The sequence below is a fragment of the Streptomyces sp. x-19 genome (assembly GCF_046549115.1).
Taxonomy (GTDB): Bacteria; Actinomycetota; Actinomycetes; order Streptomycetales; family Streptomycetaceae; genus Streptomyces; species Streptomyces albulus_C.
Genome location: NZ_JAJPWK010000029.1, coordinates 1 through 83,999 on the forward strand (window position 1 = coordinate 1; position 83,999 = coordinate 83,999).

The following is an 83,999-nucleotide window of genomic DNA, read 5'->3' on the forward strand; positions in this document are numbered from 1 at the left end:
CGTCGTCGGCGAAGGCGTCTGGCTCGACGCACTCTCCCTGGTCATGAAGGGCGAGTACCTCACCCCCGGAACCGCGTGGCGCGGCATCCCCGTCCAGGGCCTGGCCCTCCGGGTCGGCGCGCGCCCGGCCCCCCCGGGGGGGGGCCCCCCCCCCCGGGGGGGGGGGGGGGGGGGGGGGGGGGGGGCCCGCCGGGGGGGGGGGGGCGGACCGGCGATCCGCCCCCACCCCACCCCACCCCACCGCCCGGGGGTCAGCCCTCGCGGGCGGCCGCGCGCACCGCGGCGCAGATCCGCGCCACGTCCTCGTCGCCGGTGATGTACGGCGGCATGGTGTAGATCAGGTCCCGGAACGGGCGCAGCCAGACGCCCTCCCGGACGGCGGCCCGGGTCGCGGCGGCCATGTCCACCTCGTGGTCCAGCTGGACCACGCCGATGGCGCCCAGGACGCGCACGTCGCGCACCCCGGGCAGCTCCGCGGCGGGCGCCAACCCGGCCCGGAGCCCGGTCTCGATCCGGGTGACCTCCTGCGCCCAGTCCTGGGACAGCAGCAGTTCGATCGACGCCTCGGCGACCGCGGCGGCCAGCGGATTGCCCATGAACGTGGGGCCGTGCGCCAGCACCGGAAGTTCGCCGCGGGAGATCCCCTCGGCCACCTCCGCGGTGCACAGCGTCGCCGCGAGGGTGAGGTATCCGCCGGTCAGGGCCTTGCCCACGCACATCACGTCCGGTGTGACGCCGGCGTGCTCGGCCGCGAACAGGCGGCCCGTACGGCCGAATCCGGTGGCGATCTCGTCGAAGACCAGCAGCACGCCGTGGGCGTCACAGGCTTCCCGCAGCACCCGCAGGTAGGCGGGGGAGTGGAAGGACATCCCGCCCGCGCCCTGCACCACCGGCTCCACGACCACCGCCGCCAACTCGTCGGCGTGCCGGCCGATCAGCTCCCGCAGGTGCGCCGCGTACCCGGCGTCCGGCGGGGCGTCGAAACCGGCCGGCGGCGCCTCGGCGAAGACCTGTTGGGGCAGTACGCCCTGCCACAGGTGGTGCATCCCGCCGTCCGGGTCGCACACCGACATCGGCTGCCAGGTGTCGCCGTGGTAGCCGCCGCGCCAGGTCAGCAGCCGCTGCTTGCCCGGTTCGCCGCGCGAACGCCAGTACTGCAGGCACATCTTGACCGCCACCTCGACCGACACCGAACCGGAGTCGGCGAGGAAGACGTGCTGGAGCGGATCGGGCGTGATGTCCACCAGCCGCTTGGCCAGCCGCACCGCGGGCTCGTGGGTGAGCCCGCCGAACATCACGTGGCTCATCCGCCCCAACTGGCCGCGGGCCGCGTCGTTGAGCACCGGGTGGTTGTAGCCGTGCACCGCCGACCACCAGGACGACATCCCGTCCACCAGCTCGGAGTGGCCCTCGGCCGGCCGGCCCAGCCGCAGCCGCACGCCGCTGGCCGACTCGACCAGCAGCGGCTCGCTCCGGCCGGGCATCGGCCCGTACGGGTGCCAGACGTGCTGCCGGTCCAGTGCCAGCAGCGCGTCGGGGGTGAGCGGCTCAGGCATTGGGCGGCAGGTCGGTGCCGGCGCCGCGGCGGCGCACCGCGACCAGATCGCGACGGGCCTCCTCGGCGGGGGCGGGGACGGCGGCCTCCGGGGTGGCCTGGGGCTCCGCGTCCACGGCGTCCGCGCCGTCCTCCGTCGGCCTGCGGTGCGCCGGCAGCGTGGTGGTGTCGGCGCCCTCCACCTCGAACCCGGCGTCCGCGATCATCGCCAGGTCGTCCTTGCCGGCCTGGCCCTCGCTGGTCAGGTAGTCGCCCAGGAAGATGGAGTTGACCAGGTGCAGGGCGAGCGGCTGGAGGCTGCGCAGGTGCACCTCCCGGCCGCCGGCCAGCCGGACCTCCACGTCCGGGCAGACGAAGCGGACCATCGCCAGGATCCGCAGGCAGCGCTGCGGGGTGAGGTTCCACTCCTTGGCCAGCGGGGTGCCCTCGAACGGGATCAGGAAGTTCACCGGCACCGAGTCCGGGTCCAACTCGCGCAGTGCGAACACCACGTCGACCAGGTCGGCGTCGCTCTCGCCCATGCCGGCGATCAGTCCGGAGCAGGCGGACATCCCCGCCGCCTGGGCCTGCTGGACGGTCTCCACCCGGTCGGAGAAGTCGTGCGTGGTGCAGATGTCGCCGTAGGTGGCTTCCGAGGTGTTGAGGTTGTGGTTGTACGCGTCGGCGCCCGCCGCGCGCAGCCGCTCCGCCTGGCCGTCGTTCAACAGGCCCAGGCAGGCGCAGACCTCGACGCCCTCGTTCTGCTCCTTGATGGTGGCGATGGTCTCCGAGACCCGGTCCACGTCCTTGTCGGTGGGCCCCCGGCCACTGGCGACCAGGCAGACCCGCTTGGCGCCGCCGGCCACCCCGGCCGCGGCGGCCTTCGAGGCGTCGTCGGGCTTGAGCCAGGTGTACTTGAGGATCTCCGCCTTCGAGCCCAGCCGTTGGGAGCAGTACGAGCAGTCCTCCGGGCACAGGCCCGACTTGAGGTTGACGAGGTAGTTGAGCTTGACCCGCCGCCCGAACCACGTGCGGCGGACCTTCCCCGCCGCGGCCACCACGTCGAGCAGTTCGTCGTCGGTCGTCGCCAGTACGGCGAGCGCCTCGTCACGGGTCGGCACCTCGCGCCGCAGTCCCTTGTCCACCAGTGTGTTCAGCAGGTCCATGGCGATGATCCTGGCGTACGTCCCGGCCCCCGGCCAAGGAGGATTCCCACAATGCCCGGTGATCGGGGTGTGTGCATCACCACACCGTCTGGCTGCGGAACGACCGCTAACGTCTATCGACAGCCCACAATCGAGGCGCTACCGGCCCGTTGCCGGGAGCGGGTGCCCGGCGCGTTGCCGAGCCCGCTCCCGCCACCCACCGACGAAGGACGCCGATGCTGCAGGACCCCGCCCCACCGCTGCCGTCCGCCGCGGCCCCCCGGCCGGCCTCCGGCGCGGCGTTCGACTGGATCGACGACGCCCGCGCCGCACGCCACCGCGCCGGCCTGGTCCGCACCCTGCGGCCCCGGCCCGCCGACTCGCCGGTGCTCGACCTGGCCGGCAACGACTACCTCGGACTGGCCCGGCACCCCGAGGTGACGCGCGCCGCGGCCGAGGCGGCCGAAGGGTGGGGCGCCGGCGCGACCGGCTCCCGGCTGGTGACCGGCAGCACCGAACTCCACGCCCAACTGGAGTACGAACTCGCCGAGTTCTGCGGATTCGAGGCGGCCCTGGTGCTGTCCTCCGGCTACACCGCCAACCTCGCCGCGGTCACCGCCCTCACCGCCCCCGGCACCCTGGTGGTCTCCGACGCCGGCAACCACGCCTCCCTCATCGACGGCTGCCGGCTCTCCCGGGCCCGCACCGCGGTCGTCCCGCACGCCGATCCGGCGGCCGTGCGCACCGCGCTGGCCGGGCACCACGGCCGGGCGCTGGTGCTCACCGACGCGGTCTTCTCGGTCGACGGTGACGCCGCGCCGCTGCCCGCACTCGCCGAAGCCTGCCGGACCCGGGACGCCGCGCTGCTGGTCGACGACGCGCACGGGCTCGGCGTGTTGGGCGACGGGGGCCGGGGCGCGCTGTGGGCGGCCGGGCTGTCCGGGGACGCCGACGTGGTGGCGACCGTGACCCTCTCCAAGTCCCTCGGCGCGCAGGGCGGCGCGGTCCTCGGCCCGGCCCGGGTCATCGAACACCTGGTCAACACCGCCCGCTCGTTCATCTTCGACACCGGGCTGGCACCGGCGTCGACCGGTGCCGCGCTCGCCGCCCTGCGGCTGCTGCGGCGCGAACCGCACCGGCCCGCCCGGGTCCGGCAGGTGGCGCGGGAACTGCACGCCCGGCTCACCGCCGCGGGCCTGAGCGCGGTTCGTCCGGACGCCGCGGTGATCGCGGTGCGCGCGCCCTCCCCGGAGGCGGCGGTCCGCTGGGCCGCGGACTGCCGGGCGGCGGGGCTGGCGGTCGGCTGCTTCCGCCCGCCGTCGGTGCCCGACGGGATCTCCCGGCTGCGGCTCACCGCGCGGGCGGACCTGACGGACGCCCAGATCGCCACGGCGGCGGGCATCGTCGTGGCGACCGCACCGGTGGCCTGAAGCCGTCACCCGACACCGGCGGCGCCGCGCCCTTCGGGCCGTGTCGCCGCACCGCACGCCCCATACACCCCAAACGCCGTCTGCCGCAGCACAGTTCACCGCGTCGGGGGAGGGATTCGCGACAGAACTCCGTATATGTTGGGCGATCACCCGCCACACCGGCAGCATGGGTGGCAGTCTGGCGCACAGTACACATCCGACGCCGTCGGCACCCCGGCCGGCATCCCGGCCGACCAGCGGACCGCAGCGGCGCCTCGGTGGGAAAGGGACGGCGTCGTCATGGCAGACCACCAGGAGTCCACCCGCACCCTGCCGAGCCTCCCCGACTCGGTCGCCGCCGCCCGCGGACACGTCCGACAGGTCCTCGCCCGATGGGGCCTGCCGCCCGGATCGGCCGCCACCGACGATCTGCTGCTGATCGTCTCCGAACTCGCCACCAACGCCGTCCAGCACACCCGCGGCAGGTCCCCGGCCTTCACCGTCGAGCTCCGCCTGGAGCGCGAGGAACACCTGTGCCTGGGCGTGACCGACGGCCTCTCCCGTCCGCCGCGTCGACTGCCCGCCGCGGTGCAGCAGGACAACGGCCGGGGCCTGGTCATCATCCGCTCGCTGGCGGCCGAACGCGGCGGCCGACTCTGGGTCGAGCCGGTCGCGGCCGGCGGCAAGACGGTCTGGGTGACGGTGCCGTGGCCCGTGTCGGAGCCCGGCCGGACCGACGGCGCCTGATCGCCGCCGCGGGTCAGCGCACCCGCCCGTACCAGACGGTGCGGCTCCAGATCCGCTCCAGCCGCACCACCGTGCCGGCCTTCGGCGCATGCCAGATCCGGTCGTCGCCGGCGTAGATGCCGACGTGGTAGACCCCTTTTCCGGAATGGAAGAAGACCAGGTCACCGCCCCGCCGTGAGGAGCGCGAGACGTGCTCGGTGTGGCGGTACTGCTGCGCCGCGGTGCGGGGCAGGGCCCGCCCGGCGCGCCGGTACGAGTAGAGCGTCAGCCCCGAGCAGTCGAAGCTGTCGGGCCCCTGGGCGCCCCACTTGTACGGTGCGCCCTGCTTGGAGGCGGCGATCCGCAGGGCCTTGGCGGAGACGGCCGCCAATTGGGCCTCCGCGGCGGCCCCCGGGGCCGCCGCGGGGCCGCCCAGGGTGGCCAGGGTGAGGGCGGAGACGGTGCCGGCGCGCACCAGGAGGTGCGGCAGCTGCTCGCGCATGGTCATGCGCAACCCTTCGTCAGCCGGTGATCCGGATGACGGCGGAACAACGGGTCGTCCGGACCGCCCCGTCGCTGTGGCGGGGGCTTGTCGTCGAAAGGGATCGTCACGCACCGCCCACCCGATTTCCGAGCTGAAATTGCAGTGTGTGACATTGGTCACGCTTAACCCTAATGAGTGGTTCTGCGTCATATGCGCCAGTTTCGACCGTGAGGCCGGGGCCGGGACCAGCGCCGAAACCCAAGGGGGGCGGGAAATTTCGCCGACCCGCGCAATTCCTCGCCCCCTTACCGCAGCCGCACGCGCTACGCCGTATGCGCACTTCGGAGCCGTACGTGTCCCCCTCGCGCCCGGCGTCCGCCGCCGCGACGCACCCCGCGCCGGGGCCCGTCCGGCTCCCGCGCGCCGGTCGGGGTCCGGGTCAGACGGCGTCCTGCGGCGGCACCGTCACCCGCCGCGCCCGGCGCTCCCCGTCCAGGACCCGCAGCGCCCGGCCCAGGGTCGCGGTGTGCAGTTCGCTCTCCCCGCGGTCGTGCATCAGCGTCAGCGCGTCCCGCAGCTCGACGGACTTGCCGACCAGCGCCTGGGCCGCGCGCAGTCCGCCGTACGTCGTGCCGCCGCGGGCCGGGTTGATGCGCCCCAGCAGGTCGAGGATCTCCAAGAAGCTGTCGATCAGTGCGCCCTCGGCCCGGGTCAGTGCGGGCAGCGGCGGCAGTTCCGGCGGCAGCACCGCGTGTCACCGCCCGACGGGAAGCAGGGGCGCGCGCTTGCGCCCGCGGGTGAGGGCGTCGATCAGGCCGTACTCCTGGGCGGCGGGTGCGTCGAAGAAGGTGTCCCGTTCGATGTCCGCGGCGATCCGTTCGCGGCTCCGGCCGGTGTGTTCGGCCAGCATCTCGGTCAGCCTGTCGCGGGTGCGCAGCAACTCCTCGGCCCGGATCCGCAGGTCGTCGGCCTGGCCCTGGACCGACTCGCCCAACGACGGCTGATGGATCATCATCCGGGCGTGCGGGAGGGCCAGTCGCTTGCCGGGCGTGCCGGCGGCCAGGAGGACCGCGGCCCCCGAGACCGCCTGTCCCAGGCAGACCGTCTCCACGTCGCACGAGACGTAGCGCATCGTGTCGTAGATCGCGCACATCGCGGTGAACGAGCCGCCGGGCGAGTTGATGTAGAGCGAGATGTCCCGCTCCGGTGCGGCGTGTTCGAGGTGGACGAGCTGGGCCATCACGTCGTTGGCGCAGGCGTCGTCGATCGGTGTCCCCAGGAAGACGATCCGCTCGCTGAGCAGCTTGGAGTACGGGTCCGACGTCCGTGTCCCGTAGCTGGTGCGCTCGGTGAATTCCGGCAGGACGTGGCGCGCCGTCGTCGGCAGCATGACTGTCCCCTTCCTCTGTAAAAAATGTACAGGACGTACATCCCGTTAGAATGGGAACGGATTCTAGTGGTCAGTTGCAAGTCCCAGGCCAGAGGCTGTTTTAGCTGTTCGCTGAGGGCGGACATCTCGCAAATTTCTCTACGAACCTTCGTTTGGATCGCCGGGCGGATCAGGGGGAAATGCCTGCGATGTGAAGTTCGGCCGGGTGGATGGTTGCGGTCTTCTCGTAGCGGGTGGGGATGCGTGTGATGGCCGCTTCGACTTGACCCGGTGATGCCTCTTGACGACCTGCCGGCTGAAGTGCCGGTGATCGAGGAAGAGGTCCAGGCGGTGGCGGTCGAGGGCGTGTTTGACGGGATGGAGCCGCTCATGGTGGCCAGGCTCCTCAAGGTGTTCGGCTCTTTCCTGGCCGATCTCGGGAGTGCATCTCGGTGGGCCGAGAGCTCGCTCACCGAGGGCCGGGCCCGTGGCGGCACGGCAATGCCGGAGGTGGGCAGGAGGCAGACACTGGCTGTCGGAGTAGGCCAGACTGTGAGTACGTGATGGAGGTGACGGGATGAGCGTTGCCAGCTTTACGCACCACGGGCCCTGGAGCGTCGGGGACGTCCTGGCCCTGCCCGAAGACCGGAGCATCCGCTACGAGCTGCTGGGGGAGTCGCTCGTGATGTCCCCCGCCCCGGCCTGCGCCATCAGCGCGCAAGCTTCCGGCTCCACGTCGCCCTGGACGCGGCCGCCCAGGCGGCCGGTGCCCCGGTCGAGGTGCTCGAAGCCATCAACGTGATCCTGCCGTCCGGGCTGGTCGTGCCGGACATCGTCGTCGCCGACGCGGGCGCGACCGCCGAGGACGGCGTCAGCCTCGACGCCGAGGCGGTGCAACTGGTTGTCGAGCTCGTCTCGCCCGGCAACAAGACCATGGACCGCAAGCTCAAGCCGCTGCTGTACGCGGAGGCCGCGGTCCCGCACTACTGGCGCCTGGAGTTCGACCCGGCCCCGCGCCTGATCACCTGCGAGCTGGACGCCGGCCGGTACGTCGAAACGGCGACGGCTCTGCCGGGCACCGTGACCCGCATCGAGAAGCCGTTCCCCTTCGACATCGACCCGGCCGGACTGGCCCAGCCACAACATAGAAGGTGAGCCCTCACCGTCCAGGGCTCGACAGGCCGAGACACAGGTGCTGACGCCACGGCGCAGTCCCTCCCTCCGCTTCCTCCTGTCACCAACACCTCCAGTGCCAGATGGCGTTCGGTGATCGAAGTCCCTGGGCAACTACCGGCGGAGGCCACCCCCACCCTGGAGTTGCTGCGCGCCATCCGACAGGTAGGAGACGCAGCCGGGCCCGAGCAAGAGACGACGGCCGAGGATCTCACCAGGGGTGCAGTGATGCTGCGGCTGGTCGATCAACTCGCCGCTTTCGCCGCCACCGTTCAACGACAGCGCGACGCCGAGGTGGGCTGGCCCGAGGACCGGTGGGCAGACGCCGTGGAGCCGTCAGACGCCCCACCCGTAGGGGAGCGGGATGCGTCAGGCCGGTGGGCGTTGCCGACACAAGACGGGGTGCACGTCCACTTTCCTGCTCGTAGCGCTCCGAAGCGATGAGCAGAAGGCGTGGTCCCACGGCTCCCCCGTCCGAGGACGGGGGAGGCACTACTGCGTGTCGAGGTCCTCGCCGTAGGCGACGTTCAGCTCCGTGGCGAGCGCCTCCGCGAGCTGGAGGGTCTGTGCCCGGTCGATGATCACGTGCTTGAGCGAGGCGAGGCCGCGGAGCTGGGAGAGGTCGTTGCGGCGCAGGTCCAGCCCGCGGCACTGGCCGCCGTTGAACTCGGCGAGCCGCAGATCGCAGTCGTCGAAGGCCGCCTTGGTCAGATTGACTGCCTCGAACACGGTCTCGCGCAAGGAGCAGCTGGAGAAGATGACGGCTCCGGCGGTCCGTACTTGGGTGAGAGTGCTGTAGTCGAGCTTGCAGTTCTCGAAGACGACGTCGTCGAGGGTGACCCTTTCCAGTACGGCGCCCATCAGCTTGCAGTCCCGGAAGGCGGCGCGGGTGACCTTACTGTCCGACCAGTGCAGAGAAGGCAGGTCGCAGGCGGTGAACTCCACCGAGTCGACGCGGACCTTTTCCAGTCGGGTGCGCTCTGCCCGGAGCCCCGCGATGCGTCCGTCGAGCAGGTGCACGTCGGCCAGGTCCAGGGCGCGCAGGTCCGCGTTGCTGTACTGGAAGTCCGAGACCCGGCCCCGACCGCCCTCAAGCGAGTTCACGTTGGACAGGTATAGGCCGGGTTCGTCCAGCGCGGGCAGGGTGACGCTCGTGCGGCGGATCGTGCGGGCTCCCATCGAGATGCCTTCCAGCGAGGTGGGCCTGTGCGGCGCCGCGGAGCGCCCTCGTGCCGGCGCGCCCCGGGCGGTGGGTCACTTCTTCTTCTTGTTCCAGTTGTCCCACGTGGGTCGGTCGTCGAAGGGCGCAGGGCTCTTCGCCCAGTTGTTGCCGCTCTCGGCCTGCCGCAGGTCGGGCAGCGCGGCGGTGGTCAGCCTCAGCGGTGCGAACAACATGGTCTCCATGGCTCGGCGGAAGTCCTCCTCGCGCAGCGCGTCGAAGGGCCCGACCTGGATGATCCCTGCATTGTTGACGAGCAGTTCGAGGGGGCTGAAGCGCTCGTGGACCGCGGCCATGATCTGCGCCGGTGCGTCAGGCGTGGTGAGGTCACAGGCGACGGAGGCCACCTCAGCACCGTCGGTGCCCAGGCGCCGCTCGGCCCAGCTCAGCTCGTCACGGTCGCGGGCGCACATCATCACCCGGCAGCCGCGGCCGGCGAGTTCTCGCGTTGCCTTGCCAACCGGCAGCAAGGAGCCGGCCACGTCTGTGGCTGGGCGGCATGTCTGGTCCGACGGCAAGCCCGAGCGGTTCGTCGTTTCGTTGTGTCTGTTTTGCGGACTGTGCGGGCGTCGTGGCGGGGTGTGGGGTGGGTGTTCTTGCGGCCGGGAGGTCTGCCTGGGCCGCGGCGGGAGGGTTTCGGTGCTTCGGCTGGGTAGAGGGGCTTCGGGCGGAGGTGCCTGAAGTCGCGGCGGACTCGGGCGGGGGGGAGACGGTCGGACGGATTCGGTTTCTCCCACGGCCGCCGCAGGTCGGCCGCCAGCGGCCGGGCCAGACGTAGTTGGGTGTATGCGGCCAGGATGAGCCAGGTCCATCGGTCGGCGGCTTCGGGGGTTGGCTTCGGGGCAGGTCGGGGGCGGGTCTTTGGCCAGTAGGTTCTGTCCGGCGGATCAAGGCGTCGCAGGCTGTTCGGGGACGATTATCAGGGGCGGCGACGTCAGTGGGCAGTCGGCTCGGCAGGGGCGAGCTCGTCGAGGTAGGACGCGACCGGCTGCGGTCCGACCGGTCCCGCGGTGAGGGCGACGTAGCCGTCCGGACGGACCAGGACCGTCGCCTCGCCGGTGACACCATAGGCGCGGCGGGCGTGGCCGTAGGTGTCCAGGACTTCCGCCCCCGCCGTATCGTCGACGGTGACCGTCCGTACGCCCGGGGTGCCGGGGAGATGCGCGGCCAGCGGCTTGCCGAAGGCCAACAGGGTGAAATGCGGTCCGCGGAACAGATCGAACAGCCGGATGTCCGCGCCGTCCGCGGTGCGGCAAGGCGCGTCGGGGGCGCGGTCGCCGGCGCGGATGCCGGTGGCATGGTCGAGGTCGTGACTGAGTAGGCTGCCTTGGTAATGGATGGACAGGCCGGTGAGGTCGGCACCGGAGGCGGTACCGGTGGCGTCGTTGAACTGCTTGGCCAAGACCTCGGCCCCCTGGGAGTCGAACAGCGCCCGGTGCTGCGCGGAGGTGGCGGCGAGCAGCGCGGTGCCGACCGGGAGCCGTTCGGCCTGGTAGCTGTCGAGCAGGGAGTCGGGGGCTCCGCGCAGGGCGGCGGCGAGCTTCCAGCTCAGGTTGTGCGCGTCCTGGATGCCGGTGTTCATGCCCTGGCCGCCTGCCGCGGAGTGGCAGTGCGCGGCGTCACCGGCCAGGAAGACCCGGCCGGTGCGGTACCTCTCGACCATGCGCACGGTCGGCCGCCAGATGGTCGACCAGACCAAGTCGTGGAGGGCGACTCCGGGCAGGGCGGCTCGTTCGGCGAACAGCCGCCGGAAGTTCGCCAGTGAGGGCGTGGGGAGTTCGCCGTTCTCATCGGGGGCGACGGACGCGTGGAAGGCCCAGGTGCCGTCGCAGGTCATCGGGACCAGCACCAGAGCACCCGCGCCGAGGTCCGGGTCGTTCCACACGTGCATGCAGCGCGGGTCCAGGCCGTCGATGCGCACCGAACCCATCAGGAAGCGTTCCTCGTCCCAGGTCTCGCCGAGGAACGGGATACCAGTCACCTTGCGAACGGTGCTGCGCCCGCCGTCGCAGCCGACCAGATAGCGGGCGCTGAACTGCTCGGTCCGGCTGGTCTGCTGGACGGTGGCGATGACCTCGTCGTCCGTTTGCGTGTAGTGCGTGAGCGAGGTGCCGAGTTCCACCGTGACGCCGTAGTCGGCCAGGCGCTTGCGCAGCACGGCCTCGGTGTGGTGCTGCGCGAGCATGATCACGCCGAGGTGGGGACGGTCGGGGGTGGGAAGGTTGGCCGGGGCCGGGTCGGTCTCGCTGACCAGCCGGCTTCCCTCGTAGGTGCGCATCTTGAGGTTCACATCGGCGCGGGCGTAGATCTCGTCGACCACGCCGAGGTCGTCGAAGACCTCCATGGTCCGGGGGGTGACCCCCTTGCCGCGGACGCCCCGGTCGCGGAAGTCCGGATCGCGTTCGATGATCCGGCAGTTGACGCCGTCGCGGGCCAGACCGAGGGCGAGCGCGAGACCCACCGGCCCGGCGCCGACAATCAGGACGTCAGTCGACTGGCTGTTGCTCATGATCTTCCCTACTCCATTTAAGACACGATGCGTTTCTTGAGTCCACGGTAGGCTGACCCAATAAGAAACGCAACGTATCTACAGGAGCTGGGATGACCGGCAGGACCACACGCCGACGAGGCGGCGAACTTGAGCGGGCGATCTTCGAAGCGGTATGGACGGAGTTGGCCGAACACGGCTACGCCGGGCTCACCATGGACGGCGTCGCGGCCAGGGCGCAGACCAGCAAGCCCGTGCTCTACCGCCGGTGGTCCAACCGGGCCGAGCTCGTCGTCGCCGCCCTGCGCCGGAACCGTCCGGCCGAGGAGGAACTGCCCGACACCGGCAATCTGCGGACCGACCTCCTCACCTACCTGCGCCGGCTCGCCCACCGCTTCGACGATCTACCCGGCGGCGCCGTCCACGGCTTCCTGGTCGACATGCTTCGCGACCCCGAGCTCCGGCAGCGGTTCCGTTCTCAACTCACCCAGGAGGAGCCGGTGCGCGGCGTGACCGCCATGATGCGGCGGGCTGCCGACCGCGGTGACATCGACGGCGACCGACTCACACCCAGGGTGTTCTCGCTCCCGGTGGACCTGCTGCGCGAGGAGTTCCTGGTGCAGGGGGTCGCCCCCGCCGACGATGTCGTCGAGGAGATCCTCGACGACATCGTGCTACCCCTGTTGCGAGCCAGTGAGATCCGCCGGACAGGTCCTAAGCAGCCTTGATGAAGTTCGCTGCTGATCCTTGGGCGAGCCGTTGACGAGGGGCGAACGGAGAGACTTGTAGCTGAGCGTGGTGTTCGCCGGGTCGATTTCATCGAGGGTTCTCAGGTCTCGGGCGGCGATGGAGACATGGGCTGGGTGCACGGCGGGCTACGTCGCTGCTGGCCATGCGGGTGGTTCTCCTGTTGTGCCCGGCCAGGGTGAGCGATCAGCCCGGGGTGTCTCACCCAAGACTGTCACGGAGGGGACCGGGCGCCTGCCGAGTGGCTCGGCGAAATGCCAGATCAACGAAGGACGCCGAACGTCATGGCCTCTTCTCCCACGGCCGCACCGGCCGCGCGGACCGATGCCCTGATCGTTGGTGCCGGGCCCGCCGGGGTCACACTCGCCGCCAGCCTTACCCAGCTCGGCGTGGACCACGTACTCATCGAACGTACCGATGCGGTCCAGCCCGGCGCCAAGGCCGCCTTCGTTCAGCCCCGCGCTCTGGAGTACCTCGACCGCGTTGGCGTTGCCGATCGTCTGGTCGCCGCAGGAGTTCGAGGCCGCCACTTCAGCGTGCACGACGGCCCGCGCCCTCTGCTCCGCGCGTCCTACGACAACCTGGACTCCCCGTTCCCGATGATGCTGCTGGTCTCCCAGCAGACGACTGAGGAACATCTCAATCGCCGCCTGACCGAGCTGGGCAGCATGGTCCACCGCCGCCACAAGCTCATCACCTTCAGTCCCGACTTTCCCGGCGTCACCGCCGCCGTCGCCGCGCCCGACGGATCGGTGCGTGCCGTGTACGCCCGCTACGTGGTCGGAGCCGACGGCGTTCACAGCAGGGTGCGCTCCACGGCGGGGATCGACTTCCCCGGCACGGCACGAGAGCAGTTGTTCGCATTGGCGGATGTCCGCCTCGAGCCGGGTTCAGCTGGGGGTGTGGCCGGGCCTGGACGAGCGGCCCGAGATCGCGCACACCGCCCGGGACTGGCTGGCGAAGCTGCATCTCGTCGCCGCCGGCTGCGGACTGACGACCGTACCCTGCGCACTGGCCCCTGCTGCGCCGCCCGACGTGCGGATCCTGCCGGTGCGCGGCGGCCCGCAGGAAACGCGGCGCCTGCTCCTGGCCCGGCTCCCTGGGCCGCCGGCCAAACCGGTCGTCCGGCTCGCGGCCGCGTTGAGGGCCGCGGCTCTCGAAACCGACACCGTCCCGGATCCGTGATGCAGGGCCGTCGGCCACCAGGCCCGTGCGGGTCTCCACCCTGTCCGTGCCGCCGCATGACGTTCTCGCATGGAGCGTATGTCCAACTGTCGTTGGACTCATGGCAGTTCGCTTCGTAGTGTGACAGTGATCCCGGGGCTCAGGGCCTTGCCGCCGGGGCAGGTACGGGCCTCGCCGAACGCCGTGCCAACCAGCGCCCCCACCCGTCCGTACGCCGTGTTCGGCGAGCGCCGTGCCGGGCCATCGTCCCGACCATCAGCGAGGGAGCCGTGCCCAGAGGAATCGAGCTTCATATCCCGTTCCCGTGCCGGATCAGCCCTGATGTCGACCGGGCGAGGGAACGGCATCTCGCCTGGCCGCGCTCTCACGGCCTGCTGAACGACGAGGAGGCCGTGCGAAGACACGAGAGCGCGCGGTACGCGGAGTTGGCGGCGCGCTTCTACCCCGACGCCACCGGAGCGGACCTCGACCTCGGCGTGGACCTGATGAGCTGGTTCTTCGTCTTCGACGACCTTTTCGACGGCCCCGATGGTGAGGACCCCGCCAGGGCGCGGGCCCTTGTGAGCAGCACCATGGAGGCGCTGCGGCGCCCGGCGGGGCCTTCCGCGGCGCCCGTCGTGCGGGCGTTCGCCGACCTGTGGCAGCGCAGCCGTGAGGGGATGTCCGCCGCGTGGCGCCGCCGCGCGGCCGAGCACTGGTGCGCCTACCTCCAGGGGTATGTCACCGAGGCGGCACACCGGCACCGCGGTCGCATGCCCACCGTGGAGGAACATCTGCGGCTGCGTCGGGAGACCATCGGCGTCCATCCGACGGTGGACCTCGCCGAACGGATCGGCCATTTCGAGGTGCCCTGGCGTATCCACGCCGCCCCATGGGCCGCGGAGATGCGGGCGATCGCGGCAGAGGTGGACACCATCCACAACGACCTCTGTTCCGCGGAGAAGGAAGAAGCCCGCGGAGAAATACACAATCTGCTGCTCATTCTGGAACGGCGGGAACACCGTACCCGTGCCGAGGGCGTGGAGGAGATGCGCCGGATGATCCGTTCCCGCACGGAGCGGTTCCTCGTACTCGAAAGCCGACTGCCCAGCCTGTGCGACAGCTTCCGCCTCACCGAGGCGCAGCGCGCAGCCGTGTTCCGTTTCGCGGACGCGCTGCGGGCGGTCATGCGGGGCGACTACGACTGGGCCGAGCGGTCAGGCCGATACACGAGCGCGGACCGCCCCGATGAGCCGTACGCGAACCCAGGCGCATTCGATGACCGGGAGGCAGCACGATGACGCGCACGAAGAGCGCCCCCGACGAGGCGAAGGGCGCGCCCCGGCCCGTCGCCGTGGCGCCGGGGAAGTGGCCCGCCGTGGGGCACGCCTATCACCTGTGGCGCCACACCCTCACGTTCCTGGATTCCCTCCGCGCGCACGGAGGCGTCGTCCGAGTCGACATCGGGACGCTGCCCGTGTACGTGGTCACCGACCCCGAGCTGACCCGCCGCGTTCTCACCTCCGAATCCCGGTACTTCGAGACCGGAGGCCGCATGGGGGAGAACCTCGCGCTCATCTTCGGCAACGGTGTCGGCACCATCAACGGTGAGCAGCACCGCCGCCAACGGCGCATTCTCCAGCCGCTGTTCAACCGCTCGTACATCGCGGCCCGCACCTACGCGCTGTCGGCGGCCGTACGGGAACGCCTCACCCACTGGCGGGACGGCGTCCCCTTCGAGGCCGCCGCCGAGATGGACCGGATCATGGTGTCGGCCTTCCTGGCCACCCTGTTCGGCCCCACCCTGCCCGCGCCGAGGGAAGAGGAGTTCTACCGGCTGCTGCGCACCTTGATGAAAGGGGTGATGCGCAAGACGATCGCGCCGTCCTGGACGAACGCGGTCATGGTCACCGCGAACCGCGAATTCGACCGGGCCCTGGCCCGGCTGCGGCAGATCATCGACTCCCTCATCCTCGAAGGACGGCGGAACCCCGAGGCGGCGGGCGGAGTCTTCCAGGCCATGCTGGCGGCACGGGACCCCGACACCGGCGCGGGCATGACCGACCGACAGATCGCGGACGAGGCCGTCACCATGCTCGGCACGACCGGAGAAGCCCCCGGCACCGCACTGGCCTGGGCCCTGCACGAGATCAGCCGTGATGCGGCCCTCCAACGGCAAGTACAGCGCGAGGTGGACACGGTGTGCGGCGCCCGCCCGCCGGAACCGGCCGACCTGGCGTCACTGACCCGCATCCGCTGCGTCCTGACCGAGACCATGCGCCACCACGGACCCGGCTACCTCTTCACCCGGTGGACCACCACACCGGTCGACCTCGGCGGATACCTCATCCCCGCCCGGGCCAACGTCGCCTACAGCCAGTACCTCGTCCACCACGACCCGGCCGTCTTCCCGAACCCCCAGCGCTTCGACCCCGACCGCTGGCTCCCCGATGCCCCGACCGTGCCACGGGCGTCCTACCTCCCCTTCGGCCTCGGCAGTCGCCAGTGCCTCGGCGAGCACTTCTCCTGGACGGCGATGACGCTCACCGTCGCCGAGATCGCCGCCCGGTGGGAGCTGCGTCCCCACCGGAACCGCCCCGTGAGGCCCGTCGCCAGCACCACGGTCCGGCCCCAGCACCTGACGATCACGCCGCACACCCGGACCCGTTCGACTCCCGCACCGTGATCCGCCGCGTGGCACAGGCTGCCCTCCACCCCGAGGACCCCATGAACCCGCTCGCCTCCCTGCCTCCCGCAGCCCCCGGGGCATGGCCCCTGTTGGGGCACATCCCCCGGCTCGCCCCCGATCCGCTGGCCTTCTTCCAACGGCTGCGCGACCACGGGCCCGTGGTCCGCATCCGCCTCGGCAGCCGCCCGGCCTACGTGGTCAACAGCCCCGACCTGGTACGCCGACTCCACCTCGCCGACCAGAAGCTCTTCGACAAGGGCGGACCGCTCATCGAGAAGTCCCGCCTCTTCCTCGGCAACGGTCTGGCCACCTGCCCGGCCGCCGACCACACCCGTCAACGCCCCCTGATGCAGCCCGCCTTCCACCCCGACCAACTGGCCCGCTACACGGGGATCATGCGGCACGCCGTGGCCGAGGTCATCGGCTCCTGGCAGCCCGGACAGGTCATCAGCCTCAACGAACAGATGCACCGGATCACCGCTGACGTCACCTCCCGCACCCTCATCTCGGCCGAGCACGCCCGGCCCGCCGCCGCCCAGATCGCCCGCGCCCTCCCCGCCGTCCTGCGTGGCCTGTACTGGCGCATGGTCGTCCCCGGCCGCCTCTTCCCCTACATCCCACTGCCCGTCAACCGCCGCTTCGACGACCAGATGCAGCGCACCCGGCACCTGATCGACCAGGTCGTCTCCCACTACCGCGCGACAACGACCGACCACGACGACCTGCTCTCCATGGTGATCGCCGCCTGCGAACAGGAACCCGATCCCCGGCAGGCGATCTACGACCAGGTCGTCACCATCCTCATGGGCGGCGTCGAAACCACCGCCACCACCCTTGTCTGGCTCCTGCGCCTGCTCGACCGGCACCCGCCCGTCCACGAGAAACTCCTCGCCGAGATCACCGCGACCCCCGGCACCCGTCCGCCCGACCCCGCCGACCTGCCCTACACCCAGCAGGCCCTTATCGAAACGCTGCGCCTGTACCCGCCCGGCTGGATCGTCAGCAGATCGACCACGGCCGAGGTCCACTGGCACGAGGGCCGCATCCCCGCAGGCGCCGACATCTTCTACAGCCCCTACACGCTCCACCGAGACCCGGACCCGTTCCCCGACCCCGAAGCGTTCGTCCCCGAACGGTGGAGCGCCGAGCGGGTCACGCCGGCCCAGCGGCAGGGGTTCTTCGGCTTCGGCCTCGGGCGCCGCAAATGCATCGGCGACACCTTCGGGCTCACCGAAGCGGCCATCACCGTCGCCGCGATCCTCGGCCGATGGCGCCTGGAGCACACAGGTCCGATGACGGCCCGTCCCCTCATCGGCACCCTGCTCATGGCCCCGGCCACCCGCATGCGGGTCCGGGCCCGCTGAGACCAGGGACCGTACCGAGCAACGGACATCCCCCAAGGAACTGAGAAAGCCGGGAGAGCACGTGACAGTCATTCCCGTGAGCGACGCCGACCTGTTCACGGACGCGAACCTGAGCGACCCCTACCCTCTCTACCAGGAGCTGAGGGATCTCGGCCCGGTGGTCGAGCTCACGGCGTACGGCGTATACGCCTTCGCCCGGTACCGCCAGGTGCGCGAGGCATCCGGCAACTGGCAGGTCTTCTCCTCCGCCCGGGGCGTGATGATGAACGACCGGATCAACTCCGCGCTCCAGGGAGTCACGCTGTGCAGTGACCCACCCGAACACACCCCAATGCGACAGGTGCTGGGCCGACCCCTGCGCCCGGAGAAACTGCGCGAGCTGGTCCCCCGGATCGAGGACGAGGCGGAGCAGCTCGTCGAACACCTCGTGGAACAGGGCACGTTCGACGCGGTGACGGAGCTCGCGGAGCACCTTCCGCTCACCGTCGTCTCCGAGCTCGTCGGCCTCGACGACGCCGGCCGCGCCCGCATGCTGGAATGGGGGGCCGCCACGTTCGACGCCCAGGGGCCGATGAACCGGCGGACCACGGATGCCTTCCCCAAACTCGACGAGATGGTCGCCTTCGCCCTGCACGAGGTGAAGCCCGGCACCATCAAACCGGACGGCTGGGCCGCCCACTTGTATGCGGCGGCCGCGCAGGGCGACCTCCCCGTGGAGAAGTGTCCGTTCATGATGATCGACTACATCGCGCCCAGCCTCGACACGACGATCCACGCGACGTCGAGTGCCATCCACCTCTTCGCCCGGAACCCGGAGCAGTGGGACGTCCTGCGCGCGGACCCCGCACTGGTCCCGCACGCCATCAACGAAGTCCTGCGCCTGGAGTCCCCGGTGCAGCGTTTCACCCGTTACCTCACCGAGGACTACGACACCGGGGGTTGCACGCTGCCCGCCGGCTCCCGCGTCATGCTGCTGTACGGAGCGGCCAACCGCGACGAGCGCCGATACCCGGACCCCGACCGGTTCGACGTCCGCCGCAAGCCGTCCGACCACCTGGCCTTCGGGCGCGGGGAACACGCCTGCATCGGCATGAACCTGGCCCGGATCGAGATGCGCGCCCTACTGGAGGCCCTGCTGCCTCGCGTCAGCCGCTTCGAACTGCTCGCATCCGAACTCAAACTCAACAACACCCTGCGCGGGCTGGGCACATGCAAGGTACGGGTGAGCTGACTCGTGAAGGACCGTGCCACGATGTCCGGCGGGCGCCCCCTGCTCGGCCGGACCGCCCTGGTCACCGGGGGCAACAAGGGCCTCGGCCTGGAGACGTGCCGGGCCCTGGCCATGCTCGGCGTGACCGTACTGCTGGCTTCACGTGACGCCGAGCGCGGCGAGCAGGCCGCCGGGCTGCTACGGGACGAGGGCCTGGACGTTCACCCAGTGGTCCTGGACGTCACCCGCCCCGCGCAGATGTCCGCCCTGGCCGAGCACATCCGGCAGCGTGCCGGGCGGCTGGACGTACTGGTCAACAACGCAGGCATCATGCTCCCTTGGGATCCCTGGGCTCCGGACGCCGACACCCTTCGCCGGGTGTACGAGACCAACGTGTTCGGGCTGGCGTCCGTCACCGGTGCACTGCTGCCGCTGCTGCGCGAGGCGACGGCGCCCCGCATCGTCAACGTCACGTCCACGACGTCGTCGTTGAGCCTGATCAGCGAGCCCGGTTCACCACTGGCCACCGACTACATCCTCGCGTACGCGTCGTCCAAAACCGCCGTCAACATGATCACTGTGCAGTACGCGTTGGCCTTCGCCCGCAGCCCCGACTGGCGGCACATGAAGGTCAACGCCGCGACCCCCGGCTTCATCGCCACCGATCTCAACGGCCATACCGGCCCCCGTACCGCGGCGGAAGGTGCCCGGGTGGTGGTCGACCTGGCAACACTGCCGCCGGACGGCCCCAGCGGCGGATTCTTCAACGAAGTCGGCCCGCTGCCCTGGTGATACCTACCTTTGCCGCGGCCGGAAGGAGGCCGGGCACGAGGATCCTTTGCGAAGGGTGCGCGCCTGCCGGACAGGCGCGCACCTTGGTCTCCCGGCGCTTCAGGGCCTGCGGGGTAAGGCGGCGGCCGATCTGGGTGGGCTGGCGGCGGCGGCCGGCGGACAGCGCGGACGAGTTGTGGGTGTGCGTCCAGGCCGCGCAGGAACAACAGCTTCTCCACCTCGCCGCCCACGCTGCTGGGCGAGACGCTTGCACTGGCCCGGTTCCCAGCCAGTGCAGCCGCGAGGACCGCTGCTTCGGCGACCGCTCGATGCGCTGCTTCCTCGACGACACCGGCGATGCCCTCACCGGCCTCCTTCGACTGGGCAACGCCAAAGCGAACACCGCAGCCACCTCAGTGTGGCCGCTTCCTACGCAGCGTGCAGTCCCTGCCGAGCCGCAACGGCCGGGGCGTCGGCGGGAGGGCGCGGCCGCCGGCGCGCCTGGTGAGCTGTCAGGCGGTCGGGGAGGGGGGCTGAGGGGCGAGTTGGGCGAGGACGGTCTCGGTGACTTCGCGCAGGGCTGTGACCTGGTCGGGGCCGAGGTGGTCGAACATCCAGCGGCGGACCGCGGTGACATGGCCCGGCGCGGCCTCTTCGATGGCGCGTCGGCCTTCGGCGGTGAGGACGACCAGCGCGCCGCGACCGTCGTCGGGGCAGTCCTCTCGGGATATCAGGCCGCGGCGCTGCATGCGGCCGAGGTGGTGCGACAGGCGGCTCTTCTCCCACTGCAGGGAGTCGGCGAGTTCGAAGTTGCGGGCCTTGCCCTCGTGGTGGTCGGTCAGCTGGGAGAGCACGTCGAAGTCGGTCAGGGACAGGCCCGAGTCGTCCTGGAGCTGCCGGTTGAGCCGGGCCATCAGTTGTGTGTGCATGGCGATCAGGCCGCACCAGGCGCGGTGCTCGTCGTCATCCAGCCATCGGGTCTCGGTCACAATGTCCATCTTACCAGTCTGGTTGACGCGTCAACCATCACGGTGTAGAACGGTTGGTGACACGTCAACCATCTTCCCGGGTGGCTCGCCCCGCCGCCCGTCGCGGACAGACGCTCTCCGGCGCGACCGGGGGAAAGGACCGTTCATGACGAACAAGGTCGTCATCGCGGGAGCCAGTGGCCTGGTAGGTACCGCCGCGCTGGAGAAGTTCCTCGGCGCCGGATGGGACGTGGTCGCCGTCTCCCGCCGCAAGCCCGAGGTCCGCAGCGACCGCCCCTTCCAGCACATGGTGGTGGACCTACGCAACGAGGCTGCCAGCCGGGAGGCCCTCGGGGCCCTTTCGGGGGTGACGCACGTGGTCTATGCCGCGGTGTACGAGAAGCCGGACCTGGTCGCCGGGTGGCACGACCGTGACCAGATGGAGACCAACGAGACGATGCTGCGCAACACGGTGGAGCCGCTCGCCGCAGCCGGCTCGCTCCGGCATGTGAGCATCCTGCAGGGCACCAAGGCGTACGGGGTGCACCTGCACCCGATCCCGATTCCGGCCCGCGAGCGCGACCCCCGCGACGACCACGAGAACTACATGTTCCTCCAGGAGGATTACCTACGGGCCGCAGCCGACCGTCACGGCTTCGCCTACACCATCTGGCGCCCCCAGGTGACCGTCGGCCCGAACGTCGGTGTCGAGCTCAACATCATCCCGGCGATCGGCGCGTACGCGGCCATCGCCAGGGAGGAAGGGCTGCCGTTCGCCTTCCCCGGCGGACCGTCGTTCGTGTGGGAGGCAGTTGACGTCCGCCTGCTCGCCGACGCCCTCGCCTGGGCGACCACCGCCCCGCAGGCGGCCAACGAGACCTTCAACATCACCAACGGCGACGTGTTCGAATGGCGCAACCTGTGGCCCGCGCTCGCCGAAACGCTCGGCGTGGAAGTCGGCCCGGACCGGCCCGCCCCGTTGAGCTCCTACCTGCCGGAGAAGGCCGCGGTGTGGGACCGGATCGTGGCCAAGCACGGATTGCAGCCGTTGAGTCTGGACCAGGTGATCGGCAAGGCGCACCAGCACGCGGACTTCGCCTTCGCCTACGGGGCCGAGGCCGGTCCGCGGGCGTTCGTGAGCACCGTCAAACTGCGACAGGCCGGCTTCACTGAGGTCATGGATACCGAGGACAGCTTCCGCCACTGGCTGCAGGACCTGATCGACCGCAAGATCCTGCCCCCCGCTTCCTAGGCCGTTTGTGCCAAGGGCTCAGCCCGTCCTCGACGTGATCGACGTGTCCTGCACCGCGACCGCCTCGCCCTGCGGATCAACGACGGCACGTTCGGGCGGTCCCCTCGTGGCCGAAGGCCGTACGGACGGCACCGGGCGGTCTTCCCCGCCGACGGCGCGATGCGCTATGCCTGCCTCATCCGAACAGGGAGGCCCTTGATGACCGCCGCTCGGAACCAGCACGCACCGGGCACGCCCGCGCAGATGACCCGCTTCGACGACATCTACAGCCAGCCGGACCCGAGGCCGTACTTCGGCGCGTTGGGGCCATTGGGGTATCAGACACCGCATCACGCCCAGCGCGTCTTCCGTAGGCTCCTGCCCCTCGCCGGCTTCCCTCAGGCCCCCGGGTACCCGGCGGACGTCCCGGACGGCGGGCCACCGGCAACGGTCCTGGACATCTGCTGCTCGTACGGCATCAACGCCGCACTGCTCAATCACCATGTGACGCTCCAGGAGTTACAGGACCGCTACACCTCACCGCAGGCGGCTCGCCTGACGACCGCAGAACTGATCGAATGGGACCGCGCGTACTACGCGGCGCGCCGCCGTCCAGATGCCGTACCCGTCATCGGCCTCGACATCGCCGCACCGGCCATCGCCTACGGCCGTGCGGCCGGTCTCCTCGACGAGGGGTTCACCGAGAACCTGGAAACCGCCGCGCCCAGTGCGGCTCTGTACCGGGCCACCCGCGGGACCCGTCTGATCACCGTGACCGGCGGGGCGAGCTTCCTGTCCGCCCGGACCTTCCGGCCGCTGCTGGGGGACAGGCGGGAGCAACCGTGGGTGGCCGCCTTCGTGCTGCGCACCGGCTCCTACCAGAACATCGCCGACGGCCTGGCCCGGCTGGGCATGACCACCGAGAAGGACACCTCCCGCACCTACCCGCAGAGGCGCTTCACCGACGACGACGAACAGCAGTACGCCGTCACCGCGGTGTCCGCGGCCGGCGACAACCCTCAAGGGAAGGAGACCGACGGCCACTTCCACACAGCTCTGCACGTCACACGCCCCGCAGCGCAGGCAACTGCCCGACCGCTGCAGGTCCTGCTGCAAGACGGCTGAGCCCACCCGGAGGGTGAACGGCGATGGTCACTCGCCAATCGGGGGCGTCCTTGCCGCGCAGCGGGCGCCCCGGGCGTAGGGGACCAGGGCGTCGGCCGTCGGGCCGCGGCCGCCACGCGGCCAGGCATACCAGCGGCCACACGAGGAGTGGCCAGCTGAAGTAGCGCCCGGTGCAAGCAGGTTGGCGCTCCGGGCGCTCTCGCTTCCCCGGTGGCCGGTAGGTGGCCGGCGGCTCAGCCCCTGGGGTCGAGCCAGTCGGAGAGGGACCTGTAGAGCCGCTGGACCGGTGTGGGGCGATCGTCGCCGTAGAGGTCGTCTGCGATGGGGTAGCCCCTGGCGTTGAGCAGGTGGGTGAGCATCCGGTAGGAGGGTCGCGCCCGGGCCAGGGCGTCCGGGGCGATCTCCAGGTGTGTTCCCGGCAGGCTGGGAAGCAGGTTGTCCCGCTCGTAGACGGGGTCGAGGGAGACGATCACCCAGCGGCCCGTTCGTCGCTCGGCGCGGTACAGAAGCCGTGTGTGTGAGGTGAGGTCCACCTGCGTGTCGTTGAGCTCGCTGCGCATGTGGATGGCGGCGGCCACCTCCACCAGGGCCCTCGCGCCGAGGACGTCCACGACGGGCGGGCCGAGGGTGTGGGTCGCGCTGTCGCCGCGGACGGCCATCTCCTGCGACGCGGTCACGAAGTCGGCGCCACTGCCGCGGAACCAGCTGAGGCGGACGGCCGCGTCGGCTGCCAGGCACTCTCGCATCTCCGGCCACCAGCCCCGATCGCGGCTTCGGCGCTCGTGCAGGATCAGCTGTGACACCTCGGTGACGTCATCCATGAGCGGACCTTTCTGCCGGAGGATTTACGGTGGCGCGCCCACCGTGGAGGGTCGGGTTACTGTGCCCAGGGCGGTGGGAAGGTGGCGCCGCCGACGGTCGCCTTCATGCCGGCCGAGGTCACCGCCGTGACCGTCGCCGGGGCCTGTGCGGAGGCGTTGCGCAGTCGCAGGGTGGCATGGGCGGGGACGATGATGGCGTCTCCCGGCCCGGCTAGCACCTCCTCGCCCGCGAGACTGGCCGACACCTCCCCGTCCAGGACGACGAAGACCTCTTCGCGGTCCATCTGGTGCGGCTCGCTCTGTGCGCCCGGCGCCAACTCCAGTGACCAGATGGCCAGTTCGGTGCTGCCCCTGGAGGGCACGGCCAGCGGACGGAAGGTGAAGCCGTCGCGGTCGAAGACCGGCGCACCGGCGAGGGTGGACAGAGGCATGGCGTTCCTCCAGGAGATATAGTCAACCTTCTTGACTACTTCACGATATGTGGCACACGGAGATAAAGTCAATCCGGTTGACCAATTAAGGAGACGCCGTGCCGAACAACCCCGATCTCACCGATCGCCGCCCGGGGCAGGTGCCGCTCCTGCTGGCCATCGCCCACAGGGCCATGACCGACCACTTCCACAGCCGCCTGGCCGAACTCGGACGCGAACCACTACGTCCCGCGCACGGCTACACCTTCCGCTATCTCGCCGGCCACCCGGGCGCCACCACCGTGGACCTCGCCGCCCATCTGGGCATCACCAAGCAGGCCGCCTCCAAGGCCGTCGCAGAGCTCCAGGACTGGGGCTACGTGCAACGCCGACCCCACGCCGTCGACAAGCGGGCCCAGTCGCTCACCCTCACCGAGCGGGGCCACGCGTATGTGCGCCTCGCCGACCAGCTGTGGGCGGAGGTGGAACAACGATTCGCCGAGGTCATCGGCCCCGACCGCCTCGCCGCGCTCGACCAGGACCTGCGCGCCTACATCGACCACGTCTACGGCGATCAGTCCGTCCCGTTCCGCCCGGTGTGGTGAGCTCACCGGCCTGGTGGACGGACTTGGCCGGCCGAGGAGAGGTGCGGTCCTTGCTCCTGAAGCGTGCCTGGCCTGTGGGCTGGTGGTGGTGCGTCGGGCGGAGAAGTTGCTGAGGGGGACGTGTTCGCGGGCGTGTCGGACGTCCCTCACGCGGAGGCGTAACGGTGGGCGGGGGTCGGGCGGGCCGTGCAGTAGTTGCGGGCGGGCCGTGATGGCCGGGCGTGCGGATTGCGTACTGCGACGTGGCGTGCCGTCAGCGGGCCTACCGGCGCCGCGTCGCTAACCGCGCGGCACAAGCGAGCACTGACCGCGCGACGGACCCGGTCGCGGAACTGCTGACGGCGCTGACGCCCTTCGTCGTCCGGCTCGACGGGGGGGGGCTTTCCCAGGTGCTCTACAAGGCGCTGTACCGTCTGCACGTCGCACACGTCCGTGACCATGAGCCGGCGAAGCCCCTCGCGAAGCTCGCGTCCATGAACGCTGAGCGCGTCAAGATCCGGACACCGACGACGGCCGCCGACTCCGGGACGCCCTGCGCGCCCTGCGTCCAGCCTGACGTCCGTCACGCACACCCGTAACAGCTCCACCTTCGTCTCCTCCGCCGGCAGGGCCGCTTCGCACCGAGAACCGCCCCGTGTCTTCGACCGGATCTACCCTCACGTCATCATCGGGACGGTGCTTTCCTACCGGACCGTCTACATCCCGCAGTGCAACCAGTGCACCGCCGCGGTCACCGACCCCGACGACGATGGTCGCCCCGTGCTCGCCGAGTTGATGATCCTGCCCGAGCCGCTGCGCGAGCGCCTGGCCGCCGACGGCTGGCAGCTCACCCCCGGCCTCGCCCGGAACCCGCGGGAGGCCAAGGACCCGCGGCTCGGCGACACGCTCACCTGCCCCGCCTGCCGCAGCGCCCGCCGGAAGGAGCGCACCGCGTTCGCGCGCCGGCACCGCGCTGTCCGCGGACTGGCCTCGGCCTGACGACCCCGGCAGTCGTCGCGGTCAAGTCCACCGTCCCCGTCGGCACCGCACCCGCGTCGCCGAGATCCTGCGCGAGTACGCGCCCGCCGGCGACTTGCTGGACGACCTGTTCAACGGCTTCACCCTGCCTGGAAGCGCCGGGTAGGGGCCGTACGAGGCGGGGTGGAATGTCCGCCGTGCCCGGGGGCGGTGAGGCTCGTTGTCGAGATTGTTGACCGTGCAATCGAATGCAGGGAGAACGGCATGACGAGCGACATCGACTGGGACCACCCCGCCGACCCCAAGCCGGGCAGCTGGCAGCTCGACCACCTTCGCCAGTACGTCGAATCGGATGGTGCCGAGGGGCACGAGTGGCGGGGCACTCGGACCCTCCTGCTCACCACCGTGGGCCGGGTCTCCGGCAACCCCGTACGGACCCCGCTCATCTACGGCGAGGCTGACGGCCGCTACCTGCTGGTCGCCTCGAAGGGCGGTGCACCCGAGCACCCGCTGTGGTACCGGAACCTGACCGCCCACCCCGAGGTCCGCATCCAGGTCGGACCCAAGGTCATGCAGGGCACGGCGCGCACCGCGACCGCCGAGGAACAGCGTGCGTACTGGCCGGTGATGGTCGGCGAGTGGCCCGCCTACGACGAGTACCAGGCGCAAACGGACCGGGCGATCCCCATCGTGGTGATCGAGCCGGCCCGGGCCGGCTGAGGTCCGGCGGCGGGTCCGGCGGGGTCCGGCAGACGGCCGGACCGCGAACCGGTCACCGAGCACGACCGGCAACAGGTCCGACTGCTCCTTGAACATCTGCGGCCGGTGACCGGCGCCGGCTACTACCCGGTGTGCACCCAGCCGGTGCCCCCTCGACCGGCCCACCGCGCACGTACTGCCCCCCGTGGTGTGCCCGCCGCGCCTGACACCAGCAGCCCCCGGACCGGCCCGCCGCCGCGCGCGACGATGGGGGCATGGGCGAGCGCGGCCAGGGCGTCGACATCCGTGCCGCCCCGCCCCGCCGCCCCTCGACCCACCGGCGGACCATGCGCTCGCCGGGCTGCGCACCGTGGTCGACAAGCTCGTCGCCACCAACTACGCGATCGGGGAGCTCATGCTCGAACTTGCCCCGGCCTACCTCTCAGACACCACCGCCGCCCAGACCCCTGCCCCACTCTGCGACGCCATCGGCGAACCCGTCGAACACGGTCTCGCAGCCCGCCGCTACGCCCTCTCCGGCGACCGCCGCGCTCTGCAGGGCACCGTGTGGTGACAGGCGAGGATGGCAGCAAATGAGGGCAGGCCCGCTCTACCGCCTTGCCCCTCAAACCGAAACCGCACGAGGACGCAGCAGCGGACACCTACGCGTCGTCCGCAGCTAACCTTGCGCAGCCGCGGGACCCGTCCGCTGCGCCGCCGGCGCAGCGGATCCGCGGGGCCAGGTCGCCGACGTCCACCCGGATGAGGTCCGCCTCCGCGACCCATTCACCTGCCTCGACATCTGGTGGAGCATCGCATCCGCTGGCCTCTCCCCCCGCGGGCGCATGAGAGGACGTGGTGAAGGCGGGCAACTATCGCGACGTGGCCGAGCTGGCTACTTCGGTCCGCGACGCGGCCGATGCCGTAGCGGGGTGGCCAACCAGCCGAGAAGCCGGAGCAATGCTTGGAACCTCTCAATGGGGTAGGTCAGCTCGTGGTTGCCAGGGGTGCAGACGACCCGCAACGGCTCACGCAGGTGCCAGGCCCGGTGCAGGGCCTCGGCCTCGTGGATCGGGCCGATGGTGTGGTCCTCGCGCCACGCCCCGCAGATCTCGGCCTGCCCAGTCTCCACCCCCGCGTGGCCGTAATCACCTGAACAGCACGCCCGTACGGACCCCCAGCTCCACGCTCGGTTTCGAGGCCCTCTTACGAGGCCAACCGCTCAAGTGTGTTGGGAATAGAGGCGGTTGGTCCAACGTCGCGTTCGGGCTGGCTGATCTCGGCCCACACCGCATCGAGGGAGAGGTCGAGGACATCGGCGATCGCCGCGATGGTCGGGAAGGCGGGGGTGGCCACGCGGCCCGACTCGATCTTCCGGAGGGTCTCCGGTGAGACGCATGCGGCGAGCGCGACTTCGAGCATCGAGCGTCCTGCTCTGGCCCGACGCAGGAGGGCGCCGAGGCGTTGTCCGCGTTCGATCTCTGCGGGAGTGAGCGGCAATCTGACCATGGCTCCGATTCTAATACCGGTATAGTTTGGCCGGTATAGTTATTGGCTGCGTGAGAAGGGCGCCACATGATCGAGATCCTGAACCCCACCCTGTTGGCCCGAGCAAAAGACACAGGCGCCCTGGTCGCTGACATCCTGCAGACGCTGAAGAGCCGTAGCACGATCGGCACGAACCTTCTGGACATCAACCGGTGGGCCGAGACCATGATCGTCAAGGCGGGAGCGCAGTCCTGCTACGTCGACTACGAACCGTCCTTCGGGCGCGGCCCGTTCGGCCACTACATCTGCACGGCCGTCAACGACGCCGTGCTCCACGGACGGCCATACGACTACACGCTTGCCGACGGCGATCTGCTGACACTCGACCTCGCCGTCTCCAAAGGCGGAGTCGCTGCAGACGCTGCCATCAGCTTCATCGTGGGCGACGCAAAGCCCTCGGAGAGCGCCGCGATGATCAGTACAACCGAGCGCGCGCTGGCCGCAGGGATCGCCGCCGCCGGGCCCGGGGCTCGCATCGGCGACATCTCCCACGCCATCGGCACGGTCCTCAGCGAGGCGGGGTACCCGATCAACACCGAGTTCGGAGGCCACGGCATCGGATCAACGATGCACCAGGACCCACACGTTTCGAACACCGGACGGCCTGGCCGTGGATACAAGCTGCGCCCTGGGCTGCTGCTGGCGCTGGAGCCGTGGGTCATGGCGGACACCGCTGAACTCGTCACCGATGCCGACGGGTGGACACTCCGAAGCGCGACAGGCTGCCGGACAGCACACAGTGAACACACGATCGCCATCACCGACGACGGAGCTGAAATCCTCACCTTGCCGAGGTAAGCGCAGCCATGAGGCCGGAGCCCCCTTGTTCCGCTCAGGCAGCCGTGCTGAAGCCCTCGGCGCGCAGGTCCTGATGTCCTGCGCCGGTAGTTGCTCGTTAGTTGTTGTGTGACTTCTGCTGCTGGTGTGCCGGTTCCGCGTCGGGGGCCGAAGTTGGAACCGCTGTTGCTGTCTGCTGATGAGCGGGCGGTGTCGGAACGGTGGTCGCGTCGCGCGACGTCGGCTCAGACACTGGCCCTGCGGGCGCGGATCGTGCTGGCGTGTGCGGGCCCGGAGGTGCCGCCGATCGTCGCGGTTGCCCGTGAGTTGCGGGTGGCTGCCGATACCGTCCGCAAGTGGCGGCTACGGTTTCTAGCTGAGCGACTGGACGGTCTGACCGACGAGCCCCGGCCGGGCCGGCCACCGACCATTGGGGTCGATCAGGTGGAGGCAGTCGTGGTCGCCACGTTGGAGGAGATCCCGAAGAACGCCACCCACTGGTCGCGGAAGTCGATGGCGGATCACAGCGGCCTGTCGAAGTCCACCGTCGGCAGGATCTGGCGAAAGTTCCAGCTCAAGCCGCACCTGACGAATACCTTCAAGCTGTCCATGGACCCGCTGTTCGTGGAGAAGGTCTATGACGTGGTCGGTCTGTACTTCAACCCGCCCGAGGGTGCGGTGGTCCTCTCGGTGGACGAGAAGTCCCAGATCCAGGCCCTGGACCGGTCCCAGCCCGTATTGCCGATGATGCCCGGCATGCCGAGCGGCGCACCCATGGCTACGTCCGCAACGGCCTGACCACGCTGTTCGCCGCGTTCGACGTCGCCACCGGCGAGGTCATCAGCTCCCTGCACCGCCGGCACCGGGCGGCGGAGTTCAAGAAGTTCCTGATCAAGATCGACAAGGAGGTGCCCGCGCATCTGCAGATCCACTTGATCTGCGATAACTACGGCACCCATAAGACTCCCTCGATCAGGACGTGGCTGTCCAAGCACCCATGGTTCCGCATGCACTTCACCCCGACCGGTTCCTCGTGGATCAACCAAGTCGAGCGGTGGTTCGGCTTCCTGGCCGACGAGAAGAACCGCCGCGGCGCCCACAAGAACGTCCAGACACTCGAAGCCGACATCCGTGCCTGGGTCAAGAACTGGAACGTCCAGCCCAGAACCCGAACGGTCCACAGGGCGGGCGCTGTGTGGTGACGTCGCTGGCTTCGACTCGTTGGCAGACCGTGACGAACACGTATCGAACGCTCGCCGGTGTCGCTCTTGCGATGCTGCTTCTCGGCCCCATGTCGGCACAGGCTGTGGCAGAGCCACAGGACGACACTCCTGTTCAGCCCCACCTCATGGTGCCCCTGAGCGGCCTCTTCACGGACCGTGGCATCCCGGTCAATTGGAGCATCCTCGGGACCCGCCTCTGACCCAGCGAACGGGCTTCGAGGGAGCTGGTGACGGCTTCCTGCCGACACGAAGTCGTTGCGTGGCGCGCCTCTCGACGCTGACCTGCACGGGGCCGGTTCTGTGGCTCTCGGTCAAGTCACATGCCTACTGTCAGACCGCGGGAGCAGGGGCGGTCGCAGCGCTGTCCGGGCCGGAGGCGGAGCGGCGGGCGGCCACCGAGCGGGAGTGGGAACAGGTCCGCGCCTGGCAGGCGGTCGTCGCAGCCCGCGCCGAAGCCGCGGCTGCGCGCTCCGAGGGCGTCTCGGTCGCTGTGCTGGCACCGGTCGCGTTGCCCGCGCTTCGCCCGGCCGCCGTCACCCCGGTCCAGGCATTGGAGCCAGGCCTCGGGCAGTCGGCGTCGCCCCCGCCGATCTCCTGCCGCGGAGGCGCAGGTGGAGCACGGCGGGAACAGCCCGACCCACGTAACGCCTGTGCTCCCTCGAACTGCCCGCACGACCGGCGGCCCCGAGTCACCCCCCGATGCAGCCTGCGCGGCGCAGGTCCGCGATTCCCTGGTCGAGGGCGGCACGCAAATGCGTGGATCGACCAGTGGACAGCAGGATCGACACGCCTCCTTGTATCGCGGCGAGCAGTGCAGCAGCCCTCGCGTCGGCATCGAGGGCGCCGGAAAGCTTGCCCGCTGTCTGCAGCGCCCGGATGCCCGCCGCCAGGCTCTCCTGCCAACTGCGAAAAAGTTCGATCACGATCGCCCGTGCCCCGGGAGTCGAACGCCCGACCTGAAGGAACAGCGCCCCGAGCGGGCACTCGTCCCCCTGCGTCTCATAGCGCTTGATCACCGAGTCCCGCCACCGGTCCCACGCCTCCCATGAGTCGAGACGTCCCAGATGGGGCTGCTGGTCTTCCAGGACTTGATCCGCCTCGAACTGGGCCACCGCGAGAAGCAGTTCGTCCTTGCCGGCCGGGAAGTAATGGAACAGCTGGCTCTTGCTGGTTCTGGTCTGCGCCATGATGTCGTCCAGCGTCGATGAAGCGACGCCTTTCCGCCGCAGCACCGTCGCAGCCCCCCGGATGATCCGGTTCCGCGTTGCCTTCCCCTTCGCCGTCAGCTGCCCGGGCATGACCTGTCTCCTCAGAATGGACTTGGTGGTCCATCTTAGTTGTGATCGCCTGGCCGCGATCGGCGCTGCGAGCGTCGACGACCTGACGCAGAACTCGTTGCCGGCTGGGTCCTGCAGAACAGTCCAGGTCAGACCCGGCGCTCTGTTCACCCACGACAGTCGCGCCCACCTCCAGCACGTCCGGCGAGTTGACGTCCGGCCGGATGGCGCCGGATTCGACGGCGGCCTGCCGCAGCACGGAGATCATCTCCAGTATCGGCTCCTGGCTGTTGCCGTACGGGTCGCCGCCGGAGGTGATGATCGCGCGCAGGGCGTCCGCCATGCCGAGCTTGGCGGTGGAGTAGTCCAGGAAGCGCCCCATCCAGGCCCGCAGCGCCTGAGGCGGTGGCATGCTGCCCAGTAGTTCGGGGCGGCGTCGCACAGTTTGGCCACCTCGTTGCGGTAGGCCGCCTCGATCAGGGCCTCGCGGGTCGGGAAGTTGCGGCAAGGGGGCCGCTGCCCACGCCCGACTCCCGGGCGATGCGGTGAACTTGGGGGTGGCGGGCGCTGCTGAAGTTCTCTTCGTCGTGGGATCCGGTGCAGCTGGCGTGGTTCGTCAGGCTCAGGGTGCTCGTCGGGCTCACCCTTCGTAGGCTCCGCCGTCGATGCCCAGGGTCGTACCGTTGATGTAGTCGGCCGCCGGGCTGGCCAGGAAGGCGACTAGGTTGGCGTATTCGTCGGGCTTGCCGATGCGGCCGACGTCGTTGGGAGCGAGCGCGCTCGCCTTCGGTTCGATTTCCGCCCAGGTTTCTCCCCAGCCCTGCGCCTTGCCCACCCCGACCAGGAAGTCCACGGTGGCGGGGGTGAGGATGCCTCCCGGCGCGACGGCGTTGGAAGTGACGCCGGAGTGCTTCAGCTCGCGGGCGAGTGAGATGGCAAGGTTGTTCCGGGCGGCGTTGGTGGCGGCGTAGTGGGGCTGGTTCGCGGCGGGCAGCCGGCCGGTGACGCTGCTGATCTGGATCACCCGTCCCCAGCCGCGTGCGCGCATACCCGGCACGAGGTGCTGGATCATGCGCACGCTGGAGATGACGTTGATGTTGTACATCTCGGCCCAGGCGTCGGGCGGGGTCTCGGCCCACTGTGCCGTCGGGGCGTAGATGCCGACGTTGTTGACGAGGATGTCGACGGACCCGTCCCCGACGGCGGCGGCTTGGACCTCCCCGGCACCGGCGTCCGTGGCGAGGTCGCCGATGGCGATGCCGGCGATGCCGCCGTCTTCGCGGATGGACGTCGCCACCGCCGAAGTCCTCCTCCGGTCCCGTCCGTGCACCACGACGGCGGCCCCTTCGGCGGCCAGGCGCCGGACGATCGCCTCGCCGAGACCACTGCTCGATCCGGTGACCAGCGCCCGCTTACCGACGAGCTGAAGATCCATTGTTCTGAATTCCTTTCACGAGGATGAGACGCCCGGGCAGAGAGTGCCGGCGGCGTCGGCGACTGCAGGCCCGTGCCGTCAGGGCAGGAGCAGCAGCTTTCCGGTGGTTCGGCGGGATTCGATGTCGCGGTGCGCCTGCTCGGCGTCTTTGAGGGGGTAGCGCTGCCCGATACGCGGCACGAGCTGCCCTGTCGCGAGGAGACCGAAGAGCTCCGCGCTCCGGGCGAGGAGGGCGTCGTGGGTGGGCACGTGATCGGCGACGGCCGGGTAGGACAGCAGGATGCTGCTGGGTAGTTCCATCGGGTCGAGCGAGAGACGGCCCATCAGCACGCCGTAGTAGGCGAGCACGCCGTGGCGGCGCAGGGACAGCTGCGAGGAACGGAACGTGGCCGGACCGCCGCCGTCATATACGACGTGCGCGCCCTGACCACCGGTGAGCTCCTTCACCCGGTCCTCGAAACCGTCACCGCTGGAGACCAGAACGTGGTCGGCCCCGGCCTCCTGAGCGACCGGAACTTTCCCCGGCCGGGAGACCAAGCCGATCACCGTACCCCCGCGCGCCTTGACCATCTGCGTCACCAAGCGGCCGACACCGCCCGCCGCCGCGTGCACGACCGCCACATCGCCCGGCTGGACCACATACGTCTGCGTGGTGAGATGGCTGGCGGTCAGCCCCTGCATCATCACCGCCGCCGCGCTCTCGTCGTCCACTCCTTCTGGGACCTTCACCAGACGGTCGGCGGGGATGGCGAGCAGTTCCGCATAGCTACCCGGGTGGTAGTACCAGGCGACCCGATCACCGACTGCGAGTCCCTGCACGTCCTCGCCGAGTGCGGTGATGTAGCCCACCCCCTCCACTCCCAAGACGCTGGGGACCGACCACCCGGGCAGGGGCCGAGTCCGGGCGCCGACATCCATGAAGTTCACACCCGCGACACCGAGCCGCACCAGCGCCTCTCCCCGCCTCGGCGTGGGATCCGGGAGTTCGCCCCAGCTCATAACCTCCGGGCCGCCGTACTGCTTCACGAAGATCGCACGCATGAGGACGCCTCCTTGTTTCACGTCGGGATACGTACGGCGGAACAGGCGCCCCGCCAGACATGGGCAACGTAAGAGAGGAAAAATGGACTTACAAGTCCAGAGTCTGGAGACCGCGACGGAAACGGTGGCAGCAGGGCCTTGCACCCTGGAGGCGGTGGTTGACTGCCACCGATCCAGGAAGCCAGGGGCTGGCGGGACTTCGCCAGGTCCGCGAGGGACTGGCGGGCTGGCTGGAGGCGCGGCGTGGACGACCGGCGACGGGCCGCGCTGAACCGCAGCCACATCAACGTGAACGGCTGCGGCAGGCACCGGCCATGTTGCCGGGCTGCTTCGTCCGGGCCCGGCGGCAGGCCGTGATCGGGGAGGTCCGTGCCACCCCGCCACACGTATGCCGCTTGGTGTCAGGCCGGCGCGGGCGTACCCGGGACGGGCGCAGGTGCGGTTCGTGCCTGTGTGACGGCGTCGTGGAGGGCCTTCGGCTCGTCGGCGTGCAGCCTGATCACCCGTACGAGGCGGGGCGCACCGAGGAACTTGGGTGCGTTGACCGGTTCGGTCAGTTCGAGGGTGATGGACGTCTGGGAGCCGATGGCCAGGTTCAGTTCGTCGTCTCTTTTCTCGTGGGTGAAGAGTGTCTCGCGCCGGATGGAGGCGATCTGGTCGAGCGGTACGCGGATGTCGACGTGGGCTGCCTGCCGGATGCGCAGGGCGCCGTCGGCGAGGACGTGCGGCCGGGTGATGGCGGCCGCGTGGATACCGAGGATGAACAGGACGGTGTAGACGTCGACGACCAGGAAGACGGCGTGGACGACGGGCCACTCGGCGAGCAGGTATGACAGGGCGACGGTCTCGACCACGCACACGAAGGTGAAGCCGTACATCATGGCGGCTTGGTCACGGGCGTGTGGGAAGACCGCGTCGGCCCCGTCGACTCCGTGCGGACGGCGGTAGGCCCACCGGCCCAGGCTTGCCATGATCCGCGCTTCGTGCGTGACGAATCTCAGCACGCGCTCGGGTCCCCGAGTGGGGACGGCGGACCGGGGCGGAGCCGCTCGCGTCTGCGACGTCGTCATGACGGCCCTTCCTGTCGTTCCTTCACGATCTCGACCGGACGGCGCACTGCTGCTGATTGGGCGGCCGCCAGGTCCGCGAAGATGACCTCCGCCAGACCGCCGGCGGGCTTGTCGGAGACATGCACCACCAGGTCGTCGGGCAGAAGGGCCGCCAGCGAGGCCGCGGCACGGGCCACCCGCGGGTTGTCCGGCTCCTCCCCGACGAGGCTGTCCAGCAGGGCGTACACCTCGCCCGCGTGCTCCTGCATCCCCTGCAGCGCCGTCATCAGCCGGACCCGCTCCGTCTCGGTGACCACGGTGTCCAGGAGCGCCAGGACCTCGCGGTCCTTCACGGCCATCGGGGAGTCCGGCACCTCGCCGAGACCCGCCAGCAGTGTCGTGAGCTCCGGTGACAGCGGGCCCACGGCAACGAGCCGCCCGGCCCGCGCCTCGGCCAGCAGCACAGCGAGCCGCGCCCGCCGCGCCCGGATGACCGCCTCCTGCCGTCCCAGGTCCTGGTCCAGTTCCTCCAAGATCTCCACCAGCTCGCTGCCCTCGTCGTCCGCGAGAACGTCCCGCACCTCGTCGAGGCCGAGCCCGAGTTCCGTCAGCCGGCGGATCCGTGCGAGGAGCGCGGCGTCCCGGATGCCGTACGTGCGGTAGCCGTTGCTCTGCCGTTCGGGCTCGGGCAGCAGCCCGAGGTGGTGGTAGTGCCGCACGGCCCGCGGGGTGACCCCCACGAGTGCGGCGATCTCGCCGATTCGCATGAGCCCAGTACCGGCGGCGCCACCCAGCTCTAACGGTGTTGCGCAGCACCAAGAGGCGGGCGAGCGCGTTCTCGGGCAGCGATCTCGACCTGGTGCTCAGGGGGCGTGCTCACCGGCCTCGCCACCAGCGGTGTGGTGCTGCACACCCTGTGCCAGGCCGCCGACTTGGACTTCGACCTCACCGTGCTGACGGATGCCTGCCTGGACACCGACCCCGAGGTGCGTCGGGTCCTCACCGACAAGCTGTTCCCGTGGTGGGCGGACGTCGTGACCGTCGATGAGTGGTTGCGGGGCATCGAGTGAGGCGACGCCGCTCAGACGACGGGCTGGTCGGTGACAACTACCGGGCTCTGGCGGAGCGTTGGGGATGAGTGCGTGACGTTGGCGACGTGACGTTGGAATCCCGCGTGGGTGCGCAGGAGTTCGGCGTACGTTCCGGTGGCGCGGGCCGTTCCGTCGTCGAGCATGACGACGGAGTCGGCCGCCTCGATGGTGGTCATCCGGTGCGCGATGACGAGCAGGGCGCATTCCCGCCGGAGGTTGTGCAGCGTGACCGTCAGCGCGGCCTCGTTGGCGGGGTCGAGGTGGGCGGTGGGCTCGTCCAGCAGTAGCAGTCGGGGGCGGGCCAGGATCGCGCGGGCGATGGCGAGCCGCTGCCGTTCGCCGCTCGACAGGCGCGCGCCCCGCTCGCCGATGCCGGTGTCCAATCCGGCCGGGAGACGGCGGACCTTCTGGGCGAGGTTGACGAGGTCGAGGACCCGCCACAGGGCGTCGTCGTCGGTGGTGGCGTCGGGGGCGGCGTAGCAGAGGTTCTCGCGCAACGTGCCGTGCAACATCGGGCAGTCCTGCTCGACCCAGCCGATCCGCGAGCGCCAGGCATCGAGTCCGAGCTCCGCGGCCGAGCGCCCGTTGATCCGGAGGTCGCCGCTCCACGGCTCGTAGAACCGGTTGACGAGCGCGAAGCTGGTGGACTTGCCGGCTCCGGACGGGCCGACCAGGGCGACGAGGGCATGGGGAGGGACGGTCAGCGACAGTCCCCGGAGCACCGGGGTGTCGGGGGTGTATCCGAACCACAGGTCGTGGAGCTCCAGTGCCGGAGCCGCGGGGGAGTGGCGGGACGGGCGCCGAGGCTGCGTGCCGCGGTCCGTCGGGGCGGCGGTGCGGTCTTCGGTGGGGAGCGAGTAGACCTCCTCGATGCGTTCGGTGGCGCCCTTCGCCCTGCTCACCGACGCGACGCTCTCGATCAACTCGGTTACGGGGCCGCCGAGTTGATTGGCGTACAGCAGGATTGCCACCAACGCGCCGAGCGAGAGCGCCCCCTCGTCCACGCGGGCCGCGCCGACCAGCAGGACCAGGACGAAGGCCGCGTTGATGGCCATCTGCGCCACGGGCGCGATCGTCGCGGTGAGCCTGGCGCTGCGCACCGCCTCCTCGTAGGCGTGTTGGGCCAACCCGGTCAGCTGGTCGATCTCGCGTTGTTCGGCGCGGTTGGCGCGGACCGTGCGCAGGGCCGACAGGGCGCGTTCCAACCCCGACGAGATCGCCCCGACGGCGGTCTGAAGCCGCATCGACACCCGGCCGATCCGCGTCGACAGCACCTTGATCACGATGCTGCCGACGAGCAGCACGCTCAGGATGAGCAGCATCAGTACCGGATCGATCACGAACATCGCGCCGACGCTGCCCAGCGCGATGCAGAGGTTGGTGGCGAGTTGGACGGCGACGTGCGTCAGGGCCTCCCGCAGGACGACCACGTCCGTGGAGGCGCGCGCCATGAGGTCTCCCACCCGCAGCCGGTCGAAGGCGTGCATCCGGATCCGCAACAGGTGTGAGAACAGCCTGGTGCGGGTTTCCAACACGAATCGCTCGCCGGCCCGTTCCAGCAGGAAGGCGGCGCCGGCACCGATCAGTGCCTGGCACAGCAACAGCAGGACCAGGGACGCCACCGGCAGGAACAGCGGCCGGTGCGCGGTGAGGGCGTCAACCACCCCCTTGGCGGCCAGTGGTTGGGCGACGCCGACCGCGGCCGCGACCAGGGTCAGGAGCAGGGTGGCGCTCAACGAGCGGCGCTGCCCCCGGGTCAACGTCCACAGTTGTCGAAGCATTGAGCGCACCGTTCCCTCTCCGGTCCGACCGGGATCAGGACGCCTCCACCAGTCCGGACGCCCGGAGTTGGTCGGTCATCGCCGTCAGGTCCTCGCGTGCCTGGTTCAAGGCGATGCCGAACCGCTCCGCGAACTCCTCGGCCACCTGGTCGGTGGTGCGGCCGTGGAGCAGGCGCTGGAGCGCGTAGGCGCCGGTCGGGTTGAGCTGCCAGTAGTGTCCGGTGCGCTGGCTCAGCAGCACCGCGCCGTCGTCGGTGTCGGTGGCGAGCGTGTGGGCGGTCAGGCTGAGCTTCATGGTGCGGGGTTCCTTCAGAGGTGAGGGTGGCCCTAGCGGGCCGCTTGCTTGGGCGTTGCGGGGGCGACGGTGAGCAGCGGCCGGTAGTAGCCGTCGGGATACGGTTCGTCGATCACCTGGCCGTCGGCCTCGATCCAGGCATGGGCGGCGAACGGCGTGGTGCGCACGCCGGTCTGCCAGGTGGGCCACGTCCCCTTGATGCGGCACAACACGGCCGAGGCGATGGACCGTTGCAGACAGTTGTGGACGGCGCAGCGCAGGCTGACCGCTACCACCGCGGTGCGGGCCGCGGAAGCCTGCGCGGCGCTGCTCGGACGGGCACCGACGCGCAAGCCCTGGAGCACAATGCGCAGATACCGGGGCGGCAGCGCGGCCAGCGGCCGGGCGAGGGCCACTGCGGTAAGTGGCAATACCCGTCGGTGTAGGGGTAGTTGGACGCGGGGCGGCAGGGCGCACGGGGGACTGGTCACAGGGCCTCCTCGGGATCGGGCACACGGGGACGCGGGGCGGCGCCGCCCCGGGCGAGGGCGGCGGTCGCCGGCGACGGGCCGCCGGAGCGGGCCGCGATCTCCCGCAACCACAACTCGGCGCCCAGCGTCGCTTCCAACTGCGCGGACCAGACGTCGGAGCTGTGCGGTGGCGTGCGCAGGGTGGTCCGGAACTTCGCCACGTCGAGCAGCCCGCGGCGCGCCAACTGCGAGTCCGCGAACAGCTCCAACAGGTCCGGCACGTGGTCCTGCAAGTCACGGTCGACGGACTCCTCGCAGTACCCCTTGGTGGACCGGTCGAGGATCACATCGGGCACCAGCCCCCGCATCGCCTCGGCCAACACCGGCTTGTACCGCCAGGGGGTGTAGCGCTCGTGGGGCTGGATCGACAGCACCGCCTCCACCACCCGGTCATCCAGGTACGGCAGTTCCAGGCGCAGCCCCTCGACCGCGTACTCGCGGCACAGCAACCGCAACACGGGCCCGGCACTGCGCAGCGCGGTGAGCGCCTCGTGCTGCCCGCGGTCCGGTGCCAGGGTTGCGATCCCCGAGGCCACGCCGTGGAAGAGCCGCTGCGTGGTCCGCACCGCGTCCCCGGTGGCCCAAGGCGTCGCCGGCAGCCGCTCCCCCCACCCCAGGGCCGGGGCCGGACCGTCCGGCGCGGGACGCACGAGCTCATCGGCGCACCGCCGCCACCACGCACCGAGGTCCTCCCCGCGCAGCAGCTCGGCCAGGCTGGCCCCCAACGACCAGCGGGACAGCGCCCGGTGGGCGCGCAGCTGACGCCATGCGGTCACCGGGCTGCGCCGCAACAGCGTGTGCAGATAGGCGGCGCTGCCGGTGAACAGCTCGTCGGCGCCGTGCCCGGCCAGGTGGCAGGTGGCACCGTGTTCGACCAACAGTCGGACGCCGGTGCGGACGGCGTTCATCCCCCGGGTGGTGGCCCGCGGTGCCTCCGTGTCGGAGGCCCAGTACGGCGGGGAGAACACCGGCGGCGCGCTGCTCTCCGGCATGGTCAGATGCTCGGCGTGCACCAGGGAGCGCGCGGCCCGCTCCGCGTAGAACGGGTCGTCGTTGATCGCGCTGCCGCCGGTCCACCGGAAGGTCAGCAGGTCGGGGTGGTGCTCGGCGGCCAGGAAGCACAGCGAGGTGGAGTCCATGCCGCCCGACAGGTCCGCCGACAGCCGGCCCTGCCGGGGCTGCCGCAGCGCCACCGCCTCCCGCAGCCGCTCGCGCACCTGATCCACCCCCTGCGTCAGGGACAGGTGCGGCTCCGGCGGCTGCCACCAACGCACCGTGCGCGCCGCGCCGTTGCCGGGCAGCACCAGATAGGAGTCCGCCGGCACCTGCTCGACGCCGCGCCACCAACTGCGCTCGCTCAGCGGCGCGAAGAACATGCCGGACGTCACGCTCGCCGCGAGCAGCTCCTCGTCCGGCTCCGCACCGGTGATCCCGGCCAACACGTCGGCCCGGTCACCGGCGATCGGCACCTCGTCCAGACAGGCGGTGAACACGCAACGGGAACCGGTGACGGTCCCCTGGAACCGCACCTGGCCGTCGACCGATGCCAGCACATGCGCGCTGCCGGGCAGCCGGCGGGCCAGCCGGTCCAGGTCCGGCAGAGCACGTACTTGGGAGACGAGCGTGGACAGGCGCTCATGCGTGAGGGAGACCGTGCCGAACGCCGCAACGCGCACCGGGCCCGCGTCCGCCACCACCAAGTCCGCCGGGTCCCACGAGCCGGCCAACCACGGCCGCCCGGAAGCATGGGACACCATCTGCGGTGCCGCTGCCCCGACTTGGCGGTGGGCCCAGGCTCCGCCAGGGGAGTCCGGAAAGACCACGAGGTTGTTGTCGTTGGGGGATTGCAATGCCTCACCACCAGGTATCAGGGCGACCTCCGCGCCGCCGCCGCGGCCGCCGCAACACCGTCCATCACTGATAGAGATCGCGCAACTGCACACAGTGCAGATCGCGCCATGACTGGCGTGACGGAACGGATCGACGGGCGCTCGCCTCGACGGTCCTCGGGCCAGGCCGCCTGACGCCGGCGGCGTACCCCCTACACGTCAAGTCCGTGCTGCGTACGGAGATTTATTGGGCCGCACGTTCCGTTGTGCCCCCGCCCGCCTGGGCGAAGTCGACCGCGACCCGCCGCAACTATTACCGTAGGTAAGAAAGTGCCTTGTATTGGCTTGAGTTGCTATACACGGGTAGACAATCCGGCGGGAAACCGCTTACATGAATCGGCGCCACTTCGGATTGCACCCGAGATGGATAGGAGAAGGTCATGTCCAAGAGCAAGCAGCTTCCCGAGCGCTACATGCCGCCGGCTGCCGCCAAGGTCGGCCAGTTCAACAAGGACACCGACGGCACCATCCACACCAAGAAGGACGCCACGACCATCGGATTCAAGAAGGGCTAGTAATCGAGGTAGTGGTCTCCGGCTGATTTCCGGAATCGTACCCGGCCCCGCATCGGACTATTCGTCGCATTCTTGTGCGACGGAACGGACCGGCTGAAGCACTCGGCACGGGGCCTTGCGTCGCTCGACAACTCTCTTCCTCGCGTTCCCCATGGGGCGGAAGTGAAAGCGGTCTTCAACTCCCGGACGCGCGCGGCACGGTGACGCGCCGTGCCGCGGCCGGGAGCGGGAGGCCGCCTTTCCGCGTGGTCGACGAGAGCCCCGCCCCACGTCAACGCCCCTCTGCGGCCTGAGGCGGCACCGACTTCCAGTTCGGTGCCGGCCCCCTTCTCTCGCCGACTTCCCCGCCCACGCGCCTGTTTCGCGCGAGCAGCCGGAACTCCGTATTGCATCCGGCACTTGAACCGACGGGTCGGATTTACTTCCATTCCCCCGCCGGCGTCGCCGTCTCGGTCAACGGCCCCCACGGCACCCCGAAAGGGGGCGCGGAATTCACCGGCACGTAACGGTCCCGTCCACCCGGTCCACACGGGCGAAATCACGGCGTTCCGTTGAGGTGTGCGACATCCTCAGGTGCGGACGAGGTGAAAAGTCCGGATTTCGTCGGGAGTTCATTGGAATCGCGGCACGCGCGCAACCTGAAATCGTCCCTCGACGCTCGACCGCCACCCGTAACCTTCGCGCCACGCGCGGGCGCGAACTCGTCGTTTCGGGACGGCATTCGCCTCGCTCGACCGTTCGCGCAAAGCGCTTCGGCGGTTGCATTGCGTAAGCCTTACCGCGTGGGTGCCGGATGCTTCGTCGGAATCCGCTTTCAGGGTCTCGAATAAACGAGCGTCGCGCAAATGATTGAATGCGTGTGTTTGGTGTGAAGCCGTTTCGTAAAGGCCCTCGGCCGAACGCCGGGCGGCGTGTGAGCCGCGCGCCCGAGCGCTGCCGCGGTCGGCTTGGCACCGCACCGACTCGGCACCGCCCCGGGTTGCCTGGCAACTGGCGCTCCCTGTCCGTGCGTTCCCCCCTCCCCGCGCCCTCCGCTGTCAGACCCTCGCTCTAAGAGGTCCTAACAGAAGTGGTTGATCATGTGACTGCTGGCTTGTTCGCTCGTTGGTCTGGTCGTGGGGAAGCGTCAGTCGCGGCAGTGGATCGTGTCGGATGAACTGTGGTGCCTGATTGAACCGTTGCTGCCCAAACCGGGGCCGAAGTTGGTCGAGGGACGTCCGAGGGTGCCGGACCGGCAGGCGTTGTGCGGGATCCTGTTCGTGCTGCACACCGGCATCCAGTGGGAGTATCTGCCGCAGGAGTTGGGCTTCGGTTCAGGCATGACCTGCTGGCGGCGCCTGGCCGCGTGGAACGAGGCCGGGGTGTGGAGCCAGTTGCACGTGCTGCTGTTGAAGAAGCTCCGATCGGCGAAGAATCTCGACTGGTCCCGGGCGGTGATCGACTCCCCCCACATTCGGGCGGCCCGCAAGGGCCCCAAAGCGGTCCCAGCCCGGTTGACCGCGCGCGGCCTGGCAGCAAGCACCACGTCATCACCGACGCCCAGGGCATCCCACTCGCGGTATCGCTGACCGGCGGCAACCGCAACGACGTCACCCAGCTTCTGCCCCTGCTCGACAAGATCCCCGCCGTCGCCGGGATTGTCGGCCGGCCCCGCCGACGCCCCGACGCTCCGTTCGCCGACCGTGGCTACGACCACGACAAGTACCGGCGCCTGCTGCGGCAGCGAGGCATCCGTCCCGTCATCGCCAAGCGAGGAGAACCACACGGCTCCGGCCTGGGCATCTTCCGGTACGTCGTCGAACGAACCATCGCCTGGCTGCACGGCTTCCGCCGCCTACGCATCCGATGGGAACGACGCGCCGACATCCATGAAGCCCTCCTCGGCCTCGCCACCTGCCTGATCACCTACAGACACGTCCAACGCCTTTGTTAGGACCTCTAAGAGCGACGGTTGTTCAGCCTCAAACCGACCAGGTCGGGGGGACCTCCGGCTTGACTTCGAGCGCGCTCCAAGTCCTAGCGTCGAGGCGGTCGTCAGCCCTCAAGGTAGCGCCCGGTCCGCCGGGCAGGAGGAGTATCCGCGCATGATCACCCGAACCACGCTCGGCTCGCCCGGTCTCACCGTCAGCGCGATGGGCCTGGGGTGTATGGGGATGAGCGAGAGCTACGGTGCCGCCGACTGGGACGGGGGGCTGGCAACTATCGACCGGGCTCTGGAGCTGGGCATCACGTTCCTGGACACCGCCGACGCCTACGGCACCGGGCACAACGAGGTGCTGGTGGGCCGGGCCATCCACGGCCGCCGGGACCAGGTGCAGCTGGCCACCAAGTTCGGCATCGACCGCAGTGCCGGCGACCGGGCACGCCGCATCCGGGGTGCCCGGGACTACGTGCTGCGCTCCTGTGACGCCTCGCTGCTGCGGCTGGGCGTCGAGGTGATCGACCTGTACTACGCCCACCGCCCGCCCCAGGACGTGGAGATCGAGGAGACCGTCGGGGCGATGGCCGAGCTGGTCGAGGCGGGCAAGGTCCGCCATCTGGGCCTGTCCGAGGTCGACGGTGAGCTGCTGCGCCGGGCGCACGCGGTGCACCCGATCACCGCGGTGCAGAGCGAGTACTCGCTGTGGACCCGCGACGTCGAGGCGGTCACCCCGGTGATGGCCGAGCTGGGGGTCGGGCTGGTGCCGTACTCGCCGTTGGGGCGGGGTTTCCTGACCGGCACCCTGGACCGCTCCACGCTGGGCGAGAAGGACTTCCGGCGCACCAACCCCCGCTTCGCCGGCGAGGCGGGCGAGGCCAACGAGAAGATCGCGCGGACCGTGCGCGAGGTGGCCGACCGGCTGGGTGCCACCCCGGCCCAGGTGGCGCTGGCCTGGGTGTACGCCCAGGCCGAGCGGCTCGGGGTGGCGGTGGCGACCATTCCGGGCACCCGAAGCCCTGCCCGGCTGGAGCAGAACGCGGCCGCGCTGGAGCTCACCCTGGACGCCGAGGCGCTGGCCGCGCTGGACCCGCTGAGCGACCAGGTGATGGGCGAGCGCTACACCCCCGCGCACACCGCTGAGGTCGCTCGGGGTTAGCCGGTGGGCTCGACGCGCACGAAGTCCATCTCGACGACGTCGTTGACGTCGTGCCCACCGGTGACCTTGCCGGTCACGACCAGCCGGGGTCGGGCCGGCGGTGCCCCGTAGCCCCGGATGAGATCAGCTCGGTGAACCGATGGATGCAGGCCCGTACGCCCGGTGGTGTGAGAGGAGGACTGGAACGCCCGGCCCTCCTGCTCGATTCGCCGTGCAGGCCCCCGCCTGGCCACGGCTCCGTGCTGGACCGGTGGAGCGGTCTCACCCCGTCTCACACATCTCTCACAAACGAGCGCGCACGGGGAGCACGCGAACACCTCTGACCTGGACATTCGCCGGTGCCACGGACCACGACGAACCACGTGGACGTTACATAGGCTAGGAGCATGGCCTACGAAATTCCGGTGACGCAAGCCCGGGCCGAACTCGCGGATCTGATCAACCGCGTCGTCTACGGCGGCGAGCGGGTGGTCGTGACCCGGCACGGCAAGCCCCTCGTGGCGCTGGTGTCCGCCGCTGACCTGGAGCGACTTGAGGAACTGGGGCGGCAGGAGGCGGCCGCGGAGCAGGCGGAGGTGATCAGCACGGTGTCGTCCGTGCGGCACCCGGAGTCCGCTGCGGGCGAACAGCGGCGCTTCGGCATCGCGGCGGAACACCGCGACCCGGCCGCCGGGGATCGGCGACCGGGTCGGGAGACGTGAGGCGCGGAAGGCCGACGGCCGCGCGGTGCGGCGGCCGTCAGCGCGGGTCCGGCGTCAGGAGCTGAGCTGCCAGATGGCGTTGGCGATGGCGTCGGTGTGGTTGTGCAGGGCGGTGTCGTCGATGTTCTTGGACGTGTCGCAGGACCGGTGGTAGCAGGCGTCGAACGCCTTGCCCGCGGTGCCGCCCCACGCCTTCGCCTGGGCGTCGGTCTTGATGTAGTCGGCGCCGGAGAAGAGTCCGCCGACCGGGATGCCGGCGTCCTTGAAGGAGGCGTGGTCGGACCGGCCGTCGCCCTCGGTCTCCCGCTCGGTGGCGATGTTCTTCGCGGCGAACCAGTCCTTGAAGACCTTCTCCAGCTTGGCGTCGTCGTCGTAGACGAAGTAGCCGGGGTTGGGGGACCCGATCATGTCGAAGTTGAGGTACGCGGAGATCTTCGACCGGTCGGCGCCGAGGGCGTCGACGTAGTGCCGGGAGCCGACCATGCCGTCCTCCTCGTCGCCCCACCAGGCGAACCGCAGGTGCTTGGTGGGCTTGAGGTGTTCCCGGGAGACCGCCAGTGCGACCTCCAGGATGCCGGCCGAGCCGGAGCCGTTGTCGTTGATGCCGGGGCCCGCGTCGACCGAGTCGAGGTGGGCGCCGGCCATCACCGTTGCGTCCTCGGCGCCGCCGGGCCAGTCGGCGACGAGGTTGTAGCCCTTCGCGCCGCCGCTGCTGAACTCCTGGACGCTGGTGGTGAAGCCCGCCGCGTCCAACGTGCCCTTGATGTAGTCGACCGACGCCTGGTAGCCGGCCTGGCCGTGGGCGCGGTTGCCGCTGTTGGCGTCGGCTATGGACTGGAGCTTGTCCAGGTGTGCCTTGACGGCGGCGACCGGGATGTCCGGTGCGGCCTGCGTCGTGGGGGAGGTGGCCTGGGCGACCGCGGCGGTGCCCAATAGGGCGGCGACGGCGGTGCAGGCGCCGGCGGCGAGCGCGGCGCGGCGCATACGGGACGAACGAGTCACTGGGGGCTCCGATGCTGTTGTGGGGGGTGAAGCGCAGCGGAAATCTTGACGCGTGCATGAGGATTGCGAGCCCGTTTGAATTTCGTCAAGAGCGGATACCGGACACCCGCGTTCGTGCATCGGAATGTGCGTCTGGTTTGGGGAGTTAATCCCGATTGATTACCCCGCGCCCGCTCCTTTTTCCGTATTCCGGAAGGGGGTTGAGGGTGTGGAATTCGCCACCATGATTCCGTACAACCTTCGGGCCTCGGACCAGTGGCGATGCCCCCGAATCCGGTCGCTACCCCGTAACGCGCAGTGATTTCTGTCGTGTTGCCTCAGGTGCGACAGGGGTCACGGAATGCGTCGGCGGGCGTAACGGCGTCGAAATCTCGCCGAACTAGCCTTCCGCGATGGGGAAGTTGATGGTCAATTACTGGAAGTCAGTTTGCTTCGCCTTTAAACACTGTGTGGTACATCTAACGACACAGGTGTGTCGATGCCTGTGACCTGGGCAAATGCGCCCGGGTGCAAACCTGTGAGGTGGAACGTATGCAACTGACCCCGCATGAGCAGGAACGGTTGTTGATTCATGTGGCGGCAGACGTGGCCGAAAAGCGGCGGGCCCGGGGGTTGAAGCTCAACCACCCCGAGGCCATCGCCCTGCTGACTGTGCACATCCTTGAAGGGGCGCGGGACGGGCGTACCGTCGCCGAGCTCATGTCCTCCGGGCGCAAGGTGCTCGCGCGCGACGACGTCATGGAAGGCGTCCCGGAGATGATCCACGACGTCCAGGTCGAGGCGACCTTCCCCGACGGCACCAAGCTCGTCACCGTTCACGAACCCATCAACTGACCACGGGAGAGCAGACAATGATCCCGGGACAGATCCTCTACGCCGACGAGCCGGTGCGCCTCAACGAAGGCCTCCCCCTCACGCGCATGACCGTCCTCAACTCCGCCGACCGCCCCGTCCAGGTCGGCTCCCACTACCACTTCGCCGAGGCCAATCCCGGCCTCGACTTCGACCGCGCGGCCGCGCAAGGCAAGCGCTTGAACGTCGCCGCCGGCTCCGCCGTGCGCTTCGAGCCCGGCATCCCCACCGAGGTCGAGCTGGTCCCCATCGGGGGCAAGCGGATCGTCGTGGGTCTGCGCGGTGAGACCGGAGGTCCCCTCGATGGCTGAACTGACCCGCCAGGAGTACGCCGACCTGTTCGGCCCCACGGCCGGCGACCGGATCCGGCTCGCCGACACCGACCTGGTCATCGAGATCAGCGAGGACCGCTCCGGCGGTCCCGGCCGCGCCGGTGACGAGGCGGTCTTCGGCGGCGGCAAGGTGATCCGCGAGTCGATGGGCCAGTCCCGCGTCACGCGCGCCGAGGGCGCCCCGGACACCGTGATCACCGGTGCCGTGGTCCTCGACCACTGGGGCATCGTCAAGACCGACGTCGGCATCCGCGACGGCAAGATCACCGCCCTGGGCAAGGCCGGCAACCCCGACACCATGGACGGCGTCCACCCCGACCTGGTGATCGGCCCGGAGACCGAGATCATCGCCGGCAACGGCAAGATCCTCACCGCCGGCGGCATCGACACCCACGTCCACTTCATCTGCCCCCAGCAGGCGGACGAGGCGCTGGCCGCGGGCATCACCACCATGATCGGCGGTGGCACGGGTCCCGCCGAGGGCAGCAAGGCCACCACCATCACCCCCGGTTCCTGGCACATCGCCCGACTCTTCGAGGCGATGGACAACCTGCCGGTCAACGTCGGTCTCCTCGGCAAGGGCAACACCATGTCCCTGCCGTCGATGCGCGACCAGCTGCGCGCCGGCATCCTCGGCTTCAAGATCCACGAGGACTGGGGCGCCACCCCCGCCGTCCTCGACGCCTGTCTGCGGGTGTGCGAGGAGAGCGGCGCCCAGCTCGCGATCCACACCGACACCCTGAACGAGGCCGGCTTCCTCGGCGACACCATCGCCGCCATCGCCGGCCGCTCCCTCCACGCGTTCCACGTCGAGGGCGCCGGTGGCGGTCACGCCCCCGACATGATCGCGATGGTCTCCGAGCCCAACGTGCTCCCCGCGTCCACCAACCCCACGCGGCCGCACACCGTCAACACCGTCGAGGAACACCTCGACATGCTGATGGTCTGCCACCACCTCAACCCCGCGGTCCCGGAGGACCTGGCCTTCGCCGAGTCCCGGATCCGGCCCTCCACCATCGCGGCCGAGGACATCCTGCACGACCTCGGCGCCATCTCGATGATGTCCTCCGACGCCCAGGCCATGGGCCGGATCGGCGAGGTCGTGATGCGGACCTGGCAGACCGCGCACGTCATGAAGCGCCGCCGCGGCGCCCTGCCCGGCGACGGTGCCGCGGACAACCTCCGCGCCCAGCGCTACGTGGCGAAGTACACCATCAACCCGGCCCTCGCCCAGGGCATCGACCACGTCGTCGGCTCGGTCGAGAGCGGCAAGCTCGCCGACCTCGTCCTGTGGGACCCGGCGTTCTTCGGCGTCAAGCCGCAGCTGGTCATCAAGGGCGGTCAGATCGCCTACGCGCAGATGGGTGACGCCAACGCGTCCATCCCCACCCCGCAGCCGATCCTGCCGCGCCCGATGTTCGGCGCCATGGGCAAGGCCCCGGGCAGCAACTCGCTCAACTTCGTCTCCCAGCAGGCCATCGAGGACAACCTCTCCGAGCGCCTCCCGCTGGACAAGTCCTTCGAGCCGATCCGCTCCACCCGCGGCGTCAAGAAGGCCGACATGCGCAACAACGACGCCCTGCCGCGCGTCCACGTCGACCCCGACACCTTCACGGTGACCATCGACGGCGAGGCGGTCGAACCCGCACCCGCCGCCGAACTGCCCATGGCCCAGCGGTACTTCCTCTTCTGACGTACCGTCGATGAAAGATCCGGAGCACCATCGATGAGCCGCGCTGCGCTGCTCGTCCTCGCCGACGGCCGGTTCCCCGCCGGAGGGCACGCCCACTCGGGCGGCGCCGAACCGGCCGTCACCGCGGGGCACATCAAGGACGCCGCAACCCTGGAGGCATTCTGCCGGGGGCGGCTGCACACCGCCGGACTGGTCGCCGCGGGCCTCGCCGCCGCGGCCGCGGCCGGCCTGGACCCGCTCCTGCTGGACGACGCCGCGGACGCCCGCACCCCGGTCCCGGCGCTGCGCCAGGTCGCCCGCCGGCTCGGCCGGCAGATGATGCGGGCCGCCCGGGCCACCTGGCCGAGCGCCGAGCTGGACGCACTGGCCGCGGCCCGCCCGCGCGGCGCCCACCAGCCCGTCGTCCTCGGCCTGGCCGCCCGGTCGGCCGGTCTGACGCCGCTGGACGCCGCCCACGCGGTCGCCTACGAGAACATCAGCGGCCCGGCCACCGCCGTGGTCCGCCTGTTGAGCCTGGACCCCTTCGACGCCACCGCCGTCCTCGCCCGTCTCACCGTCGACCTGGAACAGGTCGCGGAAGCGGGTGCGGCCGCCGCGCAGCGCGCCGTCACCGAAGGTCCGGGCGCGCTGCCCGCCGCCTCCGCGCCGTTGCTCGACATCACCGCCGAAGCACACGCCGCCTGGCCGGTCCGGCTGTTCGCGTCCTGACCTTCCGTCCACCCACCGTGCCGCGTACCCCGCGGCCGCACGAACCACTGGAGTCACCATGCACCTCGACCACCAGGACGGCTTCCCCGAGCGCCACACCTACAGCGCCGCCGACCCGGTACGTCACGACGGCACCCGCCGCGCGCTGCGGATCGGGCTCGGCGGCCCGGTCGGCACCGGCAAGACCGCCACCGTCGCCGCCCTGTGCCGCGCACTGCGCGACGAACTGTCCATCGCGGTCGTCACCAACGACATCTACACCCGCGAGGACGCCGAGTTCCTGCGCCGGGAAGCGGTGCTGCCCACCGAGCGGATCGCCGCGGTGGAGACCGGCGCCTGCCCGCACACCGCCATCCGCGACGACATCTCCGCCAACCTCGAAGCCGTCGAGGACCTGGAGGAGACCGTCGGCCCGCTCGACCTCATCCTGGTCGAGTCCGGCGGCGACAACCTCACCGCGACCTTCTCCAAGGGCCTGGTCGACGCCCAGGTCTTCGTCATCGACGTGGCCGGCGGCGACGACATCCCCCGCAAGGGCGGCCCCGGCGTCACCACCGCCGACCTGCTGGTCATCAACAAGACCGACCTCGCCCCGTACGTCGGCGTCGACCTCGAAGGCATGGCCCGCGACGCCAAGGCCCAGCGCGGCGAACTCCCCGTCGCCTTCACCGCCCTGAAGCAGCCGGGCGGCGTGCAGCCGGTCGCCGAGTGGGTCCGGGCGCAGCTGGCGAACTGGACCGCGGCCCAGGCATGACCCGCACCGTTCCCCGCCCCGCGGCACCGCAGGCCACCGCCCTCCCGGCGGGCGGTCTGCGGGCCACCGCCCGCATCGTCGCCCGGGCCGACGCGCACGGGGTCACCCGGCTGCCGGTCCTGGACGGCGGCGGCCCGTTCGCGATCCGCCGCATCCAGTCGCACGCCGACCAGACCCGGGTCTGTCTGATCGGGGCCATGAGCGCCCCGCTCGGCGGCGACCGGCTGCGCATCGAGGCCACCGCCGAGGCCGGCACGTCGCTGCGGATCACCGCGGCGGCGGCGACCGTCGCGCTGCCGGGCCGCACCGGCGACCTGGCCACCTACGACGTCCACCTGACGGTCGGCGACGGCGCCCGGCTGGAATGGCTGCCGGAGCCGCTGATCTCCGCCGAGGGCAGCGACCTGCGGATGACCACCACCGTGGACCTCGCCCCCACCGCCCGGTTGGTGTTCCGTGAGGAGCAGGTCCTGGGCCGCACCGGTGAGCGGACCGGCGCACTGCGCAGCCGCCTGACGATCCGTCAGGCGGGGCGCACGCTGCTGGACCAGGAGACCGCCTACGGGCCCGGCGCCCCGGGGTGGGACACCTCCGCGGTCCTCGGCGGCAACCGTGCCGTCGGCCAACTCCTGCTCGCCGGACCGCAGTTCACCGACAAGCCGGTCGAGGTCCGGCTGCTCGGCGGCGCGGCCGGCGCCGATCCGAACGCGGGCCAGGCCGTCGTGGCGCCGATCGCCGGACCCGCGGCGCTGGTCACCGCGATCGCCCCGGACGGCCTGTCGCTGCGGCGGCTGCTGGACGAGGCCGCCGCCGGCTGAGTCCTCACACCTCCAGTTCGGCCTCCAGACGGGCAAGGCGGTGGCGCGCCAGCGCGAGATTGGCGCGCTTGCGGTCCAACACCAGGTACAGGAAGAGACCGCCGCCGTTCTTGCCCGTCACCGGCCGGATGATGTGGTACTGCGAGGTCAGGGTGATCAGCATGTCCTCGATGGCGCCCTGGAGTTCCAGCAGCTCCATCGTGCGCAGTTTGGCGCGCACCACGTCGGTGTTGCCGGCCGCCGCGACGTTGAGGTCGAACGACTGCGGATCGCCCAACGTGGCCAGCGCCATGCCGCTGGTGTAATCGACCAGGGCGACACCTATCGCGCCCTCGATCGTCGACATCGCTTCGCCGAGAGCGGTTTCCATCTGCGTCATGAGGGGTCGGGCCTTTCCTTGGGTTCGCTTGGTTTCGCTGGATGTCCGTCGTGCGGGGTGGTCGGTCTGCCGGCCGGAGGCCGGAGGCCGGGGGCCGGGGGCGCCGACCGGCGGGGGAGGCCGCCGGGCGGGCGCGACCGGTCAGTGGCCCGGCGGTGCGTCGAGCAGCGTCGCGATGCGTGCGGCGGCGCGCCGGGCCTGGAGGTGGAGCCGCCCGACGTTGGTGTCCGGGCCCGCCACGGCGGTGAGCACGGCGCGGTTCCCGGCCGCGTACGCCGCGACGTAGCCGCGGCTGCCGCGGGTCAGGGTCTCCTCGAAGCCGCCCTGCCCGGTGGCGTCGGTCAGCCGTTTGGCGACGCCGATGGCGGCGGCGGTGAGCGCGGCCAGCCCGTCGGGTTCGATGTCCGGCAGGTCGTGGGCGATCACCATGCCGTCCGCACTCGCCACCATGCCGCCGTGCAACTGCCGTACGTGCGCGCGCAGGGCCCGCAGTTCCTCCCGGATTCCGGCCGCGATCGCTTCGGTGTCGCTCGTCATCGGTCTCCTGATGCTCCTTCTTCTGACACGCTTGCCGAACACGGGCCTCATGGCCGGGGTTCACAGGGGTTCACAGGTTCTCCTCCAGGGCGGTGCGCAGGCGGACGAGGAGGGCGACGTCCGGATCGGCGGTCTCCAGCGCGCCCGGGTCCGGCAGGTGCCAGACCGGGGCGTTCGCCCCCGCTCCCGCCGGACCGCGCGGTTCCGACCGGCAGGCCCCGGGGCGCCGCCGGGGCAGCCCCACCGCCGGCGGCAGCCGCACCCGCCCGGCCGCGGCGAGCCGCCGGACCTCCAGCAGCGTCAGGAACGTCGACTGCCCCAGCGCGCGGGCGAGTTCGCCCGGGGTGCGGACGCCGTCGGCGTGCGCGAGCAGCCACCGCTGTCGACCGGTGAGCGGCGGGCGGTCCTGGGCATCGGGGACGACCGGGACGACCGGGGCGCCGTCGACCGCCGCCCAGGACCCCAACCGGTCGAGTTGGGCCCGGCGCCGGGCCACCGCCGCCAGCAGGACGGCGGCGGCGACCGGACGCACCACGCCCAGCCAGTGCGCGTCGCCCGGCGTGAAGGAGGTGGCCGCGGACCGGGGCGGGAGGACGAAGCACGCCGCGTCGAGCAGTGCGGCGAGCTGGCACACCTCCAGCTCGCCGCGGGTCAACCAGCCCTGGCGGAGGAGGAACTGGCCGCCGCTGTGGTTCGCTCCCGCGGCGTCCACCGCGCGCCGCCAGCGCTCCGCGGGCAGCCGTCCGGCCGTCGCCAGCCGGTCGCCGACGTCGGCGACCGCGGGGCACTCGACGCAGTAGACCGCGCCCTGGTGGAGGTAGACGCAACCGTCCGGACCGCGCAGCGCGCCGGTGGCGCGCTGCGCGGCGTACCGGTCGAGCGGACCGGGCCGGCCGGCACCGCCGGTGCCGCCCGAACGGGAGGATGGCGTCGAGATCATGACGGTGCGTCAGTCGCCGACCAGCTCCGTGGCCAGGTCGCGCAGGCGTAATCGGGCGATGGCGAGGTTGGCCTGCCCCCGGTCCAGCCAGAGGTGCAGGCAGGTCTGACTGTCGAAGGCGGTGGGCACCCGGCGGATCAGGTGGTAGCTGCTCCCCGTCGTGACGATCAGGTCCTCCAACGGTTCCCCGTTCCCGCCGGCGGTGTCGAACGTGGCGTTCCGGGCCACCGCCTGCACCACCTCGGCGGTGTCCGCGGCCGTCGCGTCGTGGTCGCCGTGCGGGGCCCGGCCGGCCGTGCCCAGCGTCAACCCGCTGGTCCAGTCGGTCAGTCCGGCCCCCAGCACTCCGGGTATCTCCATCGCGCGGGCCAACACCTGGTCGATACCGGGCACCTGACGTCTCCCTCCGGCGGGCACGCTGCAGGACGCAGCACACGGGCACAACGCGGAGGCCCTCCCACGTTGCGGTGTGTGGGAGAGCCTGCACGGAAGGTTAGTGAAGCCGCTACGGCCCGCACCGGCATATGCGGTATGTCAGTGGCAATTGACTGGTTCTCGTCACTCCACGGCCCGTTGTCGGTGCCCTGTTGACCGCGGTCCGCCGCCCCGTTCGACGGGCCCCGGTCGAGCCCCCCACCAGGACCCCGACGGCGAGCGCCCGACACGTCACGGGGGCACGCGGACAACCGTTCAATTCCTACGGCTTGGTAAAGAAATTGTGGCCAAATCTGTTCAAGTGTGGTCCGTACACGACAGGATCCCCCCGTAGCTCCGTGATCGACGCCGCCACAAGCGGCGCACCATGCTGGGGGATCAACCACGTGAAACGAACAGTAGCGCTCGGCGCTGCCGGCACCTTGGTGACCGGCGCGCTCCTCGCCGGCGCGATAGCCACGCCGGCCACCGCCGGCGAGCGGCACCCCGGTGGCACGGCCGAGGCGCGCGGCGTCGCGCTGGCCGCCGACCGGGCCGCCAAGGCGGGCGTCGCCTGGCAGGACTGCCCCGCCGACTGGGGCCTGAAGGCCCCGATCCAGTGCGGCTACGTCACCGTCCCGCTCGACTACGCCCGGCCCGACGGCCGGACCCTCAAGATCGCGGTCGACCGCGCCGTCGCCACCGGAGGCCCGCAGCAGCGGCAGGGCGCCCTCGTCTACAACCCCGGTGGCCCCGGCGGCTCGGGCATGCGCTTCCCGTCCCGCGTCACCACCAAGAACCCGCTGTGGGCCAAGACCGCCCAGGCGTACGACTTCGTGGGCTTCGACCCCCGGGGCGTCGGCCACTCCGCGCCCATCTCCTGCGTGGACCCGCAGGAGTTCGTCAAGGCCCCCAAGGCCGACCCGGTGCCGGACAACGAGGCGGACAAGCGCGCCCAGCGCGCGCACGCGAAGCAGTACGCCCAGGGCTGCCTGGAGCGCACCGGCCGCGCGGTCCTGTCGCAGATGACCACGGCGAACACGGCCCGCGACCTCGACGTGATCCGTGCCGCGCTGGGCGAGAAGAAGCTCAACTACCTCGGCGTCTCCTACGGCACCTACCTCGGCGCCGTCTACGGCACGCTCTTCCCGGGCCACGTCCGCCGGATGCTCGTCGACAGCGTCATCGACCCCTCCCGAGAGAAGGTCTGGTACCAGGCCAACCTCGACCAGGACGTCGCCTTCGAGACCCGTTGGGGCGACTGGACGAAGTGGGTCGCCAAGAACGACGCCGCCTACCACATCGGCAACACCCCGCAGAAGGTCCAGGCAGCCTGGGAGAAGCTGCGGGCCACCGCCAAGAAGCAGCCCATCGGCGGCGTGGTCGGCCCCGCCGAACTCACCGGCTTCTTCCAGAACGCGCCCTACTACGACAGCGCGTGGGCCGAGGTCGCCCAGGCGTGGAGCGCGTACCTGGCCGGCGACGCCAAGCCGCTGATCGACAACGCCGGTCCGCACCTCGACGACAAGGCCGGCAACGCCCAGGCCGAGAACGGCAACGCGGTCTACACCGCCATCGAGTGCACCGACACCAAGTGGCCCACCAACTGGGCGAAGTGGGACCGCGACAACACCCGTCTGCACCGGCAGGCCCCCTTCATGACCTGGGCCAACGCCTGGATGAACCTGCCGTGCGCCACCTGGCCCGTCAAGCAGCAGACGCCCGTCGAGGTCAAGTCCGGCAAGGGCCTGCCGCCGGTCCTGATCGTGCAGAGCACCCGTGACGCGGCGACCCCGTACGGCGGCGCCGTCGAACTGCACAAGCGGTTCGCCGGCTCCCGCCTGATCACCGAGCGGGACGCCGGTTCGCACGGCGTCACGGGGCTGGTCAACCCGTGCATCAACGAGCGGGTCGACGCGTACTTCCTGAAGGGCACCACGGACCCGACGGACGTCACGTGCGCCCCGCACGCCACGCCCGTCCCGGCGAAGCAGACGGCCAAGGCCGCCGGCTGACCCACCACCGGGGCCGGTCGGGGGAGCCCCTGGCTCCTCCCGACCGGCCCCTCCTGCTTCGCTGCCGGCCCGACCCGCGAGCGGCCACCCCGCCGCGCCGCCGCCTCGACGTCCCCCGGGCCCGGGCATCCGCCGACCCGTCCGGGCGACCATACGGCGTGGCCGCTTGTGCGCCGCGGCCCGGCGGGGTGGCCTGGGGCCGCCGGGCGCCGTCCGCCGTCCCCACCGGGCGCCGCCGCCCGCCCACCGCGTGCCCCACCGGGCCACCGCCCCGAGCGTTCCAGGAGACCCCGATGCCCGTGAGCCGCCGACGCCGAATCCCCCGCACCGCCGTCGCGGCGGGCGTGACCGTGGCGCTGTGCACCGCACTCGGCGCGGCCTCGGCCCGCGCCGCCGCTCCGGACGGCGCCGACGGGCTCTTCCTGACCGTCTCCGGCGCCGGCGACACCTGGATCCGCGGGGTGCGCCTGAGCTGCCCGGACACCCGCGGCACCCATCCGCACGGCGCCGCCGCCTGCGCCGAGTTGGCCGCGGTCCACGGCGATCCGGACGCACTGCGCGGCGACCCGCACGTCTGCACCCGGGAGTACGACCCGGTGACCGTCACCGCCTCCGGCAGTTGGCGCGGCGCGCCGGTCGAATGGCGCCGGGAGTACCCCAACGCCTGCACCATGGACGCCGCCACCGGCCCGCTGTTCCGCTTCTGACCCGCGACCGGTCGGCGCCCGCGGCGCGGCTCAGACCCGCCGCGCCGTCACCACCCCGAGCGTGAGCAGCGCCAGCACCACCCACAGGAACCACACCCAGCCGTTGCCGCCCAACGCCACGGTGTAGGCGGTCGCCGCGACGAGTCCGCACCCCGTGCAGACGGCCATCGCTCTGGTAGATCCGGGCATACCCGCACCCTCCTCCCGGCGGCCGCGGGCCCAACGCCGCGGGCCGCGGCCAGGAGACCATCGTCCCCGGCCGCGGCCCGTGCCGCCAGATGACCTACCGCACCGCGGCGTTCCGCCCCGGCGCGTCGCGTCGCGCGCGCTACTGCCCCCGCGCGTTGAGCGACGCCAGGTAGGCGTTGTACTCCGCCAGGTCCTTGTCGCCGTTGCGGTCCGCGGCCCGGTCGGCGCGCTGCGAGGTGCGCTCCTCGGACTTGTACCACTGGAAGACCAGCGCGATCAGCACCACCACCGACGGGATCTCGCTGAACGCCCAGGCGATCCCGCCGGCCGCCTGCTGGTCGGCCAGCGCCTCGACGCCCAGCGAGGCCGGCGGGTGCAGGAAGGTGTTCACCATCGGCTCGGTCGCCATCATCAGGGCGATGCCGAAGAACGCGTGGAACGGCATCCCGGCGAACAGCTCCAGCATCCGCATCACGTATCCCGGCCGGTGCGGGCCCGGGTCCACGCCCATGATCGGCCAGAAGAAGACCAGACCCACCGCCAGGAAGTGCACCATCATCGCGATGTGCCCGGCCCGGGACTGCATCAACAGGTCGAACAGCGGGGTGAAGTAGAGCGCGTAGAGGCTCGCGATGAACAGCGGGATGGTGAACGCGGGGTGCGTGATGATCCGCATGTACCGGCTGTGCAGCAGCGCCACCAGCAGCTCGCGCGGCCCCTTGCGCCCGCGCCCGGCGGTCGGCAGGGCGCGCAGTGCCAGCGTCACCGGCGCCCCGAGGAGCAGCAGGATCGGCGAGAGCATGCTGATGATCATGTGCTGGACCATGTGGACGCTGAACATCGCCATGCCGTAGTCGTTCAGCTTGGTGCACATCGTCACCGCCACCGTCAGCACGCCCAGCACCCAGGCGACGACCCGGCCCATCGGCCACGCGTCGCCGCGCCGCCGCAGCCGGAGGACCGCCCAGCCGTACAGCCCCAACCCCACCAGGCAGCCGACCAGGAAGAACGCATCACCGCCGAACGCGAGGCCCCGCCCCAGCGTGAACGGCGGCAGATCCATGTTCATGCCGTCCATGCCGTGCCCGCTGTGATGCATCCGCTCGCTCCTGATTCGTACCAATGCTCCGGAGACAAGCGTAGAGGCGCCCCCGGCCGGTGCAGCGGCCGGGGGCGCCCGAACGGATCCGAACCCCGCGCATGGGCTACCGGGGTCTCAGAGCACGCACTCGGCCTCGTCGTAGCGCTCGGCGGGCACCGTCTTCAGGCTCTCCACGGCCTGAGCCAGCGGCACCAGCGTGATGTCCGTGCCGCGCAACGCGGTCATCATCCCGAACTCCCCGCGGTGTGCGGCCTCCACCGCGTGCCAGCCGAAGCGGGTGGCCAGCACCCGGTCGTAGGCGGTGGGCGTACCCCCGCGCTGGACGTGGCCGAGGATGACCGGACGGGCCTCCTTGCCGAGTCGCGCCTCCAACTCCACCGACAGCTGCCGGGCGACCCCGGCGAACCGCTCGTGCCCGTAGACGTCGGTGCCGCCGATGTCGAAGGCCATGGTGCCCGCGCGCGGCTTGGCGCCCTCCGCGACCACCACGATCGCGAACTTCTTGCCGGCCTCGAAGCGCTCGGAGACCCGTGCGGTCAGCTCCTCGATGTCGAACGGCCGCTCCGGCACCACGATGGCGTGCGCACCGGCGGCCATCCCCGAGTGCAGCGCGATCCAGCCGGTGTGCCGCCCCATCACCTCGACGATCATCACCCGCTGGTGCGACTCGGCGGTGGTCTTGAGCCGGTCCAGCGCCTCGGTGGCGACTCCCACCGCGGTGTCGAAGCCGAACGTCACGTCGGTGACGGCGATGTCGTTGTCGATGGTCTTCGGCACGCCGACGATCGGCAGTCCGGCGTCCGACAGCAGCCGCGCCGCCTTCAGCGTGCCCTCACCGCCGATCGGGATGATCGCGTCCAGCCCCAGCTCGGCGACGTGGCCGCGGGCCCGCTCCACCCCGTCCCGCAGATGGGCGGGCTGCACCCGCGACGAGCCGAGGATGGTCCCGCCGCGCGCCAGGATGCCGCCGACGGCATCCAGGTCGAGCTTGCGGTAATCGCACTCCAGCAGGCCCTTCCAGCCGTCCACGAAGCCGATCACCTCGTCGCCGTGGTCGGCGGTGGCGCGGTGGACGACAGACCGGATGACGGCGTTCAGGCCGGGGCAGTCGCCCCCGGACGTGAGGACACCCATACGCATTGTGTAGCAACCCATCGCAATTCAACCGGACGCCCGGACCCCGTCGTCCGGTTGGATCCCGCTCAGCCTACAAGTGCGCGGCACCCCGACACACGGATGACCGCAGAGCGGACACCGGTGCACGGAAAACGGCCGGATCCGGGCCGATGACCCGGATCCGGCCGTCGTGGGCGGCGGAACCCGTCAGACGTTCTGCGTCGCCGCCGCGATCCGCTCCTCGCGCAGCGCGTCGTACCACCGGTCGTCGGCCGGCGGCAGCGCGTTGACGTCCAGCGCGAGCTTGATGAGGAGGTCCGCGATGTGCGGGTTGCGGGCCATCACCGGGCCGTGCATGTACGTCCCGAAGACGGTGTCGTTCCACGCGCCCTCGTAGCCGTCGCCGACGCCGTTGCCGTTGCCGAACCGGACCTTGGCGAACGGCCGGGCGGTCTGCCCCAGGTGCGTGACGCCCTGGTGGTTCTCGAAACCGGTCAGCGGCGGCAGCCCCAACTGCGAGTCGATGTCCGCCAGCACGTCGCCGACGCACCGCTCGCCCTCGCCGCGGGTGCTCACCACGTCCAGCAGTCCCAGGCCCTGCTGGCGCTCGCCGAGGTCGTTGATGAACTCGTGGCCCAGGATCTGGTAGCCGGCGCACACCGAGAAGACGATCGCGCCGTTGGAGACCGCGCGGTCCAGGCCGCCGTCGCGGATCAGCCGCTCGGCCGCCAGCCGCTGCGGGCGGTCCTCGCCGCCGCCGATCAGGTAGATGTCCCCGGAGGTGGGGATCTGCTGGTCGGAGCGGACGTCCAGGCGCTGGACGTCCAGGCCGCGCTGGCGCGCCCGCCGCTCCACCACCAGGACGTTGCCCTGGTCGCCGTAGGTGCTCAGGAGGTCCGGATAGATCCACACCACGCGCAGGCTGTTGTCACTCATGCTCGCTCGTCCTTGTCGCTGTTGTCCGTGGACCGCACTCAGTTGCCCACGCGGCGGCGCAGGTCCTGGAAGGCCGTGTAGTTGGCGATGACCTCGATCCGACCGGGCGGTGCGATCTGCACCGCCTCGTCGAGGGTCTCGCAGACCTCGAAGTCGAGCCCCGCGACCTCCAGGCGCACCGCCAGGTCCAGCCGGCGGTCGCCCAGCACGAAGATCGGGTGCCCGGCCAGCCGGGTGTAGTCCACGTCCCAGAGCCAGGAGGTGTCGGTGCCGTCCGCGCCGCGGGCGTTCACCGACATGATCACCGGGGTCGGCGGTCCGTCGATCAGCGAGAAGGTCTCCAGCCAACCGGCCGGGTTCTTCGCCAGCAGCAGCCGCAGCTCGCGCTCCGCGAAGGTGACCACGTCGTAGCGGCCCGCGACGGCCTGCACCGCGAACATCCGCTCCAGGGCGACCTGCGGCGGCACCCCGAAGGCGGCCGCGACCGCGGCGGAGGTGGTGGCGTTCGCCTTGTTGGCGCGGCCCGGCAGCTGGAGCTTGATCGGCCAGGCGCTGCCGTGCGGGTCGAGCACGTGGTCGCCGGAGAGCGCCCAGCTCGGCGTCGGACGGCGGAAGCCGCACTCGGCGCAGAACCAGTCGTCGCCCGGGCGCTGCATCACACCACCGCACGAGGGGCAGGACCAGGCGTCGTCCTTCCACTCCTGGCCGGCGGCGACCCACACCACGTTCGCGGACGACGACGCCGCCCAGACGATCAGCGGGTCGTCGGCGTTGGCGATGATCAGCGCCTTGGAGCCGGACAGGCCCTCGCGCCAGCGCTCGGCCAGCATCCGGGTCTCGGCGGCCCGGTCGAGCTGGTCCCGCGAGAGGTTCAGCAGCGCTATGGCCTTGGGCGTGACGTCCCGGGCCACCGTGGCCAGGTACTTCTCGTCCACCTCGATGACGCCGTACTTGGCGTCCGAGCCGCCCGCCAGCGCCGAGGTGATGCCCGCGGGCATGTTCGCGCCCAGCGCGTTGGAGACCACCGGGCCGCTGGCCCGCAGCGCCTCGGCGATCAGTCGCGTGGTGGTCGTCTTGCCGTTGGTGGCGGACACCAGTACCACGTCCAGGTGCCTGGCCAGCGCGGCCAGCAGGTCGGGGTCGAGCTTGAGCGCCACCCGGCCACCGATCACCGATCCGCTGCCGCGGCCCGCCGCGCGCGACACCGCTGCCGCGGCCTTGCCGGCCGTCACAGCCAGCTTGGCCCGCGGCGACAGCGGCTCCGTGTTGCCTGCCATCGTCTTAGATCCTCCTTGCATCCGGCGCACTCCCGCCCTGAGGCTGCCGGAAGAATGCACCTCCTCCGCGGTCGTCGACCGGCGGAGGCTTCGGTCGGGGATCAGCCTATCGAGATCCGGCGTCCGGCCCGAACTCCGCCACCTCCGTGACGTGATCCGCGAGCCCCGGCCCGTACGCTGGGCCCATGCGCCACCGCACCATCCCCGGCAGTTCCGGCCGCCCCCGACCGCTGCGCCTGTACGGCGATCCCGTCCTCACCCGCCCTTGTGCGGAGGTCACCGCATTCGACGGCGAACTGGCCGCGCTGATCGAGGACATGTACGCGACGATGTACGCCGCGAACGGCGTCGGGCTGGCCGCCAACCAGGTCGGCGTCCCGCTCCGGGTGTTCGTCTACGACTGCCCCGACGACGAGGACCGCCGGCACCTGGGGCACGTCGTCAACCCCCGCCTCGTCGAGGCGGACGGGCCGGTGGTCCGCGGCCCCGAGGGCTGTCTGTCACTGCCCGGCATCGAGGCCGGCACGCCGCGTCACGACCACGCCGTCGTGACCGGGTTCGACCTGACCGGCGCACCGGTGACGGTGACCGGCACCGGCTTCTTCGCCCGCTGCCTCCAGCACGAGTGCGACCACCTCGGGGGCGGCCTCTACGTCGACCGGCTCACCGGCCTGCGCCGCCGCCGGGCGCTGCGCGCGGTGACCCGGGCGCCCTGGGCCGCGGCGACGGAGGAGCGGGCGGCGGCGCCGGTCTGACGCCGGCCCGCCCGCGATCAGAATCCGGGGCCGCCGGCCAGGTCCTTGACGGTGGCCAGCTGGCCCCACAACAGATCGGTGAGGTGGCTCACCAACTGCTCGCGGGAGCACGGGCGTTCGCGCAGCCACCAGTCACCGGCCGCGTGCATCATGCCGACGATGCCGTGCCCCCACACCCGGGCCCGCTCCGCGCCCTCCGGCCCCAGGTCGAGCCGTTCGGCGATCACCTCGGCCAGTTCCTCGCCGAGCCGGCGCAGCAGGGGAGCGGAGTGCCGGCCCACGTCGAAGCCGGACTCCGCGGGGTGGTCCTCGTCCGCCGGGTGCATCAGGAAGCGGTAGACCTGCGGCCGGGTCTCGATGGCGACCAGATACGCGTCGAGGGTGGCCTCGACCCGCTCCCGGCGCACGACCCGGGCGTCCAGCGCGGCCCGGAGGTTGGCGAGCAGGGCGTCGGTGTGCCGGACGGCGAGCGCGCGGTAGAGGCCGCCCTTGTCGCCGAAGTGCCGGTAGAGGATCGGCTTGGTGATGCCGGCCTCGGCGGCGATGGCGTTCATCGACGCTTCCGGGCCGTCGCGCAGCACGATCCGTTCGGCGGCCTCCAACAGTTCCCGGCGTCTGCGCTCGGTCGCACTGCGTTGCCGGTCGCCGCCGTCGGTGCCGGCTCGTTCCGTGCCGGCGGGCCGCTCCGTGCCGGTCCGCCCGGCGCTGTCGATGCTGTCCATGGTCGTGCTCCCCACCCTTGTGAATCCGTGGCGCTCGCGCAACGTAACACCCGGACTCGGTGATGCCCGAACTTCGCGAGATCTCCACCGCCAAATCGGCGGCCGGGAGGAGTTGACATCCATTACTCACGAGTAACACACTCTGGTTACCGCAAGTAACGGCTGGCTGTACGCACCACTGGAGGGGACATGGCCGAGTTCACCATGGAACTCAACGACGAGCAGAAGGAAGTCCGTGACTGGATCCACGGCTTCGCCGCGGACGTCATGCGCCCCGCTGCCGCCGAGTGGGACGAGCGCGAGGAGACCCCCTGGCCGGTGATCCAGGAGGCCGCCAAGATCGGCCTGTACTCCCTCGACTTCTACGCCCAGCAGTTCTTCGACCCCACCGGCCTCGGCATCCCCATGACCATGGAGGAGCTGTTCTGGGGCGACGCCGGCATCGCCCTGTCCATCGTCGGCACCGGCCTCGCCGCCGTCGGCGTCCTGGCCAACGGCACCGAGGAGCAGATCGGCACCTGGGTCCCGCAGATGTACGGCGACGCGAACGACGTGAAGGTCGCCGCCTTCTGCTCGTCGGAGCCGGACGCCGGCTCCGACGTCGCCTCGATGCGCACCCGCGCCGTCTACGACCAGGCCAAGGACGAGTGGGTGCTCAACGGCACCAAGACCTGGGCCACCAACGGCGGCATCGCAGGCGTCCACGTCGTCGTCGCGGTCGTCGACCCGGACCTCGGCTCCAAGGGCCACGCCTCCTTCATCGTCCCGCCGAACACCCCCGGCCTCTCCCAGGGCCAGAAGTTCAAGAAGCACGGCATCCGCGCCTCGCACACCGCCGAGGTGGTGCTGGAGGACGTCCGTGTCCCCGGCCACTGCCTGCTCGGCGGCAAGGACAAGCTCGACGAGCGACTGGCCCGCGCCCGCGAGCGCGCCAAGGGCGGCATGGGGGTCCCCCCGGCCGGAGGCCGGGGGAGCGTCAAGAACGCCGCGATGGCCACCTTCGAGGCGTCCCGCCCGGCCGTCGGCGCGATGGCCGTCGGCACCGCCCGCGCCGCCTACGAGGAGGCCCTGGAGTACGCCAGGACCCGCGAGCAGTTCGGCCGCCCGATCATCGACAACCAGGGCGTCGCCTTCCAACTGGCCGACATGCGCACCCAGATCGACGCCGCCCGCCTCCTGGTCTGGCGCGCCTCCTGGATGGCGGTCGCGGGCAAGAAGTTCGAGAGCGCCGAGGGCTCGATGTCGAAGCTCTTCGCCAGCGAGACCGCCAAGAAGGTCACCGCCCAGGCGATCCAGATCCTCGGCGGCAACGGCTTCACCCGCGAGTACCCCGTCGAGCGCATGCACCGCGACGCCGCGATCTACACCATCTTCGAGGGCACCAGCGAAATCCAGCGCCTGGTCATCGCCCGCACACTGTCGGGGATGCCGATCCGCTAGGGCAAAGCACCTGGAAGACGCGCATAGATCAGTGTCGCAGCTGAATGGGCCCCACTCCACCGGGAGTGGGGCCCATTCAGGACATGCGGTTGCCTCAAGCGGCTTGTGGGAGATTTTTGGGAGATCGCTTGCGGCGGGGAGACGTGAACTCCGGGAACGGCCCGTACTCGCGATGATCCAGGACCGGGCGGAGGGAGTCCTCCCAGAGGCCCTGCAACGGATCGGCGATCCTCAGCTCCATGGGCAGCGTCACATGTGAGTAGACACCCTCTACGGCCTGCAGTACGTGGCCCATGCGAGCCTCGACTGCGACGCGGGGATGTCCGCCTTCGTCCGCACTTGGGGCTGCAAAGGAGGTAGGCGCGGTTGAGCAGCCGGTGTCGGCGGCGGTGAGCGCACCAGTACGACCTGGTCCACAGCCACAGCCACAGCCACAGCCACAGCCACGGCGACTACGACCTGGAGCGCAACACCAGTACAACGAGCCCACGCGAATGCGCTCAGCGGATCAAGGAGTTCCTCCCGAACTGTCCGAGCCACACTGCCTTCGCCCGCCTCCGAAGCCGAGACCTGACAGGTAGTCAGGGACAGCCAACGGCAGGGAACGGCCTCTTCGGATAGGTGCCTCACATTAGGGGGCGGACCAGATGAAGATGCCGGAGACGAGGAGTCCGGTCGAACTCGCCTCTGTGTGCGCCCCGTTGACCTCTTTGCGCCCTGTCTGCCGCCGCCTGCTGCTGGCAGGCTGCTTTCTTCTGCCCTGAGGAGGGTCTATGGCGCTCGGGTGTCCGCGCTGCAAGGAGTCGAGCCGGGTTCTGCATCTGCCGGAGTTTGTCGCTTCGTTGCCGGCGGAGTCGGATTTGAGGGAGCGGTATGCGGAGCCAGCCGAGTACCGGCTGCAGTGGCTGTATCCGGTGGTGGCCGGCGCACTTGGCGTCGTGGCGCTGGTGACGGGCGGTGTGGCTGCGGGGGTCGTGCTGCTGGCTGGTGGTGTGGGTGTGGGCTTCTGGTTGTCGCGGCGTGCGCGGGCTGCTGAGGATGCGCGGGCCAGGTGGTCGCGGTCATGGATTTGCCGGCGGTGCCCGGCGGTGTTCGCGCGCGAGGAAGCCGTGACCGTCTGAGCCTGGATGTACAGAAAGCCCCGCCCGCTCGGGCGGGGCTTTCGCGCGCCTGTAGGCCCCACCGGTCGGCCACTTCGGGTGACTGGACGCGTCAGCTGCTGTTGGACCGTCACCTCAAGAGCCCCGTGGTCGCCAGGCCGCGCATCGGCGGAGTGCGCGCACAGCCAAGTGACTTGTGTACTGAGCGCTAACGACATGCTGGTGGAGTCTTGGGATGGTGATCTCGAGTCATTGGAATGCGCTTGGCGGGGCGGTTGCAGGATCGCCCCGGCGCTACACGATCAGCGAGAAGGGCACGCTATGCCTGATTTGCACCTGACGAAGATCAAGTGCTTCGAAACCGAGTCCGTGATGGGGGCTGACAAGCTTCGCATCCAGTTCAAGTCGGCCTACTCTGATGATCCCGACTGGCAAATCGGCACGGGCATCGGGTCGATGAACACCGGGGACGTGAAAGATCTGAGCCTCTCGCTACTTTTCCGTAAGGAGATCAAGCTGCGGCTCGTCGACGTGGATGCCTTCGATGACTGGGATGTTTTGGGGGAGGTGACCATCCGAGGGGGCAAGGGGACGCATTCCTTCACCTGGGATGGCGCGCACTACAAGCTGTGGTATCACGTCACCCACTGACCCGGTGGGGTGTGGTTGTCGCGGCAGACATCGGCCGCAGAGGATGCGCGGGAGCAGTGGGCGCGCTCGTTGTACTACCGCCGGCGCCCGGCGCGGTTCCTTCGTGAAGAGGCACCGGCGGTCTCAGCCGGGCGACCACAGCGTGATTCCTTGGGGGCGGGCGGGTCTCTCTCAGCCCCCGGGAGGTCGTCTCTTCACCCGGACGCCACGACCTCGCCGGCCGTGACCTGGGGCGGGTTGGGGAGCAGTGACGCGAGGTTGAGCTGCACGAAGTCCGCCGCGGTGGAGACTGATTCTTCGGCGCTGGCCTGGTTCTGGAAGATGCTGGTCGAGGTCATCACTCCGTTGCCGGCGTCGATCCAGTAGTAGGCCACGAAGCCGGGGAGTTGGCGCATGAGCGGTACGAACCCCTCGCTGACGAGACGCGCTGCTTCGGCGGGATTGGTCACCCCTTCGTAGCGTCGGATTGCTGCGTACATGGCCGTTCTCCTCGCGGGGGCTCCGGGTGGCGGTTTGCTGATTCGCCGTACCCCTGTGTCGGCCGCCTGGCTCGCGTGGAGGCCATCAATCGCCTGAAAGGCCGAGCTTGGTGATCCAAACGGAGCGCGGGCGCCGCGGTCGTGGTTGCCGGTGATGTCTGGCGGTGCTCCCGAAAGGAGTCGGTAACCGCTTGGCCCAGACCATGAAAAAGGCCCAGCCTGTTAGACGGGGCCTTGATGCCGCCGTCAGTCGTCGGCCGACGTGTTGGCGGGCGTCGGTTTCATGCGCGAGGTGTCGGGGAGACGCCGGTCTGGTGGTGTAGTGGCCTGCAGGGGAGTGCTATTCGCCCCAGGGGGCTCTTTCGTCGATTGTTCCCAGACGGGCTTCTCCAGTGGTGAGGTCTACCAGGATGGGCCAGCAGTCGAGCAGCATGTGGCGGGCGTCGCGGGTTTCGAGGTATTGCTCGGAGTTGTAGGGGACGACGAGGATCCCGTCCTTCTCCATCACCAGTTCTGTATCGAGCTTGAGGGGAAGGTCGTAGGGGCTCGTTTCTTGTGTGAGCAGCTCTTCCGCTGCCTTCAATGCTGCGGATCGGCTCAGGCTCATTTAGTCCTCATGAGTTGATAGTTCGTGTATCCGGTGGTGTCGCGTGACCGCTCTGCGCATCCAAAAATACCAAGTCTCCGTCGCGGTTGATCACGTTGAATACGTGGCCGCCGCGCTTGTCAAGCCCGAAGACGATACCCCGCGCTCCGTCACCGCCGGTTTTGACGTCCTTCACGATATTGGAAAGCGACCCGTTGACGAACTTCTTGCCGGGGAAGTATTTTTCGAGTTCCACGATGCTTCCTCGTCTTAACTTAGGCAGGGCGGAGGCTGGGGCACCGTCGAGGGTCCTCTCGACTCCCAGGACGCACGCGAGCAGTTGATTTTCCCGCCTCCGGGGTTGACGAGTTCGCGCAGGTCGTCGGTTACAGGTGTCTTGTAGGGGTCTCCGAGTACGGTCTTCCCTCCGCCGCCTTCTCCCCAGCGAATGTTGCCGATTCGGTTGAACGATTTCTCGTTCCCTACGGCCTTGACCACTTCCTCGGCTCTGATGGCCGTCTTTCCGGCCTTGATCCAGCGTAGGACGATGGTGGCACCGATGATTCGGTCGCCGGGCGAGAGGTGCTCTCCGGTAACGGAGTCCTGTCCTGACCGGAGTTCCGCGATCCTCTTTGTGTCGCCGACAAAGGGGGGTGAGATTCATAATCGCGGATACGATTGTTTGCTTTACCTTGTCTTCTTTCGCCTTGGGGCCACCGCGAACGTAGTCGGCGACGTCGGAGAGGTCCAGGTCTTTGAAGGGGCCTCGGTCTGCTGCTCGTCGTCGATCCAGCCGGGGGACGCCTCGAGGCGGCGTTCGAGCCAGTAGCCTGCGCCGGGCTTGTCGTGCCTGCCGTCGACGGGCTTTGGTGCGTGGGGGCGCTCGTGGAGATACGCCTTGAGGTTGGCGTCGGCCTGCCGGAGGTCGCGCTGCAGCTACACACCAGGTCGTCGGGGAAGTCGTCGCTCACTCCGCCGGAGTTTATTCCTTGGCTCAAACGTGGGTACGCCTCTGCGCGGCGGCGCAGAACGGGCCCTTTGAGTCAGGTGTCCGGTTCGCCTCCTTGCCGCTGCTTCTGGCCCATGTCACACAGGTCGGGAGCGAAGCGATCAGGGAGGGGGATTCTTCGTGTCCGTGCCGGGGGATGGCCGTGAGCCATCGGATTGGGCCGTGGAGCGGTTCGGGCGGCATGCCGGCAGGCTCGTCGGGGCGATCCCGGAGCAGTTGGCAATGGCTCATGTGCGGGCTCAGGCGACTCACGCCACCGCGGACTTGAAGAAGCGCGGTCCTTACGGCCATACGCTGTCGGAGGCGGTGCGGGAGTTGCTGGCGGATCTCGCGCGTGAACTAGGCGAAGCTGTTCGCGAAGTACGTGGGTTCGAGTACGCCGTCATTAACGATCACGCACTGTTCCCCTTCAAATACGCCGATCGCCCTCGTCCGTTACAGCGTGCCCGATTGGCATCTGACGCGTCACCCACGCGCCGCCGGCTCTTGCTGGGCCATGGGCCTGGGGAACAGGAGGGCCTTTTCCCGCTCGACGCCGACTACACGACGCCGCGGTACGAGGAGTTGCACGAGGCCTTCGAGGCGCTGGGGTCTTCGACGAGGCTCGTTTCTGTGTTCTTCACGGCCTCGGCGGAGAGCGGGATCCATGCGATTCATTGGGGAGATGCGCGGCTTGAGCCGGATCGCACCTTCACCTGGCTGCACAGTGAGCAGCTTCAGGTGGCTCCTTAGGCTTGCGGATGAGCTCGCGCCGAGCTTCGCCGACCGCGGGCCTAGGAGCTGAGGTTGATGACGTCGAGAACGACGATGGTCGTCTGGGCGTAGCTGACGAGGATGGAGGCGATGGCGTCGTCGGTGTGTACGGCGCGGTTCCACTCTTCGGCGATGCCGTGGGGTGCCGTGTCACCGAGAGGGTCGTGGCAGACGGCCTGGAGTGCGACGGTGAGTGCTGCGCTGGCGGCCGGAGGCTTCTTGCCCGATCAAGCTGCGATGGCACGTGATCAAGATCCGGTGGCACAGGACAGCCCGTCCGTGATCGCATCACATCCGCGTTACTTGTCCCGTCTCGAAGGAACTGGTCTCCGTCTCAAGTGACCTGGTCTGATTCGTCGTTGATCTCAGTTGCTCTGGTTCGTCATCCTGATCGCTGCACTACTCTGTCGAGCCATGAACGCGGACCGCTGGTTGGCAGAGACCCGGACCTCCTACGACACGGTCGCGGTCAGCTATGCCGACCAACTACGCGAGGCTCTGGCCGGGGCGCCGTATCTTCGGGCGGCTCTGGCGCTGTTCGCCGACTTGGTGCACGCCACTGGTGGTGGGCTGGTGGCGGACGTGGGCTGCGGACCTGGACACGTCACCGCTCACTTGCACGAGCTGGGTGTGGACGCTTTCGGCATCGACCTTTCATCCGTGATGATCGACGTGGCTCGGCGTGACCACCCCCACCTGCGGTTCGAGGTGGGCTCGATGACCGACCTCGACCTCGCCGATGCTTCAGTCGTCGGCCTGCTCGCATTTTGGTCGTTGATTCACATCCCCGACGAAGCAGTGCCCAAGGTCTTCGGCCACTTCAAACGTGTGTTGCGTCCCGGCGGACCACTGCTGCTCGGCTTTCACGTCGGCGACGAGTCGAGGCTGAAGACGCGGGGCTACGGCGGCCACCCGATGAACGTCCACGTTCACCGTCGCCAGCCTGGCCAAGTGGCGGCCTGGCTAAGCGATGCCGGGTTCGCCGTCGAGGCCCAAATGCTGATCGACCTCGACGAGAGCGTTCCCGGTGCGCTCCTCTTCGCACGCCGTCAGTCCTAGCCATGTCAGCAGCCAGTTGCAGCCGACCCTGTTCAGTGAGACGGATGTCCACCGGCTGTCTCTCCTGCCCCGCCGACAACAGCAGACGCCGACAGCGATCGACCATCTGCCCTTGCCCCCAAAGATCTGGGCCACCGTCTCAGATGATCTGGTTCTCGGGGTGCGTGAAGCAGATGGTCGCTCATTGGGGTGAGGCCTTCCGCATCCGGGGCATGACATCCCGCTGGGTGTCCGAGGCTCACGGTGAAGGGCGAAGGCGTCGGGGAGGGGCGTGGGCCAGCCTGCGGAGGCGGGGTCCGCCTGGGAGGAATTTGGGAGACGCGGTTGCACTTCGGACCCGACCGAAGCTCCAGTGAACCTGGCTGAACGCACAGCGTGGCGGGAGAATGCCCAGGTCAGCCTGGTGAATTGGCAGGCTGCCGGATGATGTAGCTAGTAACAGCCGCGATTTACACCCTCTTCGAGGGCACCAGCGAGATCCAGCGCCTAGTCATCGCCCGGACACTTTCGGGGGATGCCGATCCGCTGGACATCCGCGCACTAGGACACGCGCGGTCCGGTTGCGCGGCGAAGGCCCCAATCCCTGTCGGCGGGTCGTACAGCCTTGAAGGTGTGGTCCAGAACCGAGTCGACCTGTTTGACGGCCTGCGGGATGCCGATATTTGCCTTGGGCTCCCCGTCGCGCAATACAGAACAGGCGCTGAGGCTGCTCGATGCGAGGATGACGATGATGGCTATGAGAGGAAAAGTTCGTCGGCGCATCATTTTCACCTCGTAGCCTGGAAGAAGGCTTTTTCCGGGTGGTGCATGCTGTACGCAATGGCGCCAGCGAGGACGAGTTCGTAGTTGGGCGGGGCGTGGGTCACCGGGGCGCTGCCTGTCGCACTCACCCACACGTGACCTGCTCCGACATCAGACTGCGAGGCTTTTTGGGCTCCCGTTCCGGGGCTACCCACCAGGACGATGTCGCCCGCGGGGATCCCGTCTTCGTGTTGGGAGGCCCGCACCACCGGTACGTTCTTTCTCGGCATTCTCGAATCGGTTGTGTCAGGACTGATGAATTTGAGCCGTTCCGCAACCATGTCGAGGCCTTCGGCCTGCCTCGGCACGGCTTGGTGGTGCGTGCTCAAACTACCCAGGGCGGCCCCGGTGTCGGCTTGCATCTCTTCGCCGTGTCCAGCGGCCGCACTCAGTACGGATGGGTCGACTTTCGTGGTCGACGTGATCCCCCGATTCCCCGTTGTTCTCGTATTTCTGGTCCGTGAGGGAACGCTATGGAGCCCTCGCCGTTGCCAGTTCGTCACCCTATTCGATGTCACGCGGGTGCTTTGGTCGTCATGCCGCGCGATCTGGCTCATGCGCGAAGTTCGATGTCCGAGACCGACCGCGGCTCAGAATCACGGGCTCGGGCTTCGTGGCGTCTGGGTGTCGAACAGACAGTCGTGGGTTGAGGATTCCTTCCGGCCCAACCCATGTCGCCGAGAACGTCACCGCCGCGATCGACCACGTCATGCGTGCGGCGAGATGAGGGGCGTCACGGTTCACGGGAGGTCTGACGGAAGATCACTCGCGACCGGGTCGTGGGGTCTCCGGGAGGTCGAACGTCGCTTGTAGCTGCCACTTCGCGCCGTCGTGCACCATCAGGTCCACCGACGAGACCCGGGCCGTGAAGGGGAGTTCGGTGTGTAGGGCGGTCTCGATCTCGGTCAGGACGGTGTCGTCCTGGCCGTCCGCGACGGTCAGGTGCGGTATGACCTCGGTGAAGGCACCGCCGTAGGGAGGGGCTTCGGGCCACCGTTCGGCGACCGCCTCGGTGAGGCGCCGCAAGGGCGCGTCCGGCTCGGGCGCGAGGTACAGCACTCCCGGGAATCGCCCGCAGCGTGCGAACCGCACGTCGAAGGCGTGATGACCGCCGAGCACCTCGGCGAGGGCCCGGTGGACCCGCCCCTGCACGCGGCTCCCGTCGAGGAACGGGAAGACCACGGTGATGTGCGCGGGAACCCCTGCTCGGGCTGACGGGTCGAACCGTTCACGCCACGCGCTAACGGCCGGTTCCGCCTGCGGGATCCTGACGATGAGTCCGGTCCGACCTGCCTGGAACCGGTGTGGGCTGGCGTCTGGCATGCCACGGATGCTGCCACGTCAAGGCCGGGCGTGGTGGGTGAAGGCGCCCACCCGGAGGGGGCTTTCCGCCTCTCCGGGCACCGTGTTGACGATGCGCTGTCCGATCTGCTGGGGTCGTGAGGTCGCTGGGTCCGGGTCCGGACGCCGGGTCGCTTCGTCGACAAGGGCCGCACCCCGTCTGAACGTTGACGGACGTGCATCGCTCCGGGTGCGTAACTTTCCCGTCGAAACCCGCCATTTCAGGAGTTCGCCGCAACCTCGTCCGGCAGATTCGACTCCTCACTCACGGAGATGCACACTGGTGTGTCCCGTACGAAGTGGGGGCAATATGACACGTATGGCGCGACAGTCGATGAGCGCGCGGAAGGCGACCGTCGGCTCCGCGGCGATGGTGGTCGCCGGACTGGCCCTGGTGATCGGGGCGGCGGCCCCCGGGCAGGCGGTGCCCGTGGCGGCGACGGCGGGGGCACGGTCGGCGCCGAACTGCGGTGCGGCCACGGCGGCAGGGGCGCCCGCGGCGCAGCGGACGCACGCTGCGGCGGCGACGGAGGCGGCCCCGGCCACGGCCGTCACCGGAAACGCGGCGCAGAAGCTCGCCTACGGCCTCGCTCCGGAGGCGCCGATCGGCCTGTGGTCGTCCTCGAACGTCACCCTGCGCACCCCGGTCGCCAAGGGCACCGTCCACCTGGACGTCACCACGCACGGCTTCATCGCCGATTCCCTCCTGATGCAGCGGTACGACGCGAAGACGCACCGCTGGGCCGACCTGGACGTCCAATCGGCCGGCAGTGACAGTCCGAACAAGGGGAGGTTCTCCTTCCCCGTCTCGGCGGCGGCGAGCCCCGGCCGCCCCGCCACCGTGGCGCTCCGGGTCCAGGCCATCGACCGTCCCGGTCGCCTGGACGTTGCCGCTTCGGTCGACGACGGCCACGGCCACACCTACCGCGCGCCGACGCGCAGTACGGTCGTCGACCGGCCCACCACCAGCGTCACGGGGTGGTCGGACGGTGCGGGCCTGGTGCGCGGCGGGGCGGCGAAGGAGTTCGACCTCAGGGTCAAGAACACCACCAAGCGGGCCTATCCGGAGCTCAACGCCGGGTTTTCCGCCTACGGCCAGGGCGGCGACCGCTATGTGGCCCCCAAGGACCTGGTGCTGCAGCAGTACGTGCCCGAACGCGGCTGGCAGCACGTGCCGTTGGTGCCGAGCGGCTGCGACCCCGGCATGAGCGCCGCACTGGTCCCGACCGCCAAGAAGCCGCTGGCCCCCGGCGCCACCGCCGTCTACCGGTTGCGGCTGGCGGTCGCGCCGGCCGCTCCCGTGGCCAAGGTGGAGGCGGGCCTGTCGGTGGGCAACGGTGACACGTCGCTCTCCTACCGGTCGCTGCCGTTCGCGATCCGCGCGAGGTAGTCCCGCCGGGTACGACGATCCCGTGGGGGAGTCGGGGCGGGGAGGCAGGGTGCTGCCTCCCCGCCCCTGTCGCTTGCCGGTGGTGTGTGCGCTTACGGCCCCGCCTACCGGGCTGACGCGTCCCGGGCCTGCTCGGGTTGCGCGTGGAGGAGGTCGCGGGCTTCGTCGGCGGCGCGGGCGATGCTTTCGGAGACGTGGTCGACGAAGCGGGCGATGTTTTCCAGGCGGGTGGCGGCCGGGGTGTCGGGGCCGAGGACGCTGACGCCTCGGCGTGCGGTTTCGGCCAGGTGGGCGGTGCCACGGACGCTGGCCATCATCGATTGGTACCAGACGTCGTCGTCGACGACGTAGCGCTCGCGCCGGCGGTCGTCGCGCTCGCGGCGGACCAGGTCCTGGCTTTCGAGGAACGCGATGGCCTTGGAGACGGATGCCGGGCTGACGTGGAGGCGTTGGACGAGCTCGGCGGCGGTGAGGCTGCCGGTGTCGCTGGTGCACAGGCAGGTCAGCACCCGGGCGCTCATCTTGGGGGTGCCCGATTGGATCAGGACAGTGGTGAACGTCTCCTCGTACGCGCGCACCGCTTCGGGATCGCGCCCGTGGGCCTGCGGGGGCGCGTCGGGGCCGTGGGGCGTGGGGTGCCTGCGGCGTTGGGCGCGGTGTTCGGTGGCGCGGTGGGCGAGTTCGGCGCGGTAGGCGGTGGGGCCGCCGTTGCGCATCACCTCGCGGGTGACGGTCGAGGTGGGGCGGTCGAGACGGCGGGCGATCTCGGCGTAGGCGAGGCCGTCGGCGAGCCCCAGTGAGATCTGTTGGCGTTCCTGTTGGGTGAGCCTGCCGCCCGGCATCTCGGCCTCCTTCGTCGTACGTCGTGCGTGTGCGTGGTCCCTGGTGCGCCTGGCCGGGTCAGCGTAGCGTTCACTCTCAGTTCATTGCAACGGACGGGGTGGGATCGTTGCGTTAGCTTTGGGGTCGTTGCAATGATTTTGCGTTTGCTACCTGGGGTGATGGCATTTACGCGCAACGGGATCGTTGCTTGAATGTTGAATGCAACGTAGCGTTTCAGTCGTTGGAAACGACGGGTGGATCGAAGGAGCGCACGATGCGGAGGTTCGCCCCCCCCCCCCGTGTTGGTGGCCGTCGTCGTCGACTTCCCCGCTGGACGGATCCAGTTCATCGCCGGCGACCGGGTCGACACCACCGTCGAGGTCCGGACCACGGATGCCGCGAAGGGCCGTGACGCGAAGGCAGCGGCGCAGGCCGAGGTCGCGTACGGCGGCGGTGTCCTGCGGATCGACCCAATGACCCACATTGCGCCAGCCGTTCGCTCGACCGATGTGCACGACCGAGGAGAAGGAGTACCCGCCATGTCCCTCACCCGTACCGACCGGAAAGCCGTTGCCGGGCCGGAGCGCCCGGAGTTGCAGCAGGCCCTCCAGGAGATCGTCGATTCCGGTTTCGCCGGGGTGCAGTTGCGCGTGCACGACGAGCGGGGCGCGTGGGTCGGCAGTGCCGGGGTGCGGAGGCTCGGCGCGAGCGCCAAGCCGTCGACCGACGGGCGGTTCCGGATCGGCAGCAGCACCAAGACCTTCACCGCGACACTGGTGTTGCAACTGGTGGCCGAGGGCAAGCTGGGGCTGGACGCGCCGGCGGCCGACCATCTGCCGCAGTTCGAGCTGGACCGGCGGATCACGGTGCGGATGCTGCTCCAGCACACCAGCGGGGTGTTCAACTTCACCGGCGAGTACTACGAGGACGGGACGTTCGCGCCGGGTATCCCCTGGCAGGGGCCGGAGTTCGTGGCCAACCAGTTCCACACCTACCCGCCGGAAGAACTGGTACGGCTGGCGCTGTCCAAGCCGGCGCGGTTCGCGCCGGGGACGGACTGGAGCTACTCCAACACCAACTACGTGCTGGCCAAGCTGCTGGTCGAGGCGGTCACCGGCCGCCCGTACGCCGAGGAGATGCAGCGGCGGATCCTCGGACCGCTCGGACTGTCGGGCACCTCGGTGCCGGGCGCGTCGCCGGAGATCCCCGCGCCGCACGCCCACGGCTACTACACCTTCCAGGACGCCGGCCAGTGGAAGACGGTCGACCTCACCCGCTACAACGTCTCCTGGATCTCCGCCGCCGGCGACATGATCTCGACCACCGAGGACCTCCACGTGTTCTTCTCCGCGCTGATGGCCGGGAAGCTGCTGCCGGCCCCGCTGCTGGCGGAGATGCGCACGCCGCATCCCAAGCTGGGCTACGGCCTGGGGCTGTTCGTGCAGGAGACGGACGGCGGCGGCACCGTCTTCCACCACAACGGCGGCTTCTTCGGCTGGGCGGCATTGATGTACGGCACCGCCGACGGCGGCACGACCCTGACCGCCTCGCTCACCACGGGGGACGCCCAACTCGACTTCGCCGCCACGGCGGCCGCGTTCCAGCAGGCGCAGCAGCGGCTCGTCGACGCGGTGTTCTGCGTCGGGCGGCAGCCCGCGCCGGCCCGGGCCGACGGGCGCTCCGCCCGCTGATCCCCACCCACCCGGGGCGACGAGCGTGGGCCACTCGCCGGCCGTTTCACCACAGTTGCACTGCGCCGAGCCCGTCCCAGGGGGCCGCGCCGGTCGTGACGACCGCGGGTGCGGTGCCGCGGTGTGGTGTTCGGTGGGGGGCGTCCCGCGGAGGCGTTTGAACGCGACGCTCAGGGCGAAGGCGTTGGCGTAGCCGACCTTCCGGGCGATCGCGCCGACCGTGGCGCCGGTCCCGCGCAGCAGGTCGGCCGCCAGGCCGATGCGCCAGGAGGCGAGGTAGGTCATCGGGGGTTCTCCGACGTGTGCGGTGAAGCGGCGCGCGAGTGCGGCGCGGGGCTGGCCCGTTCCGGCGGCGAGGTCCGCCACGGTCCACGGGCGGGGCCGGGTCCTCGTGGAGCAGGCGCAGTGCGCGGCCCACCGCCGGGACGTCCATCGCGCGGTACCACGGCGGTGCGTGCGCCGCGGGCCGGTCGAACCAGGTCCGCAAGGTGGCGAGCAGCAGCAGGTCCAGCAGCCGGTCGCGCATCACCTGCTGCCCGGGCCGGTCCCCGCCGACCTCGTCGACAAGTCCGGCGGCCAGGGCTGGTCGCCGGCCGCGGCGGAGGACTACGCGGAGGCGGTGAGCCCGATCCGACGGGGCCTGGACGCCCACCTCTCCGACGGCGTGCAACGTGCCCTCGGCCGGCCGTCGGGGGACTCCACCGCTTACGTATCGGCTGCCGTCGCGGCATGGCGCCATTGAGCCCGAAGAGGTGCGCCAGCGACGGCAGCGGTCCTCCTGGGGCGCATTCCTGCCGCTGGTCGCGGCGCATCATAGGTGCGATGCCGAAAACCCGCTGGAAAACGCCGGGGCGGAGGAGGGAGTCAAACCGCCGAGCGGGTGATTCGTGGCGTGATGGCCGGGGATTGGTGGCATGAATTCGACGTCCTAGCGACCCCGACGTATTTCGGAGCTCAGCATGCGTATGCGCACTGCACTCACTGCCGCACTGATGTGTTCGGCTGCCCTCCTCGGTCCCGTCGGCATCGCCGTCGCCGACGACCACACGGGAGGGGTGCAGGACACCGGCACCATGAACTTCCAGGACGTGAACAATGACGACGGCGGCAACGCCTGGATCTTCGACGCCGGCTCGGAGCACGGCAAGGAGGACAAGGGCGGTAAGGACGACAAGGGCGGTAAGGAGGACAAGGGCGGTAAGGAAGCCAAGGGCGGCAAGGAAGCCAAGGGCGGCGACCACGGCAAGGAAGCCAAGGCGGACGGCTCGGAGCAGGCTCCGGACGAGGAGTAGAGCCTTCGCGACCCCGCCCTTCCTTCCGCTTCGGCGTAGAAGGAGGGGCGGGGTCTTTCGTCGTCCCGGGGCGCGGTGAATTCCGGATCGGCGCCACGGTCCTGGATTTCCGGGTGAGGCTCGACGGGGAATGTCCGCGGCGTCCCGGGAGAAGGCCGAGCCGTGGTCGCCAGTCGTCAATCCGTCCGGTGATTCCGCCGCCTTGGATGCGGTGCGAAGAGGGAGAGGGACGGGGAATGCGGGGCCCGGCGCATTTTTGGCGGGCCGCCCGAACCATGCGGAATCGTGCCCGTGCGGTGTGCGTGCGCCGATCACGGCGTCAACTAGTTCGCCCGATTGCCGATTGCCGATTGCTCATGGGCTATTGCTCATCGGTGAATGCTGACGAGGGAATACCGATGAGGGAATGCCGCACTGCGGAGGCCGGGCCGTGGGTGTTCCGGAACGTCAAAGGTGGCGCGCTACCGGGGTGTTGTTCCGGTGCGGCCCGGAGGGCGGTTCCGGGGCGTGTCCCGGGCCGCCCTCCCGCGCGGGGTCAGTCCCGGCCGTCGCGCGGGGCGAAGTGCAGCAGCCGGTCGGCCTCCCGCTGGGTCTCCTGCGCGACGCGGCGGCTCTCGGCGACCACGTCGCCGTGTTTCGAGACCAGGCTCTCGTAGATCGGTGAACCGCTCGCCGGGGCGGGCGCGGGGGCTGGCAGGGGGGCGGGCATGGGTTACTCCTGAAAATCGATCGGGCAGACGGCGGCAGCCGAGCACGGTGCGCGCCGCCGGCGCCCGACTACCCAATCACGCCGAGCCCATTCACCGCCTCCTATGTGATCAGTTCCACGTCCGGATGGTGAGACGTAGTGCCTGAAGGGCGGTCACGACTCCCGTGCCACCGGGCCGTCCGTCACCGGCTCCGCGTTGCGCCGGGTCTTCGCCCAGCCGTTGCGGCCCCGCAGCATCCGCACGAAGCCCCGGGCCGACACCACGAACAGGTGGTAGGCGTACAGCCACAGTGCCAGACCCCACAGGACGGCCGTCAGGCGGGACGCCTCCGGCGCGTGGTCGCGACGGTACACCGGACCCCACAGCACGAACGGGCCGACGGCGAGCACCGCCAGGACCGGTGCCACCGGCCACAGGACCAGGGCCCCGCATCCGCCGAGCACCAGCAGCGCCGCGGTCAGCGCCAGCGTCACCAGGTGGGCCACCGGCTGGCAGAAGGTGTAGAGCGTCTCCAGTACGCCCCGGCCGCCGTAATGGCGCGAGGAGACGATGCGCGGGGCGTAGCGGACGCACTGGAGGTTGCCCTGGGCCCACCGGGTGCGCTGGGTCAGCAGTCGGCGCAGGCGCGGCAGCCCCTCCTGGGAGACCCAGGTGTCGGCGACGTGGGTGACCCGGTAGCCCGCGAGGATCATGTGCAGACCCAGTTCGTAGTCCTCCAGCAGTGCGCCCCGCTTCCAGGGCCGGCGCTCGACGGCGGCGATCCGGTCGAGGGCGGACAGCCGGGTGAACTGGCCGTTGCCGCCCAGTCCGACCGAACCGGTGCGCACCCGCAGCAGCTGCATCCCCGCGTTCGACACCGCGAACTCCATGTCCTGGACGCGGACCAGGAGCCGGGCCAGGGCGTTGGGGACCCGGCCGCGCTCGGGCAGCGGACGGCGCTCGTCCACGTTGCGCATCCGGACGCCCACCTGCACCCCGCCGACCTCCGGATCGTCGAAGCCGGCCGGTCCCGACACCGCGGCGAGGGCCCCGGGATCCAGCCGCCCGTCGGCGTCGACCACGCACACCACGACCCCGGCGCGGTCGGCGTCCGCCGGCAGGAACTCGCCGAGTTGGTCGTAGGCCGCGTTCAGGGCGTCGCCCTTGCCGGTGCGGGCGTCGGGACGCACCCGGCGGACGAGGTGGATCCGGCGGTCCTCCTCGGCGAGCGCGGCGACGATGTGCCCGGTGCGGTCGTCACTGTCGTCGTCGATCACCCACACATGGGCGGCGGGGAAGTCGCCGCGCAACTGCGTGACGGTGGCGCCGACCACCGCCTCCTCGTCGCGGCAGGGCACGAAGAAATGCCAGTCCAGCGCGGTCGGATCCCCGGCCTCGGTGCGGGGGCGGTGACGGTAGGCGTGCCGGGCGCCGGCCCAGTAGAGCAGGAAGCAGGCGAGCAGCACGAAGGGGAAGAGGAAGAGCAGGAGACTGTCGAACACGGGTTACTCCGGGGCGCGTTGGGGCGGGCGGGTCAGGCGGCCGCGGCGTACGGTGCGGTCCGCTCGGCCACCAGGCCGGTCAGCAGGCCGGCGATCCGGTGCGAGGCGCGGCCGTCGCCGAACGGGCTGGGCCGCGCGGCGAGGCGGGCGCGGCCGGCCGCGCCCAGTGCCAGACGCTCCCGTGCGGCCCGGCCGAGCGCCGGTCCCGGCGCGACCAGCGTGGCGAAGTCGCCCATCGCCTCCGGGCGTTCGGTGGAGTTGCGGACCACGACCAGCGGCCGGCCCAGCACGGTGACCTCCTCCTGCACGCCGCCGGAGTCGGAGACCAGCAGCGCCGCGTGCCGGGCCAGCGCGAGGAAGTCGCGGTAGCCGAGCGGACGGGTGACCCGCAGCGGGGTGAGCAGATCGGTCAGCCCGGCGGCCTCGGCGCGGGCCCGGGTGCGCGGATGGAGCGGCAGCACGACCGGAGTTTCGGCCGCGAGCGCGGCCAACTCGCCGAGCACGGCCCGCAGCGCGGCCGGGTCGTCGGTGTTCTCGGGCCGGTGGACGGTGGCCAGGACGAAGCCGTCGGAGGTCAGTCCACGCCGGGTCAACTGCGCCAACCGCTCGGATTCGGAGGGGAGTTGGCGGTGCACCGCCTCGACCACGGTGTTGCCCGTGACGGCGATGCGGTCCGCCGGGACGCCCTCGGCGCGGAGGTTGTCGCGGTTCTGCGGCGTCGCCGCGCACAGCACGTCGGCGAGCCGGTCGATCAGCACCCGGTTGTGCTCCTCCGGCATGTTCCGGTCGTGACTGCGCAGCCCGGCCTCGACGTGGACGAGCGGCAGCGCGCGGGCGTTGGCGGCCAGTGCGCCGGCCAAGGCGGCGTTGGTGTCGCCCTGGACGACCACGGCCCGGGTCGGCCCGGCCTGGAACACCGCATCGAGTTGGCCGAGCGCCGCCGAGATCTGCACGGCGCGCGGCTGCCCGCCGACGCCGGTCAGACGGGTCGGCTCGGGAATCCCGAACTCGGCCAGGAAGCGGCCGGAGAGCTCCTCGTCGTAGTGCTGCCCGGTGTGCACGACGTGGGCGGCGGGGCCCAGCAGCCGGATCAGCTCGGTGAGCTTGACCAGCTCGGGGCGGGTACCGAGGACGACGGCGACACTGCGCGGCGGCAGGGCGGACAAGGCGACTCCCAGGGGACGGGGCGGCGGGGACGTCCGCCACGGTCGCCGCCGTCCGTTGCCGCGACGGCTGACGTTCGGTTGCCCGAGGGTTGCTTTCCCGCCTCGGCCCGCAGGAGGGGACCTTCGCCGTGCCGCGGCGCGGGACCTTGGTCCCGGTGCGGGCGGGACGTCCGCCACCCCGCGGCCGACCGCGGTCGGCCGTCCCGGCGGTCCCGGTCTGTACGGGCACCGGGCGCGGTCAGGCGTGCCCGGCCCCGTCGCCGCGGTAGCGGTAGCCCAGTCCGCGCACCGCCTCGATCGGGTCGGTGTCCGGGCCGCCCGCGGCCTGCTGGAGCTTGCGCCGCACCCGCAGCACCGCGAACTTCACCCGGTCCCGGCCGATGCCCTGCGGATCGTCCCAGACCTGGTCGAGCAGCTGGTCGGTGGTGACCACCCGGCCCCGGTTGCGGACCAGCACCTGGAGCAGCCGGTACTCGATGTCGCTGAGCCGGACCTCCTCGCCGCGCCAGACCGCCGAACGGCGCTCGGGCACCAGCCGCAGCGCCTCCCCGTGCGCCGCGCCGGCCCAGCGCACGGGGCCGGCGCGGCGCAGCAGGGCCTCGATCCGGGCCAGCAGCTCGTCGTTGCCGAACGGCTTCGGAAGGTAGTCGTCGGCGCCGGCCCGCAGGCCCCGCACCCGGTCGCGCTCGGCGCCGCGCGCGGTGAGCAGCAGCACCGGCAGGTCGGTCAGGTCCCGGGTGCGCTCCAGCACCTGCCAGCCGTCCAGACCGGGCAGCCCGACGTCGAGCACCATGAGGTCGGGGTCGTCGGCGAAGAGGCGGCGCAGGCCCGCGCGGCCGTCCGCGGCGGCCAGCACCTCGTAGCCGGCCCTGGTGAGCAGGGTGCGCAGCGCCATCGCCACGTCGGCGTCGTCCTCGACCACCAGGATCCGGGTCACGGCCCGTCCGTTTCCTCGGTGTCGTCGTCCGGTCCGGGCCCCCCGGTCGGCAGCCGCACGGTGAAGACCGCCCCGCGGCCCGGCGCGTCGGAGACCGTCAGGTCGCCGCCGTGCCGGCGCACGATGTCGCGGCTGAAGGCCAGCCCGAGGCCGGTGCCGGGGAAGCCGCCGTGCTCGGCGTTGGGGGCCCGCACGAAGCCGGAGAAGATCTCCTCGCGGTACTCGGCCGGTACGCCGATGCCGCTGTCGGTCACCTCGACGCGCCAGGCGTCGCCGTCCGGCGCGGCGTCGATCCCGACCCGGCCGCCGGACGGCGTGAACTTCGCGGCGTTCTCCAGCAGGTTGTCCAGCACCTGCGCCAGCCGGTGCTCGTCACCGCGCAGCGGCGGCCCCGGTTCGCAGCGCAGCACGGTGAACACGCCGGCCGCCGTCAGGGTGGGCATCCGATCCAGTACGGCGTGCTCGACCAGCCGGCCGACGTCCACCGCGGCGCACTCCAGCCGGCGCCGCGGTTCGCGCAGCACGGCGGTCTCCAGCAGCGCGGTGATCACCGACGCCATGCGCTCGGCGTTGCGCCGGATCGCGGCCAGGAACTCCCGCTGCTCGGGCCCGAGCGGACCGGAGGCCGGGTCGGCGAGCAGGTCGCAGAAGCTCAGGACGGAGGTCAGCGGGGTCCGCAGGTTGTGCGAGGCGGAGGCGAGGAACTCGTTGCGCCGGCGGGCGAGTTCGGCGAGCGCCGCGTTGGCGCGGTGCAGGGCCTGCTCGCGGCGCTTGGTCTCGGTGACGTCCTCGGCGGTCCACAGCGTTCCGCTGGGCCGCCCGTCCGGGTCGTACAGCGGCGCCGTCTCGCGCCGGATGATCCGGCCGTCCGCGAGCGGGAACTCGGCGACGCGGTGCACTCGGCGCGCCGCCAGAGCGGTGGTGCGCGCGGCGGTCGGGTCCGGGCGCACCGCGAACCGGCCGGCCACCTCGTCGACGATCGGGCCCAGCGGTGCACCGGGGGAGTGGTCCACCCCGTCGAGGGCGAACATCTCGATGAATCGGCGGTTGACGGCGACCACGTGCGCGTCGCCGCCCTGCACGATCGCCGCCCGTGGCAGGGCCTCCAGGACGGCCTGTAGTCGGTCGCGCGCACGGTCCACCCGCCCACGGTACGCGCGGGGGCGGGCGGGGCCGTGCATCTGCCGGGTCGGACGGCCGCCCGTGCCGCGGGTGCGGCCCCGCCGGACTCCGGTCCACCGCCCGCCAACCGGCGCTTCTCGGGCTCGTCGCACGTCCGGCGGGGCGGCCGTGCCGGAAACCCCCCTTGACGGGTCGAAGCTCTCGCTCTACGTTCTCCTTCCATAAAGCAAAACATTAATTCCATGATGCGGAATTAAGTCCGACCCCTTCGGTCGGGCCAGCCCGTGACAGGTCGACGCAGGAGTACTCGATGCCTCGAATGACAGCCGCCCGCGCGGCGGTGGAGATCCTCAAGCGCGAGGGCATTACCAACGCCTTCGGAGTGCCGGGTGCGGCGATCAACCCCTTCTACGCGGCCCTCAAGGCCGCGGGCGGGATCGACCACACGCTGGCGCGCCACGTCGAGGGCGCCTCGCACATGGCCGAGGGCTACACCCGGACGAACCCGGGCAACATCGGCGTCTGCATCGGCACCTCGGGTCCGGCCGGCACCGACATGATCACCGGCCTCTACTCCGCCACCGGTGACTCCATCCCGATCCTCTGCATCACCGGCCAGGCGCCCACCGCGGTGATCCAGAAGGAGGACTTCCAGGCCGTCGACATCGCCTCGATCGCCAAGCCGGTCGCCAAGGCCGCGACCACGGTCATGGAGGCCGCCCAGGTCCCCGGCGTCTTCCAGCAGGCGTTCCACCTGATGCGCTCCGGTCGTCCCGGCCCGGTCCTGATCGACCTGCCGATCGACGTCCAGCTCACCGAGATCGACTTCGACCCGGACCTGTACGAGCCGCTGCCCGCCTTCAAGCCGGCCGCGACCCGCGCCCAGGTCGAGAAGGCGATCACCCTCCTCAACGAGTCCGAGCGTCCGCTGATCGTCGCCGGCGGCGGCATCATCAACGCCGACGCGTCCGACCTGCTGCTTGAGTTCGCCGAGCTGACCGGCACCCCGGTCATCCCGACCCTGATGGGCTGGGGCATCGTCCCCGACGACCACGAGCTGAACGCCGGCATGGTGGGCCTGCAGACCTCGCACCGCTACGGCAACGCGAACTTCCTGGAGTCCGACTTCGTCCTCGGCATCGGCAACCGCTGGGCCAACCGCCACACCGGCAAGCTGGACCTGTACACCCAGGGCCGCAAGTTCGTCCACGTGGACATCGAGCCGACCCAGATCGGCAAGATCTTCGCCCCGGACTACGGCATCGCCTCGGACGCCAAGGCCGCCCTGGAGCTGTTCGTCGAGGTGGCCAAGGAGCTCAAGGCCGCCGGCAAGCTGCCCGACCGCAGCGACTGGGCCGCCTCCACCCAGGAGCGCAAGGCCCAGCTCCAGCGCCGCACGCACTTCGACAACATCCCCATGAAGCCGCAGCGCGTCTACGAGGAGATGAACAAGGCGTTCGGCCCGGAGACCCGCTACGTCACCACCATCGGGCTCTCCCAGATCGCCGGCGCGCAGATGCTGCACGTCTACAAGCCGCGCCACTGGATCAACTGCGGCCAGGCCGGCCCGCTGGGCTGGACCATCCCGGCCGCACTGGGCGTCGCCAAGGCCGACCCGGAGACCCCCGTCGTCGCGCTCTCCGGTGACTACGACTTCCAGTTCATGATCGAGGAGCTGGCGGTCGGCGCCCAGCACAAGATCCCCTACGTCCACGTCCTGGTGAACAACGCGTACCTGGGCCTGATCCGCCAGGCGCAGCGCAACCTCGACATCAACTTCCAGGTCAACCTGGAGTTCGAGAACATCAACTCGCCCGAGCTGGGCGTCTACGGCGTGGACCACGTCAAGGTCGCCGAGGGCCTGGGCTGCAAGGCGATCCGGGTCACCGACCCCAGCGAGCTGGGTGCCGCCTTCGAGGAGGCCAAGAAGCTGGCCGCCGAGCACCGCGTCCCGGTCGTCGTCGAGGCGATCCTGGAGCGGATCACCAACATCTCGATGGCCGCCGCGGAGATCGACAAGGTCAACGAGTGGGAAGAGGTCGCGACCGAGCCCGGTCACGCCCCCACTGCGATCAAGCCGCTCAAGGTCTGATCGAGGGGTCGGTTTCCGGACCCGATCCGGACGATGTGCCGGGCGCGGCTTGACGGTCGCGCCCGGCCCCACCAACATCCCGTAAAGCAAAAACAGAAATCCGCTATCCGGAAGGAGCGCCGGGACCTATGGGTTTCACGGACACGCGCTTCAACGTCAATCTGTCGATCCTGTTCACCGAGCTTCCGTTGTTGGAGCGGCCTGCGGCCGCGCGGGCGGCGGGCTTCACGGCGGTGGAGCTGTGGTGGCCGTGGGTGGATGCCCCGACCCCGGAGCGGGCCGAGCTGGATGCGTTGCGTGATGCGTTGCGTGA

General features: G+C 70.4%; 86 protein-coding genes and 8 pseudogenes. 46 read left to right on the forward strand and 48 right to left on the reverse strand.

The annotated features are described in order from the left end of the window. Positions 1-251: 251 nt before the first annotated feature. Both ACLJT4_RS36600 and bioB read right to left on the reverse strand, forming a co-directional pair. Positions 252-1,556 carry an adenosylmethionine--8-amino-7-oxononanoate transaminase gene (locus ACLJT4_RS36600; RefSeq protein ID WP_411129203.1) on the reverse strand — a complete coding sequence of 435 codons (1,305 nt, stop codon included), beginning with the start codon at positions 1,554-1,556 and terminating at the stop codon, positions 252-254. Then, positions 1,549-2,700, reverse strand: coding sequence for a biotin synthase BioB (gene bioB, locus ACLJT4_RS36605; RefSeq protein ID WP_411129205.1), 1,152 nt, complete (start codon positions 2,698-2,700; stop codon positions 1,549-1,551). The genes ACLJT4_RS36600 and bioB overlap by 8 nt, the downstream gene beginning before the upstream one ends. 215 nt (positions 2,701-2,915) lie before the next feature. Here bioB and ACLJT4_RS36610 point away from each other — a divergent pair, with 215 nt between their 5' ends. Then, a complete protein-coding gene (locus ACLJT4_RS36610) occupies positions 2,916-4,109 on the forward strand; it encodes an 8-amino-7-oxononanoate synthase (RefSeq protein ID WP_411129207.1) in 1,194 nt (397 codons plus the stop codon). 279 nt (positions 4,110-4,388) lie between these two features. After that, a complete protein-coding gene (locus ACLJT4_RS36615; RefSeq protein ID WP_411129209.1) occupies positions 4,389-4,835 on the forward strand; it encodes an ATP-binding protein in 447 nt (148 codons plus the stop codon). Between the two features lie 13 nt (positions 4,836-4,848). Here ACLJT4_RS36615 and ACLJT4_RS36620 read toward each other — a convergent pair whose 3' ends face one another. The 3 genes from ACLJT4_RS36620 to ACLJT4_RS36630 form a co-directional block, all read right to left on the reverse strand. Beyond that, positions 4,849-5,322: a C40 family peptidase gene (locus tag ACLJT4_RS36620; RefSeq protein WP_016572703.1), complete on the reverse strand. Its 474-nt coding sequence runs from the start codon at positions 5,320-5,322 to the stop codon at positions 4,849-4,851. A gap of 415 nt (positions 5,323-5,737) precedes the next feature. Then, positions 5,738-6,046, reverse strand: a complete 309-nt coding sequence (locus ACLJT4_RS36625) for a hypothetical protein (RefSeq protein WP_411129211.1) — start codon at positions 6,044-6,046, stop codon at positions 5,738-5,740. Positions 6,047-6,052: 6 nt separating this feature from the next. Beyond that, positions 6,053-6,688 carry a ClpP family protease gene (locus ACLJT4_RS36630; protein ID WP_411129213.1) on the reverse strand — a complete coding sequence of 212 codons (636 nt, stop codon included), beginning with the start codon at positions 6,686-6,688 and terminating at the stop codon, positions 6,053-6,055. Between the two features lie 270 nt (positions 6,689-6,958). Between ACLJT4_RS36630 and ACLJT4_RS36635 the strand changes: the two genes are divergently transcribed. Further along, complete coding sequence (locus ACLJT4_RS36635; RefSeq protein ID WP_411129215.1) at positions 6,959-7,231, forward strand: hypothetical protein; 273 nt, start codon at positions 6,959-6,961, stop codon at positions 7,229-7,231. Between the two features lie 138 nt (positions 7,232-7,369). Beyond that, the gene (locus tag ACLJT4_RS36640) at positions 7,370-7,822 is read left to right on the forward strand and encodes a Uma2 family endonuclease (RefSeq protein WP_411129342.1); all 453 of its coding nucleotides are present in this window, start codon (positions 7,370-7,372) and stop codon (positions 7,820-7,822) included. A gap of 510 nt (positions 7,823-8,332) precedes the next feature. On the opposite strand, the gene ACLJT4_RS36645 is transcribed toward ACLJT4_RS36640, so the two are convergent. From ACLJT4_RS36645 to ACLJT4_RS36660, 4 genes and pseudogenes are all read right to left on the reverse strand, one after another. Then, positions 8,333-9,019 carry a pentapeptide repeat-containing protein gene (locus tag ACLJT4_RS36645; RefSeq protein ID WP_411129217.1) on the reverse strand — a complete coding sequence of 229 codons (687 nt, stop codon included), beginning with the start codon at positions 9,017-9,019 and terminating at the stop codon, positions 8,333-8,335. Between the two features lie 75 nt (positions 9,020-9,094). After that, the gene (locus tag ACLJT4_RS36650) at positions 9,095-9,529 is read right to left on the reverse strand and encodes an SDR family NAD(P)-dependent oxidoreductase (RefSeq protein ID WP_411129219.1); all 435 of its coding nucleotides are present in this window, start codon (positions 9,527-9,529) and stop codon (positions 9,095-9,097) included. A 47-nt stretch (positions 9,530-9,576) separates the two neighbouring features. Beyond that, positions 9,577-9,891 (reverse strand): annotated as a pseudogene (locus tag ACLJT4_RS36655) (transposase); the annotation flags it as partial. A 102-nt stretch (positions 9,892-9,993) separates the two neighbouring features. After that, on the reverse strand, positions 9,994-11,568 hold the full coding sequence (locus ACLJT4_RS36660; protein ID WP_411129221.1) for an FAD-dependent monooxygenase: 1,575 nt from the start codon (positions 11,566-11,568) through the stop codon (positions 9,994-9,996). A 92-nt stretch (positions 11,569-11,660) separates the two neighbouring features. Here ACLJT4_RS36660 and ACLJT4_RS36665 point away from each other — a divergent pair, with 92 nt between their 5' ends. The 8 genes and pseudogenes from ACLJT4_RS36665 to ACLJT4_RS36700 all read left to right on the forward strand — a co-directional run bounded on the left by ACLJT4_RS36665 (position 11,661) and on the right by ACLJT4_RS36700 (position 19,513). Further along, a complete protein-coding gene (locus ACLJT4_RS36665; protein ID WP_411129223.1) occupies positions 11,661-12,275 on the forward strand; it encodes a TetR/AcrR family transcriptional regulator in 615 nt (204 codons plus the stop codon). 303 nt (positions 12,276-12,578) lie between these two features. Beyond that, positions 12,579-13,118 (forward strand): annotated as a pseudogene (locus ACLJT4_RS36670) (FAD-dependent oxidoreductase); the annotation flags it as partial. A 70-nt stretch (positions 13,119-13,188) separates the two neighbouring features. Further along, positions 13,189-13,479 (forward strand): annotated as a pseudogene (locus ACLJT4_RS36675) (LysR family transcriptional regulator); the annotation flags it as partial. Between the two features lie 392 nt (positions 13,480-13,871). Continuing rightward, positions 13,872-14,759: a terpene synthase family protein gene (locus tag ACLJT4_RS36680; RefSeq protein ID WP_411129225.1), complete on the forward strand. Its 888-nt coding sequence runs from the start codon at positions 13,872-13,874 to the stop codon at positions 14,757-14,759. Beyond that, the gene (locus ACLJT4_RS36685; protein WP_411129227.1) at positions 14,756-16,144 is read left to right on the forward strand and encodes a cytochrome P450; all 1,389 of its coding nucleotides are present in this window, start codon (positions 14,756-14,758) and stop codon (positions 16,142-16,144) included. The genes ACLJT4_RS36680 and ACLJT4_RS36685 overlap by 4 nt, the downstream gene beginning before the upstream one ends. 8 nt (positions 16,145-16,152) lie before the next feature. Next, positions 16,153-17,511 (forward strand): cytochrome P450, encoded by a 1,359-nt coding sequence (locus ACLJT4_RS36690; RefSeq protein WP_411129229.1) that lies wholly within the window; start codon positions 16,153-16,155, stop codon positions 17,509-17,511. 76 nt (positions 17,512-17,587) lie between these two features. Beyond that, positions 17,588-18,742 (forward strand): cytochrome P450, encoded by a 1,155-nt coding sequence (locus ACLJT4_RS36695; RefSeq protein ID WP_411129231.1) that lies wholly within the window; start codon positions 17,588-17,590, stop codon positions 18,740-18,742. Positions 18,743-18,763: 21 nt separating this feature from the next. Continuing rightward, positions 18,764-19,513 carry an SDR family oxidoreductase gene (locus ACLJT4_RS36700; protein WP_411129233.1) on the forward strand — a complete coding sequence of 250 codons (750 nt, stop codon included), beginning with the start codon at positions 18,764-18,766 and terminating at the stop codon, positions 19,511-19,513. Positions 19,514-20,004: 491 nt separating this feature from the next. On the opposite strand, the gene ACLJT4_RS36705 is transcribed toward ACLJT4_RS36700, so the two are convergent. Then, the gene (locus ACLJT4_RS36705) at positions 20,005-20,490 is read right to left on the reverse strand and encodes a MarR family winged helix-turn-helix transcriptional regulator (RefSeq protein ID WP_411129235.1); all 486 of its coding nucleotides are present in this window, start codon (positions 20,488-20,490) and stop codon (positions 20,005-20,007) included. A gap of 136 nt (positions 20,491-20,626) precedes the next feature. Here ACLJT4_RS36705 and ACLJT4_RS36710 point away from each other — a divergent pair, with 136 nt between their 5' ends. Together ACLJT4_RS36710 and ACLJT4_RS36715 are read left to right on the forward strand one after the other, a co-directional pair. Continuing rightward, on the forward strand, positions 20,627-21,712 hold the full coding sequence (locus ACLJT4_RS36710; RefSeq protein WP_411129237.1) for an SDR family oxidoreductase: 1,086 nt from the start codon (positions 20,627-20,629) through the stop codon (positions 21,710-21,712). Between the two features lie 198 nt (positions 21,713-21,910). Then, positions 21,911-22,816, forward strand: coding sequence for a hypothetical protein (locus ACLJT4_RS36715; RefSeq protein WP_411129239.1), 906 nt, complete (start codon positions 21,911-21,913; stop codon positions 22,814-22,816). Between the two features lie 233 nt (positions 22,817-23,049). On the opposite strand, the gene ACLJT4_RS36720 is transcribed toward ACLJT4_RS36715, so the two are convergent. Both ACLJT4_RS36720 and ACLJT4_RS36725 read right to left on the reverse strand, forming a co-directional pair. Continuing rightward, positions 23,050-23,637, reverse strand: coding sequence for a nuclear transport factor 2 family protein (locus tag ACLJT4_RS36720; RefSeq protein WP_411129241.1), 588 nt, complete (start codon positions 23,635-23,637; stop codon positions 23,050-23,052). A 56-nt stretch (positions 23,638-23,693) separates the two neighbouring features. Next, positions 23,694-24,068 (reverse strand): cupin domain-containing protein, encoded by a 375-nt coding sequence (locus tag ACLJT4_RS36725; RefSeq protein WP_411129243.1) that lies wholly within the window; start codon positions 24,066-24,068, stop codon positions 23,694-23,696. Positions 24,069-24,166: 98 nt separating this feature from the next. On the opposite strand from ACLJT4_RS36725, the gene ACLJT4_RS36730 reads away from it, so the two are divergent. From ACLJT4_RS36730 to ACLJT4_RS36750, 5 genes are all read left to right on the forward strand, one after another. After that, positions 24,167-24,652 (forward strand): MarR family winged helix-turn-helix transcriptional regulator, encoded by a 486-nt coding sequence (locus tag ACLJT4_RS36730; protein ID WP_411129245.1) that lies wholly within the window; start codon positions 24,167-24,169, stop codon positions 24,650-24,652. Positions 24,653-24,873: 221 nt separating this feature from the next. Then, positions 24,874-25,230, forward strand: coding sequence for a hypothetical protein (locus ACLJT4_RS36735; RefSeq protein WP_411129247.1), 357 nt, complete (start codon positions 24,874-24,876; stop codon positions 25,228-25,230). Between the two features lie 97 nt (positions 25,231-25,327). Beyond that, on the forward strand, positions 25,328-25,630 hold the full coding sequence (locus ACLJT4_RS36740) for a hypothetical protein (protein WP_411129249.1): 303 nt from the start codon (positions 25,328-25,330) through the stop codon (positions 25,628-25,630). 243 nt (positions 25,631-25,873) lie between these two features. Continuing rightward, entirely contained in the window at positions 25,874-26,329 is a 456-nt protein-coding gene (locus tag ACLJT4_RS36745) for a nitroreductase family deazaflavin-dependent oxidoreductase (RefSeq protein WP_411129251.1), read from the forward strand. 349 nt (positions 26,330-26,678) lie between these two features. After that, positions 26,679-26,882, forward strand: a complete 204-nt coding sequence (locus ACLJT4_RS36750; RefSeq protein WP_411129253.1) for a hypothetical protein — start codon at positions 26,679-26,681, stop codon at positions 26,880-26,882. 321 nt (positions 26,883-27,203) lie between these two features. Here the strand turns inward: ACLJT4_RS36750 and ACLJT4_RS36755 are convergent, their stop codons facing one another. Further along, complete coding sequence (locus ACLJT4_RS36755) at positions 27,204-27,440, reverse strand: hypothetical protein (protein ID WP_411129255.1); 237 nt, start codon at positions 27,438-27,440, stop codon at positions 27,204-27,206. A gap of 74 nt (positions 27,441-27,514) precedes the next feature. Then, the gene (locus tag ACLJT4_RS36760; protein ID WP_411129257.1) at positions 27,515-27,817 is read right to left on the reverse strand and encodes a helix-turn-helix domain-containing protein; all 303 of its coding nucleotides are present in this window, start codon (positions 27,815-27,817) and stop codon (positions 27,515-27,517) included. A gap of 66 nt (positions 27,818-27,883) precedes the next feature. Between ACLJT4_RS36760 and map the strand changes: the two genes are divergently transcribed. Both map and ACLJT4_RS36770 read left to right on the forward strand, forming a co-directional pair. Further along, positions 27,884-28,654: a type I methionyl aminopeptidase gene (map, locus tag ACLJT4_RS36765; protein ID WP_411129259.1), complete on the forward strand. Its 771-nt coding sequence runs from the start codon at positions 27,884-27,886 to the stop codon at positions 28,652-28,654. A gap of 126 nt (positions 28,655-28,780) precedes the next feature. After that, positions 28,781-29,799, forward strand: a pseudogene (locus ACLJT4_RS36770) (IS630 family transposase); the annotation flags it as partial. A 746-nt stretch (positions 29,800-30,545) separates the two neighbouring features. On the opposite strand, the gene ACLJT4_RS36775 reads toward ACLJT4_RS36770, so the two are convergent. The 6 genes and pseudogenes from ACLJT4_RS36775 to ACLJT4_RS36800 form a co-directional block, all read right to left on the reverse strand. After that, positions 30,546-31,154: a TetR/AcrR family transcriptional regulator gene (locus ACLJT4_RS36775; RefSeq protein ID WP_411129261.1), complete on the reverse strand. Its 609-nt coding sequence runs from the start codon at positions 31,152-31,154 to the stop codon at positions 30,546-30,548. Positions 31,155-31,362: 208 nt separating this feature from the next. Continuing rightward, positions 31,363-31,545, reverse strand: a pseudogene (locus ACLJT4_RS36780) (TetR/AcrR family transcriptional regulator); the annotation flags it as partial. A gap of 228 nt (positions 31,546-31,773) precedes the next feature. Further along, the gene (locus ACLJT4_RS36785; RefSeq protein ID WP_411129263.1) at positions 31,774-32,568 is read right to left on the reverse strand and encodes an SDR family NAD(P)-dependent oxidoreductase; all 795 of its coding nucleotides are present in this window, start codon (positions 32,566-32,568) and stop codon (positions 31,774-31,776) included. Positions 32,569-32,646: 78 nt separating this feature from the next. Continuing rightward, positions 32,647-33,609, reverse strand: coding sequence for a quinone oxidoreductase family protein (locus ACLJT4_RS36790; RefSeq protein WP_411129265.1), 963 nt, complete (start codon positions 33,607-33,609; stop codon positions 32,647-32,649). A gap of 401 nt (positions 33,610-34,010) precedes the next feature. After that, positions 34,011-34,580, reverse strand: coding sequence for a hypothetical protein (locus ACLJT4_RS36795; protein ID WP_411129267.1), 570 nt, complete (start codon positions 34,578-34,580; stop codon positions 34,011-34,013). A gap of 95 nt (positions 34,581-34,675) precedes the next feature. Continuing rightward, the gene (locus tag ACLJT4_RS36800; RefSeq protein WP_411129269.1) at positions 34,676-35,425 is read right to left on the reverse strand and encodes a MerR family transcriptional regulator; all 750 of its coding nucleotides are present in this window, start codon (positions 35,423-35,425) and stop codon (positions 34,676-34,678) included. A 47-nt stretch (positions 35,426-35,472) separates the two neighbouring features. Between ACLJT4_RS36800 and ACLJT4_RS36805 the strand changes: the two are divergent. Further along, positions 35,473-35,728 (forward strand): annotated as a pseudogene (locus ACLJT4_RS36805) (cysteine hydrolase family protein); the annotation flags it as partial. Positions 35,729-35,739: 11 nt separating this feature from the next. Here ACLJT4_RS36805 and ACLJT4_RS36810 read toward each other — a convergent pair. Genes ACLJT4_RS36810 through ACLJT4_RS36825 form a run of 4 tightly spaced genes read right to left on the reverse strand, consistent with a single transcriptional unit; the run spans position 35,740 to position 40,091 of the window. Next, complete coding sequence (locus tag ACLJT4_RS36810) at positions 35,740-37,530, reverse strand: ABC transporter ATP-binding protein (RefSeq protein WP_411129271.1); 1,791 nt, start codon at positions 37,528-37,530, stop codon at positions 35,740-35,742. Positions 37,531-37,564: 34 nt separating this feature from the next. Then, entirely contained in the window at positions 37,565-37,825 is a 261-nt protein-coding gene (locus ACLJT4_RS36815) for a lasso peptide biosynthesis PqqD family chaperone (RefSeq protein ID WP_411129273.1), read from the reverse strand. Positions 37,826-37,857: 32 nt separating this feature from the next. Then, complete coding sequence (locus tag ACLJT4_RS36820) at positions 37,858-38,295, reverse strand: lasso peptide biosynthesis B2 protein (RefSeq protein WP_411129275.1); 438 nt, start codon at positions 38,293-38,295, stop codon at positions 37,858-37,860. Next, positions 38,292-40,091: an asparagine synthase-related protein gene (locus ACLJT4_RS36825; RefSeq protein ID WP_411129277.1), complete on the reverse strand. Its 1,800-nt coding sequence runs from the start codon at positions 40,089-40,091 to the stop codon at positions 38,292-38,294. The genes ACLJT4_RS36820 and ACLJT4_RS36825 overlap by 4 nt, the downstream gene beginning before the upstream one ends. A 512-nt stretch (positions 40,092-40,603) precedes the next feature. Here ACLJT4_RS36825 and ACLJT4_RS36830 point away from each other — a divergent pair. The 4 genes from ACLJT4_RS36830 (at position 40,604) to ACLJT4_RS36845 (ending at position 44,516) form a co-directional block, all read left to right on the forward strand. Next, positions 40,604-40,738 (forward strand): hypothetical protein, encoded by a 135-nt coding sequence (locus ACLJT4_RS36830; protein WP_411129279.1) that lies wholly within the window; start codon positions 40,604-40,606, stop codon positions 40,736-40,738. A gap of 1,115 nt (positions 40,739-41,853) precedes the next feature. Continuing rightward, a protein-coding gene (locus ACLJT4_RS36835) for an IS5 family transposase (RefSeq protein WP_411129281.1) occupies positions 41,854-42,671 on the forward strand; the annotation gives its coding sequence in 2 pieces (ribosomal slippage) (positions 41,854-42,217 and positions 42,217-42,671; 819 coding nt in all). Between the two features lie 151 nt (positions 42,672-42,822). Continuing rightward, positions 42,823-43,815: an aldo/keto reductase gene (locus ACLJT4_RS36840; protein WP_201846527.1), complete on the forward strand. Its 993-nt coding sequence runs from the start codon at positions 42,823-42,825 to the stop codon at positions 43,813-43,815. Positions 43,816-44,201: 386 nt separating this feature from the next. Beyond that, entirely contained in the window at positions 44,202-44,516 is a 315-nt protein-coding gene (locus tag ACLJT4_RS36845) for a type II toxin-antitoxin system Phd/YefM family antitoxin (RefSeq protein ID WP_016572112.1), read from the forward strand. 54 nt (positions 44,517-44,570) lie between these two features. On the opposite strand, the gene ACLJT4_RS36850 is transcribed toward ACLJT4_RS36845, so the two are convergent. After that, on the reverse strand, positions 44,571-45,500 hold the full coding sequence (locus ACLJT4_RS36850) for a M28 family metallopeptidase (RefSeq protein ID WP_411129344.1): 930 nt from the start codon (positions 45,498-45,500) through the stop codon (positions 44,571-44,573). 549 nt (positions 45,501-46,049) lie between these two features. Between ACLJT4_RS36850 and ACLJT4_RS36855 the strand changes: the two genes are divergently transcribed. Genes ACLJT4_RS36855 through ACLJT4_RS36880 form a run of 6 tightly spaced genes read left to right on the forward strand, consistent with a single transcriptional unit; the run spans position 46,050 to position 50,675 of the window. Continuing rightward, positions 46,050-46,352, forward strand: a complete 303-nt coding sequence (locus ACLJT4_RS36855) for an urease subunit gamma (protein WP_016572110.1) — start codon at positions 46,050-46,052, stop codon at positions 46,350-46,352. Positions 46,353-46,369: 17 nt separating this feature from the next. Then, a complete protein-coding gene (locus ACLJT4_RS36860; RefSeq protein WP_016572109.1) occupies positions 46,370-46,681 on the forward strand; it encodes an urease subunit beta in 312 nt (103 codons plus the stop codon). Next, positions 46,674-48,395, forward strand: a complete 1,722-nt coding sequence (locus ACLJT4_RS36865; protein ID WP_411129284.1) for an urease subunit alpha — start codon at positions 46,674-46,676, stop codon at positions 48,393-48,395. Before ACLJT4_RS36860 ends, ACLJT4_RS36865 begins: the two co-directional genes overlap by 8 nt. Before the next feature lie 33 nt (positions 48,396-48,428). Further along, a complete protein-coding gene (locus tag ACLJT4_RS36870; protein ID WP_411129286.1) occupies positions 48,429-49,103 on the forward strand; it encodes an urease accessory protein UreF in 675 nt (224 codons plus the stop codon). Positions 49,104-49,161: 58 nt separating this feature from the next. Then, entirely contained in the window at positions 49,162-49,857 is a 696-nt protein-coding gene (ureG, locus tag ACLJT4_RS36875) for an urease accessory protein UreG (protein ID WP_275461489.1), read from the forward strand. Beyond that, positions 49,854-50,675: an urease accessory protein UreD gene (locus ACLJT4_RS36880; protein WP_411129288.1), complete on the forward strand. Its 822-nt coding sequence runs from the start codon at positions 49,854-49,856 to the stop codon at positions 50,673-50,675. Before ureG ends, ACLJT4_RS36880 begins: the two co-directional genes overlap by 4 nt. 4 nt (positions 50,676-50,679) lie before the next feature. Here the strand turns inward: ACLJT4_RS36880 and ACLJT4_RS36885 are convergent, their stop codons facing one another. The 4 genes from ACLJT4_RS36885 to ACLJT4_RS36900 form a co-directional block, all read right to left on the reverse strand. Further along, positions 50,680-51,054, reverse strand: coding sequence for a hypothetical protein (locus ACLJT4_RS36885; RefSeq protein WP_411129290.1), 375 nt, complete (start codon positions 51,052-51,054; stop codon positions 50,680-50,682). 141 nt (positions 51,055-51,195) lie between these two features. After that, entirely contained in the window at positions 51,196-51,591 is a 396-nt protein-coding gene (locus ACLJT4_RS36890) for a roadblock/LC7 domain-containing protein (protein ID WP_053164676.1), read from the reverse strand. Between the two features lie 70 nt (positions 51,592-51,661). Further along, positions 51,662-52,531 carry a hypothetical protein gene (locus ACLJT4_RS36895; RefSeq protein ID WP_411129293.1) on the reverse strand — a complete coding sequence of 290 codons (870 nt, stop codon included), beginning with the start codon at positions 52,529-52,531 and terminating at the stop codon, positions 51,662-51,664. 9 nt (positions 52,532-52,540) lie between these two features. Beyond that, positions 52,541-52,924: a hypothetical protein gene (locus ACLJT4_RS36900; protein ID WP_411129295.1), complete on the reverse strand. Its 384-nt coding sequence runs from the start codon at positions 52,922-52,924 to the stop codon at positions 52,541-52,543. Positions 52,925-53,352: 428 nt separating this feature from the next. On the opposite strand from ACLJT4_RS36900, the gene ACLJT4_RS36905 reads away from it, so the two are divergent. Together ACLJT4_RS36905 and ACLJT4_RS36910 are read left to right on the forward strand one after the other, a co-directional pair. Then, positions 53,353-54,960 (forward strand): alpha/beta hydrolase, encoded by a 1,608-nt coding sequence (locus tag ACLJT4_RS36905; RefSeq protein WP_411129297.1) that lies wholly within the window; start codon positions 53,353-53,355, stop codon positions 54,958-54,960. Between the two features lie 293 nt (positions 54,961-55,253). Then, positions 55,254-55,667, forward strand: a complete 414-nt coding sequence (locus ACLJT4_RS36910; RefSeq protein ID WP_411129299.1) for an SSI family serine proteinase inhibitor — start codon at positions 55,254-55,256, stop codon at positions 55,665-55,667. A gap of 30 nt (positions 55,668-55,697) precedes the next feature. Here ACLJT4_RS36910 and ACLJT4_RS36915 read toward each other — a convergent pair whose 3' ends face one another. From ACLJT4_RS36915 to ACLJT4_RS36935, 5 genes are all read right to left on the reverse strand, one after another. After that, on the reverse strand, positions 55,698-55,856 hold the full coding sequence (locus ACLJT4_RS36915) for a hypothetical protein (protein WP_037634797.1): 159 nt from the start codon (positions 55,854-55,856) through the stop codon (positions 55,698-55,700). Between the two features lie 139 nt (positions 55,857-55,995). Further along, positions 55,996-56,955, reverse strand: coding sequence for a cytochrome c oxidase assembly protein (locus ACLJT4_RS36920; RefSeq protein WP_411129301.1), 960 nt, complete (start codon positions 56,953-56,955; stop codon positions 55,996-55,998). Between the two features lie 117 nt (positions 56,956-57,072). Continuing rightward, positions 57,073-58,098 (reverse strand): 6-phosphofructokinase, encoded by a 1,026-nt coding sequence (locus ACLJT4_RS36925; RefSeq protein ID WP_411129303.1) that lies wholly within the window; start codon positions 58,096-58,098, stop codon positions 57,073-57,075. A 183-nt stretch (positions 58,099-58,281) separates the two neighbouring features. Continuing rightward, positions 58,282-59,010 carry a type 1 glutamine amidotransferase gene (locus tag ACLJT4_RS36930; protein WP_233659059.1) on the reverse strand — a complete coding sequence of 243 codons (729 nt, stop codon included), beginning with the start codon at positions 59,008-59,010 and terminating at the stop codon, positions 58,282-58,284. A gap of 38 nt (positions 59,011-59,048) precedes the next feature. Beyond that, the gene (locus ACLJT4_RS36935; RefSeq protein WP_351466797.1) at positions 59,049-60,287 is read right to left on the reverse strand and encodes a MurT ligase domain-containing protein; all 1,239 of its coding nucleotides are present in this window, start codon (positions 60,285-60,287) and stop codon (positions 59,049-59,051) included. A 185-nt stretch (positions 60,288-60,472) separates the two neighbouring features. Here ACLJT4_RS36935 and def point away from each other — a divergent pair, with 185 nt between their 5' ends. Further along, the gene (def, locus tag ACLJT4_RS36940) at positions 60,473-61,042 is read left to right on the forward strand and encodes a peptide deformylase (protein WP_275461479.1); all 570 of its coding nucleotides are present in this window, start codon (positions 60,473-60,475) and stop codon (positions 61,040-61,042) included. 17 nt (positions 61,043-61,059) lie between these two features. Here def and ACLJT4_RS36945 read toward each other — a convergent pair whose 3' ends face one another. Beyond that, positions 61,060-61,764 carry a TetR family transcriptional regulator gene (locus tag ACLJT4_RS36945; protein WP_411129306.1) on the reverse strand — a complete coding sequence of 235 codons (705 nt, stop codon included), beginning with the start codon at positions 61,762-61,764 and terminating at the stop codon, positions 61,060-61,062. A gap of 189 nt (positions 61,765-61,953) precedes the next feature. Here ACLJT4_RS36945 and ACLJT4_RS36950 point away from each other — a divergent pair, with 189 nt between their 5' ends. From ACLJT4_RS36950 to ACLJT4_RS36960, 3 genes are all read left to right on the forward strand, one after another. Further along, positions 61,954-63,204, forward strand: coding sequence for an acyl-CoA dehydrogenase family protein (locus ACLJT4_RS36950; RefSeq protein WP_411129308.1), 1,251 nt, complete (start codon positions 61,954-61,956; stop codon positions 63,202-63,204). Positions 63,205-63,977: 773 nt separating this feature from the next. Then, positions 63,978-64,325 (forward strand): hypothetical protein, encoded by a 348-nt coding sequence (locus tag ACLJT4_RS36955; RefSeq protein ID WP_411129310.1) that lies wholly within the window; start codon positions 63,978-63,980, stop codon positions 64,323-64,325. A gap of 300 nt (positions 64,326-64,625) precedes the next feature. Then, entirely contained in the window at positions 64,626-64,955 is a 330-nt protein-coding gene (locus tag ACLJT4_RS36960; protein WP_411129312.1) for a hypothetical protein, read from the forward strand. Between the two features lie 194 nt (positions 64,956-65,149). On the opposite strand, the gene ACLJT4_RS36965 is transcribed toward ACLJT4_RS36960, so the two are convergent. The 4 genes from ACLJT4_RS36965 to ACLJT4_RS36980 all read right to left on the reverse strand — a co-directional run bounded on the left by ACLJT4_RS36965 (position 65,150) and on the right by ACLJT4_RS36980 (position 66,680). After that, on the reverse strand, positions 65,150-65,434 hold the full coding sequence (locus ACLJT4_RS36965) for a hypothetical protein (RefSeq protein ID WP_411129314.1): 285 nt from the start codon (positions 65,432-65,434) through the stop codon (positions 65,150-65,152). Between the two features lie 340 nt (positions 65,435-65,774). Further along, positions 65,775-66,041 (reverse strand): YrhB domain-containing protein, encoded by a 267-nt coding sequence (locus ACLJT4_RS36970; RefSeq protein ID WP_411129316.1) that lies wholly within the window; start codon positions 66,039-66,041, stop codon positions 65,775-65,777. Between the two features lie 7 nt (positions 66,042-66,048). Beyond that, positions 66,049-66,360, reverse strand: a complete 312-nt coding sequence (locus tag ACLJT4_RS36975; RefSeq protein ID WP_411129345.1) for a toxin glutamine deamidase domain-containing protein — start codon at positions 66,358-66,360, stop codon at positions 66,049-66,051. After that, entirely contained in the window at positions 66,291-66,680 is a 390-nt protein-coding gene (locus ACLJT4_RS36980) for a pre-toxin TG domain-containing protein (RefSeq protein WP_411129347.1), read from the reverse strand. The genes ACLJT4_RS36975 and ACLJT4_RS36980 overlap by 70 nt, the downstream gene beginning before the upstream one ends. A gap of 511 nt (positions 66,681-67,191) precedes the next feature. On the opposite strand from ACLJT4_RS36980, the gene ACLJT4_RS36985 reads away from it, so the two are divergent. Continuing rightward, the gene (locus ACLJT4_RS36985; RefSeq protein ID WP_411129318.1) at positions 67,192-67,761 is read left to right on the forward strand and encodes a hypothetical protein; all 570 of its coding nucleotides are present in this window, start codon (positions 67,192-67,194) and stop codon (positions 67,759-67,761) included. A 435-nt stretch (positions 67,762-68,196) separates the two neighbouring features. After that, entirely contained in the window at positions 68,197-68,841 is a 645-nt protein-coding gene (locus tag ACLJT4_RS36990) for a class I SAM-dependent DNA methyltransferase (RefSeq protein WP_411129320.1), read from the forward strand. Positions 68,842-69,608: 767 nt separating this feature from the next. On the opposite strand, the gene ACLJT4_RS36995 is transcribed toward ACLJT4_RS36990, so the two are convergent. Together ACLJT4_RS36995 and ACLJT4_RS37000 are read right to left on the reverse strand one after the other, a co-directional pair. Next, positions 69,609-70,004 carry an alpha/beta hydrolase gene (locus ACLJT4_RS36995; protein WP_411129322.1) on the reverse strand — a complete coding sequence of 132 codons (396 nt, stop codon included), beginning with the start codon at positions 70,002-70,004 and terminating at the stop codon, positions 69,609-69,611. 400 nt (positions 70,005-70,404) lie between these two features. Next, positions 70,405-70,965 carry a 2'-5' RNA ligase family protein gene (locus ACLJT4_RS37000; protein WP_411129324.1) on the reverse strand — a complete coding sequence of 187 codons (561 nt, stop codon included), beginning with the start codon at positions 70,963-70,965 and terminating at the stop codon, positions 70,405-70,407. Positions 70,966-71,302: 337 nt separating this feature from the next. Between ACLJT4_RS37000 and ACLJT4_RS37005 the strand changes: the two genes are divergently transcribed. Next, positions 71,303-72,373 (forward strand): hypothetical protein, encoded by a 1,071-nt coding sequence (locus ACLJT4_RS37005; protein ID WP_411129326.1) that lies wholly within the window; start codon positions 71,303-71,305, stop codon positions 72,371-72,373. Between the two features lie 104 nt (positions 72,374-72,477). Here ACLJT4_RS37005 and ACLJT4_RS37010 read toward each other — a convergent pair whose 3' ends face one another. Continuing rightward, positions 72,478-73,215: a helix-turn-helix domain-containing protein gene (locus tag ACLJT4_RS37010; RefSeq protein ID WP_411129328.1), complete on the reverse strand. Its 738-nt coding sequence runs from the start codon at positions 73,213-73,215 to the stop codon at positions 72,478-72,480. Between the two features lie 519 nt (positions 73,216-73,734). Here ACLJT4_RS37010 and ACLJT4_RS37015 point away from each other — a divergent pair. Further along, entirely contained in the window at positions 73,735-74,886 is a 1,152-nt protein-coding gene (locus ACLJT4_RS37015) for a serine hydrolase domain-containing protein (RefSeq protein WP_411129330.1), read from the forward strand. A gap of 105 nt (positions 74,887-74,991) precedes the next feature. On the opposite strand, the pseudogene ACLJT4_RS37020 reads toward ACLJT4_RS37015, so the two are convergent. Further along, a pseudogene (locus ACLJT4_RS37020) lies at positions 74,992-75,439 on the reverse strand (helix-turn-helix transcriptional regulator); the annotation flags it as partial. Between ACLJT4_RS37020 and ACLJT4_RS37025 the strand changes: the two are divergent. Both ACLJT4_RS37025 and ACLJT4_RS37030 read left to right on the forward strand, forming a co-directional pair. Beyond that, positions 75,341-75,628, forward strand: a complete 288-nt coding sequence (locus ACLJT4_RS37025; RefSeq protein ID WP_411129349.1) for a hypothetical protein — start codon at positions 75,341-75,343, stop codon at positions 75,626-75,628. The pseudogene ACLJT4_RS37020 and the gene ACLJT4_RS37025 sit on opposite strands and share 99 nt — an antisense overlap. A gap of 217 nt (positions 75,629-75,845) precedes the next feature. Further along, the gene (locus ACLJT4_RS37030; RefSeq protein WP_411129332.1) at positions 75,846-76,178 is read left to right on the forward strand and encodes a hypothetical protein; all 333 of its coding nucleotides are present in this window, start codon (positions 75,846-75,848) and stop codon (positions 76,176-76,178) included. A 535-nt stretch (positions 76,179-76,713) separates the two neighbouring features. On the opposite strand, the gene ACLJT4_RS37035 is transcribed toward ACLJT4_RS37030, so the two are convergent. From ACLJT4_RS37035 to ACLJT4_RS37055, 5 genes are all read right to left on the reverse strand, one after another. Then, complete coding sequence (locus tag ACLJT4_RS37035) at positions 76,714-76,887, reverse strand: hypothetical protein (RefSeq protein ID WP_020930342.1); 174 nt, start codon at positions 76,885-76,887, stop codon at positions 76,714-76,716. Between the two features lie 153 nt (positions 76,888-77,040). Next, on the reverse strand, positions 77,041-78,369 hold the full coding sequence (locus ACLJT4_RS37040) for a glycosyltransferase family 2 protein (RefSeq protein ID WP_411129334.1): 1,329 nt from the start codon (positions 78,367-78,369) through the stop codon (positions 77,041-77,043). Positions 78,370-78,401: 32 nt separating this feature from the next. Then, positions 78,402-79,535: a non-hydrolyzing UDP-N-acetylglucosamine 2-epimerase gene (wecB, locus tag ACLJT4_RS37045; RefSeq protein WP_411129336.1), complete on the reverse strand. Its 1,134-nt coding sequence runs from the start codon at positions 79,533-79,535 to the stop codon at positions 78,402-78,404. 238 nt (positions 79,536-79,773) lie between these two features. Further along, positions 79,774-80,472, reverse strand: a complete 699-nt coding sequence (locus ACLJT4_RS37050; protein ID WP_411129338.1) for a response regulator transcription factor — start codon at positions 80,470-80,472, stop codon at positions 79,774-79,776. Continuing rightward, positions 80,469-81,614, reverse strand: coding sequence for an ATP-binding protein (locus tag ACLJT4_RS37055; RefSeq protein ID WP_411129340.1), 1,146 nt, complete (start codon positions 81,612-81,614; stop codon positions 80,469-80,471). The genes ACLJT4_RS37050 and ACLJT4_RS37055 overlap by 4 nt, the downstream gene beginning before the upstream one ends. Positions 81,615-81,904: 290 nt before the next feature. Between ACLJT4_RS37055 and gcl the strand changes: the two genes are divergently transcribed. Further along, positions 81,905-83,686 (forward strand): glyoxylate carboligase, encoded by a 1,782-nt coding sequence (gene gcl, locus ACLJT4_RS37060; RefSeq protein WP_016574397.1) that lies wholly within the window; start codon positions 81,905-81,907, stop codon positions 83,684-83,686. Between the two features lie 128 nt (positions 83,687-83,814). Beyond that, a pseudogene (locus tag ACLJT4_RS37065) lies at positions 83,815-83,999 on the forward strand (hydroxypyruvate isomerase); the annotation flags it as partial.

Bases quoted from the DNA above. Each gene is read 5' to 3' on its own strand.
- ACLJT4_RS36915 (WP_037634797.1), bottom strand. From the start codon at position 55,856: ATGCCCGGATCTACCAGAGCGATGGCCGTCTGCACGGGGTGCGGACTC.
- ACLJT4_RS36705 (WP_411129235.1), bottom strand. From the start codon at position 20,490: ATGGACATTGTGACCGAGACCCGATGGCTGGATGACGACGAGCACCGC.
- ACLJT4_RS36745 (WP_411129251.1), top strand. From the start codon at position 25,874: ATGACGAGCGACATCGACTGGGACCACCCCGCCGACCCCAAGCCGGGC.
- ACLJT4_RS36710 (WP_411129237.1), top strand. From the start codon at position 20,627: ATGACGAACAAGGTCGTCATCGCGGGAGCCAGTGGCCTGGTAGGTACC.
- ACLJT4_RS36950 (WP_411129308.1), top strand. From the start codon at position 61,954: ATGGCCGAGTTCACCATGGAACTCAACGACGAGCAGAAGGAAGTCCGT.
- ACLJT4_RS36965 (WP_411129314.1), bottom strand. From the start codon at position 65,434: ATGTACGCAGCAATCCGACGCTACGAAGGGGTGACCAATCCCGCCGAA.
- ACLJT4_RS36960 (WP_411129312.1), top strand. From the start codon at position 64,626: ATGCCTGATTTGCACCTGACGAAGATCAAGTGCTTCGAAACCGAGTCC.
- ACLJT4_RS36800 (WP_411129269.1), bottom strand. From the start codon at position 35,425: ATGCGAATCGGCGAGATCGCCGCACTCGTGGGGGTCACCCCGCGGGCC.
- ACLJT4_RS36995 (WP_411129322.1), bottom strand. From the start codon at position 70,004: ATGCAAGCCGACACCGGGGCCGCCCTGGGTAGTTTGAGCACGCACCAC.
- ACLJT4_RS36990 (WP_411129320.1), top strand. From the start codon at position 68,197: ATGAACGCGGACCGCTGGTTGGCAGAGACCCGGACCTCCTACGACACG.
- ACLJT4_RS36600 (WP_411129203.1), bottom strand. From the start codon at position 1,556: ATGCCTGAGCCGCTCACCCCCGACGCGCTGCTGGCACTGGACCGGCAG.
- ACLJT4_RS37035 (WP_020930342.1), bottom strand. From the start codon at position 76,887: ATGCCCGCCCCCCTGCCAGCCCCCGCGCCCGCCCCGGCGAGCGGTTCA.
- ACLJT4_RS36925 (WP_411129303.1), bottom strand. From the start codon at position 58,098: ATGCGTATGGGTGTCCTCACGTCCGGGGGCGACTGCCCCGGCCTGAAC.
- ACLJT4_RS36920 (WP_411129301.1), bottom strand. From the start codon at position 56,955: ATGCATCACAGCGGGCACGGCATGGACGGCATGAACATGGATCTGCCG.
- ACLJT4_RS36865 (WP_411129284.1), top strand. From the start codon at position 46,674: ATGGCTGAACTGACCCGCCAGGAGTACGCCGACCTGTTCGGCCCCACG.
- ACLJT4_RS36660 (WP_411129221.1), bottom strand. From the start codon at position 11,568: ATGAGCAACAGCCAGTCGACTGACGTCCTGATTGTCGGCGCCGGGCCG.
- ACLJT4_RS36890 (WP_053164676.1), bottom strand. From the start codon at position 51,591: ATGACGAGCGACACCGAAGCGATCGCGGCCGGAATCCGGGAGGAACTG.
- ACLJT4_RS37005 (WP_411129326.1), top strand. From the start codon at position 71,303: ATGGCGCGACAGTCGATGAGCGCGCGGAAGGCGACCGTCGGCTCCGCG.
- ACLJT4_RS36870 (WP_411129286.1), top strand. From the start codon at position 48,429: ATGAGCCGCGCTGCGCTGCTCGTCCTCGCCGACGGCCGGTTCCCCGCC.
- ACLJT4_RS36945 (WP_411129306.1), bottom strand. From the start codon at position 61,764: ATGGACAGCATCGACAGCGCCGGGCGGACCGGCACGGAGCGGCCCGCC.
- ACLJT4_RS36630 (WP_411129213.1), bottom strand. From the start codon at position 6,688: ATGCTGCCGACGACGGCGCGCCACGTCCTGCCGGAATTCACCGAGCGC.
- ACLJT4_RS36885 (WP_411129290.1), bottom strand. From the start codon at position 51,054: ATGACGCAGATGGAAACCGCTCTCGGCGAAGCGATGTCGACGATCGAG.
- ACLJT4_RS36725 (WP_411129243.1), bottom strand. From the start codon at position 24,068: ATGCCTCTGTCCACCCTCGCCGGTGCGCCGGTCTTCGACCGCGACGGC.
- ACLJT4_RS36935 (WP_351466797.1), bottom strand. From the start codon at position 60,287: ATGGCAGGCAACACGGAGCCGCTGTCGCCGCGGGCCAAGCTGGCTGTG.
- ACLJT4_RS36955 (WP_411129310.1), top strand. From the start codon at position 63,978: ATGGCGCTCGGGTGTCCGCGCTGCAAGGAGTCGAGCCGGGTTCTGCAT.
- ACLJT4_RS36825 (WP_411129277.1), bottom strand. From the start codon at position 40,091: ATGGTGTCCCATGCTTCCGGGCGGCCGTGGTTGGCCGGCTCGTGGGAC.
- ACLJT4_RS36830 (WP_411129279.1), top strand. From the start codon at position 40,604: ATGTCCAAGAGCAAGCAGCTTCCCGAGCGCTACATGCCGCCGGCTGCC.
- ACLJT4_RS36895 (WP_411129293.1), bottom strand. From the start codon at position 52,531: ATGATCTCGACGCCATCCTCCCGTTCGGGCGGCACCGGCGGTGCCGGC.
- ACLJT4_RS36810 (WP_411129271.1), bottom strand. From the start codon at position 37,530: ATGCTTCGACAACTGTGGACGTTGACCCGGGGGCAGCGCCGCTCGTTG.
- ACLJT4_RS36840 (WP_201846527.1), top strand. From the start codon at position 42,823: ATGATCACCCGAACCACGCTCGGCTCGCCCGGTCTCACCGTCAGCGCG.
- ACLJT4_RS36665 (WP_411129223.1), top strand. From the start codon at position 11,661: ATGACCGGCAGGACCACACGCCGACGAGGCGGCGAACTTGAGCGGGCG.
- map (WP_411129259.1), top strand. From the start codon at position 27,884: ATGATCGAGATCCTGAACCCCACCCTGTTGGCCCGAGCAAAAGACACA.
- ureG (WP_275461489.1), top strand. From the start codon at position 49,162: ATGCACCTCGACCACCAGGACGGCTTCCCCGAGCGCCACACCTACAGC.
- ACLJT4_RS36775 (WP_411129261.1), bottom strand. From the start codon at position 31,154: ATGCCCGGGCAGCTGACGGCGAAGGGGAAGGCAACGCGGAACCGGATC.
- ACLJT4_RS36715 (WP_411129239.1), top strand. From the start codon at position 21,911: ATGACCGCCGCTCGGAACCAGCACGCACCGGGCACGCCCGCGCAGATG.
- ACLJT4_RS37010 (WP_411129328.1), bottom strand. From the start codon at position 73,215: ATGCCGGGCGGCAGGCTCACCCAACAGGAACGCCAACAGATCTCACTG.
- ACLJT4_RS36910 (WP_411129299.1), top strand. From the start codon at position 55,254: ATGCCCGTGAGCCGCCGACGCCGAATCCCCCGCACCGCCGTCGCGGCG.
- ACLJT4_RS36610 (WP_411129207.1), top strand. From the start codon at position 2,916: ATGCTGCAGGACCCCGCCCCACCGCTGCCGTCCGCCGCGGCCCCCCGG.
- ACLJT4_RS37015 (WP_411129330.1), top strand. From the start codon at position 73,735: ATGTCCCTCACCCGTACCGACCGGAAAGCCGTTGCCGGGCCGGAGCGC.
- ACLJT4_RS36860 (WP_016572109.1), top strand. From the start codon at position 46,370: ATGATCCCGGGACAGATCCTCTACGCCGACGAGCCGGTGCGCCTCAAC.
- ACLJT4_RS36785 (WP_411129263.1), bottom strand. From the start codon at position 32,568: ATGGATCTTCAGCTCGTCGGTAAGCGGGCGCTGGTCACCGGATCGAGC.
- ACLJT4_RS36970 (WP_411129316.1), bottom strand. From the start codon at position 66,041: ATGAGCCTGAGCCGATCCGCAGCATTGAAGGCAGCGGAAGAGCTGCTC.
- ACLJT4_RS36760 (WP_411129257.1), bottom strand. From the start codon at position 27,817: ATGGTCAGATTGCCGCTCACTCCCGCAGAGATCGAACGCGGACAACGC.
- ACLJT4_RS36720 (WP_411129241.1), bottom strand. From the start codon at position 23,637: ATGGATGACGTCACCGAGGTGTCACAGCTGATCCTGCACGAGCGCCGA.
- ACLJT4_RS36615 (WP_411129209.1), top strand. From the start codon at position 4,389: ATGGCAGACCACCAGGAGTCCACCCGCACCCTGCCGAGCCTCCCCGAC.
- ACLJT4_RS36620 (WP_016572703.1), bottom strand. From the start codon at position 5,322: ATGACCATGCGCGAGCAGCTGCCGCACCTCCTGGTGCGCGCCGGCACC.
- def (WP_275461479.1), top strand. From the start codon at position 60,473: ATGCGCCACCGCACCATCCCCGGCAGTTCCGGCCGCCCCCGACCGCTG.
- ACLJT4_RS36855 (WP_016572110.1), top strand. From the start codon at position 46,050: ATGCAACTGACCCCGCATGAGCAGGAACGGTTGTTGATTCATGTGGCG.
- ACLJT4_RS36845 (WP_016572112.1), top strand. From the start codon at position 44,202: ATGGCCTACGAAATTCCGGTGACGCAAGCCCGGGCCGAACTCGCGGAT.
- ACLJT4_RS36880 (WP_411129288.1), top strand. From the start codon at position 49,854: ATGACCCGCACCGTTCCCCGCCCCGCGGCACCGCAGGCCACCGCCCTC.
- ACLJT4_RS37030 (WP_411129332.1), top strand. From the start codon at position 75,846: ATGCGTATGCGCACTGCACTCACTGCCGCACTGATGTGTTCGGCTGCC.
- ACLJT4_RS37000 (WP_411129324.1), bottom strand. From the start codon at position 70,965: ATGCCAGACGCCAGCCCACACCGGTTCCAGGCAGGTCGGACCGGACTC.
- ACLJT4_RS36795 (WP_411129267.1), bottom strand. From the start codon at position 34,580: ATGGCAAGCCTGGGCCGGTGGGCCTACCGCCGTCCGCACGGAGTCGAC.
- bioB (WP_411129205.1), bottom strand. From the start codon at position 2,700: ATGGACCTGCTGAACACACTGGTGGACAAGGGACTGCGGCGCGAGGTG.
- ACLJT4_RS36850 (WP_411129344.1), bottom strand. From the start codon at position 45,500: ATGCGCCGCGCCGCGCTCGCCGCCGGCGCCTGCACCGCCGTCGCCGCC.
- ACLJT4_RS36645 (WP_411129217.1), bottom strand. From the start codon at position 9,019: ATGGGAGCCCGCACGATCCGCCGCACGAGCGTCACCCTGCCCGCGCTG.
- ACLJT4_RS36700 (WP_411129233.1), top strand. From the start codon at position 18,764: ATGTCCGGCGGGCGCCCCCTGCTCGGCCGGACCGCCCTGGTCACCGGG.
- ACLJT4_RS36685 (WP_411129227.1), top strand. From the start codon at position 14,756: ATGACGCGCACGAAGAGCGCCCCCGACGAGGCGAAGGGCGCGCCCCGG.
- ACLJT4_RS36930 (WP_233659059.1), bottom strand. From the start codon at position 59,010: ATGAGTGACAACAGCCTGCGCGTGGTGTGGATCTATCCGGACCTCCTG.
- ACLJT4_RS36815 (WP_411129273.1), bottom strand. From the start codon at position 37,825: ATGAAGCTCAGCCTGACCGCCCACACGCTCGCCACCGACACCGACGAC.
- ACLJT4_RS36790 (WP_411129265.1), bottom strand. From the start codon at position 33,609: ATGCGTGCGATCTTCGTGAAGCAGTACGGCGGCCCGGAGGTTATGAGC.
- gcl (WP_016574397.1), top strand. From the start codon at position 81,905: ATGCCTCGAATGACAGCCGCCCGCGCGGCGGTGGAGATCCTCAAGCGC.